At 70.2% G+C, this 113502-nt stretch carries 111 protein-coding genes and 1 tRNA gene (2 of these 112 cut by a window edge); 61 read left to right on the top strand and 51 right to left on the bottom strand.

Annotation, left to right across the window (positions count from 1 at the left end):
- The 5 genes in view from sufB to AAEP80_RS12910 are tightly spaced (at most 58 nt apart) and all read left to right on the top strand, a layout consistent with a single transcriptional unit that may run on beyond the window.
- Positions 1-277 carry the end of a Fe-S cluster assembly protein SufB gene (gene sufB / locus AAEP80_RS12930; protein WP_402728798.1) on the top strand. It extends 1142 nt beyond the left edge of the window, so only the last 277 of its 1419 coding nucleotides appear in the window; its start codon lies off the left edge, out of view; it ends in the stop codon at positions 275-277.
- Positions 278-1540 (top strand): Fe-S cluster assembly protein SufD, encoded by a 1263-nt coding sequence (gene sufD / locus AAEP80_RS12925; RefSeq protein WP_420364710.1) that lies wholly within the window; start codon positions 278-280, stop codon positions 1538-1540.
- Positions 1540-1866 (top strand): non-heme iron oxygenase ferredoxin subunit, encoded by a 327-nt coding sequence (locus tag AAEP80_RS12920; protein ID WP_420364709.1) that lies wholly within the window; start codon positions 1540-1542, stop codon positions 1864-1866. The genes sufD and AAEP80_RS12920 overlap by 1 nt, the downstream gene beginning before the upstream one ends.
- 58 nt (positions 1867-1924) lie before the next feature.
- Positions 1925-2698, top strand: a complete 774-nt coding sequence (gene sufC / locus AAEP80_RS12915) for a Fe-S cluster assembly ATPase SufC (RefSeq protein WP_281264639.1) — start codon at positions 1925-1927, stop codon at positions 2696-2698.
- 2 nt (positions 2699-2700) lie between these two features.
- A complete protein-coding gene (locus AAEP80_RS12910) occupies positions 2701-3030 on the top strand; it encodes a metal-sulfur cluster assembly factor (protein WP_071300728.1) in 330 nt (109 codons plus the stop codon).
- 300 nt (positions 3031-3330) lie between these two features.
- On the opposite strand, the gene AAEP80_RS12905 is transcribed toward AAEP80_RS12910, so the two are convergent.
- Complete coding sequence (locus tag AAEP80_RS12905; RefSeq protein WP_420364708.1) at positions 3331-3930, bottom strand: biotin transporter BioY; 600 nt, start codon at positions 3928-3930, stop codon at positions 3331-3333.
- 115 nt (positions 3931-4045) lie between these two features.
- Here AAEP80_RS12905 and AAEP80_RS12900 point away from each other — a divergent pair, with 115 nt between their 5' ends.
- Positions 4046-5644 carry an ABC-F family ATP-binding cassette domain-containing protein gene (locus AAEP80_RS12900; RefSeq protein WP_420364707.1) on the top strand — a complete coding sequence of 533 codons (1599 nt, stop codon included), beginning with the start codon at positions 4046-4048 and terminating at the stop codon, positions 5642-5644.
- A 220-nt stretch (positions 5645-5864) separates the two neighbouring features.
- Here AAEP80_RS12900 and AAEP80_RS12895 read toward each other — a convergent pair whose 3' ends face one another.
- The 3 genes from AAEP80_RS12895 to AAEP80_RS12885 are packed head-to-tail and all read right to left on the bottom strand — an operon-like array spanning position 5865 to position 7596.
- Positions 5865-6839: an SURF1 family protein gene (locus AAEP80_RS12895; protein WP_420364706.1), complete on the bottom strand. Its 975-nt coding sequence runs from the start codon at positions 6837-6839 to the stop codon at positions 5865-5867.
- Positions 6836-7150 (bottom strand): hypothetical protein, encoded by a 315-nt coding sequence (locus tag AAEP80_RS12890; RefSeq protein WP_402728793.1) that lies wholly within the window; start codon positions 7148-7150, stop codon positions 6836-6838. The genes AAEP80_RS12895 and AAEP80_RS12890 overlap by 4 nt, the downstream gene beginning before the upstream one ends.
- Positions 7150-7596, bottom strand: a complete 447-nt coding sequence (locus tag AAEP80_RS12885) for a DUF3099 domain-containing protein (RefSeq protein ID WP_281264635.1) — start codon at positions 7594-7596, stop codon at positions 7150-7152. Before AAEP80_RS12885 ends, AAEP80_RS12890 begins: the two co-directional genes overlap by 1 nt.
- Positions 7597-7771: 175 nt before the next feature.
- Here AAEP80_RS12885 and fabG point away from each other — a divergent pair, with 175 nt between their 5' ends.
- A complete protein-coding gene (gene fabG / locus AAEP80_RS12880) occupies positions 7772-8485 on the top strand; it encodes a 3-oxoacyl-ACP reductase FabG (protein ID WP_420364705.1) in 714 nt (237 codons plus the stop codon).
- A 29-nt stretch (positions 8486-8514) separates the two neighbouring features.
- On the opposite strand, the gene serB is transcribed toward fabG, so the two are convergent.
- Together serB and AAEP80_RS12870 are read right to left on the bottom strand one after the other, a co-directional pair.
- Positions 8515-9153: a phosphoserine phosphatase SerB gene (serB, locus tag AAEP80_RS12875; protein ID WP_420364704.1), complete on the bottom strand. Its 639-nt coding sequence runs from the start codon at positions 9151-9153 to the stop codon at positions 8515-8517.
- Between the two features lie 104 nt (positions 9154-9257).
- Positions 9258-10499: a glucose-1-phosphate adenylyltransferase gene (locus AAEP80_RS12870; protein WP_413601861.1), complete on the bottom strand. Its 1242-nt coding sequence runs from the start codon at positions 10497-10499 to the stop codon at positions 9258-9260.
- Positions 10500-10546: 47 nt separating this feature from the next.
- Between AAEP80_RS12870 and glgA the strand changes: the two genes are divergently transcribed.
- From glgA to AAEP80_RS12845, 5 genes are all read left to right on the top strand, one after another.
- Positions 10547-11743, top strand: a complete 1197-nt coding sequence (gene glgA, locus AAEP80_RS12865) for a glycogen synthase (protein WP_420364703.1) — start codon at positions 10547-10549, stop codon at positions 11741-11743.
- A gap of 112 nt (positions 11744-11855) precedes the next feature.
- Positions 11856-12221 carry an ArsR/SmtB family transcription factor gene (locus AAEP80_RS12860; RefSeq protein ID WP_420364702.1) on the top strand — a complete coding sequence of 122 codons (366 nt, stop codon included), beginning with the start codon at positions 11856-11858 and terminating at the stop codon, positions 12219-12221.
- A gap of 32 nt (positions 12222-12253) precedes the next feature.
- The gene (locus AAEP80_RS12855; RefSeq protein WP_420364701.1) at positions 12254-12742 is read left to right on the top strand and encodes an SRPBCC family protein; all 489 of its coding nucleotides are present in this window, start codon (positions 12254-12256) and stop codon (positions 12740-12742) included.
- 50 nt (positions 12743-12792) lie between these two features.
- Entirely contained in the window at positions 12793-13575 is a 783-nt protein-coding gene (locus tag AAEP80_RS12850) for an ABC transporter ATP-binding protein (protein WP_281264628.1), read from the top strand.
- Positions 13576-13686: 111 nt separating this feature from the next.
- The gene (locus AAEP80_RS12845; RefSeq protein WP_071300737.1) at positions 13687-13935 is read left to right on the top strand and encodes a type B 50S ribosomal protein L31; all 249 of its coding nucleotides are present in this window, start codon (positions 13687-13689) and stop codon (positions 13933-13935) included.
- A 160-nt stretch (positions 13936-14095) separates the two neighbouring features.
- Here AAEP80_RS12845 and AAEP80_RS12840 read toward each other — a convergent pair whose 3' ends face one another.
- Positions 14096-14842: a 3'-5' exonuclease gene (locus AAEP80_RS12840; protein ID WP_402728787.1), complete on the bottom strand. Its 747-nt coding sequence runs from the start codon at positions 14840-14842 to the stop codon at positions 14096-14098.
- Between the two features lie 35 nt (positions 14843-14877).
- Positions 14878-16590, bottom strand: coding sequence for a maltose alpha-D-glucosyltransferase (gene treS, locus AAEP80_RS12835; protein WP_281264626.1), 1713 nt, complete (start codon positions 16588-16590; stop codon positions 14878-14880).
- Between the two features lie 111 nt (positions 16591-16701).
- On the opposite strand from treS, the gene AAEP80_RS12830 reads away from it, so the two are divergent.
- Both AAEP80_RS12830 and AAEP80_RS12825 read left to right on the top strand, forming a co-directional pair.
- Positions 16702-17658 (top strand): alpha/beta fold hydrolase, encoded by a 957-nt coding sequence (locus AAEP80_RS12830; RefSeq protein ID WP_420364700.1) that lies wholly within the window; start codon positions 16702-16704, stop codon positions 17656-17658.
- A 5-nt stretch (positions 17659-17663) separates the two neighbouring features.
- A complete protein-coding gene (locus AAEP80_RS12825; RefSeq protein WP_420366866.1) occupies positions 17664-18734 on the top strand; it encodes a glycosyltransferase family 4 protein in 1071 nt (356 codons plus the stop codon).
- Positions 18735-18753: 19 nt separating this feature from the next.
- On the opposite strand, the gene AAEP80_RS12820 is transcribed toward AAEP80_RS12825, so the two are convergent.
- Positions 18754-19503, bottom strand: a complete 750-nt coding sequence (locus AAEP80_RS12820) for a hypothetical protein (protein ID WP_420364699.1) — start codon at positions 19501-19503, stop codon at positions 18754-18756.
- A 183-nt stretch (positions 19504-19686) separates the two neighbouring features.
- Between AAEP80_RS12820 and AAEP80_RS12815 the strand changes: the two genes are divergently transcribed.
- Complete coding sequence (locus AAEP80_RS12815) at positions 19687-20592, top strand: hypothetical protein (RefSeq protein ID WP_420364698.1); 906 nt, start codon at positions 19687-19689, stop codon at positions 20590-20592.
- Positions 20593-20615: 23 nt separating this feature from the next.
- Entirely contained in the window at positions 20616-20831 is a 216-nt protein-coding gene (locus AAEP80_RS12810; protein ID WP_420364697.1) for a hypothetical protein, read from the top strand.
- Between the two features lie 537 nt (positions 20832-21368).
- Here the strand turns inward: AAEP80_RS12810 and AAEP80_RS12805 are convergent.
- Both AAEP80_RS12805 and AAEP80_RS12800 read right to left on the bottom strand, forming a co-directional pair.
- Complete coding sequence (locus AAEP80_RS12805) at positions 21369-22007, bottom strand: histidine phosphatase family protein (RefSeq protein ID WP_420364696.1); 639 nt, start codon at positions 22005-22007, stop codon at positions 21369-21371.
- Between the two features lie 7 nt (positions 22008-22014).
- Positions 22015-22854, bottom strand: a complete 840-nt coding sequence (locus AAEP80_RS12800) for a Sir2 family NAD-dependent protein deacetylase (protein WP_420364695.1) — start codon at positions 22852-22854, stop codon at positions 22015-22017.
- A 117-nt stretch (positions 22855-22971) separates the two neighbouring features.
- Between AAEP80_RS12800 and AAEP80_RS12795 the strand changes: the two genes are divergently transcribed.
- Together AAEP80_RS12795 and AAEP80_RS12790 are read left to right on the top strand one after the other, a co-directional pair.
- Positions 22972-23790: a TrmH family RNA methyltransferase gene (locus AAEP80_RS12795; protein ID WP_420364694.1), complete on the top strand. Its 819-nt coding sequence runs from the start codon at positions 22972-22974 to the stop codon at positions 23788-23790.
- Positions 23791-23872: 82 nt separating this feature from the next.
- Positions 23873-25105: a D-alanyl-D-alanine carboxypeptidase family protein gene (locus tag AAEP80_RS12790; RefSeq protein WP_420364693.1), complete on the top strand. Its 1233-nt coding sequence runs from the start codon at positions 23873-23875 to the stop codon at positions 25103-25105.
- A 32-nt stretch (positions 25106-25137) separates the two neighbouring features.
- Here the strand turns inward: AAEP80_RS12790 and AAEP80_RS12785 are convergent, their stop codons facing one another.
- On the bottom strand, positions 25138-25932 hold the full coding sequence (locus tag AAEP80_RS12785; protein WP_420364692.1) for an SGNH/GDSL hydrolase family protein: 795 nt from the start codon (positions 25930-25932) through the stop codon (positions 25138-25140).
- A gap of 23 nt (positions 25933-25955) precedes the next feature.
- Between AAEP80_RS12785 and AAEP80_RS12780 the strand changes: the two genes are divergently transcribed.
- From AAEP80_RS12780 to AAEP80_RS12755, 6 genes are all read left to right on the top strand, one after another.
- Complete coding sequence (locus tag AAEP80_RS12780; RefSeq protein WP_420364691.1) at positions 25956-27113, top strand: acyl-CoA dehydrogenase family protein; 1158 nt, start codon at positions 25956-25958, stop codon at positions 27111-27113.
- A 49-nt stretch (positions 27114-27162) separates the two neighbouring features.
- Positions 27163-29490: an FUSC family protein gene (locus AAEP80_RS12775; RefSeq protein WP_420364690.1), complete on the top strand. Its 2328-nt coding sequence runs from the start codon at positions 27163-27165 to the stop codon at positions 29488-29490.
- Complete coding sequence (gene dinB, locus AAEP80_RS12770; protein ID WP_420364689.1) at positions 29487-30737, top strand: DNA polymerase IV; 1251 nt, start codon at positions 29487-29489, stop codon at positions 30735-30737. Before AAEP80_RS12775 ends, dinB begins: the two co-directional genes overlap by 4 nt.
- 146 nt (positions 30738-30883) lie before the next feature.
- Positions 30884-32677, top strand: coding sequence for a DEAD/DEAH box helicase (locus AAEP80_RS12765; protein WP_420366865.1), 1794 nt, complete (start codon positions 30884-30886; stop codon positions 32675-32677).
- Between the two features lie 13 nt (positions 32678-32690).
- Positions 32691-32894, top strand: a complete 204-nt coding sequence (locus tag AAEP80_RS12760) for a hypothetical protein (protein WP_420364688.1) — start codon at positions 32691-32693, stop codon at positions 32892-32894.
- 70 nt (positions 32895-32964) lie between these two features.
- Positions 32965-34290: an NAD(P)/FAD-dependent oxidoreductase gene (locus AAEP80_RS12755; protein WP_402728776.1), complete on the top strand. Its 1326-nt coding sequence runs from the start codon at positions 32965-32967 to the stop codon at positions 34288-34290.
- 305 nt (positions 34291-34595) lie between these two features.
- Here the strand turns inward: AAEP80_RS12755 and AAEP80_RS12750 are convergent.
- Positions 34596-34681, bottom strand: a tRNA-Leu gene (locus tag AAEP80_RS12750).
- 168 nt (positions 34682-34849) lie between these two features.
- Here AAEP80_RS12750 and AAEP80_RS12745 point away from each other — a divergent pair.
- From AAEP80_RS12745 to mshC, 3 genes are read left to right on the top strand one after another with little or no spacing between them, the layout of a single operon-like run.
- A complete protein-coding gene (locus tag AAEP80_RS12745; protein WP_420364687.1) occupies positions 34850-36169 on the top strand; it encodes a M20/M25/M40 family metallo-hydrolase in 1320 nt (439 codons plus the stop codon).
- Positions 36170-36217: 48 nt separating this feature from the next.
- Entirely contained in the window at positions 36218-37045 is an 828-nt protein-coding gene (locus tag AAEP80_RS12740) for an undecaprenyl-diphosphate phosphatase (protein ID WP_420364686.1), read from the top strand.
- On the top strand, positions 37042-38283 hold the full coding sequence (gene mshC, locus AAEP80_RS12735) for a cysteine--1-D-myo-inosityl 2-amino-2-deoxy-alpha-D-glucopyranoside ligase (RefSeq protein WP_420364685.1): 1242 nt from the start codon (positions 37042-37044) through the stop codon (positions 38281-38283). The genes AAEP80_RS12740 and mshC overlap by 4 nt, the downstream gene beginning before the upstream one ends.
- 361 nt (positions 38284-38644) lie before the next feature.
- Here the strand turns inward: mshC and AAEP80_RS12730 are convergent, their stop codons facing one another.
- Positions 38645-39577, bottom strand: a complete 933-nt coding sequence (locus AAEP80_RS12730; RefSeq protein ID WP_402728772.1) for a PAC2 family protein — start codon at positions 39575-39577, stop codon at positions 38645-38647.
- Positions 39578-39714: 137 nt separating this feature from the next.
- On the opposite strand from AAEP80_RS12730, the gene AAEP80_RS12725 reads away from it, so the two are divergent.
- The 9 genes from AAEP80_RS12725 (at position 39715) to AAEP80_RS12685 (ending at position 50471) form a co-directional block, all read left to right on the top strand.
- The gene (locus AAEP80_RS12725; RefSeq protein WP_420364684.1) at positions 39715-40443 is read left to right on the top strand and encodes an HAD family hydrolase; all 729 of its coding nucleotides are present in this window, start codon (positions 39715-39717) and stop codon (positions 40441-40443) included.
- A gap of 26 nt (positions 40444-40469) precedes the next feature.
- Positions 40470-41531, top strand: a complete 1062-nt coding sequence (locus AAEP80_RS12720) for a tRNA (adenine-N1)-methyltransferase (protein WP_420366864.1) — start codon at positions 40470-40472, stop codon at positions 41529-41531.
- Between the two features lie 44 nt (positions 41532-41575).
- The gene (locus AAEP80_RS12715) at positions 41576-42481 is read left to right on the top strand and encodes an FKBP-type peptidyl-prolyl cis-trans isomerase (protein ID WP_420364683.1); all 906 of its coding nucleotides are present in this window, start codon (positions 41576-41578) and stop codon (positions 42479-42481) included.
- Between the two features lie 92 nt (positions 42482-42573).
- On the top strand, positions 42574-43596 hold the full coding sequence (locus tag AAEP80_RS12710) for a helix-turn-helix transcriptional regulator (protein ID WP_420364682.1): 1023 nt from the start codon (positions 42574-42576) through the stop codon (positions 43594-43596).
- Positions 43589-44560 carry a helix-turn-helix transcriptional regulator gene (locus tag AAEP80_RS12705; RefSeq protein WP_420364681.1) on the top strand — a complete coding sequence of 324 codons (972 nt, stop codon included), beginning with the start codon at positions 43589-43591 and terminating at the stop codon, positions 44558-44560. The genes AAEP80_RS12710 and AAEP80_RS12705 overlap by 8 nt, the downstream gene beginning before the upstream one ends.
- Before the next feature lie 679 nt (positions 44561-45239).
- Positions 45240-45992: a twin-arginine translocase subunit TatC gene (gene tatC / locus AAEP80_RS12700; protein ID WP_281267580.1), complete on the top strand. Its 753-nt coding sequence runs from the start codon at positions 45240-45242 to the stop codon at positions 45990-45992.
- Positions 45989-48451 carry a DEAD/DEAH box helicase gene (locus AAEP80_RS12695; RefSeq protein ID WP_420364680.1) on the top strand — a complete coding sequence of 821 codons (2463 nt, stop codon included), beginning with the start codon at positions 45989-45991 and terminating at the stop codon, positions 48449-48451. The genes tatC and AAEP80_RS12695 overlap by 4 nt, the downstream gene beginning before the upstream one ends.
- A gap of 11 nt (positions 48452-48462) precedes the next feature.
- The gene (gene lnt, locus AAEP80_RS12690) at positions 48463-50007 is read left to right on the top strand and encodes an apolipoprotein N-acyltransferase (protein WP_420364679.1); all 1545 of its coding nucleotides are present in this window, start codon (positions 48463-48465) and stop codon (positions 50005-50007) included.
- A 113-nt stretch (positions 50008-50120) separates the two neighbouring features.
- Positions 50121-50471: an RNA polymerase-binding protein RbpA gene (locus AAEP80_RS12685; RefSeq protein WP_281264600.1), complete on the top strand. Its 351-nt coding sequence runs from the start codon at positions 50121-50123 to the stop codon at positions 50469-50471.
- 59 nt (positions 50472-50530) lie between these two features.
- Here AAEP80_RS12685 and AAEP80_RS12680 read toward each other — a convergent pair whose 3' ends face one another.
- Entirely contained in the window at positions 50531-51691 is a 1161-nt protein-coding gene (locus AAEP80_RS12680; protein ID WP_420364678.1) for an SPFH domain-containing protein, read from the bottom strand.
- A complete protein-coding gene (locus AAEP80_RS12675) occupies positions 51688-52161 on the bottom strand; it encodes an NfeD family protein (RefSeq protein WP_402728764.1) in 474 nt (157 codons plus the stop codon). The genes AAEP80_RS12680 and AAEP80_RS12675 overlap by 4 nt, the downstream gene beginning before the upstream one ends.
- A gap of 150 nt (positions 52162-52311) precedes the next feature.
- Between AAEP80_RS12675 and AAEP80_RS12670 the strand changes: the two genes are divergently transcribed.
- Both AAEP80_RS12670 and AAEP80_RS12665 read left to right on the top strand, forming a co-directional pair.
- The gene (locus AAEP80_RS12670; RefSeq protein ID WP_420364677.1) at positions 52312-53073 is read left to right on the top strand and encodes an SDR family oxidoreductase; all 762 of its coding nucleotides are present in this window, start codon (positions 52312-52314) and stop codon (positions 53071-53073) included.
- A gap of 23 nt (positions 53074-53096) precedes the next feature.
- Positions 53097-53555 (top strand): NUDIX hydrolase, encoded by a 459-nt coding sequence (locus tag AAEP80_RS12665; protein ID WP_413601888.1) that lies wholly within the window; start codon positions 53097-53099, stop codon positions 53553-53555.
- Here the strand turns inward: AAEP80_RS12665 and AAEP80_RS12660 are convergent.
- The gene (locus AAEP80_RS12660; protein ID WP_420364676.1) at positions 53539-53931 is read right to left on the bottom strand and encodes a VOC family protein; all 393 of its coding nucleotides are present in this window, start codon (positions 53929-53931) and stop codon (positions 53539-53541) included. The genes AAEP80_RS12665 and AAEP80_RS12660 overlap by 17 nt on opposite strands.
- 72 nt (positions 53932-54003) lie before the next feature.
- Between AAEP80_RS12660 and AAEP80_RS12655 the strand changes: the two genes are divergently transcribed.
- Positions 54004-56370 carry an ATP-binding cassette domain-containing protein gene (locus AAEP80_RS12655; protein ID WP_420364675.1) on the top strand — a complete coding sequence of 789 codons (2367 nt, stop codon included), beginning with the start codon at positions 54004-54006 and terminating at the stop codon, positions 56368-56370.
- A 335-nt stretch (positions 56371-56705) separates the two neighbouring features.
- The gene (locus AAEP80_RS12650) at positions 56706-56867 is read left to right on the top strand and encodes a hypothetical protein (protein ID WP_420364674.1); all 162 of its coding nucleotides are present in this window, start codon (positions 56706-56708) and stop codon (positions 56865-56867) included.
- A gap of 1202 nt (positions 56868-58069) precedes the next feature.
- On the opposite strand, the gene AAEP80_RS12645 is transcribed toward AAEP80_RS12650, so the two are convergent.
- Positions 58070-58480 (bottom strand): hypothetical protein, encoded by a 411-nt coding sequence (locus AAEP80_RS12645; RefSeq protein ID WP_420364673.1) that lies wholly within the window; start codon positions 58478-58480, stop codon positions 58070-58072.
- 56 nt (positions 58481-58536) lie between these two features.
- Between AAEP80_RS12645 and AAEP80_RS12640 the strand changes: the two genes are divergently transcribed.
- On the top strand, positions 58537-58848 hold the full coding sequence (locus tag AAEP80_RS12640; protein ID WP_420364672.1) for a hypothetical protein: 312 nt from the start codon (positions 58537-58539) through the stop codon (positions 58846-58848).
- Positions 58849-58916: 68 nt separating this feature from the next.
- Here AAEP80_RS12640 and AAEP80_RS12635 read toward each other — a convergent pair whose 3' ends face one another.
- Positions 58917-59948: an alcohol dehydrogenase catalytic domain-containing protein gene (locus AAEP80_RS12635; RefSeq protein ID WP_420364671.1), complete on the bottom strand. Its 1032-nt coding sequence runs from the start codon at positions 59946-59948 to the stop codon at positions 58917-58919.
- Positions 59949-59999: 51 nt separating this feature from the next.
- Between AAEP80_RS12635 and AAEP80_RS12630 the strand changes: the two genes are divergently transcribed.
- Complete coding sequence (locus tag AAEP80_RS12630; protein WP_420364670.1) at positions 60000-60572, top strand: dihydrofolate reductase family protein; 573 nt, start codon at positions 60000-60002, stop codon at positions 60570-60572.
- Positions 60573-60604: 32 nt separating this feature from the next.
- Here the strand turns inward: AAEP80_RS12630 and AAEP80_RS12625 are convergent, their stop codons facing one another.
- A complete protein-coding gene (locus tag AAEP80_RS12625; RefSeq protein WP_420364669.1) occupies positions 60605-62713 on the bottom strand; it encodes a transglycosylase domain-containing protein in 2109 nt (702 codons plus the stop codon).
- 60 nt (positions 62714-62773) lie between these two features.
- A complete protein-coding gene (locus AAEP80_RS12620) occupies positions 62774-63385 on the bottom strand; it encodes a TetR/AcrR family transcriptional regulator (protein ID WP_420364668.1) in 612 nt (203 codons plus the stop codon).
- A gap of 52 nt (positions 63386-63437) precedes the next feature.
- Between AAEP80_RS12620 and AAEP80_RS12615 the strand changes: the two genes are divergently transcribed.
- From AAEP80_RS12615 to AAEP80_RS12605, 3 genes are all read left to right on the top strand, one after another.
- Positions 63438-64892: an MFS transporter gene (locus tag AAEP80_RS12615; protein WP_420364667.1), complete on the top strand. Its 1455-nt coding sequence runs from the start codon at positions 63438-63440 to the stop codon at positions 64890-64892.
- A gap of 168 nt (positions 64893-65060) precedes the next feature.
- Positions 65061-65501 (top strand): GNAT family N-acetyltransferase, encoded by a 441-nt coding sequence (locus AAEP80_RS12610; protein WP_420364666.1) that lies wholly within the window; start codon positions 65061-65063, stop codon positions 65499-65501.
- A 26-nt stretch (positions 65502-65527) separates the two neighbouring features.
- Positions 65528-66115 carry a copper resistance CopC family protein gene (locus AAEP80_RS12605; protein ID WP_420364665.1) on the top strand — a complete coding sequence of 196 codons (588 nt, stop codon included), beginning with the start codon at positions 65528-65530 and terminating at the stop codon, positions 66113-66115.
- A 3-nt stretch (positions 66116-66118) separates the two neighbouring features.
- Here the strand turns inward: AAEP80_RS12605 and AAEP80_RS12600 are convergent, their stop codons facing one another.
- Positions 66119-66799 (bottom strand): SDR family NAD(P)-dependent oxidoreductase, encoded by a 681-nt coding sequence (locus AAEP80_RS12600; protein ID WP_420364664.1) that lies wholly within the window; start codon positions 66797-66799, stop codon positions 66119-66121.
- A gap of 101 nt (positions 66800-66900) precedes the next feature.
- On the opposite strand from AAEP80_RS12600, the gene AAEP80_RS12595 reads away from it, so the two are divergent.
- A complete protein-coding gene (locus AAEP80_RS12595; protein WP_420364663.1) occupies positions 66901-67734 on the top strand; it encodes a helix-turn-helix domain-containing protein in 834 nt (277 codons plus the stop codon).
- Between the two features lie 15 nt (positions 67735-67749).
- On the opposite strand, the gene AAEP80_RS12590 is transcribed toward AAEP80_RS12595, so the two are convergent.
- Positions 67750-68994, bottom strand: coding sequence for a beta-ketoacyl-[acyl-carrier-protein] synthase family protein (locus AAEP80_RS12590; RefSeq protein ID WP_420364662.1), 1245 nt, complete (start codon positions 68992-68994; stop codon positions 67750-67752).
- A gap of 30 nt (positions 68995-69024) precedes the next feature.
- Here AAEP80_RS12590 and AAEP80_RS12585 point away from each other — a divergent pair, with 30 nt between their 5' ends.
- A complete protein-coding gene (locus AAEP80_RS12585) occupies positions 69025-69588 on the top strand; it encodes a TetR/AcrR family transcriptional regulator C-terminal domain-containing protein (RefSeq protein WP_420364661.1) in 564 nt (187 codons plus the stop codon).
- Between the two features lie 6 nt (positions 69589-69594).
- On the opposite strand, the gene dhaM is transcribed toward AAEP80_RS12585, so the two are convergent.
- Genes dhaM through dhaK form a run of 3 tightly spaced genes read right to left on the bottom strand, consistent with a single transcriptional unit; the run spans position 69595 to position 72036 of the window.
- Positions 69595-70380, bottom strand: coding sequence for a dihydroxyacetone kinase phosphoryl donor subunit DhaM (gene dhaM, locus AAEP80_RS12580; protein ID WP_420364660.1), 786 nt, complete (start codon positions 70378-70380; stop codon positions 69595-69597).
- The gene (gene dhaL / locus AAEP80_RS12575) at positions 70377-71003 is read right to left on the bottom strand and encodes a dihydroxyacetone kinase subunit DhaL (protein WP_402728746.1); all 627 of its coding nucleotides are present in this window, start codon (positions 71001-71003) and stop codon (positions 70377-70379) included. Before dhaL ends, dhaM begins: the two co-directional genes overlap by 4 nt.
- A 31-nt stretch (positions 71004-71034) precedes the next feature.
- Positions 71035-72036, bottom strand: coding sequence for a dihydroxyacetone kinase subunit DhaK (gene dhaK, locus AAEP80_RS12570; RefSeq protein WP_420364659.1), 1002 nt, complete (start codon positions 72034-72036; stop codon positions 71035-71037).
- Between the two features lie 307 nt (positions 72037-72343).
- Here dhaK and AAEP80_RS12565 point away from each other — a divergent pair, with 307 nt between their 5' ends.
- Positions 72344-73066 carry an MIP/aquaporin family protein gene (locus tag AAEP80_RS12565; RefSeq protein ID WP_281264576.1) on the top strand — a complete coding sequence of 241 codons (723 nt, stop codon included), beginning with the start codon at positions 72344-72346 and terminating at the stop codon, positions 73064-73066.
- A 30-nt stretch (positions 73067-73096) separates the two neighbouring features.
- Entirely contained in the window at positions 73097-74608 is a 1512-nt protein-coding gene (glpK, locus tag AAEP80_RS12560; protein WP_281264575.1) for a glycerol kinase GlpK, read from the top strand.
- 89 nt (positions 74609-74697) lie between these two features.
- Here the strand turns inward: glpK and trpD are convergent, their stop codons facing one another.
- On the bottom strand, positions 74698-75753 hold the full coding sequence (trpD, locus tag AAEP80_RS12555) for an anthranilate phosphoribosyltransferase (RefSeq protein WP_420364658.1): 1056 nt from the start codon (positions 75751-75753) through the stop codon (positions 74698-74700).
- 71 nt (positions 75754-75824) lie between these two features.
- Here trpD and AAEP80_RS12550 point away from each other — a divergent pair, with 71 nt between their 5' ends.
- From AAEP80_RS12550 to AAEP80_RS12520, 7 genes are all read left to right on the top strand, one after another.
- On the top strand, positions 75825-76463 hold the full coding sequence (locus AAEP80_RS12550; RefSeq protein WP_402728743.1) for a cytochrome c oxidase subunit 3: 639 nt from the start codon (positions 75825-75827) through the stop codon (positions 76461-76463).
- Positions 76464-76484: 21 nt separating this feature from the next.
- Entirely contained in the window at positions 76485-77294 is an 810-nt protein-coding gene (locus AAEP80_RS12545) for a c-type cytochrome (protein ID WP_402728742.1), read from the top strand.
- A gap of 33 nt (positions 77295-77327) precedes the next feature.
- Positions 77328-78395: a Rieske 2Fe-2S domain-containing protein gene (locus tag AAEP80_RS12540; RefSeq protein WP_420364657.1), complete on the top strand. Its 1068-nt coding sequence runs from the start codon at positions 77328-77330 to the stop codon at positions 78393-78395.
- Positions 78395-80086: a cytochrome b gene (locus AAEP80_RS12535; protein WP_281264570.1), complete on the top strand. Its 1692-nt coding sequence runs from the start codon at positions 78395-78397 to the stop codon at positions 80084-80086. The genes AAEP80_RS12540 and AAEP80_RS12535 overlap by 1 nt, the downstream gene beginning before the upstream one ends.
- Before the next feature lie 176 nt (positions 80087-80262).
- Positions 80263-80706 carry a hypothetical protein gene (locus AAEP80_RS12530; RefSeq protein ID WP_281264569.1) on the top strand — a complete coding sequence of 148 codons (444 nt, stop codon included), beginning with the start codon at positions 80263-80265 and terminating at the stop codon, positions 80704-80706.
- Between the two features lie 23 nt (positions 80707-80729).
- The gene (locus AAEP80_RS12525; protein WP_420364656.1) at positions 80730-81464 is read left to right on the top strand and encodes a hypothetical protein; all 735 of its coding nucleotides are present in this window, start codon (positions 80730-80732) and stop codon (positions 81462-81464) included.
- Between the two features lie 134 nt (positions 81465-81598).
- Positions 81599-82558: a phosphodiesterase gene (locus tag AAEP80_RS12520; protein ID WP_420364655.1), complete on the top strand. Its 960-nt coding sequence runs from the start codon at positions 81599-81601 to the stop codon at positions 82556-82558.
- Positions 82559-82999: 441 nt separating this feature from the next.
- On the opposite strand, the gene AAEP80_RS12515 is transcribed toward AAEP80_RS12520, so the two are convergent.
- From AAEP80_RS12515 to AAEP80_RS12500, 4 genes are read right to left on the bottom strand one after another with little or no spacing between them, the layout of a single operon-like run.
- Positions 83000-84553 (bottom strand): stealth conserved region 3 domain-containing protein, encoded by a 1554-nt coding sequence (locus AAEP80_RS12515; protein WP_420364654.1) that lies wholly within the window; start codon positions 84551-84553, stop codon positions 83000-83002.
- Positions 84554-84603: 50 nt separating this feature from the next.
- Positions 84604-85038, bottom strand: a complete 435-nt coding sequence (locus tag AAEP80_RS12510) for a DUF6804 family protein (protein ID WP_420364653.1) — start codon at positions 85036-85038, stop codon at positions 84604-84606.
- Positions 85038-85625: a GDSL-type esterase/lipase family protein gene (locus AAEP80_RS12505; RefSeq protein WP_420364652.1), complete on the bottom strand. Its 588-nt coding sequence runs from the start codon at positions 85623-85625 to the stop codon at positions 85038-85040. Before AAEP80_RS12505 ends, AAEP80_RS12510 begins: the two co-directional genes overlap by 1 nt.
- Positions 85622-87154, bottom strand: coding sequence for an SDR family oxidoreductase (locus AAEP80_RS12500; protein WP_420364651.1), 1533 nt, complete (start codon positions 87152-87154; stop codon positions 85622-85624). The genes AAEP80_RS12505 and AAEP80_RS12500 overlap by 4 nt, the downstream gene beginning before the upstream one ends.
- Positions 87155-87196: 42 nt before the next feature.
- Here AAEP80_RS12500 and deoC point away from each other — a divergent pair, with 42 nt between their 5' ends.
- The 3 genes from deoC to AAEP80_RS12485 all read left to right on the top strand — a co-directional run bounded on the left by deoC (position 87197) and on the right by AAEP80_RS12485 (position 89625).
- On the top strand, positions 87197-87928 hold the full coding sequence (gene deoC / locus AAEP80_RS12495) for a deoxyribose-phosphate aldolase (RefSeq protein WP_420364650.1): 732 nt from the start codon (positions 87197-87199) through the stop codon (positions 87926-87928).
- Between the two features lie 110 nt (positions 87929-88038).
- Complete coding sequence (locus AAEP80_RS12490; protein WP_420364649.1) at positions 88039-89001, top strand: ROK family protein; 963 nt, start codon at positions 88039-88041, stop codon at positions 88999-89001.
- A gap of 84 nt (positions 89002-89085) precedes the next feature.
- A complete protein-coding gene (locus AAEP80_RS12485; protein WP_420364648.1) occupies positions 89086-89625 on the top strand; it encodes a hypothetical protein in 540 nt (179 codons plus the stop codon).
- Between the two features lie 10 nt (positions 89626-89635).
- Here AAEP80_RS12485 and AAEP80_RS12480 read toward each other — a convergent pair whose 3' ends face one another.
- The 18 genes from AAEP80_RS12480 to AAEP80_RS12395 all read right to left on the bottom strand — a co-directional run bounded on the left by AAEP80_RS12480 (position 89636) and on the right by AAEP80_RS12395 (position 108356).
- Positions 89636-91969 (bottom strand): RelA/SpoT family protein, encoded by a 2334-nt coding sequence (locus AAEP80_RS12480; RefSeq protein WP_413601923.1) that lies wholly within the window; start codon positions 91967-91969, stop codon positions 89636-89638.
- 60 nt (positions 91970-92029) lie between these two features.
- Complete coding sequence (locus AAEP80_RS12475) at positions 92030-92368, bottom strand: rhodanese-like domain-containing protein (RefSeq protein ID WP_413601924.1); 339 nt, start codon at positions 92366-92368, stop codon at positions 92030-92032.
- A 5-nt stretch (positions 92369-92373) separates the two neighbouring features.
- Positions 92374-93372: a protein translocase subunit SecF gene (gene secF, locus AAEP80_RS12470; RefSeq protein WP_281264557.1), complete on the bottom strand. Its 999-nt coding sequence runs from the start codon at positions 93370-93372 to the stop codon at positions 92374-92376.
- Positions 93372-95126, bottom strand: coding sequence for a protein translocase subunit SecD (gene secD, locus AAEP80_RS12465; RefSeq protein WP_402728731.1), 1755 nt, complete (start codon positions 95124-95126; stop codon positions 93372-93374). The genes secF and secD overlap by 1 nt, the downstream gene beginning before the upstream one ends.
- A 95-nt stretch (positions 95127-95221) precedes the next feature.
- Positions 95222-95608 (bottom strand): preprotein translocase subunit YajC, encoded by a 387-nt coding sequence (locus tag AAEP80_RS12460; RefSeq protein ID WP_420364647.1) that lies wholly within the window; start codon positions 95606-95608, stop codon positions 95222-95224.
- Between the two features lie 82 nt (positions 95609-95690).
- Positions 95691-96728 (bottom strand): Holliday junction branch migration DNA helicase RuvB, encoded by a 1038-nt coding sequence (gene ruvB, locus AAEP80_RS12455; protein WP_281264554.1) that lies wholly within the window; start codon positions 96726-96728, stop codon positions 95691-95693.
- Positions 96725-97348, bottom strand: a complete 624-nt coding sequence (ruvA, locus tag AAEP80_RS12450; protein ID WP_420364646.1) for a Holliday junction branch migration protein RuvA — start codon at positions 97346-97348, stop codon at positions 96725-96727. Before ruvA ends, ruvB begins: the two co-directional genes overlap by 4 nt.
- Positions 97345-98025 (bottom strand): crossover junction endodeoxyribonuclease RuvC, encoded by a 681-nt coding sequence (gene ruvC, locus AAEP80_RS12445; RefSeq protein WP_420366863.1) that lies wholly within the window; start codon positions 98023-98025, stop codon positions 97345-97347. Before ruvC ends, ruvA begins: the two co-directional genes overlap by 4 nt.
- Positions 98026-98045: 20 nt before the next feature.
- Positions 98046-98816: a YebC/PmpR family DNA-binding transcriptional regulator gene (locus tag AAEP80_RS12440; RefSeq protein ID WP_402728728.1), complete on the bottom strand. Its 771-nt coding sequence runs from the start codon at positions 98814-98816 to the stop codon at positions 98046-98048.
- A gap of 106 nt (positions 98817-98922) precedes the next feature.
- Complete coding sequence (pdxT, locus tag AAEP80_RS12435; protein ID WP_420364645.1) at positions 98923-99534, bottom strand: pyridoxal 5'-phosphate synthase glutaminase subunit PdxT; 612 nt, start codon at positions 99532-99534, stop codon at positions 98923-98925.
- The gene (gene pdxS / locus AAEP80_RS12430) at positions 99524-100450 is read right to left on the bottom strand and encodes a pyridoxal 5'-phosphate synthase lyase subunit PdxS (RefSeq protein WP_281264550.1); all 927 of its coding nucleotides are present in this window, start codon (positions 100448-100450) and stop codon (positions 99524-99526) included. The genes pdxT and pdxS overlap by 11 nt, the downstream gene beginning before the upstream one ends.
- Positions 100451-100463: 13 nt before the next feature.
- A complete protein-coding gene (locus tag AAEP80_RS12425) occupies positions 100464-101036 on the bottom strand; it encodes an HIT family protein (protein ID WP_420364644.1) in 573 nt (190 codons plus the stop codon).
- Entirely contained in the window at positions 101036-102958 is a 1923-nt protein-coding gene (gene thrS, locus AAEP80_RS12420; RefSeq protein WP_420366862.1) for a threonine--tRNA ligase, read from the bottom strand. Before thrS ends, AAEP80_RS12425 begins: the two co-directional genes overlap by 1 nt.
- 154 nt (positions 102959-103112) lie before the next feature.
- On the bottom strand, positions 103113-103655 hold the full coding sequence (locus AAEP80_RS12415; RefSeq protein WP_281264548.1) for an adenine phosphoribosyltransferase: 543 nt from the start codon (positions 103653-103655) through the stop codon (positions 103113-103115).
- Positions 103656-103715: 60 nt separating this feature from the next.
- On the bottom strand, positions 103716-103949 hold the full coding sequence (locus AAEP80_RS12410) for a hypothetical protein (protein WP_413601932.1): 234 nt from the start codon (positions 103947-103949) through the stop codon (positions 103716-103718).
- Positions 103950-104549: 600 nt separating this feature from the next.
- The gene (locus AAEP80_RS12405; protein ID WP_420364643.1) at positions 104550-107153 is read right to left on the bottom strand and encodes an ATP-dependent Clp protease ATP-binding subunit; all 2604 of its coding nucleotides are present in this window, start codon (positions 107151-107153) and stop codon (positions 104550-104552) included.
- A 131-nt stretch (positions 107154-107284) separates the two neighbouring features.
- A complete protein-coding gene (gene ybaK, locus AAEP80_RS12400) occupies positions 107285-107770 on the bottom strand; it encodes a Cys-tRNA(Pro) deacylase (protein WP_420364642.1) in 486 nt (161 codons plus the stop codon).
- Positions 107771-108161: 391 nt separating this feature from the next.
- Positions 108162-108356, bottom strand: coding sequence for a hypothetical protein (locus AAEP80_RS12395; protein ID WP_413601935.1), 195 nt, complete (start codon positions 108354-108356; stop codon positions 108162-108164).
- A 93-nt stretch (positions 108357-108449) separates the two neighbouring features.
- Here AAEP80_RS12395 and AAEP80_RS12390 point away from each other — a divergent pair, with 93 nt between their 5' ends.
- Entirely contained in the window at positions 108450-109319 is an 870-nt protein-coding gene (locus AAEP80_RS12390) for a hypothetical protein (RefSeq protein ID WP_420364641.1), read from the top strand.
- Between the two features lie 227 nt (positions 109320-109546).
- A complete protein-coding gene (locus AAEP80_RS12385) occupies positions 109547-110911 on the top strand; it encodes an MFS transporter (protein WP_420364640.1) in 1365 nt (454 codons plus the stop codon).
- A gap of 153 nt (positions 110912-111064) precedes the next feature.
- Here AAEP80_RS12385 and AAEP80_RS12380 read toward each other — a convergent pair whose 3' ends face one another.
- Positions 111065-113098: a carboxypeptidase regulatory-like domain-containing protein gene (locus AAEP80_RS12380; protein WP_420364639.1), complete on the bottom strand. Its 2034-nt coding sequence runs from the start codon at positions 113096-113098 to the stop codon at positions 111065-111067.
- A 104-nt stretch (positions 113099-113202) separates the two neighbouring features.
- A protein-coding gene (locus AAEP80_RS12375) for an NUDIX domain-containing protein (protein ID WP_420364638.1) crosses the window boundary here: on the bottom strand, positions 113203-113502 show its 3' portion. It continues 165 nt past the right edge of the window; the window shows 300 of its 465 coding nt (coding positions 166-465); its start codon lies off the right edge, out of view; it ends in the stop codon at positions 113203-113205.

Below are 113502 nucleotides of genomic sequence, written 5' to 3'. Positions count from 1 at the left end.
CTGCGACGCGCTCCTCGTCGACACGATCAGCCGGTCGGACACGTACCCGGCGATCGACATCCGTGTGGACGACGTCCAGCTCGGGCACGAGGCGACGGTGTCGCGCGTGAGCGAAGAGCAGCTGTTCTACCTCATGTCACGCGGCATGGCAGAAGACGAGGCGATGGCGATGATCGTCCGCGGCTTCATCGAGCCGATCGCCCGCGAACTCCCGATGGAGTACGCACTCGAACTCAACAAGCTCATCGAGATGAGCATGGAAGGATCCGTCGGCTAGATGTCCAGCCCCACCCAGACACCCCGCATCGACCAGCCGATCGAGCCTGCGTCCGCCACGGTCCAGCACGGCGCGAAGGCGCACTCCGACGGCGGATGGGACTCCAAGGTCCCCGTCCAGACCCGTTCGGCGCGCCCGCAGTCGGGCGACATCGACGACTTCCCGACGGTCACCGGCCGAGAGGTCAACTGGAAGTTCGCGCCGCTCGACAAGCTCGCACCGCTCCTCGCGGGTGGGCTCGACGGCTCCGCGTACCCCTTCCTGGCGACGGAGACCGACGGCGCCGACGTGGAGTGGGGTCGCAGTGACGACCCCCGCGTCGGCACGGCGGGCCTCCCGGAGGACCGGGCGGCGGCCGCTGCCTGGACCGCTCGTGACGCCGTCCTCGCCGTGACGATCAAGGCGACCGAGTCCTACGAGTCGATCACCATCACCCGCTCGGACTTCGGCACGCAGCCCCGCGCTGCGCACACCGTCGTCACGGCCGAGCCGAACGCGCAGGGCATCGTCGTCATCGACAACCGCGGTTCGGCGCTCCTCAGCGAGAACGTCGAGATCGTCGTCGGTGACAACGCCCGCCTGACGGTCGTGTCGCTGCAGGACTGGGCCGACGACACCGTCCACGTGTCGACGCAGTTCGCCGAGGTCGGCCGCGACGCCTTCCTCAAGCACGTCGTGGTCTCGCTCGGCGGCGACGTCGTCCGGGTCAACCCGTCGACGCACCTCGGCGCCCAGGGCGCCGACACCGAGATGTACGGCGTGTACTTCGCCGATGCGGGTCAGTACATCGAGCAGCAGGTCTACGTGAACCACGACGCGCCGAACACGCGCGGTCGGGTCAACTACAAGGGGGCGCTGCAGGGTCAGGGTGCGCACACCGTCTGGATCGGCGACGTGCTCATCGGCCGCGCCGGCGACGACACCGACTCGTACGAGCAGAACCGCAACCTCGTGCTGACCGACGGCACCCGCGCGGACAGCATCCCGAACCTCGAGATCGAGACGGGCAACATCCAGGGCGCCGGGCACGCGAGTGCGACCGGTCGGTTCGACGACGAGCAGCTGTTCTACCTGCAGGCCCGCGGCATCCCGGAGGAAGAAGCACGCCGACTCGTCGTGCTCGGCTTCCTCGTCGAGGTCATCCAGAAGATCGGTGCCCCCGAGCTCGAGGAACGCCTCATCGCCGCCGTCGAGCAGGAGCTCGCCGAGGGGCGGACCGTGCTCGTCGCGCCGTCGGCCGAGGCGGACGGCTCGGACGCCTGATGGCCGAGAAGGTCTGCTCCGAGGGCGACATCGCGGTGGACAGCCCGATGCGCGTGGTCGTCGACGGCACCGCTGTGGCGATCGTGAAGGACTCCGCGGGCACGGTGCACGCCATCGGTGACACGTGCACGCACGGGGACATCTCCCTCGCCGAGGGCTTCGTCGAGGGCGACTCGCTCGAGTGCTGGGCGCACGGATCCCGCTTCTCCCTGACCACCGGCAAGCCGCAGAACTTCCCCGCGTACGAGCCCGTCCCGGTCTTCCGGGTCGAGGTCCGCGACGGCGACGTCTACGTCGACGTGCACGACCCCGTCCCCGTCGACTAGCGACCCCAACTCTTCCCCGCGGCTGACGCCGCGACCCAGCTGCAACCGAAGGAACGCAATGTCCACTCTCGAAATCCGCGACCTGCAGGTCTCGATCGACACCGACCAGGGTGTCAAGGAGATCCTCAAGGGCGTCGACCTCACCATCAACGAGGGCGAGATCCACGCGATCATGGGGCCGAACGGCTCGGGCAAGTCCACCCTCGCCTACACGATCGCCGGCCACCCGCGCTACAACGTCGTCGGTGGCTCGATCACCCTCGACGGCGAGGACGTTCTCGCGATGAGCGTCGACGAGCGTGCCCGCGCCGGCATGTTCCTCGCGATGCAGTACCCGGTGGAGATCCCGGGCGTCACCGTCTCGAACTTCCTCCGCACCGCCAAGACCGCGATCGACGGCGAGGCTCCCGCCCTCCGCACCTGGGTGAAGGACCTCCGTCAGTCGATGGCCGACCTCAAGATGGACTCGGCCTTCGCCGAGCGCAACGTCAACGAGGGCTTCTCCGGCGGCGAGAAGAAGCGCCACGAGATCATGCAGCTGGAGCTCCTCAAGCCGAAGTTCGCCGTCCTCGACGAGACCGACTCCGGGCTCGACGTCGACGCGCTGAAGATCGTCTCCGAGGGCGTCAACCGCGCGAAGGCCGCCACGGGCCTCGGCGTGCTGCTCATCACGCACTACACGCGCATCCTGCGCTACATCAAGCCGGACTTCGTGCACGTGTTCGTCGCGGGCAAGGTCGCCGAGCAGGGCGGCCCCGAGCTCGCGGACCGGCTCGAGAACGAGGGCTACGACCGCTACGTGCAGGCCGCAGCCGCGGCCGAGGCGCACTGACCATGATCACCGCACTCGCACCGGAGAAGTTCGACGAGGTCGTCGAGGGCCTCAAAGAGGTCCAGGACCCGGAGCTCGGCGTCAACATCGTCGACCTCGGGCTCATCTACGACCTCGCATGGGACGACGAGGCGACCGCGCTGATCATCAGCATGACGCTGACGAGCGCGGGCTGCCCCCTGACCGACGTCATCGAGGGCGACACCGCGAACGCGCTCGACGGCATCGTCGACGCGTTCCGCATCAACTGGGTCTGGATGCCGCCGTGGGGTCCGGAGCGGATCACCGACGACGGGCGCGAGATGATGCGTGCGCTCGGCTTCTCGATCTAGTCGCGACCACACACAGACGGGAGGCGCGGTGCCAGCTGGCACCGCGCCTCCCGTTCGTCATGGGCCGGGTCGCGCAGAGCCCGCGCCGTTCACTGGTCACGACACACCGCTCACGTGCGCCGGGTGGTCGCCAACCGTCGACTGGGTAGCCATCGGCCGACGGTTCGTGGCCGGTCGCCGGATGCTGTCGGGGTGTCGTGACCGGTCGCCGCAGACGCGTCCCGGCACACCCGCACCCGCACGCGAACGCGAAGGGCCCCGGACCAGCGGTCTGGGGCCCTTCGCGCGGGTGCAGGAGCGTCAGCGGCGGCCGACGGCCTTCCACACGAGGGGGACGATGCCCGCGGCGATGAGGGCCTTCACGAGGCCGCCCACGACGAACGGGTACAGGCCGGCAGCGAGCACGGACTGCAGGTCGTTCGGCAGGCCGAGCGCACCGAGCGCGACGGCGAGGTAGGGGAGTCCCGTCACGAACGGGATCGCGCTCGCGAGCGTGAACGCCACCGCGGCGCGCCCCACGTGGCGGTCCCAGTTGCGGCGTGCGAGCCACCCGACGACGCCGGCGGCGGGGATGAACCCGATGACGTACCCGAAGCTCGGCAGGGTCAGCGCGTGCAGGCCGCCCTGCATGTCCGCGAAGAACGGCGCGCCGGCGAGCCCGGCGATCGCGTAGACGAGCATCGAGAGCAGTCCGCGGCGGGCACCGAGGGTCGCACCGACGAGCACGACCGCGAGGGTCTGCCCGGTGATCGGGACGGGCCACATCGGGACCTCGACCTGGGCCATCGCCGCGGTGAAGAGCGTTCCGCCGGCGATGAGCGCGGCATCGGTGGCGAGGCCGTGCGTCCGCAGACGGTCGGCGAGGACTGCGCGGGGAGCGAACCCGGTGGCGTTCGTCATGGATTCTCCTAGAATGGACTGCTGGTCCTGTTCAGGACCATCGGTCCCGTCAGCGTAGCGGTGCACCTCATGCGCACGTCGTTGTGCAAAACCACCAACTGATTGGACTTCCACTGTGCTTGCCGTGCACGACCTCGAGATCCGAGTCGGGGCCCGCCTCCTGATGGAGAACGTGTCCTTCCGCGTGGAGAAGGGCGACAAGATCGGTCTCGTCGGCCGGAACGGCGCCGGGAAGACCACGATGACCAAGGCCCTGGCGGGGGAGACCCCGCCGACCGACGGCAAGATCGAGCGCTCCGGCGAGATCGGCTACCTGCCGCAGGACCCGCGCTCGGGCAACCCGGAGGACACCGCGCGGAAGCGCATCCTCGACGCTCGCGGTCTCGGCGAACTCGTCGAGGGCATCCGACTCGCCACGCTCGACATGGCCAGCGACGACCCGGCCGTGGCCGAGAAGGCGATGCGCCGCTACTCGCGCCTCGACGACCAGTTCAACGCGCTCGGCGGCTACGCGGCCGAGGCCGAGGCGGCGTCGATCGCGTCGAACCTCAAGCTCCCGGACCGCATCCTCGACCAGCAGCTCAAGACGCTGTCGGGTGGTCAGCGTCGTCGCATCGAGCTCGCCCGGATCCTGTTCTCGGATGCCGAGACCATGATCCTCGACGAGCCGACGAACCACCTCGACGCCGACAGCGTCGTCTGGCTCCGTGAGCACCTCAAGAGCTACCCCGGCGGCGTCATCGTGATCTCCCACGACGTCGAACTCGTCGACGAGGTTGTCAACCGGGTGTTCTACCTCGATGCGAACCGCCAGACCATCGACATCTACAACATGGGCTGGAAGCTGTACCAGCGGCAGCGCGTCGCCGACGAGGAACGTCGCCGCAAGGAACGCGCGAACGCCGAGAAGAAGGCGGCCACCCTCAAGGACCAGGCTGCTCGATTCGGTGCCAAGGCGTCGAAGGCGGCCGCGGCGCACCAGATGGTCGCGCGGGCCGACAAGCTGCTCGCCGGCCTCGAGGACGAGCGCGCCGTCGACCGGGTCGCGAAGCTCCGGTTCCCGACGCCGGTCGCATGTGGTCGGACGCCGCTGATGGCCGAGGGGCTGTCGAAGTCGTACGGCTCGTTGGAGATCTTCGCCGGTGTCGACCTGGCGATCGACCGCGGCTCGCGCGTCGTCATCCTCGGTTTCAACGGTGCAGGCAAGACGACCCTGCTCCGTATCCTCGCCGGCGCCGACGCGCCCGACACGGGCGAGATCCAGCCCGGTCACGGTCTGCGTATCGGCTACTACGCGCAGGAGCACGAGAACATCGACGTGAACCGCACCGTCATCGAGAACATGGTGTCGGCGTCGACGGAGCTGAACGAGACCGAGGCCCGTCGGGTCCTCGGGTCGTTCCTCTTCACGGGGGACGACGGCTACAAGAAGGCCGGCGTGCTCTCCGGTGGCGAGAAGACCCGTCTGTCGCTCGCGATGATCGTGGTCTCCGGTGCGAACGTGCTGCTCCTCGACGAGCCGACGAACAACCTGGACCCGGCGTCGCGCGAGGAGATCCTCGGCGCGCTGGCTGGCTACGAGGGCGCCGTGGTGCTCGTGTCGCACGACGCCGGTGCGGTCGAGGCGCTCAACCCCGAGCGGGTGCTGCTGCTTCCCGACGGCACCGAGGACCACTGGAACAAGGACTACGCGGAGCTCATCGAGCTCGCGTAGTGTCGCGCAGGCAACTGCGGGAGGCTGACCCGACCAGGCTCGTTCCCGTGACTGGTCACGACGGCCCGCTCACCTTCGCCGAGTGGGCATGGATCGTCGTCGTGAGCAGCGCCGACCGACGGACCGTGACCACTCGGCGAACGACCGGCGGGGTGTCGTGACCACTCGGCGAACGACCGGCGGGGTGTCGTGACCACTCGGGCCGGTCAGCGCGCTGCGGTCAGCGTGAGAGGAGCTCGTCCTCGATGTCGGCGTCCGACTTGGGCTTCGCGTCCTTGCGCCGCTGCCGCTCGAGGGCGCGCTCGCGCTCTTCCGGGTCGTCCTGGTTGAGGTTCCGGTACTCCTGCACCATCAGGTAGGCCAGGAAGCCGAACCCGCCGGCGGCGAACATGAACCACTGGATGAAGTAGCTGAGGTGGAGGCCGGTGTCCGCGCTCGGCCGGTCCCACCCGAGCGGGCGGGCCTCGGTCGGCGCCGGGGTCTCCGATGCGAGCTGGCCGTAGGCACCCGTCCAGATCGGGGCGTCGACCTTCTTTGCGACGTCGGCGAGCGTCACGGACTGGACCTGGTCGGTGTGGGCCGGATCGGTCCGCCCGGGGATGCGCGGCTCGCTCTGCTGCAGACGGGCCACGACGGTGACCTGCCCGGTCGGTGCGGCCGGGATGCTGTCGGGTGCGTCCTGCCGGTTGCCCGTCGGGACCCACCCGCGATCGACGACGAAGGCGCGGCCGTCCGCGGTGACGAGCGGCGTGAGGACCTCGAAGCCGGGTTGTCCGTTGTGCACGCGGTTCCGGACGAGGAGCTGGTCGTCGGTGTCGTAGCGCCCGGTGAGCTCGACCCGGAGCCAGGTCTGGTCGTCGTCCCAGCTCGAGGCCCGGGGGAGTGCCTGGTCGACCGGCACCGGGGTGTGGTCGTAGTTCGCCGCGATCTGCTGGTTCTCGCGCACGGCCTCGTTCCTGCGGTCCCACTGCCACATGCCGAACAGGGCACAGACGATGGCGAACGCGACGGCGATGGCGAAGTACCCGAGCCAGCGACGGCTCCCGACGAACCGCCAGCCGACGAAGGGCTCGTCGGGGTCGCGTTCCACCACGCCGGCGTCGACGGCCGCTCGGCGTTCCCGCTCGGCAGCGCGACGGAGCTTCTCGGCGTGGCGGCGGCCGTACCGGGAACCCGGGTCGAAGTCGTCGGTCATCGCTCGTTCGCCGAGCGCGCCCGTTCGCCGACGTCGTTCTTCGGCTGGTCGTGCGCGTCGTGCTTGGCGTCGTCGAGCTGGTCGACGTCTTCGTCGATGCCGGTGACCCGGACCGGGAACGTCCGGGAGCGGAGGTACCCGGCGAGGAAGTCACGGTGCTCGTCGCAGGCCGCCCAGATCTTCACGCGGTCGATGGCGTGGATGCGCGGGTTCCGCCAGTTCACCCGCCAGCTGGCGGCGGTCGAGCAGCCGGCGCGGGAACACACCGGGGTCGAACCCGGCTCGGTGAAGAGGTCGAACGTGGCGCCCATCAGCGGTGGCCCCACACGCGGGAGCGGTCTCCGTTGCGCTGCCATTCTTCTTGCGCGTGCTGGGCGCCTTCGCGCAGGCGGTCCTGCTCGTCTCGGTAGGCCTGTGCCCGCGCGTCTTCCTGCTGTTCGCGGAGGCGCGGGTCGATGTCAGCGGCACGGACGAGGGCGCCAGCCGGAGCGACGTAGTCGGACTCGGTGTGGCTGCCGGCGTTCGCGATGACCACGGCGACCCAGGGGATGACCGCCGCGAGGACGATCGGGATCAGCGCGAGCCACGGGCTGTGCCAGACGGTGTAGACGAGGACCGCCCCGACGAAGAGGATCACGCGCACGGCCATCTGCCAGATGTACCGCGACAGACGGTGTTTCCGGTCGCGCTGCGGTGTCTCCGGCAGTGCCGTGATGGCCTGCGTCGTGCGTCGCGTGATGCGTCGCGTCGTCTTCATGCGTTCGGTCTCCGTCTTCCCTCTGACAAGCCTAAGCCCGTGCACCGACACATGGACACATCACGCGCACATGGCCACATCACGCGCGCGATGTGGGCCCGGGTAGGCTCGTGCGGGCGTGTCGGCCGGGAGACCCGGTCCGCAGCGCACGAGATCGCCACCGAACGGAGCCTCCATGACCACCCCCCGTACCGTCCTCATCACCGGCGGCAACCGCAGCATCGGATTCGCCCTCGCGGAGCGGTTCGTGGCGGAAGGACACCGGGTCGCCGTCACGTCCAGGAGCGGCCTCGGCGGACCAGAGGGTGCGTTCACGGTGCAGGCCGACATCACCGACACCGCGTCGGTCGACGCCGCCTTCACGCAGGTCGAGGCAGAGCTCGGACCGGTCGAGGTGCTCGTCGCGAACGCCGGGATCACGAACGACCAGCTCCTGCTGCGCATGTCAGAAGAGGACTTCACCAGCGTCATCGACACGAACCTGACCGGGACGTTCCGGGTCGTGAAGCGGGCCACGAAGGGCATGATGCGTGCCAAGTTCGGGCGGATCGTGCTGATGGGCAGCGTCGTCGGGGCCTACGGGCAGGTCGGCCAGGTCAACTACGCGTCGTCCAAGGCGGCCCTCGTCGGCATGGCCCGATCGATCACGCGCGAGCTCGGGTCGCGTGGCATCACCGCGAACGTCGTCGCGCCCGGGTTCATCCAGACGGACATGACGGCAGCGCTGCCGGAGGAACTGCAGGCCGAGTTCAAGAAGCAGATCCCGGCGGCGCGCTACGGCAGCGTCGACGACGTCGCGGACGCGACGCTCTTCCTCGCCGGTGACGGCGCCGGGTACATCTCCGGTGCGGTCATCCCGGTCGACGGTGGCCTCGGGATGGGGCACTAGCGCGGACTCGGGCCCGGCGCGGGCAGCGCTCAGCCGCGCAGGCCGAGGGCGGCGAGCACGGGGGAGAGGTCCCGGTCGACGACCGCGACGTCCGCCGACTCCCGGACACGCGGCTTGGCGTCGAACGCCACGGACAGCGCCGCGACCCGCATCATCTCGAGGTCGTTCGCACCGTCGCCGATCGCCACGGTCCGTGCGAGGGGCACACCGTCCGCCCCGGCCCATGTCCGGAGCGCGGCGGCCTTCGCGTGCGCGTCCACGACGTCGCCGAGCACCCGCCCGGTGAGCCGGCCGTCGACGACCTCGAGCCGGTTCGCCTGGCAGTGGTCGAGGCAGAGCGCGGCGGCGAACGGGTCGAGGACCTCGTGGAAGCCGCCAGAGACGACGCCGACGGTGCCGCCTGCGGCGTGCACGCCGCGGACGAGCTCGTCCGCGCCGCGGGTCACCTGGACCGCGCGCTGGGCGTCGGTGAAGACGGCGGACGGGAGGCCAGCAAGGGTCGCGACACGCTCCCGGAGGCTGTCTCCGAAGTCGATGTCCCCCCGCATGGCGCGCTCCGTGATCGCTGCGACCTGTGGCCGGGTCCCGGCGGCGTCGGCCAGCAGCTCGATGACCTCGTCCTCGAGCAGGGTGGAATCGGCATCGAGGACGACGAGGAAGCGCGGCACGCCACAACGGTAGCGGTGCCGCGCCTCCTGTGACGTCGGACGGGGCTACGCCTCGACGCGGACGCCCTTGCCGACGCATGGGGGGAGTCCGGAGTCGAGTGCCGTCACGCCTCGACGCGGACGCCCTTGCCGACCACGGTGATCCCGGAATCGGTGACGGTGAAGCCCCTGGCCAGGTCGGCCTCCCGATCGACGCCGACCTGCGCACCCGGTGCGAGGACGACGTCCTTGTCCAGGATCGAGCGGTTCACGATCGACCCGGCGCCGATCGACGCCCGCTCGAAGACGATCGAGTCGAGCACCTTCGACCCGGAGTCGATCCCGCACCACGGCCCGATGACGCTGCGCTCGACCTGGGCTCCGGAGAGCAGGCACCCGAGCGACACGATCGAGTCCACGGTCGCGCCGGTGTTGCCGTTCGCGTCCCGCACGAACTTCGCCGGCGGCAGGTTGGTCTGCTGGTTGAAGATCGGCCAGTCCTGGTTGTACAGGTTGAACACCGGCACGGGCGCGATGAGGTCCATGTGCGCGTCGAAGAACGAGTCGATCGTCCCCACGTCGCGCCAGTAGTACTTGTCGCGGTCGTTCGAGCCGGGGACCTCGTTGCCCTTCAGGTCGTAGACGCCTGCGTCGCCGCGTGCGACGAAGTCCGGCACGATGTCGCCGCCCATGTCGTGCGCCGACGACTCGAGCTGGCCGTCGCGCAGCACGGCGTCGACGAGCGCGTCGGCGTCGAACACGTAGTTGCCCATCGAGGCGAGGATCTCGTCGGGCGAGTCCGCGAGGCCGACGGCGTCCTTCGGCTTCTCGAGGAACGCGTCGATCTTCGTCGGGTCGTCCTCGGCCACCTGGATGACGCCGAACTGGTCGGCGAGACCGATCGGCTGGCGGATCGCCGCGACCGTGGCGCTGCGGCCGGAGGCGATGTGTGCCTCGACCATCTGGTGGAAGTCCATCCGGTACACGTGGTCCGCGCCGACGACGACGACGATGTCGGGGCGCTCGTCACGGAGCAGGTTGAGCGACTGCAGGATCGCGTCGGCCGATCCGGCGAACCACCGCTTGCCGAGACGCTGCTGCGCCGGGACCGACGCGACGTAGGACCCGAGCAGGCCCTCCATGCGCCAGGTCTTCGCGACGTGGCGGTCGAGACTGTGGGACTTGTACTGCGTCAGGACGACGATCTTCTGCAACCCGGAGTTCACCAGGTTCGAGAGTGCGAAGTCGATGAGACGGAAGTTCCCGCCGAACGGAACAGCGGGCTTCGCCCGGTCGGCCGTCAGCGGCATGAGCCGCTTGCCCTCACCTCCCGCGAGGACGATGCCGAAGACCTTCTTTGGTGCCATGCCGTTCACAGTAGGCGTCAGCACTGGGAACCGGTTACGTTGAACCAGTGCGAGTCGATCTGCTGACCAGGGAGTATCCGCCGGAGGTCTACGGCGGTGCTGGCGTCCACGTGGCCGAGCTCACCGCAGCGTTGCGGTCGGGAACGGACACCGACGTGCGCGTGCGTGCCTTCGGCGCGTTCCGCGACGAAGAGGGCGTCTGGGCCTACCGGACACCAGCGGGGCTCGAGAACGCGAACGGCGCGCTCCAGGCCCTCGGTACCGACGTCCAGATGGCGGCGGACGTCGAGGGTGCCGACCTCGTGCACTCGCACACCTGGTACGCGAACGCCGCCGGACGCCTGGCGCAGCTCACCCACGGCATCCCGCACGTCGTCACGGCGCACAGCCTCGAACCGCTCCGGCCGTGGAAGGCCGAACAGCTCGGCGGCGGCTACCGGCTGTCCAGCTGGATGGAGCGCGAGTCGTTCGAGCAGGCGGATGCGGTGGTCGCGGTGTCGAAGGCGATGCGTGCGGACATCCTGCGCTCGTACCCGACGATCGACCCGGCGAAGGTCCACGTCGTCTACAACGGCATCGACGTCGACGAGTGGAAGCCGGACGTCGACCACGACGCGGTGCGTGCCCTCGGCATCGACCCCGAGCGACCGAGCGTCGTCTTCGTGGGGCGCATCACCCGCCAGAAGGGCCTGCCGTACCTGCTGCGCGCCGTGGCGTCGCTGCCGCCGGAGGTCCAGATCGTCCTCTGTGCCGGCGCCCCGGACACCCCGGAGATCATGGCCGAGGTCACCGGACTCGTCGAGGACCTCCGGGCACACCGCGACGGTGTCGTCTGGATCGACCGGATGCTCGCGCACGAGGAGATCGTCAAGGTCCTGTCCTCCGGCACCGTCTTCGTGTGCCCGTCGATCTACGAACCGCTCGGCATCGTGAACCTCGAGGCCATGGCGTGCGGGATCCCCGTCGTCGGCACCGGCACCGGTGGCATCCCCGAGGTCGTCGCCGACGGGCTGACCGGCCGCATCGTGCCGATCGACCAGGCCAGCGACGGCACCGGCACGCCGACCGACCCCGACAAGTACGTCGCCGACCTCGCGGCCGCCCTCAACGAGGTCCTGTCCGACATCGGGCTGGCGAAGCTGATGGGCCGCGCGGGTCGGCTCCGCGTCGAGACCGAGTTCACCTGGGACGCGATCGCGACGCGCACGCGCGCCGTGTACGACCAGGTCCTGGCGACGCGCTGACCGCACCACGGCCCTGAACCGGACTGGAGGCTCGGGGTGACGTTCCTGACGGACGTCACCTGAGCCTCCAATCCGTTGCGCGCGGGGCGCGCCGGGCGTAACGTACAACCCGATGGTTGTACGTGATGAGATGGACGCCGAGGCGGTGGACCGCGTGTTCGCGGCCCTCGCGGACGCGACGCGCCGGGACATCGTCCGGCGCGTCATCGTGCGTGAGCAGTCGGTGTCCTCGCTCGCATCCGGGTACGCGATGAGCTTCGCGGCCGTGCAGAAGCACGTCGCGGTCCTCGAACGTGCCGAACTCGTCCGCAAGGAGCGGCGAGGTCGCGAGCAGATCGTCACGAGCGAGATCGGCGGCGTCCGACGCGCCGATCGTCTGCTGCGGTCCTACGAGGACCTCTGGCGGCACCGGGTCGACCGGATCACGGAGCTCCTCGCCGACGAGGGCCCCGCCGATCGGCCGCACACCGCTCCGTGACGGAGCCCACCGACCCCGAGGGGGACCGGAAGATGAGCACCACCATCGACGCGACGCACGACGTCGACGCCCTGACCATGACCTTCACCGCCGAGTTCGACGCGCCGGTCGAGCGCGTCTGGCAGATCTGGGCGGACCCCAGGCAACTCGAACGATGGTGGGGACCGCCGTCGTGGCCGGCCACGTTCGTCCGGCACGCGCTGGAGCCCGGTGCGCACAGCGACTACTTCATGACCGGCCCGGACGGCACGAAGGCGGCCGGCTACTGGACGATCGTCGCCGTGGACGAACCGCACTCCATCACGCTCGAGGACGGGTTCGCGGACGAGTCGGGGCAGCCGGACACGTCGATGCCGATCACGACCATGGAGGTCACGCTCGAGGACCTCGGTGGACGCACCAGGATGACGAACACGGCGCACTTCGCGACGGCGGAGCAGCTCGAGCAGTTGCTCGAGATGGGCATGCGCGAGGGCATGCTCGAGGCGCTCGGACAGATCGAGTCGATCCTGGCGGAGTGACGCTCGGCGTGTGCCCCGTTTCGGATGGTCGGCTGCCGTAGGGTGATCACATGCCCTCGGTTGTGCGCTTGTCTGACGTGTCCGTGGTCCGGAACGGGGCCACCATCCTCGACGGTGTCTCGTGGGAGGTGCAGGACGACGAGCGGTGGGTCGTGCTCGGTGCGAACGGCGCCGGCAAGACCACGTTGCTGCAGGTCGCGGGGGCCCAGAGCTTCCCGACCTCTGGCGAGGTCGAGGTGCTCGGGACCGAGCTCGGCGGCGCCGACCTCTTCGACCTGCGGCCCCGCATCGGGTTCGCGTCGACGGCCCTCGCGCGTCGCATCCCGGTCACCGAGAAGGTCATCGACGTCGTGCTGACCGCCGCCTACTCGGTCACCGGGCGGTGGAACGAGGAGTACGAGGAGCTCGACGTCCGCCGTGCGCAGCGCGTGCTCGACGAATGGGGCCTCGGCGCGTTCACCGACCGCACCTTCGGTGAGCTGAGCGACGGCGAGCAGAAGCGCGTCCAGATCGCCCGTGCGGTGATGACCGACCCCGAGATCCTGTTCCTCGACGAGCCGGCAGCGTCGCTCGACCTCGGCGCACGCGAGAGTCTCGTGCGCACGCTCGGCGGGTACGCGAAGAGCGGCGACTCGCCGGCGATCGTCATCGTGACGCACCACGTCGAGGAGATCCCCGAGGGCTTCACGCACGCACTGATCCTGGCTGACGGGCACGTCCAGGCGGCGGGGCCGATCGACGAGGTCCTGACCGACGCGACCCTGACCGAGGCGTTCGGCATCGGGCTCACCGTGTCGAAGGACTCCGGCCGGTTCTCGGCGCGCGCGGCCTAGCCCTGCTCCACATCGGCCGTGCTGTCTGGTAACGTAGACGGCTGGCGTAGGCCAACGACTTCCCGCGCGGTTCTGCGCATCTCAACACACACTGCTATCCGAGGAATCTCCATGAAGACCGACATCCACCCCGAGTACCGCGCCATCGTCTTCCGTGACCTGGCTTCCGGTGAGACGTTCCTGACGCGTTCGACCGCGAACAGCGACAAGACCATCGAGCTCGACGGTGCCACCTACCCGGTCATCGACGTCGAGATCTCGTCCGCGTCGCACCCGTTCTACACGGGCAAGCAGCGCATCCTCGACTCGGCCGGTCGCGTCGAGAAGTTCAACCAGCGCTTCAAGGGCTTCAGCAAGTAAGACGCTCGTGCGCTTGACGGGCGGCTCTCCTCTGGGAGGGCCGCCCGTTTCGCGTTCGTGCCGATCGCGCCCGCACAACCGAAAGCAGCTCGCACCGCGTCGTTGCGCGGTGCGAGCTGCTTTTCGTTGTGCGGGGGGCGGCGAGGAGTCGACGAGAGCGTCAGTCCGCGGTGCGGTGGGGCCAGCGGCCGTCGGCGGTGAACGACGGGTCGCGCTTCTTCCGCATGTAGTCCTGGAACGACGCGGCCTGCTCGGCGCACCAGCCGACCTGCTTGCGGTGGAGCTCTTCGGCGGAGACGGTGAGGTCGTCCGGGTACTTCGTCGCGATGGCCTGCGCGACACGGCCGGCAGCGATCGCGTCCGCGCCGGCGTCGTGCGCGTCGGAGAGGGTGACGCCGTACAGCTCGGCGGCGGCTTCGAGCGTGCGCTTGCCCTTGCGGTAGGTGTCGAGCGCCTTGTCGATCACGAGCGGGTCGACGACGTTGCCGATCACGGGGGAGGCGATGCCGTGCCGCTTGGCTTCACGGTCGAGCAGCGTCAGGTCGTACGGGGCGTTGTAGATCACGAGTGGGATGCCGCGCGCGAACACGGCTTCGATCGCGGCGACGATCTCGGCGACGACCTCTCCTGCTGGACGCCCCTCGGCGCGGGCACGCTCGGTGCTGATGCCGTGCACGGCCGATGCCTGCTCGGGGATCTCCACCCCGGGGTCGGCGAGCCAGGAGCCCTCGACGATGCTGCGCCCGGTCATGTCGATCAGCCCCACGTGCGCCGTGACGATCCGGGAGGTCTCGACGTCGATGCCGGTGGTCTCGAGGTCGAACACGCCGAGGGCATGCCACCACGGACGTGTCGAGAGGTCCGGGGAGTGGGTCGGAGCGTCGACCTCGGCTTCGGAGTACGTCACGTGACGAGGCTAACCGGACCGACCGACACGCCGGGTCACGCGGTCGGCGCGGCCCCGACGTGCAGCCAGTAGAACGACTGCGTGCCCAGCGTCAGCGTGACGTTGCCCTCGTCGTCGAACGACGGGAACGAGCTGCCGCCGAACAGGTCGTAGAGCGGACGACCCGCGAACTCCGGAGCCGAGATGGTCGCCGTCGTCGCGTTGACGGCGAACGAGAACACGCAGAGCACGTCCTCGGCCGAGGCACCGAACTGGGTGCCAGCACCCTCCCACGAGCGGACGAAGGCGAGCACGCTCTCGTTGTCGGTCTCCTGCACCGCGATCGACCCCATGCCGAACACCGGGTGGGCCTTCCGCACGTGGATGACGTTGCGCACCCAGTGCAGCAGGGACCGCGACTGCGCGAGCTGTGCCTCGACGTTGACCTGCGCGTAGTTGTACACGAGCGACTGGACGACCGGCAGGAACAGCTTCCCGGGGTCCGCGGTGGAGAACCCCGCGTTCCGGTCCGGCGTCCACTGCATCGGCGTGCGGGACGAGTCCCGGTCGGGCAGCCAGATGTTGTCGCCCATCCCGATCTCGTCGCCGTAGTACAGGAACGGTGAACCGGGAAGCGAGAACAGCAGCGCGTGGATGAGTTCGAGCTCCGCGCGGGAGTTGTCGAGCAGGGGAGCGAGGCGCCTGCGGATACCGATGTTCGACCGCATCCGCGGGTCGTACCCGTACCAGCCGTACATCGCCTGCCGGTACTCCTCACTGACCATCTCGAGGGTGAGCTCGTCGTGGTTGCGGAGGAACACGCCCCACGCCGCACTGTCCGGCACGTCGAGCGTCTCGGACAGGATCGCGGAGAGCTCCTTGGCGTGCTGGGCGCGGAGCGAGTAGAAGATGCGCGGCATCACCGGGAAGTCGAACGCCATGTGGCACTCGGGCTCCTCGTCCGTCCCGAAGAACGCGGCGGTCTCGCGGGGCCACTGGTTCGCCTCGGCGATGAGGACACGGCCCGGGTACTCCTCGTCGACCATCGCGCGGAGCTTCTTGATGAACTCGTGCGTCTCCGGCTCGCCCTCGCCGTTGCCCTCCTCCGACTCGAAGAGGTACGGGATGGCGTCGAGCCGCAGGCCGTCCACGCCGAGGTCGAGCCAGTGCCGGACGACGTCGTACACGGCCTCGACGACCGCCGGGTTCTCGAAGTTGAGGTCCGGCTGGTGCGAGAAGAACCGGTGGAAGAAGAACTGTCGACGGACCGGGTCGAAGGTCCAGTTGGACTCCTCGGTGTCGACGAAGATGATGCGGATGTTCTCGTAGTGCTCGTCGGTGTCGCGCCAGACGTAGAAGTCGCCGTAGGGACCGTCCGGGTCCTCCCGGGACTGCTGGAACCACTCGTGCTGGTCCGACGTGTGGTTGATCACCATGTCGATCACGATGCGCATGTTCCGCTCGTGCGACTTCGTCACGAGCTCGCGGAACTCCTCGAGCGTGCCGAACTCCGGCAGGATCGCCTTGTAGTCCGCGATGTCGTAGCCGCCGTCGCGCAGCGGGGACTTGAAGAACGGCGGCAGCCAGAGGGCGTCGACGCCGAGCCACTGCAGGTAGTCCAGGCGACTGATCAGGCCCTGCAGGTCCCCGGTACCGTCGCCGTTCGAATCGACGAACGAGCGGATCATGCACTCGTAGAAGACGGACCGCTTGTACCAGAGGGGGTCGAGCGTCAATCCGGGCAGCTGGATCGGGGCTGTGAAGGTCACCGTGCTCCTCGTCGTGGTCGACGGGCATCTCCGCCCGCCCCGGACACGATAGGCCGACGGCTCCGAGCGTGTTCCCGGGTGCACCGGAGTCGGTTTCGTAGACTGGCGCGGATGCAACCGCCCGTGCTCTCTCCGTACCAGTCGCTGATGGCCTCGACCCCCGTCGTGCACCGAGCCGTCGAGGTCGACGGCCGCACCACGCACTACTGGGAGTACGGGCCAGCCGACGCGTCGCAGACCGTGCTCGCCGTGCACGGGTTCCGTGGCGACCACCACGGGCTCGAGTCGATCGCCGCGCACCTCGTCGGGGTCCGCGTGATCGTCCCGGACCTGCCCGGCTTCGGGATCTCCGACCCGCTCGCGGTCTCCGACATCGACGGGTACGTGTCGTGGATGCGCGGGTTCCACGCGGCGCTCGGCCTCGACCGCACCGCCGTGGTGCTCGGGCACTCGTTCGGGTCGATCGTGGTGTCCGCAGCCGTCGCCGCCGGGCTCGACACGCGGCTGCTCGTCCTGGTGAACCCGATCGCGGCTCCTGCGCTCCAGGGCCCCCGTGCCATCGGCACCGGCATCGCGATCGCGTACTACCGCGCGGGTGCTGCACTGCCCCGACCCGTCGGCCTCGGCGTCCTCAGGAACCGCGCGATCGTCCGGGCGATGAGCGTCGCGATGCTCAAGTCGAAGGACCCGGAGATGCGCCGGTGGGTGCACGACCAGCACGACCGGTACTTCTCCGCCTTCGCCAACCGGACGAGCGTGCTCGAGGCCTTCCGCACCTCGGTCACCCACGACGTCTCGGAGTACGCCGACCGCATCGAGGTCCCCGTGCTCATGATCGCTGCCGAGCGTGACGACATCACCGCCGTGCCGGAACAACGTGCGCTCGCCGATCGGCTCCGTGACGCCGAGCTCGTCGTCATCCCCGAGGTCGGGCACCTGGTGCACTACGAGACGCCGGCCGCCGCTGCCAGCGCGACCCTGCGCCGGATGGCCGACCCCGTCCGGAAGCCCGCGCGCGCTGCCAAGGCGGGCCGGGCCTCCAGGCCGAACACCGGGCGCGCATCGTGAGCCGCCTGCGCGTCGGGATCGACTGCCGGTACGTCCGGATCGGTCGGCACGACGGGATCAGCCGCTTCACGGCCGGTGTCGTCGCGCACCTTCCGGAGCGCCACGACTACACGCTGCTCGTGAACGACGAACGACAGCTCGAGTCGCTGCCGGGCGGTCTGCCGTGGGAGCTGATCCCTGCGCCGACCGACGCCGGTGAGCCGCTCGTCGCGCGTCACGTGAACCGACTCGGACTCGACGCGGTGTTCTCACCGATGCAGACGATGGGGTCGCGAGGGCGCAGGTACGCGCTCGTCCTCACGCTGCACGACCTGATCTACTACCGGAACCGGACGCCGCCGCGGGAGTTCGCGTGGCCGATCCGGCTCGGCTGGCGGGCGTTCCACCTGTCGTGGTGGCCGCAGCGCCTCCTGCTGAACGGAGCAGACGGGGTGGTGACGGTGTCATCGACGACCGCTGCGCTGATCACGGCGCACCGACTGACGAAGCGCCCGGTGACGGTGGCGTACAACGCAGCAGACCCGGCCACGGTGCGACCGGCGGGGGGATCGCGGACGAAGACCCTCGTCTACATGGGCTCCTTCATGCCGTACAAGAACGTCGAGACGCTCGTCGCGGCGCTCCCGCTCCTCGGTTCGGACTGGACGCTGCACTGCATGTCCCGCGTGTCCGCTGCCGACCATGCCCGGCTGTCCGCGCTCGCCGGCCCGGACGCGGTCGTCTTCCACTACGGGGCGTCGGACGAGGAGTACCTCGACGCGCTCCGGTCGGCGACCGCCCTGGTCACGGCGTCGTACGACGAGGGGTTCGGGATCCCGTTGGTCGAGGCGATGGGTGTCGGGACGCCGGTGGCCGTCAGCGACATCCCGATCTTCCGCGAGATCGGTGGAGACGCGGCGGAGTACTTCGACCCGTCGTCGCCTGCTGCGGTCGCTGCGGCGGTGCGCAGACTGGAGGCTCGGTGGGACGCCGCCTCGGACGCTTCGGTCGTGCAGGCGGCCCGGTTCCGGTGGGAGGACTCCGCCGAGCAGGTCGTCCGGGCGGTCGAACAGGCGGTCGCGGCGCGCGGCGCCTGAGCCCGGAGCGGGGCTCCGGTCACTGCTTGGCGGCGACGACCTGCACGGTGGCGTCGGGGAACACCCGGTGCACGGCGTCCGTCACCTGTGCCTGGACCGCCAGGACGTCCACACCGGTCGGAGCCGTCTCCACCTCGACGGACTGACCGGCGGGCGTGTCGGCTCGTCCCTCGCTCGCGGCCGCCCACACGCACCTGACCTGCTGCACGCCGGCGACCTGCCGGATCGCACGGGCGAGCCGGAGTCGTTCGTCGGTGCGGGCCTTCGACGGCGAGATCCCGACGTCCACATCGCCCAGGTCCGCGATCGCGTACACGTGCACGCCGTTGCCACTCGCGTCCGACACGGCCTCGCTCAGCTGGTCGATGAGCGCTGTGCGCTGGTCCGGTGACAGCTCCGTGGACGCGGTGACCGTCGCCGTGACGTCGTAGCTGGCGAAGGACGTCTTCGTCGGCTTCGTGGCGTCGGTCGAGATCACGCCGTCGAGCGCGCCGGCGTCTTCCGTGAAGCGCTGGAGGCTGGCGTCCGGTCGGGGGAAGATCCCGCCGACGCCGGTCTGGACACTGCCGATGATCATCGAGAGCACGACGATGATGACCGCGGCCACGACGACCACCCCGGCCAGGAGCAGGGACCACGCGCGGACGCGTTGCGGTGTCGTGCGCACGGGCACGGAGGACGTGTCCGTGCCGAAGGCGCGACCGAGGTCGTCGTCGTCCCCGAACCGGTCGCTGTGTCGGCCGGTCGGGCCCGGTCCCTCGGTCGTCATGTCATCCCCTCACACGCGTGCTCGGGCCATCGAGTGAACAGGATGCTAGTCCGCGCGCGGGAGCGGTGCCGCGCGTGGAGACAACGATCGGGCAACGTCCTCCACAGGGCGAGGTTGCCGTGATGCCTCCACGGATCCGCACATTGGGCAGCGAGGATGCGCGGTGTTCGGGAGGGTGGTGCCGTGTTCGCTCGTCCGCTTCCGCTGCTCCTCAGGAACACCTCGTTCACCGTCCGCGAGGGGCGCCGTCGAGGTGTCTCGCGGTCACGGATGCGTGGGCGGGACCTCGTCCGTCCCACCCGCTCGCTCCGCGTACCGCGGGTCGTTCCGCTCGACACCGTCGAGCTGCGGGCCCGTGCGTACAGGCCGCTGCTCGGTGCAAACCAGTGGTTCAGTCACACCACCGCTGCGGCCTTGTGGGGCCTCGCCCTGCCCGCGCGACTACGAGACGAGCCCGTACTGCACGTGACCGGCGCGAACGGACGGCAGATGCGTCGGCCGGGAGTCGTCGGTCACAGGACGAGATCGGTTCCGCGCATCGGAACAGCGGCGGGGTTGCCGACGAGCGATCCACTCCGGACGTGGCTGGACTGCGCCGCCGTGCTGTCCGTCCGAGAGCTGACCGTGATGGGGGACCAGCTCATCGAGCGGTGGTGTTCGCTGGACGATCTGCGGGTCGCTGTCAGCCGCGCTGGTGGCATCAGGGGGATCACCCGCCTGCGCGCAGCGGTCGAGTTGGTCCGGCCGGGCTCCGAGTCCCCGATGGAGAGTGCGTTGCGCCTGGTGCTCGTCGATCACGGGCTGCCTGAGCCGGAGTGCAACCTCGATGTGCGCGGCAGCGATGGTCGATTCCTCGGGCGGGTCGACCTCGCCTACCCGGAGTTGCGGATCGCGATCGAGTACGAAGGACGCCACCACCAGGAGGACCGGGCGACGTACCTCCGCGACATCGCGCGCCGGGAACGCTTCGAAGCCGAACGGTGGGCCTTCGTCCTGGTGACCGATGGCGACCTGGTGGATGAACGCCGCCTCGTGGATCGCGTGCGACGGCGGCGCGCAGAGCGTTCGTCGGACGCACAGCGGGTGTGAGCATCAGTCGCTAGGCTGCAGGCATGTTCATCACCCTGCTGGTCGTGTTCCTCGCGATCGTGGCGGTCGGTGTCGTGCTGGGGGTCCAGGCGTCACGTCGTGCGCGGTCATTGCGGGGGCTGGAGGATCCGCTCGCGCCCCGGCTCGGCATCGACGCCGATCAGGAGATCCGGACGGCGAACGCCAAGGCCGCGCGCCCAGATGGGGCGACGGGCTTCACCGGCGGTCCCGGCGCCTGAGGGCGAGTCCCCGCGGGGCATTGTCGAGCGTCGTCCATCGAGCGCGCGCGAGTGGCGACGAGGTGGGTGGTGCAGACGCTGCTTCTGCGCACTCGATCGGTTTTCTGTTTCGAGTGCGACTTCGTGAGTGATCGAGTGCGCGGAAATGGCGACGAGGGGCCGGCTGAGGTCGTCACTTCTGCGCTGTCGGACCGGGGGCATCCTCGCGCTTGTGCCGGGATGAACTGACGGCGGCGCGACGTGCGCTGCGCGTCGAGTGCGCAATCGCGGCGATCGGAAGCCGTCCGCGGGCTGCAGGTCTGCGCACTCGGATGGTCGCAGCGGATCGGGAGCGATCGAGTGCGCGGTCCTGGTGACGGGTTCGGGCTGTCAGTCGGCATTGCTGCGCAGTCGATCACTGGCCGCACCAGGTCGCCGCACCACGCGAGCATCACGCCACGCCGAGCCCCCACGCCGAGCGCCGCGTCACGCCGAGCGCCGCGTCACGCCGAGCGCCGCGCGCGCGGTCGCCCGGCCCGCGCGGTTGCCCCGCCCGGCTCAGCTGCGCTGTTCGAGCGGGTTCTGGTACTCGAAGGAGTACTTGCCCGGCGCGTCCGATGCGTCGTCGATGGGGTCGTCGAAGCGGACGAGCTCCGCGTGGAAGCGTTCCGGGTCCCACCGGAAGGAGTGGATCGACCCGTTCCGGATCGGCGTGTGGTGTCGATCGGCGGTCCCCGGAGCCGCGGCGTTCACCACGCTCCGGATCACGGCACCGTGCGTGGCCACCACGATGACGCCGCCGTCGTACCGGACCGCGATCTCGGCGAGGGTCTCGGTCGCGCGGGCGAGCAGCGCAGCCCGCGACTCCCGCCCGGGGATGACGTCGTCGGGGTAGTGCGCCAGGACCTCGTCGTCGGTCAGCCCCTCGGCCTCGCCGTAGGAACGCTCGGCGAGCCCCGGGTACGTCGTGGGCGCGGGGAGCGCGAGGCGCGAGGCGATGATCGACCCCGTCTCCGACGCGCGCGACAACGGCGAGGAGACGACGGCGTCGAACGACCTGCGCGCGAGCAGCGATGCCGAAGCGGCTGCCTGCGCCCGTCCGGTGTCGTTCAGCGGGATGTCGGTCGAGCCCTGGATGCGGCGCTGCTTGTTCCAGTCGGTCTCGCCGTGGCGCACGAGGTACAGGAGGGTGGTCACGACTCGATCATGACAGAGCCAGCCGGGACGCCAGGGCGACCAGGGTCTCCGTGGTGCCGGCGTCGATCTTCGCCGCCGCCCGCCGATCGCTCCGCGTGGCACCGCGGTTGACGATCACGACGGGGTGCTTCCGCCGCGCCGCGTGGTCGACGAGCCGGACGCCGGAGTTGACGGTGAGCGACGACCCGACGACGAGCAGTGCGTCGGCGTCCGCGACGATCGACACCGACTCGGCGAACTTCTCGGTCGGCACGAACTCGCCGAAGAAGACGACGTCGGGCTTGAGCATCCCGCCGCACACGGTGCAGTCGGGCACGACGAAGCGCTCGACGTCGGTGATCTCGACGTCGCCGTCGGGCTGGAGGCGCACCGAGTCGGGGTCGTCGATCCAAGGGTTGAGCTCGTCGAGGACACCGGCGAGGTCTGCCCGGGCGAACACCTGCCCGCACGTCAGGCAGACGGCGCGGTCCATGGAGCCGTGGATCTCGACGACCCGCCGTGACCCTGCGCGGAGGTGGAGTCCGTCCACGTTCTGGGTGATGACCCCGGTGACGACGCCGGCCCGTTCGAGCGAGGCCAGGGCGTCGTGCCCGGCGTTCGGCCGTGCGGCGGCGAAGGTCCGCCAGCCGAGGTGCGACCCGGCCCAGTACCGCTGGCGCTTCGCGGCGTCGGCGCGGAACTCTTGGAAGGTCATCGGCTTCCGGACGACGCGGCCGCCGCCCCGGTAGTCGGGGATCCCGGAGTCGGTGCTGAGGCCGGCACCCGAGAGCACGGCGATCCGCTTGCCCGCGAGCAGGTCCACGACCCGGTCGAACTGGGCCGTCTCGGTCGCGTCGCTCGTCGCCATCAGGTTCACGGTACCCTCAACAGCCGACCGACCCCGCCACTTCCACGCCGCCACGCGTAGACGTGAGCAGCGACGCGAGCAGCTGCCATGCGCCGCCACGACCCCGGAACGAGACCAGTGCACCCCGTCCGCATCGACACCATCGACGACCCCCGCCTCGACGACTTCGCCCGACTGACCGACGTCGCGCTGCGTCGGGTGTCCGAACCGGAGGGCGGCCTGTACATCGCCGAGTCGAACACGGTCATCGAACGCGCCGTCCGCGCCGGCCACGTCCCGCGGAGCATCCTGGTGCAGGAGAAGTGGCTGGACAGCGTGCTGCCGCTCGTCGCCGACCACGACGGTCCGGTGTTCGTCGGCCCGGACGACCTGCTCGAGGACCTCACCGGCTTCCGGATGCACCGCGGCGCGATCGCGGCGATGCAGCGCCCCGAGCTGCCGAGCGTCGAGGACGTCGTCCGCGACGCGAAGCTCGTCGTCGTCCTCGAGGACATCGTCGACCACACCAACGTCGGCGCCGTCTTCCGGAGCGTCGCAGGGCTCGGCGCGGACGCCGTGCTGGTGAGTCCGCGATGCGCCGACCCGCTCTACCGTCGCAGCGTCCGGGTCAGCATGGGCACCGTGCTCCAGGTCCCGTGGACACGGATCGGCGACTGGCCGGAGGCGGGGGAGTCGCTCCGCGCGCAGGGCTTCCACCTCGCCGCGATGGCGTTGACGGACCGCTCGGTCGACCTCGACGCCTTCGCGGCGGACGTGCCCGATCGCGTCGCGCTGGTGATGGGCACCGAGGGGCAGGGGCTCACGCCCGCCGCGATCGCCGCCGCGGACACGACGGTGCGCATCCCGATGCACCACGGCGTCGACTCCCTCAACGTGGCGGCGGCGAGCGCCGTCGGCCTGTGGGCGGTGCGGTCGGCGCAGCGAGCGCGAGGATAGGGCCGGGAGGCTCGACCCACCTTCTCCACATCGCGGCGGTTCCGCAGGTGGCCGGTACCCGGCCCCGGTACCCTCGGTTGTCGTGTCACGTGTCGTCCGCCGCCCCCGTTCCGCCGTCAGGAGGCCGGTGACGATCTCGGTCGTCGCGGTGCTCGTCCTGGCGGTGGGGTACCTCGTCGCCGCAGCGGTCGTACCGTTCTCCCCGGCGAGCGCCACGACCACCTCGTACGCGGCCCCGACGTCCTCGTTGCCCGCGTTGACGTTCCCGTCGTACGGCGCGACCGCGGTCGAGGCGCCCGGCTTCCCGGAGAGCCTCCGCACGAGCGGTGACACGAAGCAGCGGTCGATCGCGAGCATCTCGAAGGTCGTGACCGCGTTGGTCGTGCTGGACGCCAAGCCCCTGTCGCAGGGGCAGGCGGGTCCGACGATCGCGTTCACGCCGGAGATGGAGGGCCTCTACGCGCAGTACCTCGCGCAGAACGGCGAGGTCGCCCCGATGCCGTCAGGGCTCCGGTTGTCGGAGTACCAGACGCTGCAGGTCATGCTCATGAAGTCGGCGAACAACTACGCGGGCTCGCTGGCGCTCTGGGCGTTCGGGTCGATGGACGCGTACAAGAAGGCCGCAGCGTCGTGGCTCGACGAGCACGGCCTCGACGAGACGTCCATCCAGGAGCCCACGGGCCTCGACGCGAAGAACGTCTCGACGGCGACGGACCTGGTGGACCTCGGGAAGCTCGCGCTGGCGAACCCGGTGGTGAAGGAGGTCGTCGGCGCGAAGCAGGCGACGATCCCGAACGTCGGCGACATCGAGAACTCGAACAAGCTGCTCGGGATCGACGGGGTCGAGGGCATCAAGACCGGGACCCTCGACGAAGCCGGTGCGTGCCTGCTCTTCGCGGCGACGTACCAGCGCGGCGGGAAGACGGTCACGGTGATCGGCGCGATGCTCGGCGGCAAGGACCACGACGCGCTCGACGCCGACATCCAGCGACTGCTGCACTCGGTTGCCGACAACTTCCACGTGGTCACGCTGACCCATGCCGGGCAGACCTTCGGCACCTACTCGACGCCGTGGAAGGACGAGACCGACGCCGTGACGCAGTCCGCGTCGGAGGTCCTGGTGTGGGGCAACACCACCGTGACGGCGACGACGAAGCTGGACCCCGTGACGCTCGGTACCAAGGGCGAGCGGATCGGACGGGTGCGGTTCGCGATCACGGACCACGACCCGGTGACGGTGCCGCTCGTCCTGGAACAGGCGATCCCGGATCCGGGCATCTGGTGGCGTTGGACCAACCCGTTCCAGGGCGCCTGACGTGCTCGGGCTCGTCCAGAGCTGCTGAGGCGCTAGGGCGTGTCGCTCCGGTGCTCGACGATCGTCTGCAGCTCCGGGCGTTTCGGGCTGATGCCGTCGCCGGACGAGGTGTGCCGGATGCGGCGGACGACCCACGGCACGAGGTACTCCTTCGCCCAGCCGAGGTCCTCGGCGCGGGCTTCGCGCCAGGGCCGCGCGGCGAGGGGCTCCGGGTTGAACGGCTCGAGTCCGTGCTGCACCCCGAGGGTGTCGAGCACGGCCGCGGCGATCGTCGCGTGGCCCATGGGGGAGTGGTGCAGCCGGTCGGGCGCCCACATGCGTGAGTCGCGGAGCACCCGGAGCGCCCACATGTCGGCGACGAGCGCGCCGTGCTTGAGGGCGATGGCGTGCAGGTGCTCGTTGTAGATCGCCGCCTTGCCACGGACGAGCCCGAGCACCGGGGTCATGCCGACGTCCGGGCCGGTGAAGATGACGACGGTCGCGCCGTCGCGTCGCAGGGCGGCGACGGTCTGGTCGAAGCGCGAGGCGATCTCGTCGGGGTCCGAGCCCGGGCGGATGATGTCGTTGCCGCCGGCGGAGATCGTGATCAGGTCCGGCCCGAGCGCCAGCGCGTCCGACACCTGCTCGTCGATGATCTGCTGGAGCAGGCGTCCGCGGATCGCGAGGTTGGCGTACGCGAAGTCGTCGGTCTGGTGGGCGAGGACCTCGGCGACCCGGTCTGCCCATCCGCGGAACCCACCCGGCACGGTGGGGTCCGGGTCTCCGAGCCCTTCGGTGAACGAGTCACCGATCGCGACGTACCTGGACCACGGATGACGATCTGACACGCCTCGGAACATAGTCTCGTGCCATGACGAAGGCAAAGCCGTGGACCGTTCCGGACGACCTGCTCGCGCGGTTGGCGGAGCGCGCGCCACGGTACGACGCCGAGAACGCGTTCTGCACCGAGGACCTCCACGAACTCCGTGCGGCCGGGTACCTGCGCATCGGGGTGCCGATCGCGGACGGCGGCAGCGGGCTCGGTCTGCGCGCGACTGCTGCGGTCCAGCGGGAGATCGCCCGGGCCGCGCCGGCGACGGCGCTGGCCCTCGGCATGCACCAGGTCTGGGTGCAGGCGGCCCGCAGCGTGTCCGCTCGTGGTGAGTCGTTCCTCCAGTCCGTCACGGACCACGCCGCGGCGGACCGGCTGCTGGCCTTCGGGGTCAGCGAACCCGGCAACGACCGTGTGCTCTTCGACTCGTTGACCGAGGCTGCGCCCGACGGGGAGGGCGGCTACCGGTTCACGGGCACGAAGGTCTCCACGTCGCTGGCACCAGCGTGGGACGTGCTGAGCGTCTTCGGCAAGGACTCGACGGGCGACGAGCCGCGACTGGTGCACGGGTTCGCCCTCCGTGCCGACGGGGGCATCCGGCACCTCGACGACTGGGACACCCTCGGCATGCGGGCGACGCAGAGCCGGACGACCCTGCTCGAGGGCGTCCACGTGCCCGCGGACCGGATCGTGCGGTCGCTGCCGGTCGGGCCGACCGCCGACCCGCTCGTCTTCGGGGTGTTCGCCGCGTTCGAGTTGCTCGTCGCGTCGGTGTACGTGGGGATCGCCACGCGGGCGCTCGACCTCGCGGTGGAGCGGGTCCACGACCGGCGGGGGATGGACGGGACGTCGCGTGCGGACGACCCGGACGTGCGCCGGGCGATCGCGGACATGCGGGGGACGGTCGACGCCGTCGCGCTCCAGGTGGACGCCCTGGCTCGGGACGTGGACGAGCTCGAGGACCACGGGCCCCGGTGGTTCCCGCTCCTCGTCGGCACCAAGGCCCGCACGGTGGACGCCGCCCAGTCCGTCGTGGACGAGGCGATGCGGGTCGTCGGCGGCGGGTCGTACCGGGCGTCGAGCGAACTCGCGCGGCTGGCCAGGGACGTGCGGGCCGGGCAGTACCACCCGTCCTCGCGGGACTCGGCCGCGCGCACGATCGCGACCGAGGTGCTCGGACCCCCGTCAGCAAAGTAGTTCAGATGCGGTACTATTGGTGTTTTCCCCGCAGGAGGCGATGCGCCAGGTGACGAGCACGACGGACGCGACGATCGAACGGACCGAGCGCGGCCGCTCCGCACCCACGCACCGGACACCCCCACGGCGTCGGACCCGGCGCCAGCGCCTGTGGGATCGCCTGCTCGTCCTCGACCCGGGCTTCGTGAAGAGCGAGGGCGCCCTCCGCACCCTGCTCTGCGTCCCGGCCGGCATGGCCGTCGGGTACGCGATCGCCCTCGGGTTCGGGCTGCCAGCGATCCTCGGGCTGATGATCGGCGCGATGCCGGCGTTCATCACGTGCCTGGTCATCGTCGACCCGAGCGCCGGACGCGTCGCCGGGCGCACCGGTGCCGTCATCGTGCCCTTCGTCGTCGCCCTGGCCGGCAGCATCGCGCTGCACCCGTTCCGCATCGTCGAACTCGTGCTCATCGTCGTGCTGCTCTTCGTGCAGTTCCTGGCGTTCCAGTGGGGGAAGTGGGCGTCCGACGCCGCCATCGTGGCCTTCTCCGGGTACCTGTGCGGGCTGCTGCTGCCGCTCCCGGAGACGGCGGTGCTGCCACTGTCGATCGTCGTCGCCGGCTCCCTCGCCGTGACGATCGTGATCCGGACCGCGTTCCTCCGTCCGAACCCGTACCGTTCCCTGATGCGCACACGGCGCGGCTTCGTGGCGCGCGGGTCGGACGTGCTCGAGGCGGCGACCGCCGCCCTCGCGACCGCCGACGAACCGCGCCGTCGTGCTCGCGCGCTCCGGCGGCTCCGGCACCGGCGTGCGCAGTACCACGAGATCGCGCTGACGGTCGACGGCATGCTCGCGGCGAGCGGCGTCGACGGTACGGCCGACGAGCTGCACCGACTCGTGTTCGACACCCACTTCGCGATCGACGAACTCGGTCGTGCCGCAGCGGCCCTCGTCGAGCAGGGCGCGCCGGAGGACGTCCGGCACGCAGCGCTCCGGGCGTTCACGACGGTGCTCCGGCACGGCGGCAGCGCCGGGGACGACGCCGGGCGGACGCTCGGAGCCCGGTTCGCGATCACGGCGACCGCTGCCGACCGGGGTTCACGGACCGCGGTGCTCGTGCAGCGGATGGGCCGGGAGTTCGCGGACCTCCGGACGGCCGGGCTGCGCTGGCGGGAACTCCGCGACGAGCTGCCCCGCGCGGGCGACGGCGTGCCGTTCGCGTCCCCGGTGATCCTCGCGGGTGGCCGCCCGGTCGGCGCCGTGCCGGTCGTCGCGGACGAGATCGCCGAGGGGCCGTGGCGCCGGTTCCACATGACGGCGTCGCTCCGGACCGCGGTGCACGCGGCGATCGCCGTCGCGATCACGGAGCCACTCGCCCTGCTCCTCGACGGCAGTCGCTTCTACTGGGGCGTGATCGGCGTGATGATCGTCCTCGCCGGCACGAACACCACCCCGGAGCGTGTCCGCAAAGGCATCCACCGCGGCGTCGGGACGATCGTCGGCGGTGCGGTCGGCATCGGACTGGTGCACGTCCTCGGCACCGACCACCCCTGGGTCACGATGGTCATCGTCTGCGTGCTGCTCGCCGTCGGCACCTACGGGTTCGGCGGTCTGTACGCGGTCTGGGCGGCGTGCCTCGTCGTCGTGCTCTGCCAGGTCTACGACTACTCGGGCACCTTCACCGACGCGCTCATCCCGATGCGCCTCGCCGAGAACCTGCTCGGCGCGACCATCGCGATCCTGGTCAGCCTGGTGGTGCTGCCGCTCGCGACGCGCAGCGTCGTCCGTCGTGCCGTCCGCCGGCAGCTCGTGGCGGTGCGGGCCTTCGTGCTGGCGACCGTGGGGGTGGACGCGGACGCGACCGACGACGGCGACGAGGCGGACGGGACCACGGCCTCCCGGTCGGACCGGCTCGACCTGCGCTCCCGCTCCCGTGCCGTCGACAACGCGACGTACCAGCTCGAGAGCGTCCTGAAGCCGATGGTGCGGTTCCCGACGGGCGGACCGGCGCGCGCCGACGCACGGATGCGCGCCTCGCTGCAGGCGGCTGCGGCGTTCGCGCGGGAGCTGGCCGGGAGGCCCGGTGCGGCCCCGGCGGTCGTCCCCGCAACCCTGCGCGGTGCGGCCGAACACCTCGCCGCGTCCGTGGACACGCTGTCGGACCGCGTCGTGGCCGGTCCCGCTGCCGAGGGCGTCTGGGCCCGGATCACCGACCGGCTCGAGGACGTGGCGCAGTCACTCCCCGACGGTCCGGACGGCGACGCGCTGCGGGACCGCGTGCACGCGCTCGGTCGCATCGACGAGTCGCTCGCGCTGCTGGCCGAGCGGGTCGGCATGACGGTCGTCGGCGACGCCTCGACGCCGATGTCGGCGGTCGGTGGCACCATCTCGGTGTGAGCAAGCAGGACGGACGCAACCGCCTCGTCTCCGACCAACCGGTCGCGGACCTGACGGCGACGGTGCTGCACGTCGACATGGACGCGTTCTTCGCCTCGGTGGAACTGCTCGACCGGCCGGACCTCCGCGGGCTGCCGGTGATCGTCGGGCACGACTCCGACCGCTCGGTGGTCACGGCCGCCACCTACGAAGCCCGCAAGTACGGCGTGAACTCGGCGATGCCGATGGCCGTCGCGAAGCGCCGCTGCCCGAACGCGATCATCGTCGAACCGCACTTCGAGAAGTACCGGGCGAACTCCGAGGCGGTGATGGACGTCTTCGATCGATTCACCCCCAGGGTCGAACGGCTCGGCATCGACGAGGCGTTCCTCGACGTCGCCGGGGCCGTCCGGATGTACGGCACGCCGTGGGAGATCGGCACCGCGATCCGCCGCGCCGTGTTCGAGGCGACCGGGCTGCACTGCTCGGTCGGTGCCGCGTCGACGAAGTTCGTCGCCAAGCTCGCCTCCAGCCGCGCCAAGCCAGCGGGGCTCCTCGTGGTCCCCGAAGCCGAGACCGTGGCGTTCCTCCACCCGCAGCCGGTGTCCGCGCTGTGGGGTGTGGGCGGCAAGACGCAGGAGATCCTCGAGCGCCGAGGCATCCGCACCGTCGGCGACCTGGCGACCACGCCGCTCGGCTCACTCGTGTCCGCGCTCGGCCCTGCCGGTGGGCAGCGTCTGCACGACCTGGCGTGGGGGCGTGACCCCCGCGTGGTCGACACGGCCGTCGGCGAGAAGTCGATCGGGCACGAAGTCACCTTCGGCACCGACCTCACCGACCGCGACGCCGTCGCTCGGGAACTCCTGCGCCTGGCGGAGAAGGTCGCCGTCCGCATGCGCCGTGCCGACGTCCAGGCCCGCACGATCGCCCTCAAGGTCCGCTACACCGACTTCACGACGGTGACCCGCTCGCGGACCCTCGCCGAGCCGACCGACGTGGCCCGCCGGATCCACCGCGAAGCCGTCGAGCTGTACGACGTGCTGCACAAGCCGGGCAACCGCATCCGGCTCATCGGGGTCCGCGGCGAGAACCTCGTCCCGACCGCGGCGAGCAACGCGCTGTGGGACGACGACGCGCCGTGGCGTGAGACCGAGACCACCGTCGACGCGGTCACGGCCCGCTTCGGCGCCGGCGTGCTCCGCCCGGCGTCGCTGGTCCGCGGCACGCCCGAGCAACGACCTCCGCACGCCCGACAGGACATCGGGTGACGGTAGAATCGGGGACAGTGAGCGCAGCGGAGTACGAACACCAGCAGCACGCCGCGGCCGACGGACTCGACACCGAGCAGGCCACGGCGCCGTCGGAGGAACTCGGGCAGGCCCGATCGGCATCGGGCGAACTCGCGCCGGCCGAACTGGCCGAGATCGCGGGCAACGCCGCGGCGGAGCACCTCTCGCCGGCCTTCCCGGACCGCGCGGCATGGGGCACCGCGTCGAAGCTCCGCGCCTGGCAGGTCGAAGCGCTCACCAAGTACTTCGAGACCGAACCGCGCGACTTCCTCGCGGCCGCGACGCCTGGTGCCGGCAAGACGACGTTCGCGCTCCGGCTCGCGACCGAACTGCTCGCCAGGGGCACCGTCGACCGCATCGTGGTCGTCGCGCCGACGGAACACCTGAAGCGTCAGTGGGCGGACGCCGCCGACCGCGTGAACATCCGCATCGACCCGATGTTCAAGAACGGCGACGGCATGTTCGGCCGGCACTACCAGGGCGTCGCGATCACGTACGCCCAGGTCGGCATGAACCCCGAGGTCCACAAGAAGATCACCGAGGGCGGGCGCACGCTCGTGATCCTCGACGAGGTCCACCACGGTGGGGACGCACTCACGTGGGGGGACGGCATCCGGGAGGCGTTCAGCGCGGCCACTCGGCGTCTGTCGCTCTCCGGGACGCCCTTCCGCTCGGACACCGCACCGATCCCGTTCGTGCAGTACGCCCCTGACGAGCAGGGCATCCGCACGTCGATCTCCGACTACAACTACGGCTACGGACGCGCCCTGCAGGACGGCGTGGTCCGTCCCGTGCTGTTCATGGCGTACGCCGGCCAGATGCGCTGGAAGACGCGCATGGGCGACGAGATGTCGGCATCCCTCGGCGAGCAGGTCACGAAGGACATCACGGCGCAGGCGTGGCGCACGGCCCTCTCCCCGGAAGGCGAGTGGATGCCTGCGGTGCTGTCGGCGGCCGACAAGCGCCTGACCGAGGTCCGGCGCGGTGTGCCGGACGCCGGCGGCCTGGTCATCGCGACCGACACCACGACCGCGCGTGCGTACGCCAGGATCCTGCAGCAGATCACGGGGGAGCGCCCGACCGTCGTCCTCTCCGACGAAGCGGCGGGGTCGAGCCGGATCGGCGCGTTCGCCGCGGACACCTCGCGATGGATGGTCGCGGTCCGGATGGTGTCGGAAGGCGTCGACGTCCCCCGGCTCTGCGTCGGGGTGTACGCGACCAGCGCGAGCACGCCGCTGTTCTTCGCGCAGGTGATCGGTCGCTTCGTGCGTGCACGTCGCCGTGGGGAGACGGCGTCGGTGTTCCTGCCGAGTGTCCCGGGGCTGATGGCCCTCGCCGCGACCCTCGAGCTCGAGCGCGACCACGCCCTCGACCGCCCGAAGGACGCCGACGACGGGATGTACAACCCGGAAGACGCGATGGTCGCCGAGGCCAACAAGGAAGAGCGTGCCTCGGAGAGCCTCCTCGACCTGCAGCCGTTCGAGGCCCTCGACTCGCAGGCGTCGTTCGACCGTGTCCTCTACGACGGCGGTGAGTTCGGCACCGGTGGCGAGATCGGCTCGCTGGAGGAACTCGACTTCATCGGGATCCCCGGGCTCCTCGAACCCGACCAGGTGCGCGACCTGCTGCGTGCGCGGCAGGCCACCCAAGCGAAGCGATCCAAGGGTCGCGCCGTGAAGGACGGCCAACCGAAGGCGGCAGCGCCCGAGAACCGGCCCATGTACATGACACTCAAGGAACAGCGGTCGGAGCTCCAGCGGCTCGTCTCGATCTGGTCCAGGCACTCGAACGAGCCGCACGGCGCCATCCACGCGGAACTCCGTCGGATCAGCGGGGGACCGGCCGTCGCACAGGCCAGCATCGAGCAGATCCAGAAACGCATCGACCTGCTGCGCTCCCGCATCGGCGGGCGCCGGTGACCCGGGTGCGCGCGTGATCGTCGCCGTCGACGACCGGACCTGGCTCGTGAAGCGCACGGTCGAGTCCTCTCCCGAGGCGATCATCGACCGGTTCGGTGGCGGGTACCGTCTCCGCCGCTTCAGCCTCACCGAGTCGCGCCGGACCGCGCACGGGGTGTACCTCGGGGTCGACCTCGCCGAGACGGCGTGGTGGCGGTTGCGCGACGGTCGTCGTTGATCTCGACCGGATCTCGGCATTCTGCGCGGCGTACATGACGCAGCAAGGTCAGATCGAGTAGACCGGAGGAATGGCAGACTCCATCCCTCACGTCCTCGTCCTCGGTGGCGGCTCGGCCGGCTACACGACCGTCAAGCAGCTCCAGAAGCACGCCGCGACCGTCCCGATGCGCATCACCCTCGTCGACCAGAACACGTACTACACGTACCTGCCGTTCCTGCCAGAGGTCGCCGGCGGTCACATCGCGCCGAAGGACGTCACGGTCGAGCTCCGTCGTGCGCTGCGCAAGACCCGGGTGATCCAGGGCAAGGTCACCGGGATCTCGTCCGCCGACAAGACCGTCTCGATCGCCACGGCCGGCGGCGACGACCGCACGCTCGGCTACGACCAGCTCGTCGTCGCGCTCGGCTCCGTCACGCGGACCTTCCCGACCCCCGGACTCGAAGAGGTCGGTGTCGGCTTCAAGAGCGTGGAAGAGGCGGCGTACGTCCGGGCGAAGCTGCTCGACAACATCGCGAAGGCTGCGGCGACCCGTGACGAGGACGAGCGTCGCCGGCTCCTGACCAGCATCTTCATCGGCGGCGGCTACACCGGCGTCGAGGCGATCGGTGAGCTGTTCGACGTCTCGCAGGCCGCGATCAAGACCTACCCGTCGCTCGCGGGGGAGCAGCCGCGCTGGGTGCTCATCGACGCGCTCGACCGCGTGGCACCCGAGGTCGGCCCCGAGCTGTCGAAGTGGACCCTCGAGTCCCTCCGCGCCCGCGGCATCGACGTCCGCCTGAAGACCACCATGCCGAGCTGCGAGGGCGGCGTCGTGAAGCTCTCCGACGGTGACGAGTTCGCCACCGGACTGCTCGTCTGGACCGCCGGCGTCAAGCCGAACCCGCTCCTCGACGCCTCCGACCTGCCGCGCGGGCCGAAGGGGCACCTCGCCGCCAACGCAAAGCTCCAGGTCGAGAACGAGGAGACGCACGAAGTCGTCCCGGGCGTCTGGGGTCTCGGCGACGTCGCGCAGGTCCCCGACCTCACCGCGGACAAGCAGCCGGCGTACTACCCGCCGAACGCGCAGAACGCCGTGCGCCAGGCCGTCGTGGCGGCGGACAACGTCGTCGCGACGATCACGGGCAAGCCGCTCGAGGAGTACCGCCACCCGTCGATCGGGACCGTCGCCTCGTACGGCGTCGGGAAGGGTGCCGCGAACATCAAGGGCATCAAGATGACGAACCTCCTCGCATGGCTCGCACACCGGGCGTACCACGTCTACGCGATGCCGACCCTGAACCGCAAGGCGCGCATCGTCATCGGCTGGGTGACCGGCGCGGTCTCCGGTCGCGACGCGACCTCGCTCATCAAGGAGACCGACCCGCGCCGCGCCTTCGTGGACGCGACGAAGTAGCGACTGCCTAACTGACGGGAGGCCCGGTGCCAGCTGGCACCGGGCCTCCCGTCCGTCTGCTGGTCCCGTTGGCCGCGCACCCTCCCGACTCGGAACGACCAGGCCGTTGTCGTACGACAGCGACCCTGTCGCTCCTTGCGGGCGCAACAGTTGCACGCGCGCCGTTGCGACGTACCCGCTGTCGTACGACAGCGACTCTGTCGCTCCTTGCGGACGCAACGACTGGTACGGAGGAACCAAACGGGCGCGCAAAACCGAACGGCCCACCCGAAGGTGAGCCGTTCGCCGCGTGTCTCAACACTGCGTGTCCGAGGGGGGACTTGAACCCCCACGCCCTAATACGGGCACTAGCACCTCAAGCTAGCGCGTCTACCAATTCCGCCACCCGGACAGGTGTTCGTTTCAGTTGTCGGCCGCTCCGGTGGGTTTCCCCGGCGTTGCTGCCGGAGAAGACATTAGCACGGCTCTGAACGCACGTTGAACACGGGCGCGCATCCCGGGCGCGTCCTCCGGCGACGGCGAGTTCCGGTGAGTCAGCGGTGCCCGATAGCGTTGGCGCATGACGACGGATCCCGCGGCCACCACGACCGAGCTCGAAGCCACCGCGGCGATCGCCAGGGACCTCATCCGGATCGACACCACGAACTGGGGCGAGGGCCGTTCGAAGGGCGAGACGGAAGCGGCGCACTACGTCGAAGCCAAGCTGCAGGAGCTCGGCGCGACGCCGCAGCTGTTCGAGTCGGAGCCCGACCGGGTGAGCGTCGTCGCACGCATCCCCGGGCGTGATCGCAGCAAGCCGGCGCTCGTCGTGCACGGCCACCTCGACGTCGTCCCGGCCGATCCCGCGAACTGGAGCGTCGACCCGTTCGGCGGCGTGGTCAAGGACGGCATGCTGTGGGGCCGCGGCGCGGTGGACATGAAGAACATGGACGCGATGATGCTCACCGCCCTCGGTGACGTGATCGCCGCGCAGGGGGCACCCGAGCGCGACCTCGTGATCGCGTACTTCGCGGACGAGGAAGCCGGGGGAGTCCTCGGCTCGCACCACGTCGTGTCCGAGCACCCCGAGGTGTTCGCCGGAGCGTCGGCCGCCATCAGCGAGGTCGGTGGCTACTCCATCACGCTCGGTGATCGCCGCGCCTACCTGCTGCAGACCGGCGAGAAGGCCCTGATGTGGATCAAGCTCGTCGCGAAGGGCACCGCGGCGCACGGCTCGCACGTCATCCGCGACAACGCCGTGACCAAGCTCGCAGCGGCCGTCGCCCGGATCGGCAGCGAGGAGTGGCCCGTCCGACTGTCCGCCACGACCGAGGCGATGGTCGCCGAGGTCGCACGGTTCCTCGGCGTCGACGCCGCGGTGACCGGCCCGGACGAGGTGGCCCTCGCGACGGGGTCCGCGTCCCGGTTCATCCACGCGGCGCTCCACACGACGTCGAACCCGACGGTGCTGCAGGCCGGGTACAAGCACAACGTCATCCCCGACGCCGCCGAGGCACTCATCGACATCCGGTGCCTCCCCGGCGACGAAGAGACGGTCCTCGAGCGCGTGCAAGAGCTCGCCGGCGACGACGTCGAGGTCGTGATGTCCTTCCGCGACATCGGTCTCGAGCAGGACCTCGGCGGACCGCTCGTGGACGCCGTCCGTGACGTCCTCGGCCGCCACGACCCGGGTGCGCCGGTGCTGCCGTACCTGCTGTCCGGCGGGACCGACAACAAGGCGCTGTCGACCCTCGGCATCGCGGGCTACGGCTTCGTGCCGCTCCAACTACCGGCCGGCGTCGACTTCCCGGCGATGTTCCACGGTGTCGACGAGCGCGTGCCGCTGGACTCGCTCGCGTTCGGTCGTCGTGTCCTCGGGGACCTGCTCGCGTCGTATTGATATGCTGTCGGGTCGCCACCGGCGACCACGACCCGAAAGGCCGCGCCAGTGCACATCCTCGAGGCGATCTTCCTCGGCTTCGTGCAGGGACTGACCGAGTTCCTGCCCGTCTCCTCCAGCGCACACCTGCGCATCGTCGGACTCTTCCTGCCGGACGCGCAGGACCCGGGTGCCGCGTTCACCGCCGTGACGCAGCTCGGGACCGAGACCGCGGTGCTCATCTACTTCTGGCGGGACATCACGCGCATCGTCAAACGCTGGTTCGGGGCGCTCGGTGGCAGGGTCCCGCGCAACGACCCCGACGTGCGACTCGGCTGGCTCGTGATCATCGGCACGATCCCGATCGGCGTCGTCGGACTCCTGCTGCAACACTCCATCGAGACCACCTTCCGGTCGCTCTGGATCGTCGCGATCGTCCTCATCGTGTTCGGCATCGTCCTCGGTGTGCTCGACCGCATCGGCCGCAAGGAACGACGGATCGAGCACATGACCTTCGGGGGCGGGATCCTGATCGGCATCGCACAGGTGCTCGCTCTCGTTCCCGGTGTCTCGCGCTCCGGGGCCACCGTCTCGATGGGGCTCGCCCTCGGCTACACCCGTGCCGCAGCCGCGCGTTTCGCGTTCCTGCTCGCGATCCCGGCGGTCTTCCTGTCCGGCCTGTACGAGGCCGCGACCAGCCTCAACGACACCGGCGCGCCCTTCGGCGTGGCCGACACGGTCATCGCGACCGTGGTGGCGTTCGTCGTCGGGTTCGTCGTGATCGCGGCGTTCATGAACTACATCAGCAAGCGCAGCTTCATGCCGTTCGTCTACTACCGCATCGCACTCGGTATTGTTCTCATCGTGTTGCTGTCGCTCGGAGTGATCCAGCCGTGAGGGCCTGGGAGGCCCCGTCCGTCCCCGACGTCGGCGGGACCGGACCCCGTCCGGTCGTGCACGACACCGCGACCGGGAAGCCCGTCGACCCGACCCGCGGTGACGACCGTGCGGCGTTGTACGTCTGCGGGATCACCCCCTACGACGCCACGCACCTGGGACACGCCGCGACGTACCTGGCGTTCGACACGCTCGGCCGGGCCTGGCGCGACGCCGGGCTCGACGTCGAGTACGCGCAGAACACCACCGACGTGGACGATCCGCTGCTCGAGCGGGCGACCCGTGACGGCATCGACTGGCAGGAGCTCGCGGCGTCGCAGATCGACCTGTTCCGCCGGGACATGGAAGCCCTGCGCATCCTGCCGCCCGACGACTACGTGGCCGTCACCGACGAGGTCGAGCGCATCGCCGAGGCCGTCGCGTTCCTGCAGGAGACCGGCTACGCCTACAGCGTGCCGACGCCCGACTCTGTCGGCGACGACCTCTACTTCGACGTGAACCGTCCGACCGAGTCCTGGGCGCTTGGCGACGAGAGCCGCATGGACCGCGAGACGATGCTGGCCCTGTGCGCCGAACGCGGCGGCGATCCCGACCGTGCCGGCAAGCGCGACCCGCTCGACCCGCTGCTCTGGCGGGCCGCCCGTGCGGGGGAGCCGCGCTGGGAGACCGTGCTCGGCGAGGGGCGGCCCGGCTGGCACATCGAGTGCAGCGTCATCGCCGGCGACCGGTTGGGGCTGCCGATCAGCGTGCAGGGCGGTGGCAGCGACCTGGTCTTCCCGCACCACGAGATGAGTGCTGGGCACGCTGCGGCGCTGGCGCACCAGCCGTTGGCACATGCGTACGTGCACACCGGCATGATCGCGTACCAGGGCGAGAAGATCTCGAAGTCGCTCGGCAACCTGGTCACGGTCCGCGGCCTGCTCGACGACGGGGCCGATCCCCGTGCGATCCGGCTCGCGCTCCTGTCGCACCGGTACTCGGACGACTGGGAGTGGTTCGACGCCGAACTGTCGAGCGCCATCCGACGGCTCGCGGCCTGGGACTCCTGGGCGACGGCGGGCGCCGGACACGCCGACGACGCCGACGACGTCATCGCGCGCATCCGAGCGCGCGTCGCCGACGACCTCGACACGCCGGGTGCGGTCGCGGCCGTCGACACCGCGGTCGCCGGCGGGACCCGGTGCACGCCCGAGCTCGTCGACCTGGTCGACGCCCTGCTCGGCATCCGCATCGCCTGACGCGCGCCCACGACCGGCACCTGCCGACCGGTACCTGCCGACCGGTCACAACACCCCGCTCACGTCTGCCGACCGGCACCTGCCGACCGGTCACAACACCCCGCTCACCTCTGCCGAGCGGCCACGATCCGTCGTTCCGGCCGCCCGCGAGCGACAGTTCGTGACCGGTCGGCGGAGGCGGACGGGGTGTCGTGACCAGTCGGCGGGCGGCGGGCGGGGCGCGGGATCCGGACGGGGGCCGAATCGGACGGGAGGCTCGGTGCCAGCTGGCACCGTCCCTCCAGGCTCGGCCGTCACCCCGCTGGCGCGGTGTGCCGGTACCGGCTGGTGGGGCCCACCTCCCGTCCGTCGTCGCGCGCTCCTACTGCGGTGGCTGCGGGGGCCGCCACGGGCCCTCGCCCGCCTGGCCGGGACCGTCCTTGCCGTCCTTGCGCTCCCGACGCCGGAGGTACTGCTCGAACTCCTGCGCGATGGCGTCACCCGACGCCTCGGGGGAGTCGACGGTGTCGCGCGCCTGCTCGAGCTGCTCGATGTACGACGCCATATCCTCGTCATCCGAGGCCAGGGCGTCGATGCCCTCTTCCCACTGCGTCGCGTCGTCGAGGAGCGTGCCGCGGGGGACCGTGACGTCGGTGAGCTCCTCCATCTTGTCCAGGAGCGACAGCGTGGCCTTGGGCGACGGCGCGTTGTGCACGTAGTGCGGGACCGAGGCCCAGAGGGACAACGTCGTGAGCCCGGCCTTGTCCATCGTGTCGGAGAGCACACCGAGGATGCCGGTGGGGCCCTCGTAGGACGATTTGTCGACGTCGAACGCGGCACGGACGCCGGCGTTCTCGCTCGACACGAACACCGAGATCGGACGGGTGTGCGGGACGTCCGCGAGCATGGCGCCGACGAACACCACCGCGTCGATGGAGTACACGTCGGCGAGGTCGATGATCTCGGCGCAGAACGCCCGCCACGTGCGGGACGGCTCCGGTCCGACGAGCACGAAGACGTCGCGCTCCGCCGGGGAACCCGCCGCGCCGATGACAGGGCGTCCGACGTCGCCGGGGCCGTGCAGCACGATCCGCGGCCACTGGATCCCGCGGACGCCGTTGTCGTCGCTGCCGACGGTCGGGCGGTTGAACTGGTAGTCGACGTACTGCTCCCCGTCGATCTCCCGCAGTTCGTCGAGCCCGAGTGCGTCGACGATCCGCCGGGCGAGGCCACTGGCGGCTTCCCCGGCGTCGTTCCAGCCCTCGAACGCGACGACCAGCAGGCGGCCGTCGTTGAAGGGGGAGTGCTGTGGCACGGAGCGGACCTCCTGGAGGTGGAGTGGAGCGGGTCGGCGCGGGAGGCGGACCGTCCACAGCCGACCGGACACGATCAGGCATCCACAATAGGCCCCAGGGCCGTCGGCGACCGCGTGCGCCGGTAGACTCGTCGCCCGTGACCGCGCATCCCCTCGCCCTCGTCCAGCCCGCAGCCGTGCTGTGGGACATGGACGGCACGATCATCGACACCGAGCCGATCTGGCAGCAGTCCCAAGTGGAGCTGACCGGTCGCTACGGCGCCGAGTGGACCCACGAGGACGGTCTCTCCCTGGTGGGGAGCGGCCTCGAGCGCTCGGGGGAGATCCTGCGGGACAAGGGCGTCGACATGGAGGTCGAGGAGATCGTCCAGTGGATGACCTCGTACGTCATGGAGCGGCTGGCGCACGACGACCTGCCGTGGCGTCCCGGTGCGCGTGAGCTCATCGAGGAACTGCACGCCCGTGGCATCCCCACGGCGCTCGTGACGATGTCCCGCCGCAACATGGCCCTCGTCGCCGCCGACGCCCTGGCGGACCACCCGTTCCGGGTCGTCGTCGCCGGCGACGACGTCGAGCACCCGAAGCCCCACCCCGAGGCGTACCTGACCGCAGCCGCCCAGCTGGGCGTCGACGCCACCGCATGCGTCGCGATCGAGGACTCCGCCACCGGAGTCGCCGCGGCCGTCGCGTCCGGCGCCGTCACGATCGCCGTCGAACACATCGTGCCGCTGCCGGAGACTGCCGGCGACGTCTACCTGACCTCGCTCGCCGGTGTCGACGTGGATCGGCTCGTGGCCCTCACCTCGCCGGCGCTGGCCGCACGCGCCGGCGGGTCCGCCGCCGGCGCCGAGGAGGTCGCGCGGTGAACGCCGAGCTCCCCGACACCACCGGGTTGCCGCACACGACCGGTGGCACCCCGCACACCCCACCGCGCGGCCCGTTCCGCGCGGGCGACCGGGTGCAGCTCACCGGCCCCAAGGGCAAACTCACGACGCTGTCGCTCGAGCCCGGCGTGATCTACCACACGCACCGCGGGATGCTCGCGCACGACGACGTGATCGGGCAGCCGGACGGATCCGTCATCACCGCGAGCTCGGGCGACGAGTACCTCGCGCTCCGGCCGCTGCTGAACGACTACGTCATGTCGATGCCGCGCGGTGCCGCGATCGTCTACCCGAAGGACGCCGCCCAGATCGTCGCGTTCGCCGACGTCTTCCCCGGGGCCCGCGTCGTCGAGGCCGGTGTCGGCTCCGGTGCGCTCTCGCTCTGGCTGCTCCGCGCGATCGGTCCGACCGGTCGCCTGCAGTCGTTCGAGCGCCGCGACGAGTTCGCCGAGATCGCCCGTGGCAACGTCGGCACCTTCCTCGGCGCCGTGCCGGACAACTGGAGCGTGACCGTCGGCGACCTCGTCGAGGAGCTCCCCGGTGCCACCGAACCCCAGAGCGTCGACCGTGTCGTGCTCGACATGCTCGCACCGTGGGAGTGCGTCGACGCGGCCGCCGACGCGCTCGTGCCCGGCGGGCTGATCGTCTGCTACGTCGCGACGGTCACGCAGCTGAGCCGCACCGCGGAGGCGCTCCGCGACACCGGACGCTTCACCGACCCCCAGTCGAGCGAGACGCTCGTGCGCACCTGGCACGTCGAGGGGCTGGCCGTCCGACCGGACCACCGCATGGTCGGACACACCGGGTTCCTCGTGACGGCACGCCGCCTGGCCGACGGTGTGGTCCTCCCGAACCTGAAGCGACGCGCAGGCAAGGCCGAGTTCTCCGACGAGGACGTCGAGGCCTGGACGCCGGGCGCCGTCGGCGAACGGTCCGCCAGCGACAAGAAGCTCCGCAAGGTGGCGCGTCAGGCGGCGGCGCAGGCCCGGAAGGTCGCGGCGGCCGAAGCCGCGGACGCGGCAGGAGCCGGCGTGCTGGACGCGTCCGATCCTGCTGGAGACGACCGGTAGGCTACCGACCGTTGCCCGCCCCGCATCGAACGGAAAGAGGGTCCGTGCGCACCATCCCCGCACTCCTGGTCACCATCGGACTGGCCGCGTCGCTCACGGCGTGCGCGTCGAGCGGAGCCGGTACGACGCCGTCGAGCTGCAACGCTCCCGGTGCCGCGTCCGAGTCCGTCACCGCGTCGGGCGCGTTCGGCAAGGAGCCGAAGGTGTCGATCCCCGCGGGGCTCACCACGAAGGGCACCCAGGTCTCGGTCCTGAAGCAGGGCGACGGCCGCACGGTGGGGGACGGTACGCCGGTCCTCATCGAGTACACGCTCGTCGACGGCGCCACCGGGAAGGTCGCGCAGACCAGTGGGTACTCCGGCACGACCGCGCCGATCACCGCGGGTTCCTCGAACGCCGGTGCCCTCGGCAAGGCGCTCGAGTGCGCGAAGGTCGGCGACCGGCTGGCGGTGGCACTGCCGCAGAGTGCGCTGTCGAGCGGCGCGACCTCGACCAAGAAGACGGAGGACGCCGTCGTCGCGGTGATCGACGTCAAGCGGGCGTTCGACTCCCGCGCCACCGGGACCCCGCAGCTCGCCGGCGACGGCATGCCCGCCGTCGTCCTGGCCCCGGACGGTGCCCCCGGCATCACGGTGCCGTCGTCCGCGGCCCCCTCCTCCGACGAGACCCACCTGCTCCGCAAGGGTCACGGCGAGGTGCTCACCGACAAGGACACCGCGGTCATCAAGTACACCGCCGTCACGTGGGGGAACGACTCCACGGTCGCCGGGTCGAGCTGGACCGACGGGACCGGCGCCCAGACCGTGCCGCTCGCCAAGGGCCAGGTCCAGGAAGGCGTGCGCAGCGCGCTCGTCGGCCGGAAGGTCGGCGACCAGGTGCTCGCGATCGTCCACCAGCAGGGTGTGGCCTACGCGTACGTCATCGACGTACTCGGCTCGATGAAGTCCTGACCCGGATCCCGGTCCTGACGACGCTCGTCCGCTCTCCACGAACCCGCGCGCGGGTGCACTCCGGTGCCCCCGCGCTGCCGTAGGATCGGCTCGTGCCAGCCACCCGTGTGCCCCGCGTACCGGCGGAAGAACGCCTGTTCAGCCTCGTGCTCGCGCTGCTGTCGACCGAGTCGGGCCTGACGAAGTCCGAGATCCTGACGAACGTCCAGGGCTACCGACAGCGGTTCGCGGCCGGTGGGGACAACGCGTCGCTCGAGCGCCAGTTCGAACGCGACAAGGACGACGTCCGCGAACTCGGTATCCCGCTCGAGACCATCGAGACCCCCGGATCGTCCGGCAACAACCAGACCCTGCGGTACCGCATCCCGAAGGGGGAGTACGACCTGCCCCTCGACGTCCGGTTCACCCCGGACGAATCCGCGCTGCTGTCGCTCGCGGCGATGGCGTGGCGCGAAGGGGCCCTGTCGTCCGATTCGCGTCGAGCCCTCCTCAAGGTCCGTTCCGCCGGTGACGACGACAGCCGTGCCGGCGCGACCGGCATGGACGCGTACGCTCCGCGGCTCCGCGCGCGGGACGCCGCGTTCGAACCACTCCGTGCCGCGCTCGACCGCGCGGCAGCCGTCCGGTTCGACTACATCACCCCTGGTGAACACGAAGCACGACGGCGCGATGTCGCTCCGCTGGCGCTCGTGCAGCACGGCGGCCGGTGGATGCTCGCCGCACACGAACCCTCGACGGACTCCGACAAGAACTACCTGCTCTCGCGGATCGTCGGTCCCGTCACGACGTACGAGCCGGGTCGCCACCCGGCGCCCGCCGGTGCGGGGGAGCGGACCCTCGCGGAACTCGACCGGCTCTGGTCCGAGCGCACGGCGACGATCGCGGTCGTCCCCGGGTCGGATGCCGAACGCCGTCTCGGCCGTCGGCGGGACACCACCGCACAGGGCGACGGCGTCCTGGTGCTCCACTACGTCGACCCGCAGATCCTCGCCGAGGAACTCGCCGCCTTCGGCCCAGAGGTACAGGTGCTCGAACCCGCGGACGTCCGCGACCGCGTGCTCGACCGCCTCCGCGGCCTCGTCGCCGACCACAGCGAAGGGGTGCTCCGTGGCTGAACCCCAGCCGCTCCAGGCGCAGGACAAGCTCGCGTTCCTGCTCGCACTGGTGCCGTACCTGATCGACCGCGAGCGGGTCTCCGTGGCCGAGGCCGCTCGGCACTTCGGGGTCCCGGAGACCAGGATCCGCCGCGCGGTGGAACTCATCTCCGTGTCGGGGATCCCCGGCGAGACGATGCAGTACCAGCACGGCGACCTGTTCGACATCGCCTGGGACGACTTCGAGCAGAACGACATGATCGTGCTGACGAACCTCGTGGCGATCGACGACTCCCCGCGGCTCTCCGCACGAGAAGCATCTGCGCTCATCGCAGGCCTGCAGTACCTCTCCGCGCTGCCGGAAGCCGCCGACCGCGACGCCATCCGGGCGCTGATGGCGAAGCTCTCCCGCGGTGCTGGTGGAGCGTCCGCGAACGTCGCCGTCGGCCAGGAGCGCCACGACGCCACGCTCGCCACCATCCGGGAGGCGATGTCCGACGGCCGTGGACTCGTGTTCGACTACGCCGGGCCACGAACCCAGGGCAGCACGCGCTCGGTGGACCCGCTCCGCGTGGAGTCCATCGACACGGACTGGTACCTCCGCGCCTGGGACCTCGATCGTGCAGCGCTCCGCACGTTCCGACTGGACCGGATGTCGGCCGTGCGCGTCGACGACCGCCAGGCGTCGCACTCGACGGACGACGTCACTATCCCCGACACGTTGTTCCAGCAGAGCGCGGACGACGTGATCGTGACCGTGGAGCTCGACGCCTCGTCGTTGCCGCTCGTGGCGGACTTCCTCGCGGACACCGCCGACGTGCCCGATGCCGATCGGCGCGTGCGCATCCGGCTCGCCGCGTCCGCGGGGTTCGACGGTGTGGTGCGTCTCGTCGCCGGCCTGCCGGGGCGGGCCGTCGTGCTCGACCCGCCCGCCGCGCGAGACGCCGTGCGCGCCTTCGCCGCGTCCGCGCTCCCCGCGTCCTGACGCGGGCGGCCCACGACGCGGGCGGCCCACGACGCGGGCGGCGCACGACGCGGCCGGCCCACGACGCGGGCGCGTGGCGACGCGGGGTGAGAGCGGACGCGCCCTGGTCGCGACCGTCCACCGGACGGGAGGCTCGTTCCCGGCCCGCACCGTGCCTCCCGTCCGCCGACCGCCCACCGGACCCGCAGGTGCCGCCGACCGCGGCGAGTGGTCGCGACACCCCGTGCATCGACCGCCCACCGGTCGCAGACCGTCGGTCGGTGATCCCGACGACGACGGACGTTGACCGGTCGGCGGATGCGAGCGGAGTGTCATGACCACTCGTCGCGACCGTCCACCGGACGGGAGGCTCGTTCCCGGCCCGAACCGTGCCTCCCGTCCGCGGACCGCCCACCGGACCCGCAGGTGCCGCCGACCGCGGCGAGTGGTCGCGACACCCCGCGCATCGACCGCCCACCGGTCGCAGACCGTCGGTCGGTGATCCCGACGACGACGGACGTTGACCGGTCGGCGGATGCGAGCGGGGTGTCGTGACCACTCGCCCGAAGGTGCGCTGTGCGTTCGCACGTCGCGCCGCCGACCGAGGGCCGCGCTGCCGTAGGATCGACGCATGGCTTCGACGACCGCGCGCGGGCGAGAGAAGCGGCAGGGTCGCCGTCCGAAGGAACCCGAAGGCCGCATGTCCCTCGGGCAGCACCTCATCGAGCTGCGCAACCGCCTGTTCAAGGCCGTCCTCGCGGTCCTCGTCGGTGCGGTCGGCGGCTGGTTCCTGACCCCGTTCGTGCTCGACTCGCTGCGTGCCCCCGTGTCCCAGCTGGCGAAGGTCGGCGGGCACACCGCCGAGTTGAACTTCCCGATGATCACGGGCGCGTTCGACCTCAAGCTGCAGATCGCGATCACGATCGGCATCGTGATCGCGAGTCCGGTGTGGCTCTACCAGATCTGGGCGTTCATCGTCCCGGCGCTGGTCCGGCGCGAGAAGCAGTACGTGTGGGGCTTCCTCGGCACGGCGATCCCGCTGTTCTTCGCCGGGTGCTACTTCGGCTGGTACGTCCTGCCGCACATCGTCGGGATCCTCGGCAGCTTCGTGTCGAGCCAGGACACCTCCATCGTCGACGCGAAGGCCTACTACGACTTCGTCATCAAGCTCATCGTGGCCGTCGGCATCGCCTTCGTGCTGCCCGTGTTCCTGGTGCTGCTGAACTTCGTCGGCGTGCTCGAGGCGAAGTCGATCATCAAGTCCTGGCGCGTGGCCATCCTCTGCATCCTGGTCTTCTGCGCGATCGTGACCCCGAGCGCCGACGTCATCTCGATGTTCCTGCTCGCGATCCCGATGATGGTGCTCTACGTCGCCGCCTGCGTGGTGACCTGGCTGCACGACCGTCGTCTCGCGAAGCGCCAGGCCAAGCTCGACGCCGAGTACGGCCTGTGACCGACACCGGGCTGAGCGCGGCCGAGCGGTTCCAGGCCGCCCGCGTCCGGAGCCGGTCGCGCAACCTGGAGCTGTTCCGTGCGGACTTGCGATTCGACCTGGACGCGTTCCAGTTCGCCGCGTGCGATGCGCTCGACCAGGGGCGGAGCGTGCTCGTCGCCGCCCCGACCGGCGCCGGCAAGACGATCGTCGCCGAGTTCGCGATCTGGCTGGCGATGCGGCAGCCGACGGCGAAGGTGTTCTACACGACGCCGATGAAGGCGCTGAGCAACCAGAAGTACGCCGAACTCGTGGAGGCGTACGGGGAGTCCGAGGTGGGGCTCCTCACCGGCGACACCAACGTCAACCCCCGGGCACGGGTCGTCGTGATGACGACCGAGGTGCTCCGCAACATGATCTACGCGGACTCCGACCTGCTCGACGACCTGGCATGGGTCGTGCTGGACGAGGTCCACTACCTCGCCGACCGGTTCCGGGGCGCGGTGTGGGAAGAGGTGATCCTGCACCTGCCGACCGAGGTCCGTCTGGTCTCGCTCAGCGCGACGGTGTCCAATGCCGAGGAGTTCGGCGACTGGCTGCAGACGGTCCGCGGCGACACCGACGTCATCGTGTCCGAGGACCGTCCGGTGCCCCTCGAGCAGCACGTGCTCGTCGGCAACAAGATGGTCGACCTCTTCGACTCGTCCGGCGCCGCGGCGACCAACCGCGTGAACCCCGAGCTGCTGCGTCTCGTCGGCGGAGGCTCACGCAACGACAGCCGTGGCGGCCACCGCGGACGCCGGGGTCGTGGCGGGTACGTCGACCGCCGTGGTCCGCGCACCGAGAAGCTGCACCGCGAGCACATCGCCCGCATGCTGGACGAGCGGATGCTGCTCCCGGCGATCTTCTTCGTGTTCAGCCGCAACGGGTGTGACCAAGGTGTCCGGCAGGTCCTGCGGTCTGGCGTGTCCCTGACCACCCGCGAGGAGCGGAACGAGATCCGCGAGACCGCGGAGTACCACTGCCGGACGCTCCTCGACGAGGACCTCGCCGTCCTCGGGTACTGGGAGTGGCTCGAAGGGCTCGAGCGGGGCGTCGCGGCGCACCACGCCGGGCTCCTGCCCGCGTTCAAGGAGGTCGTCGAGGACCTCTTCCAGCGCAAGCTCCTCAAGGTCGTCTTCGCGACGGAGACCCTGGCGCTCGGGGTCAACATGCCGGCCCGCACGGTCGTCCTCGAGAAGCTCGAGAAGTTCAACGGCGAGGCCCGTGTGCCGATCACGCCGGGGGAGTACACGCAACTCACGGGTCGAGCCGGCCGTCGGGGGATCGACGTCGAGGGGCACTCGGTCATCCAGTGGACCGACGGCCTCGAACCGCAGGCCGTCGCGTCGCTCGCGAGCCGTCGGACGTACCCGCTCAACTCCTCGTTCAAGCCGACGTACAACATGGCCGTGAACCTGATCGAGCAGTTCGGTCGACAGCGCACGCGCGAGGTCCTCGAGACGTCCTTCGCGCAGTTCCAGGCGGACCGCTCCGTCGTCGACCTCGCCAGGAAGGTGCGGTCGCAGCAGGAGTCGCTCGACGGCTACCAGCGGTCGATGGCGTGCCACCTCGGCGACTTCACCGAGTACGCGGCGCTGCGACGGCGACTCTCGGACCTCGAACGCACGAACGTCCCCGGCGGCCGCGAAGCCTCGCACGGCGCCCGCCAGGAACGGCAGTCCCAGATCACCGAGGTGCGGCGCGCCCTGCAGCGTCACCCGTGCCACGCCTGCCCCGACCGCGAAGCGCACGCCCGCTGGGCGGAGCGCTGGTACAAGCTCAAGCGCGTCAACGACAAGCTCGTGCAGCAGATCCGCTCCCGGACCGGCGCCGTTGCGACGACCTTCGACCGGGTGACCGACGTGCTCGTCCAGCTCGGGTACCTCGTGCCGAGCGCGAACGACGCGTCCGCCGGTCCGGACGGCGAGCTCACCGTCGCAGCGGGTGGTCGTCGTCTGCAGCGGATCTACGGCGAGCGGGACCTGCTCGTCGCCGAGTGCCTCGAGGCCGGGGTGTGGAAGGACCTCACGCCGGCACAGCTCGCCGCCATGGCCGCCACGATCGTCTACCAGCCCCGTCGGGAGGACGCCCCGGGCACCGAGCACGCTCTGCCGCGCGGTGCGTTCCGCCCGGCGCTCGACGAGACCCTGACGATCTGGTCACGCCTCGACGACGTGGAACGCGACGCCCGGCTGTCCGGTTCGCAGCCGCCGACCCCCGCGATCGCCGTCGGCATGTTCCGGTGGGCGTCCGGCTCGGCGCTCGACGACGTCCTGCGGTCGCTCGACCTGGCGGCAGGCGACTTCGTCCGGTGGTGCAAGCAGGTCATCGACCTCCTCGACCAGATCAAGAACGCCGGCGACCCCGAGCTCGCCGAGACCGCCCGACGTGCGACGGACGCGGTCCGCCGCGGCATCGTCGCGTACGCGACGGTCTGACGGGAGGCCCGGTGCAGGTTCCCGAGACCGGTGTGCGTCCGCGCGCGCCCTTCGCGGCGTTGCCGGTGCGGATCGCGCTGCCGCTGGCGGTCATCGGTGGGCTGTTCTTCGCCCTGTCCTTCCCGTCGCCCGGGTGGTGGTTCCTCGCCTACCCCGCGGTGGCCTGTCTGCTGCTGTCCGCCATGGGACAGGGGTGGCGCCGTGCGGCATGGCTCGGCTACCTCGGGGGAGTCGCGTTCTGGATCCCGGCCATCTCGTGGGCCGGGCGCTACCTGGGGCCGGTCCCGTGGCTCGCGCTCGCGCTGTTCGAGGCGGCCATGTTCGCGCTCGGCAGCGTCGCGATCTCCCTCGCGTACCGCTGGGTCGCGCGCGTCGTGCCCTCGACCGCCGGACGCGTGTGGGGCCTCCCGGCCGTGGTCGCCGCACTGTGGACCGGACGCGAGTGGTTCTCCGGGAGCTGGCCGTACGGCGGGTTCGCGTGGGGACGGGTCGGGCTGTCGCAGTCCGAGAGCCCGTTCGCGCACCTCGTCGCGTACGTCGGCGTCCTCGGGTTGTCGTTCGTCGTCGTCTACTGCGTCGCCGTCGTCGTCTCCCTGGGGCTCGTCGGGGGGATCCAGCTCCGGATGCGCGTCGCCGTCGCCGGACTCCTCGTGGCGGCGGTGCTCGCCGTCCCCGCCTGGCCGACAGCGACCGACGGGACCATCCGTATCGAGTCCGTGCAGGGCAACGGTCCCGCCGGGTACTTCGACCGGGCGGCCCCCGGACAGGTCCTCGAGTCGCAGGTCGCCGCGACCGACGTGTCCGCGAAGGGCGTCGACCTGGTCGTCTGGCCCGAGGCGTCCGCCGAGTTCGACCCGCGCCAGCAGCCCGTGATCGCGAGCGCGCTGAACTCCGTCGTGCAGTCCGTCGGGGCCCCCATCGTCGCCGGCGCGATCACCCAGACACCGGCGGGTGTGCTCCACAACACGTCGTTCGTCTGGACCGCCGACGGGTGGCAGTCGTCCTACGACAAGAAGCGCCCGGTGCCCTTCGGCGAGTACGTCCCGGACCGGTGGTTCTTCTCCAAGCTCGCGCCGTCACTCATCGGACTGCTGCAGCGCGACTACACGCCGGGGACGAAGCCGAACGTGCTCGACGTCGCCGGGATCAAGGCGGGCATCGCGATCTGCTTCGACATCGTCGACGACGGGCTGACGCGGGACATGGCCCGCGGCGGCGCGCAGGTGATCCTCGCGCAGACGAACAACGCCGACTTCTCCGGCACCGACGAGAACCTCCAGCAGCTCGAGATCGCGCGGATGCGGGCCATCGAGACCGGCCGGTCCCTCGTGAACATCTCGACCGTCGGCGCCTCGCAGGTGATCGACCCCTCCGGGCGGACGATCGACCGCGTGCCGGAGTACACCGCGACCTCGATGGTGACGGACGTGCCCCTCGGCACCTCGACGACGCCGGCCACCGTCGCGTCCGGACTGATCGCGCTCGTCCTCTCGCTCGGCGGGCTCCTCGTCCTCATCGCCTGCGCCCCGTTCCACACGCCCCGCCGCCGCCGCTGACCGTCCACCCGTCCCGCGGTCCCGCACTGGGAACCCACTGTGAATGCGGATGCCCCGGAACGAACGCGCGTGGGACAGTGTTGCAGAGGGGGAACGAGCGAGAGGAGTCCACCATGGCTGATCGGAGTCTCCGCGGCATGCGGCTCGGGAGCCAGAGCCTCCAGAGCGAAGAGGGCGTCGAGCTCTCTGACCGCAAGCGCGCGGTCTACCAGACCGACTCGGGCGAGACGTTCGACGTCGTGTTCTCCGCCGAGGCAGAGGTCCCGCAGAGCTGGGCCGACCCCAGGAGCGGACGCGAAGGACGTCTGCTCGGCGACGACGGGGTCCCCGTCGAGGTCGCAGCAGAAGACGTCAAGGCACCACGTACCCACTGGGACATGCTGCTCGAGCGGCGCTCGCGCGAGGAGCTCGAGGAACTGCTCCAGGAACGACTGCAGTTCCTGCGCGCCCGTCGCGGCGCCTGAGGCACTGGCGAACGACGAAGGCCCGCTCCCCGATGGGAGCGGGCCTTCGTGGTTCCCGGCTACTGCTGTGTGCGGTCGTCGCCGAGTTGCTCGCGCGTGGCTTCGGCCGCGGCGGCGAGCTTCTCCTCGACGCTGCGGTTCGACTCCGCGAGACGCTCGTCGAGACCCGCGTCCGGCACGATGTCCGCTGCGGTCGCGTTCGGGTTCGCCGCAGCCGCGCCGCCCCCAGGCTCGGTCGCCGCCGTGTTGGCGAGGCTCTCGTTGGCGAGCTTGGAGATCTTCGCGAGGAAGTCGCTGCCACCCGCACCGCCGGCCGCAGGCGCTGCGCCCGAGCGGCCCGTGGTGAAGCCCTTGGCGATGCCGGACAGCGCCTCCGTGAACTCGCTCGGGATCATCCAGAGCTTGTTCGCGGTGCCCTCGGCGATCTTCGGCAGGGTCTGCAGGTACTGGTACGACAGCAGCTTCTCGTCCGGGTCGCCGGTGTGGATGGCGTCGAACACCGTCGCGATGGCCTGCGCCTCACCCTCGGCGCGGAGCACCTGGGCCTTGGCGTCACCCTCTGCGGCGAGGATCGCCGCCTGTCGCTGGCCCTCTGCCTCGAGGATCTGCGACTGCTTGGTGCCCTCGGCCTGCAGGATCGCTGCACGACGGCTGCGCTCCGCTCGGAGCTGCTGCTCCATGGCGTCCTGGATGGACACGGGCGGCTCGATGGCCTTGAGCTCCACGCGTCCGACGCGGATGCCCCACTTGCCGGTCGCCTCGTCCAGCACCACGCGGAGCTGGCCGTTGATGTTGTCGCGGCTGGTCAGTGCCTCTTCGAGGTTGAGCCCACCGACGACGTTGCGGAGCGTGGTGGTCGTCAGCTGCTCGACGGCGCCGAGGTAGTTCGCGATCTCGTAGGTGGCGGCGCGGGCGTCGGTCACCTGGAAGTACACGACGGTGTCGATCGAGACCACGAGGTTGTCCTCGGTGATCACCGGCTGCGGCGGGAACGACACGACCTGCTCGCGCATGTCGAGCAGCGGCCGGAGCCGGTCGATGAACGGCACCAGGAGGTTCAACCCCGGGTTGAGGGTCTTGTGGTACTTGCCGAGCCGCTCGACGATGCCCGCCGTGGCCTGGGGGACGATGCGGATCGCCTTGGCCAGGACGACGATCACGAAGATGACGATGACGACGATCAGTACGAGGAGCACGATCGTCCCGGGTTCGAGGGTCATGAAGCAGCCTTCTGTTGGATGCGGACGACGGCGGTCGAGCCCTCGATGGACTCGACGACGACGTGGGTGCCGAGCGGCGGGGTGCGATCGGGGGCGGCGACGTCGATGCGCGCGCTCCAGGTCTCGCCGTTCGCCAGGCGGACCTGGCCGGGGGCGGTGGAGGTGAACGCGACGGCGACCGTGCCGGGCATGCCGACCAGTCCCTCGACGCCGGTGCGGTGGGGGTCGGCGTTCCGGCCGAGCGCGACGAGGAGCCGGGGCCGGACGAGCGCGAGGAGCAGGAGCGCGACGGCCGCGGCGATGATGGCGGACAGCCACCACTCCGCGCCGATGAGCGCTGCGATCAAGCCGCCCGCTGCTCCGGCTGCGAGCATGATGAAGATGAAGTCGAGGGTGAACACCTCGACCACCCCCAACACCAGCACCAGAGCGATCCAGACGATGGTCTGGATCCAATCCGAGATGTTCACGCGATCTCCCTCCCTCGGTCGCGCGCGGCAGCGCTGCGTCGCGACGGCCGGTTCAAGTCCGTTCAACATATCAAACGACGTCTGACCGGGCGCACGGATTGGTAGGCTCGACCGGTCCCGATGCACGGTCACGAACTGGAGAACACCACTGTGAGCAGCCCCCTCGCCCCCGGATCCCTCGCCGGCAAGCGCGCCCTCGTCACCGGCTCGTCCCGCGGCATCGGCGCCGACACCGTCGGGTACCTGGCCGAGGCCGGGGCCAAGGTGGTCGTCAACTACCGGAACAAGGCCCGCCGCGCCGAGCAGATCGCCGAGGGCATCGTCGCCGCCGGGGGAGAAGCCCTCGCTGTCGGCGCCGACCTGACCGACCACGACTCGGTGCAGGCCATTGTCGACACCGTGGTGCAGGCATGGGGCGGGATCGACCTCCTCGTCCTGAACGCATCGGGCGGGATGGAGTCGGGCATGGGCGAGGACTACGCGCTCCGTCTCAACCGTGACGCGCAGGTCGACATGCTGCAGACCGCCGTGCCGCACATGGCCGCCGGCTCCCGGGTCGTGTTCGTCACGAGCCACCAGGCCCACTTCGTCGAGACCGCCGAGACGCTGCCGGAGTACCTGCCGGTCGCGAAGAGCAAGCACGCCGGTGAGATCGCGCTCCGCGAGCTCCTCCCGCAGCTGGAGGCAGCCGGCATCGAGTTCGTCGTCGTCTCCGGCGACATGATCGAGGGCACGATCACCGCGACGCTCCTGAACCGCATCAACCCCGGTGCGATCGAGGAACGTCGCGGGGCCGTCGGCAAGCTCTACAGCGTCTCCGAGTTCGCCGCCGAGGTCGCCCTCGCCGCGGTCGAGCCGATCCCCACGGACAACACGCGCCTGGTCGGCGACGTCAGCGGCTTCACCGCCTGAGCGCTCGGGGTAGCGTCGACCGGGTGACTGCTGCACCCGGCCTCCGCCTGACCTCCCGCATCCTGCTGCTCGACGACGACGGCCGCGTGTTCCTGATGGACACCAACGCCCCGTCGTCCGACGGCTTCCACCGGTGGATCACGCCGGGTGGGGGAGTCGACCCGGGCGAGACGCACCGCGATGCTGCGATCCGGGAACTCCGCGAGGAGACCGGCATCGTCATCACCGACCCGGGCGAACCGGTCTGGTCGTGGGACTTCGACGTCACGTGGGACCAGGCGGACCACGACCGTGGACACTCCGAGTTCTACGTCGTCCGGACCGCCGGGTTCGTGCTGTCGAGCGACGAGTGGACCGATGACGAGCGGGTCGACATCCTCGGTTCCCGCTGGTGGACGGCCGACGAGCTCGACGCCACGGACGAGCCGTTCGAGCCCGCCGAGCTGCCCGACCTGGTCCGGCGGGTCATTCGCGGGGCGTGAGCACGCAGAACTCGTTGCCCTCGGGATCGGCCAGCACCACCCACGGCACGTCGCGCTGACCGACGTCGGCGAGCGTCGCGCCCCGAGCCACCAGGGCGTCGACCTCTGCCTGGTGCGAGTCGTCCGGCGCGGGTGCGAGGTCGAGGTGGAGCCGGTTCTTCACGGTCTTGCCCTCCGGCACCGGCACGAAGACGAGCCCCTGCGGCTGGTGCTCGCGCGGCGTGCCCTCCGGGATCTCGAGCGCGTGTTCCGGCGCGATCACGGCTTCGTCGTCGGACTCGTACACGACCGGCCACGCGAGGGTCTCACCCCACCACCGCGCGAGGGCGTGCGGGTCGTGGCTGTCGACGACGATCGAGTACCAGCGGAGTGCCATGGCGCCAGTATGGCCGTGCCCACCGACGCCGTCCGGCCAGCGGTCGACCACCCGGTCGGTACCCTGATCGGCATGCACACCAGCGACGCGTCGATCGCCGACAGCCACGACCGCATCCGTGTCCGCGGCGCGCGCGAGAACAACCTGCGCGATGTCGACGTGGACCTGCCGAAGCGTCGCCTGACGGTGTTCACGGGTGTGTCCGGTTCCGGCAAGAGCTCACTCGTGTTCGGCACGGTCGCCGCCGAGTCGCAGCGGATGATCAACGAGACGTACAGCGCTTTCGTGCAGGGCTTCATGCCGACGCAGGGCCGTCCCGACGTGGACGTCCTCGACGGGCTCACCACCGCCATCGTCGTCGACCAGGAGCGGATCGGCGCGGATCCGCGGTCGACGGTGGGGACCGTCACGGACGCGAACGCGATGCTGCGCGTGCTGTTCAGCCGGCTGGGGCAGCCGCACGTCGGCGGGCCCAACGCGTTCTCGTTCAACCTCGCGACCGTTTCGGCCGGCGGAGCGATCACCGTCCAGAAGGGCACCGACGCCAAGGCCCAGAAGGTCAGCTTCAACCGGCTCGGCGGGATGTGCGCCCGCTGCGAGGGGCGGGGGAGCGTCAGCGACATCGACCTCACGCAGCTGTTCGACGACGCCAAGCCGCTGTCCGACGGTGCCCTCACGATCCCCGGCTACGGGACCGAGGGCTGGAACGTCCGGCTGTACGCCGAGTCGGGGTACTTCGACGCCGACAAGCCCATCCGGGACTTCACCGAGCAGGAGCGGCAGGACTTCCTCTACCGGGAGCCGACGAAGCAGAAGATCGCCGGCATCAACATGACGTACGAGGGGCTCGTGCACCGCGTCCGACGGTCGTTCCTGCAGAAGGACCGGGAAGCCATGCAGCCGCACATCCGGGCGTTCGTCGACCGGGCGGTGACGTTCACGACGTGCCCGGACTGCGGCGGCACCCGGCTGAACGACGTCGCGCGCTCGTCCAAGGTGGCGGGCAAGAGCATCGCCGACGTCTGCGCGATGCAGATCACCGACCTCGCGACATGGCTGCACACGCTCGACGAACCGTCGGTCGGCCCGCTCCTCGACGGGCTCCGCGACGCCGTCGACTCCTTCGTCGAGATCGGCCTCGGCTACCTCTCGCTCGAGCGCCCCACCGGCACCCTGTCCGGCGGCGAAGGGCAGCGGGTGAAGATGGTGAAGCACCTCGGGTCCTCGCTCAGCGACGTCACCTACGTGTTCGACGAGCCGAGCACCGGCCTGCACCCGCACGACATCCAACGGATGAACGGACTCCTGCTCCGGCTCCGCGACAAGGGCAACACGGTGCTCGTGGTGGAGCACAAGCCAGAGGTGATCCAGATCGCCGACCACGTGGTCGACCTCGGGCCCGGCGCGGGCGCCGCCGGCGGGACGCTCTGCTACGAGGGACCGCTCGACGGACTCCGGGGGAGCGGCACCGTCACCGGGAACCACCTCGACGACCGGGTCTCGGTGAAGCCGTCGGTCCGGCAGCCGACGGGCGCGATCGAGATCCGCGGCGCCGACCGGCACAACCTGCAGGACGTCGACGTCGACGTGCCGCTCGGCGTGCTCACCGTCGTCACGGGTGTCGCCGGGTCGGGGAAGAGCACGCTCATCCACGGCTCGCTGGCACCGCGCGACGACGTCGTCGCGATCGACCAGAGTGCCATCAAGGGGTCCCGCCGCAGCAACCCGGCGACCTACACCGGGATGCTCGAGCCGATCCGCAAGGCGTTCGCGAAGGCCAACGGCGTGAAACCGGCGTTGTTCAGCGCCAACTCCGAGGGGGCGTGCCCGGCCTGCAACGGTGCCGGCGTGATCTACACCGACCTCGGGATGATGGCCGGGGTCTCCACCACCTGCGCGGAGTGCGACGGCAAGCGCTTCGACCAGTCGGTGCTCGAGTACCGGTTCGGCGGGAAGGACATCAGCGAGGTGCTTGCGATGTCGGTCGCGGATGCCGCGGCCTTCTTCGCCGCGGGGGACACCCGCGTCGCCCCGGCCAGGGCGGTCCTCGAACGGCTCGTGGACGTCGGGCTCGGCTACCTGACCATCGGGCAGCCCCTCACCACGCTGTCCGGCGGGGAGCGACAGCGCCTGAAGCTCGCGACGCACCTGGGGGAGCCCGGCGGGATCATCGTCCTCGACGAGCCGACCACCGGGCTGCACCTGGCGGACGTGCAGCAGCTCCTCGGGCTGCTCGACCGGCTCGTCGACTCCGGCAAGAGCGTCGTCGTCATCGAGCACCACCAGGCGGTGATGGCGCACGCGGACCACCTGATCGACCTCGGGCCCGGTGCCGGACACGACGGCGGCCGGGTCGTGTTCGAGGGGACCCCGGCGGAGCTCGTCGCCGCGCGGTCCACGCTGACCGGGCAGCACTTGGCGGATTACGTCCGGGGCTGAGCGGCCGGGTGCGGGTGGTGCCGGTGAGTGTGAGCTCCACATCGAGTGCGCGGAAGTTGCGGGCTGGAAGGGGTTCCGGCCTCGTTTTCTGCGCACTCGATCCTCTGTGGTGACGGATCCGGACCGGTCGCGTGCGGTCGCGTGCAGGCTCCACATCAAGTGCGCGGAAGTTACGGGCGGAGTCGTGTTCCGGTCGAGCTTTCTGCGCATTCGCGCGTAGGGCCAGGCCGACCACGGGCGGACGGGAGGCTCGGGTGCCGGGAGCGAGCCGAGCCTCCAGTCCGGAAGGCGGCGGCTGACGGCCGTTCCAGCGTGGCGCGCGTACGGTCGCGACCATGAGTTACAGCCAGCCGGATCCGGCAGAAGAGACCACGCAAGGCGGAGCGCCCGAGCAGCCCGACACCGAGCCCGAGGTGCTCGAGGAGTCGGGGGAGGAGAGCGCGGCGCTCGAGATCGACGCCGACGATGTCCCCACCGAGGACGGGGAGCAGTCGTAGGGCACGTCGTCAGACGGACACTGCACGCTCGATCGCGACGGGCAGCATCTACTGAGAAGTTGATGCTGCCCGTCGTCGTCTCGGACCTGGTGAGGCGGTCGCCAGCCGCGACGCGCCCTCGTTATGTCAGCTCACGGACGGCCACGAACAGGCACAAGCTGAGGCGATGGGGATCCCTGTCGTGACCGTCGGACTCATCGAGCCTGGCCGTTCGGATGAGATGCGCCGCCCAGAGCTCCGGTAGCAGCGGCGTTGTCGGACACATCGTCCTACTCGCATGCAATGGACCATGCGAGCAACCTCATCTGGGCGGCCGGGCTCCCTGGCCGGGTGTCCCTCCAAGCGCCGATAATGCATATTATGTCAGATAATGCGGGGGTTACAGCAGGCGCGAGACTTCCCGACCGACGCCGGCCGTTCATGCGACGATCGAGCCATGTCGTCCTCGCTCCCTGCGAGTGGCTCCGTTGACCAACCGTAATCCGGCATGTAATTCTCATTGAACGAGCGAGTCCAAGCTTCCACCTCCCGCCGCAGGCCTGGCGTCAAAAGGGGCACCCCTCGATCACACCAGCCATCGTCGGTGCCGAAAGGCCAATCAATACCGTAATCATTGCCGAGTATGTAGGCTGTCATCTTTGACCATCGCAATTCCTTGTACTGCCTGGGCTGTGCGGGGTAGATCCCACCTGAAACTTCCCCGCACCGGTTTTACCAGGATAGCAAATGCTCGACAGATTATGTCACCGTGGGTAGCCGGTGATCACCTTCCAGTTGCCGTTTCCTACCGGAGCGTACACCGTATAACTTGCAACCACTTTTATCTTTGATCTGGAGCGGACTCGTGTAGAGAAAGGTCCAGCGGTTCCGCATGCGAGCTCAGCATACCCACCCTTAACAACATTAGGCCAATGTTTGCGCGGGAAAGTATCTTTGGTTGCTCTCTTAGTGCTATTGTCACTTGGTTTGCAGCCGGGTGCAGCAACACCAGCGGTGCCGGCAACGGTGACGGTGCCGGCAACGGTGACGGTGCGCCAGGTCTTCGCGGGCATCGGGGTGTTGTAGCCGCCGATGTTGTTCTTCGTGTCCAGGATCCGACCCGTGGCCGGAACGAACACGCCGCCGGTGCCACTACACGTCACCATCACGGCCTGACCCCACCCGATATTCGCCGAGAATGTATCTTATATCAGTCCGGGTGTTCAGAGGCGCTGCAGGACGAACCGGTCTCCCCGCTCGGACTCCGCGTAGACCAGCGCACCGGGCGCGACCGACACCACGACGCCTCCAGCTTGTCCGGCGTGCTCGTCCAGGGCTGACCGGAGATCCTGGACGAACTCATTGCCGTCGACCGTGAACACCACACACGGTGTGTCCGCTGCCGCGCCGAGCGCTTCGAGCTGTCGCAACACCGCTTCGGGAGCCGGATCCGTTCCCGAGACGACCGGCGAGCGCCGATCGGTTCGGAACGGCTGTCGGAGTGCGACCTCGATCGCGAACTTCCGTCGGGCGGGCACCGAGCCGCGAAGGCCGGCGAGCCGGGAGCGTCGGCCCGGTTCCACGAACGAGGTGATCAACGCCTCCGCATGGGCATCGATCTGCTCCGATGTCATCAAGACTCCCCTGGTGGTCCGTTGCACGTCCCGGTCTACCAGGAACGGGCTCCGGGGTGCTGAAACTGGACGTGGTCGCCGACAGCGACGAGTTGGCTCGGTTGCAGTGCCGTCGTTCGACGGTCCTCGCCGACGAAAGGCACCTCATGCACCCCGTCAAGTACCTCAGCAGCATCGGTTTCCGCAGTGACTACGCCTACCTCGGAGCGTTCGTCTCGATCGCCCTCTCGCTGATCAGCTGGCTGTTCTCCCGCGGCAACAAGCACCACGACAAGGCACAGTCCGACCGATGGGGCATCTTCGTCGGCCACTGGGCGCCGACGTTCATGGCGCTCGGCGTCGCGCTGACCCTCGAAGAGCGCGACTGACACGACGGCGCGCCCCATCACATGCGTGTGATGGGGCGCGCGACCTGTCTGGAGTCCCGAGCGTGGGCTCAGAAGACAGCCACGGTCATTCCCACCGACGAGCTCGGTCCGTCCATGGCCTGGAGCGCGTCGGGCAGCTCCGCGAAGTCGATCGTCCGTCCGATGGACTCGTCCGGGCGCAGTCGTCCGGTGACGACGTCGTCGAGCATCGCGGCGTACTCACCGACGGAGATGCCGTGGCTGCCGAGCAGCTCGAGTTCCTCGCCGATCACCCGGCCCATCGGGATCGCCGGGGCGGCCTCGTCGTCGAGGAGCAACCCGACCTGCACGTGCCGACCTCGCGCGCGGAGTGACGCGACGGCAGCGACCGAGGTCGCGCGACTGCCGTAGGCGTCGACCGAGACGTGCGCTCCGCCGTCGGTCAGCTCCTGGACCCGCTCCACGGCCCGCTCCCCCGACGGCACGGTCGTCGCGCCGAGGGCCTCTGCACGTGCGAGCGCGCCGGGCGAGACGTCCACGGCGACGACGTGCGCACCTGCTGCGATCGCGACGATCACGGCCGACAGTCCGACACCGCCGCACCCGAACACCGCGACGTGCTCCCCCGCACGCAGGCGGCCGCGGGCGTGCAGCGCGTGGTACGCCGTCCCGAAGCGACACCCGAGTCCGGCGGCCTCGGCGAACCCGACGGCGTCGGGCAACGCCACGAGGTTCAGGTCGGCTTGCGGGACGACGAGCTCCTCGGCGAACGACCCGGGCAGGGTGAACCCCGGCTGCTCCTGCCGCGTGCAGACCTGGGTGGCGCCGTCCAGGCACTCCTGGCAGGTCCCACAGGCGAAGACGAACGGCGCGGTGACACGGTCCCCCACCCGGTGGTCGCGGACCTCGGGTCCGGCCTCGACGACGACGCCCGCGAACTCGTGTCCGGGGACGTGCGGCAGCGTGACCGAGTCGTCGTGGCCGCGCCAGGCGTGCCAGTCGCTCCGGCAGACGCCGGTCGCCGCGACCCGCACCACGACGCCGTGCGGCGGGCACGGTTCCCGATCCACGTCGACGATCGTCGGGGTGGCACCGAACTCCTGGTACATGACTGCGCGCACCGGATCATCATGGCAGGGACAGCAGCCAGAACGAGCGGACGAGGGTGGGTGGTGACCGTGGGTGCACTGGTCCTGAAGATGTCGATGTCAGTGGACGGGTTCACGAGCGGCGCGGACGGCTCCGACTGGATGTTCCGGGCGAGCACTCCGGACTCGGCGGCCTGGGTGGCCGACACGGTCGCGAGCGCCGCGGTCCACGTCTTCGGTCGCCGGACGTTCGAGTCCATCGCCGGGTTCTGGTCGACCGCGACGATGCCCGTCGCGGAAGCGATGAACAGCGTCCAGAAGGTCGTGTTCACCCGGGCCGGCTTCGACCCACGCACGCTCGACGCCGCCGCGGTGTGGCGGGACGCGCGGGTCGCGGACGGGGACCTCGCCTCCGAGGTCACCCGCCTCAAGGCCGAGCACGACGGAGTCGTGCTCGCGCAGGGCGGCACCGCGTTCTGCCGGAGCCTCGTGCACGCCGACCTGGTCGACGAGTACCGGCTCGTGGTGCTGCCGGTCGCGCTCGGAGGCGGGGACGCCCTCTTCGCCGGACTCCCCCGCGAGCTGGACCTCGAGCTCGTCAGCTCGACGACGTTCGCGGGCGGCGCCATGGCGAACGTCTACCGACCCCGACGCTGACACCAGGCAACCGGCCGGCCGCGCCCCTGACCTCAGCCGGCCGCCGCCCGCATCGCCTGGTTCACCGGGGTCTGCGCCTGCTTCCAGACGTTCGACCGCATGCTCGCGTACGTGCCGCCCGTCCCGCTGCCGTAGTGCCGGAGGTTCGTCTTCTTCCCGTCGGTGAGCCCCTGCCAGTACGCGGTGACGGCCTGCTTGCTCCCACCGACGAGCCAGATCTGGTCGGCGTCGTCGGTGGTGCCGGTCTTCGCGAACAGCGGCGTGCCGTCCGGGGTCTGCGCGCCGACGGCCGTGCCCCGGGCGACGGTCCCCTGCATCGTCCGGAACGCGGTGTCCGCGACCGCCGGCGACAGTGCCTGCGTGCAGGAGCGCTGCTGCCCCCCGAGCGACTTCCCACTGCGGTCGGTGACGGCGTCGATCACGGTCGGGGCGCAGTACACGCCGCCGTTCGCGACCGCCGCGTAGGCGGACGCCATGGTCAGCGGGGCGATGTTCGAAGTGCCGAGGATCGACGCCGGGTTCGCCGGCAGGTCGCCACCCGCTGCGAGGTGCACGCCGAGCTTGGCGGCGACGTCGCGGATGTCGCAGAGGTCGAGCTTCGCCGCCATCGACGCGTAGGCCGCGTTCACGGATCCGGCGGTCGCGGCGGCAACGGTGTAGTTGCCGCGCTGTCCTGGGGAGTCGTTCTTCGGGCTCCACGCCGAGGTGATGGTCTCGCCGCACTGCGTCCAGCGGCTCGTCGTGTGTGGTGTCCCGTTCACGACGGCGTTCACGCTCCGACCGGCTTCGAGCCATGCGAGCAGGGTGAACAGCTTGTACGTGGACCCCGGCTGGAAGCCGATCCCACCGCCGCGGTCCTGGTCGACGCTGTAGTTGATGCTGGTGTCCGTCGCGGGCGCGCATGCGCCCTGGTCCGAGTCGACCGCCGCGCAGGACGGGAGCTGGTTGTAGTTGCGGTTCTGCGCCATCGTCAGCACGCGACCGGTGGACGCCTCGACGGTGTCGAGCGTCGATCCGAGCGCGATCCTGGCCTCGGTGTTCGGGTCGTACGTGTCGAGCAGGCCCTTCTGCTGGCCGTTCAGGTCGAGGTCGAGACTCGTCTGGATCGTGTAGCCACCGTTCCGCCAGGCGACGTCCCGTTGCTCCTGGGTCGTGCCGAGTTGCGTCATCGTCTTCACGACCCGAGCGGCGTAGTCGCAGAAGAACTGGGATCCGACCCCTGCGGCGGCCACGCACCCCTGCGACGGCGCGGCCAGGTGGACGTACTGCTCCGGCTGGGCCGCGATGGCCTCGTCGTACTGGGCCCTGGTGAGGTGCCCCTGCGCGTGCATCGACCCGAGGATGACGTCTCGGCGCTCGGTGTTGGCCGGGTAGTGCGACGGGTCGGAGAGGTCGCGCTTCTCCGGCCACTGCACGATCGCCAGGATCGAAGCAGCCTCGGTGGGTGTGAGGTTCGTCGCGTCCTTGCCGAAGTATCGCTGCGCCGCGGCCTGTACACCGTAGGTCTGATCGCCGAAGTAGGCGATGTTGAGGTACGCGGCGAGGATCTCCTTCTTGGAGTACTTCTTCTCGAGACCGATCGCGAGCTTCATCTCCGCGAGCTTCCGGGACGCCGACGGCTCGATGGCTTCGCGGTACGCGGCGTCGACCTCCTCCTGCGTCGGGAGCTCGAGCGCCTGCTGCATCTTGATGTTGCGGACGAGCTGCATCGTCAGCGTCGACGCACCACCTGACCCGCCGAGTCCCCCGCTGGCCAGGCTGCCGACGGCGGCACGGACGACCGACGACGCGTCGACGCCGCCGTGGTCCCAGAACCGCTTGTCCTCGCCGTCGACGGCCGCGTACCGGAGGTACTCGCTGATCTCGTCGAGCTGCAGCTCTTCGCGGTTCTGGGCGTACACGGTCGCCAGGTGCACGGGCTGCCCACCCTGGTACGCGAGCACCTCGTTCCGCTGCGGCAGGTCACCGATCTCGATGTACTCCGGCAGCGAGTCGAAGACGTCGATCGTCGAGGTCGTGGTGACGCCGAGCACGGCGATCGCGGGGGTGACACCGACGGTCACGAGCAGTCCGGCGAGCGTGCTGAACCCGATGAACCCGATGAACGCTCCGACCCCCGAGCGGTTCTCCTGTGTTGCCATGCGCACACTGTCCTGCATGCGACATGACGTGCACTGGGTGATCGGTGTGGATGTCCGGGGTCAGGCTGGCAGAACGCCGTGACGGAGCGTGTCGAGGAGACGGTCGACGCGGACGCGGTGTGCGGCTGCGACGTCATCACCGGACTCCCCCGCGAGCACGTGGCCGGCGGTCTCGACGAGCACCGAGGCGTACCCGGCGACCACGTACGCCGCTGCCAGTCCCGCGTCCGCCGGGAACGCCGGGTCCGACGACAGCGCGTCGCGGAGCGCGGCCTGGAGTTCGCTGGCGATCGCACGCGCGTGCGCCAGCAGCGCCGGCGACCCGGCGATCGTCCGGAAGAAGGGCACGGACCGTGGATCGAGCCCGGACAGTGGATGGCGCTCGTCGGCGAGTCGGTGGAACAGGCCGGACAGGGCCTCCCCCACCCCGACACCGTCCGCGCGCTCCGTGACGGCTCCGACGAGCAGTTCGCGGGCCTCGTCGGAACGATCGAGGAACAGGTCCTCCTTGCGTGGGAAGTGGTTGAAGACCGTGACGCTCGAGACCCCTGCTGCCCGGGCGATCTGCGCGACCGTCACCGCGTCGAACCCGTGCTCGAGGAACAGCTCCGCCGCCGTCGACGCGATCTTCTCGCGCGTCTGCGGTCCCCCGCGGGTCGCGGTCCTGGGCATGCTGACTCCTCCGTGCCTTGTGTAACTAACTTTAGTCGGTTAACCTAACGACATGTCCACCAACCAGTCCGACGTCATCATCCCGCAGTCTCGCGCCTCGCTCCGTGATGCGTGGGTCGCACTCGCCGGTCTGTCGGCGGTGTTCCTCTTCGAGATGCTCGACAACTCGATCCTCACCGTGGCGCTCCCGACGATCGGGCGCGAACTCCACGCGAGCACGACCGCCCTGCAGTGGGTGACCGGCTCCTACTCCGTGGTGTTCGGCGGTCTGATGCTCGGGTTCGGCGCCGTCGCCGACCGGTTCGGCCGCCGCCGCGTGATGCTCCTCGGACTCGTGCTCCTGGGGCTCGCCAGCCTGACGACGGTGTTCGTGACGACGGTCGAGCAGCTCGTCGCCGTCCGGATCGTGATGGGCATCGCCGCCGCGATGACGACACCGGGGTCGATGGCGCTGGCCTTCCGGCTGTTCCGCGAGGACGACCTGCGGGTCCGCGCCACCACGGTGATCTCGACGGTCGGCCTCGTCGGACTCGCGATCGGCCCCACCGTCGGCGGGCTCGTCCTCGCGGTCGCACCCTGGCAGGTGCTGCTGCTCGTCAACGTGCCGATCGCCGCACTCGCCTTCGCGGGGATCCGCACCGGCATCGCCCGCGACGACCCGACGGAACTCCACCGCGACCCTGTCGACGTGCTCGGGGCCGTCCTCGGGACGGCGGCGATCGTCTGTGCGCTCGTGGCTCCCACGCTCTTCGTGCAGGACGGGGTCGGCGCCGTCGGACCGTGGATCGCGACGACCGCCGCGGTCCTCGCGGTCGTGCTCTTCGTCGTGCGCGAGCGCACGGCCCGACACCCGCTCCTCGACCTCACCCTGGTCGCTCGTCCGCTGGTGTCCGCCGGTCTCGCGTACAAGGCCGCGACGGGCATCGCGGTCGCGGGCATGGGGTACCTCGTCACCCTGCAGCTCCAGCTCGCCTGGGGCTGGTCCCCCGCGCTCGCCGCCGTCGGCATGCTGCCGCAGGTCGTCGTCCTGATCGCGGGCGGCCGGTTCGTCGGACCGTTCGTGCAGCGCGTCGGTCTGGGGCGTGCGGCGTGGATGAGCGCCACCTCCGTGGTCCTCGGGCTCGCGGTGTTCGCGCTGCTCGGTCGCACCGGTTACGTCGCTGTCGCCATCGCGCTGGTGCTCGTCGCCGCCGGCATGCGCGTGGTCGGTGTCGTCGCCGGCGTCAACGTCCTCCGCGGCCTCCCCGAGGACCGCACCACCATCGGCGCCGCACTCGTCGACACCGCCTCCGAGGTCTCCTCCGGCGTCGGTCTCGCGGTCGTCGGCACGATCCTCGCCGCGCTCGTCACCGGCTCGATCGCGTCCGCGCACTGGACCGCAGCGCAGGCCGCCGGGTTCGACGAGGCGGTCACGGTCGGCAGCGGGGCCCTGACGGCGGTCGCCGCGGCGCTCGTCCTGTGGGCGACGATGCGGACGCGCCGCGGTGCGGCGCAGCCGACGGACTGACCCGTCACCGGTCGGCCCAGCCGACGGATGGCCCGGTCACGAGGCGGACGGGAGGCTCTGCGCACCGCCGCCACGAGCCTCCCGTCCGGCCCTGGTCGAGTGGACCACCGGTCCACTCCGCGGAGATCGGCCGTTGTCGCGTCGCGCCGCGCCTGCTTGGCTGGTCGGATGAGCGACCTGCGGTTCTCCGACGACCCAGCTGATCTCGACTTCGAGCGGGTGCACCGCTGGCTGAGCGAGCAGTCCTACTGGGCGCGCGGCCGGACCCGCGAGCAGCAGCGCGCCGCGATGGCGGGCTCGCGGGTCTTCGGCGTGTTCGACGGCGCGAGCGGGGTCCAGCTCGGGTACGCCCGGGTGATCACCGACGGCGCGACGTTCGGCTGGCTCGCCGACGTCTTCGTCGACCCCGACAGCCGTGGCCGCGGCGTCGGCATCGCCCTCGTCGAGGGCATCACGACGTCGTTGGCGCCGCTCGGACTCAAGCGGATCGTGCTGTACACCGCGGACGCACACGGCCTCTACGAGAAGTCCGGCTTCCGACCGGTGCCGGATCCGGCGAACTGGATGGTCCTGCCCGGCCCGGGGTTCGGCCACGACGTGCACGACTGACCACCAGCCTCCCGGAGAATGGACGCATGCGTCGCATCCTCCAGTCCTCGGTCGCCGCAGCGGTCCTCGTCCTGACCACGCTCGTCGCGACGGAACCGGCCAGCGCGCACTCGGCGCTGACCGCGAGCAACCCCGCCGACGGCGCGACCGTGACGACGCCGCTGGAGCGGGTCGAGCTGACGTTCTCGCAGGCGCCGCTCGCCGGACTCGACGCCGGCCTCCGGATCGAGGTCCGCGACGCCGCCGGAACCGACGTGTCGAACGGCGGGGTGCTCGTCGACGGGACGACGATGTCCACCGGGGTCCGAGTCGAGGACGGCGCGTACTCGGTGCTCTGGCGGTACGTCTCCCCCGACGGGCACCCGATCACCGGCGAGCTCGGCTTCACGGTGGCGCTCCCCGCCGCATCGACGCCGACGGCGGTACCGAGCCCGTCGTCGTCCTCGCTCGACGTGACGCGGTCTCCGACCGCCCCGCCCGTCTCCGGGGCCGACGGCGGATCCCCCTGGTACGCGGGACCGGCGCCGTGGATCGGTGGCGGCGCGCTGCTGCTGGCCGTGGCACTCGTGCTCGTCGCCACCACCCGCGGACGCCGGACCGCGGACGAGGAATGAGCGTCAGTACGCGATGCGTCCGTCGCGGTCGTGGAACTCGCCCGTCGGGCCGCTCTGGTCGAGCGTCGCCAGGGCGACCGTGGCGTCGGTGCCCTCGGTGACGGTCTGGTGACCGCCGAACCCGTTGAACTCCGTCGCCGTGTACCCGGGGTCGCTGACGTTGACGCGGAAGTCGGGCAGGTTCTTCGCGTACTGCACGGTCAGGGCGATCACCGCTGCCTTCGACGCCGCGTAGGGGATCGACGGCACCGGGTACTCGTCCCGGCCGGGGGTGGTCAGCCAGCGCGCGAACCCGACGCCGGACGCCACGTTGACGATCACCGGGTTCGCCGATTGCCGGAGACGGGGCAGCGCCGCCTGCGTCACGCGGACGATGCCGGTGACGTTGGTGTCGAGGACGGGCGTCATCGCGTCGGCATCGAGATCGTCGACACCGAAGGACGTCCCGAGGACCCCGGCGTTGTTCACGAGGACGTCGAGTTCCGGCAGGGACGCCACTGCCGCGTCGATGCTCGCCTGGTCGGTGACGTCGAGCCGGAGGACCTGCGCGCCGAGGTCGCGTGCGGCGTCGCCGGTCCCGGGGTCGCGCATGCCGGCGTACACGGTGTGCCCGGCGTCGATGAGTCGTCGAACGGTCTCGAGCCCGAGGCTCCGGTTGGCTCCGGTGATGAGTGTGGTGGTCATGCACCCAGCCTGGACCGCACGCGGTGGGCCTCCCAGGTGCCGGTCGACGGTGGGACCCGGAGTACCAGGCCGACCCGGCCGATCGGGGCGATGATGGGGCAATGAGCGAGTTCGCGAGTGTGCTGCGGTCCTGGCGTGATCGGGTCCGGCCCGAGGGGGTCGGCCTCCCAGCCGGCCCCGGGCGACGGACACCAGGGCTCCGACGCGAGGAACTCGCCGCGCTCGCCGGTGTGAGCGTCGACTACGTGGTGCGGCTCGAGCAGGGGCGCTCGGTGAACCCGTCGCCGCAGCTGCTCGGCTCCCTCGCGACCGCGCTCCGACTGACGACCGAGGAGCGGGACCACCTGTTCCGCGTCGCCGACGCCGCTCCGCCGTCACGAAGCGTCGTCCCCCGCCACGTCACGCCGGGGGTCCAGCGCATGGTGGACCGTCTCGGCGACGTCCCACTCGCGGTGTTCACGGCGGCGCACGACACGCTGCTCTGGAACGACCTCTGGGCGGCGCTCACCGGTGACCCGGAACGCCTCCTCGGCATCGAGCGGAACCTGGTCTGGCGGCACTTCATGCTCGGCCACGACGGCATCGAGTACGACGACGACCACCAGGAGGAGTTCTCCAGCGACCTCGTGGCAGACCTGCGCGTCGCCGTCGGGAAGTACCCCGGCGACCGGGCACTCGCCGAGCTGGTGGCCCGGCTCCGACGGGAGTCGCCGGAGTTCGAGCGCCGGTGGGCGGTCGCGCGGGTCGCGGAGCACCGAGCGAGCCGGAAGACCCTCCACACCGCCGTCGGTCCGATCACGGTGGACTGCGACGTGCTCAGCGTGCCGGGCGGGGACCTGCGGATCGTGGTCTACACGGCGGTCCCCGGATCGGACGACGCCGACAAGCTCGACCTGCTCCGGGTCACCGGGCTGCAGGACCTGGCGCCCCGCTGACCCACCACGACCGGCTCACGCGGCCGTCAGGAGCAGCGACGCGTTCTGGCCACCGAAGCCGAACGAGTTGTTCAGTGCGGCCCGCATCGGCGCCTGCCGTGCGACGCCGGACGCGACGTCGAGGTCGATCTCCGGGTCCAGCCGCTCCAGGTTCAGCGTCGGCGGCACGATGCCGGTCTCCAGGGCGCGGATCGTCAGGATCGTCTCCACGGCACCTGCGGCGCCGAACATGTGGCCGATCGCGCTCTTCGGCGCCGTCACCACCGCATCCGCACCGACGACCCTGGTGATCGCGGCCGCCTCGCTCGTGTCGCCGACCGGCGTCCCGGTGGCGTGTGCGTTCACGTGGTCGACGTCGGTCCCCTGCAGTCCGGCCATCCGGAGCGCCTGGAGCATCGCGCGTTCCTGTCCGGAACCGTCCGACCGCGGTGCGGTGATGTGGAAGGCGTCGGAGGTGATGCCCCAACCCGCGAGCCGCGCACGCACCCGTGCACGGCGGGCGGCGGCGTGGTCGGCACGCTCGAGGACGACGAGCCCCGACCCCTCCCCGAGCACGAACCCGCGCCGGTCGGCGTCGAAGGGTCGCGACAGGGTGGTCGGGTCGTCGCCGTCCGGCTTCGCGAGCGCCTGCGACTGGGCGAACGACGCCATCGTCACCGGGGTCACCGCGGCCTCCGCTCCCCCGGCGACGACCACGTCCGCCTCCCCCGAGCGGATCAGACGGGCACCGAGCGCGATCGCCTCGGCTCCCGACGCGCAGGCGGAGACGGTCGTGTACGCGCCGGCGCGAGCATCGAGGTCGATGCTGATCTGTGCGGCAGCGCCGTTCGCCATGAGCATCGGCACCGTCCGCGGGGACACGCGCCTGGCACCGTTCCGACCGAGTTCGTCGTGCGCGTCGAGGAGCGTCTCGATGCCGCCGATGCCCGTGCCCACCACGACCGCGAGTCGGTCGGGGTCGACGTCCGGCGCGCCGGCGTCCGCCCACGCCTCGGCAGCGGCGACGAGCGCGAGCTGCTGGCTGCGGTCGAGACGCTGCGCGCGGACCCGCCCGAGCGCACCATCGGCGTCGAGCGCGGCATCGGCGCCGATGCGGATCGGCACCTGCGCCCAGAGGTCGCCCTGGCGGTCGAGCGTCCGGACGCCCGACCGACCGGCGACGAGCGCGTCCCAGAGCGGGGCGACGCCGTGCCCGAACGGCGAGACCGCGCCGGACCCGGTGATGACGACGTCGTGGGGATAGCTACTTGTATGCTGCACAAGTTGAGTTGTACCACGTACAATCCGGGCATGGCAAGCACACGCGGCTCGGCGACGCGGGCACGGATCCTCGACGCGGCGGCCGACCTCCTCGGCGACCGCAGTCCCCGTGCGCTCACCGTCAGCGACGTCGCACGGGCCGCCGAGGTCTACCCGAACCAGATCACGCACCACTTCGGGTCGAAGGACCGTCTCGTCGTCGACGCGGCGTTCGCCCGGTTCCTCCGTGACACCACGCGACTCCAGGCCGCCGGGCGTCGTGCGACGACCCCTGCGGCGCTCCGGTCGGTGCTGGCGCGGACCGCGCTGGCGATGCCGTCGACGGCGCTGCTGGTGACGGCGCTCGGGACCGCGCAGGACGACGCCCGCCTCCGCGACCGCACGAGCACGCTGCTCGCGGTGCTCTTCCGACAGTCCGAGCGCTACCTCGACCGCATCACCGCTGACCACGGCTGGCACAGCGAGCGCGGCGTGGCGCGTGATGCCCGGACGTTCTGGAGTGCGGTGTTCGGTGCCGTGCTGTTCGCCACGGCGGGCGCCGTCGGCGGGCCCTCCGACGTCGACGTCGCCGCGACGATCAGCATCACCGACTGACGGCGACTACTCCCCGAAGCCGGACCGGACGAGCGCCTCGAGCGCGTCCACGGCGTCCTGCGCGTCGTCGCCAGAAGCCTCGATGGTCACCGTGGCGCCCTTCGGCAGGGCGAGCGCCATGATGCCGAGCAGGCTCTTCGCGTCCACACCGTTCACGCGGACGGCCGCGTCGTACTTCGCGGCGGTCTTCACGAAGTCCGCAGCGGGGCGGGCGTGCAGGCCGGTCTCGTTGACCAGTTCCACGGTCGTGGACGCGGCCACGTCGTCGCCAGGGGCGGCCCCGTCGACCGGTACCGGGCCTCTCCCCATCGGCACGGCCGTCTCGCCGATGGCGCGTCGATCCGGAACCGGCGACGTGGGCCCAGACTGGTCGCCGTCCACCGGACGGGAGGCAGTGCTCGCGTCCGACCCGGAGGCTGCGGCGGACGCCGCGGCGGCGAGCACGGCGTCGACGTCGCCACCTGTCTGGGCCGCGACGGCGGCGGCGACCGTCCCCTCGACGATCGGGGCATCGGACACGTGCACCCGCGCGCGCACCTCGTCGTCCAGGAAGTCGAGCGCGGTGTCCGTCGTCAGGTACGCGGACCCGAGGTCGCACAGGACGACGACCGCATCGGCATCGGCGAGCTCCTCGATGCCGGCCGTGATCGCCTCGAACGAGGTGCCGATGCCGCCGTCCTCGGTGCCGCCGGCGGCGACGAGCTGCACGTCGGCCGCCATCTGCCGGGCGAGCTCGACGGTCCCGGTCGCGACCGCCGCGCTGTGCGACACGACCAGGATCCCGACGGTCACGCCGCGTCCACTGCTGCGCGGAGGATGTAGGCGGTCGACTGGGCACCCGGGTCGCGGTGCCCGACCGCCCGCTCGCCGAGGTAGCTCGCGCGCCCCTTGTGGGCGACGAGCGGCTCCGTCGACTCGGCGCCGGTGACGGCCGCGTCCGCTGCCGCCTCGAGCACCCGCTCCGGGGACTCGCCGGCCTGCGCCGCCGTGGCCGCGGCGTCGACCGCCGGGGTCCAGGCGTCGATCATCGTCTTGTCGCCGACCGCGGCCTTGCCGCGGGAGACGACGCCGTCCCTGGCTGCCGTGAGGACCGCGACGAGCGCGTCCGCGTCGAGTTCGGATGCGTCACCCGCTGCCTGGGCCGCCTTGAGGTACGCGGTGCCGAACAGCGGACCCGCCGCACCGCCGACCGTGGAGATCAGCTTCGTGGCGACGGTCTTGAACACGGCGCCCGGTGTGTCGAACGAACCGCCGTCGACGGCTTCGAGCACGGCGCGGAAGCCCCGGTCGAGGTTCTCGCCGTGGTCGCCGTCACCGATCTCCCGGTCGAGCGTCACGAGCTCCGCCCGGTGTTCGTCGATCGTCGCGGCGGTGCGGCGTACCCAGTCGATGGCCCATGCGGTGTCGAGCGCCAATTCTCGTTCCCTTCCTGCGGTCGGTGCGGTGTCAACGGCCCCAGCGCAGTGCTGGGGTCTCCACCGGTGCGTCCCAGAGCGTGGTCAGTTCGTCGTCGAGCACCGTGACGGTGATCGAGAACCCCTGCATCTCGAGGGACGTGACGTAGTCGCCGACCAAACTACGCGTGACCTCGTAGCCGCGGTCGGACAGGACTTCTGCGGCGCGTCGGTAGGCGATGTACAGCTCCGACAGCGGGGTCCCGCCCATGCCGTTCACGAACAGGAGCAGGCGTGCGCCAGCCGGTGCGGCGAGGTCGGTCAGGATCGGTTCGAGGACCCGGTCGACGAGCGCGTCGACCGGCGCCATCGCGATCCGCTCACGGCCGGGCTCTCCGTGGATCCCGATGCCGAGCTCGGCCTCGTCGTCGGCCAGGGTGAACGACGGCTCCCCCGCGTGCGGCACGGTGCCCGGCGCGATCGCGAGGCCCATCGACCGCGTGACGTCGTTGACGTGCCGGGCGACGGCGGCGACCGCGTCCAGGTCGTCGCCGCGTTCGGCGGCGGCGCCTGCACACTTCTCCACGACGACGGTGCCGGCGACACCGCGGCGGCCGGCTGTGTAGAGGGAGTCCTGCACGGCGACGTCGTCGTCGACCACGACGGACTCGACGCGGATGTCGTCCATGCCGGCGAGCTCCGCCGCCGTCTCGAAGTTGAGGACGTCCCCGGTGTAGTTCTTCACGATGTGCAGGACGCCGGCGCCACCGTCGACGGCCTTCGTCGCGGCGACGATGGGGTCCGGCGTGGGGCTCGTGAACACCGGGCCGGGAACGGCGGCGTCGAGCATCCCGTGCCCGACGAACCCGGCGTGCAGGGGCTCGTGCCCGCTGCCGCCGCCGCTGACCAGGCCGACCTTGCCCTGCTTCGGCGCATCAGTGCGGTGAAGGTGGATCGGGTCCTCCACCAGGACGACGTGCCCGGCGTGTGCCTGGGCGAACCCGCGGACGGTCTCGATGACCACGTCCTGCGGGTCGTTGATGAGCTTCTTCATGTGTGGCCTCCACGGGTGTCGACGCCGGGACGAGGCCTGCACACCGCCGACGTCGTCCGGAGTGCGCCCAACATACAACGGGCGGGCGTTCGTCCGATCTGCACGTTCGTGCACGGCAGGGTCGTCGCGGGCAGCCCCCGGGGCTGGCGGACGCACATCCCGGATGCACGTTCGTGCACTTTCGCGCAGATCGCTCACGTGTCCATCGCGCGCCGTGAAAACCCAGCAGTATGCTCGCCACAATCACTCGATGGGGAGTGTCGGTGCAGCCCGGGACCCCCAAACCACAGCGCAATGGAGGTCACCGATGGACGGCATCGGAGTCAAGTTCCTGTCTGAGCTCGTCGGCACCGCGATGCTCATCATCCTGGGTGGCGGTGTCGTCGCCGCAGTGTCCCTCAAGAAGTCCAAGGGCTTCGGCGCGGGCTTCCTCATGGTCACGATCGGTTGGGGCTTCGCGGTCTTCGCCGGTGTCACCGTCTCCTACAAGTCGGGCGGCCAGCTCAACCCCGCGGTCAGCCTCGCCCAGGCCATCCTCGGCAACATCACCATCGGCGAGATGTTCCTCTTCTGGCTCGCCCAGATGATCGGTGCCGTGATCGGCGCCGTCATCGTCTGGCTCGCCTACAAGCAGCACTTCGACGAAGAGCCGGACCCGGCTGCGAAGCTCGGCGTCTTCTCGACCGGCCCCGCGATCCGCTCGTACGGCTGGAACCTCGTCACCGAGATCATCGGCACCTTCGTGCTCGTCTTCGTCGTGATCGCCTTCACGAACGGCAAGACCCCCGCTGAGCTCGGAGCCATCCCCGTCGCCTTCCTCGTGATCGCGATCGGTGTCAGCCTCGGTGGCCCGACCGGGTACGCCATCAACCCCGCCCGTGACCTCGGCCCGCGCATCGCGCACGCCTTCCTGCCCATCAAGGGCAAGGGCTCGAGCGACTGGGCCTACGCCTGGGTGCCGGTCGTCGGCCCCCTCCTCGGTGGAGCGATCGCGGCGGGCCTGTCCTACGCGCTCCTCCCCCTCGCCTGAACCCACCGAACGAACCCGTAAGGAGCACCAATGGCCGACTACATCGTCGCCATCGACCAGGGCACGACCAGCACCCGAGCGATCGTCTTCGACCACTCCGGGTCGATCGTCTCGACCGGACAGAAGGAGCACGAGCAGATCTTCCCGCGCGCCGGCTGGGTCGAGCACGACCCCGCCGAGATCTGGGACAACACCCGTGAGGTCATCGGCCAGGCACTGTCCCGCGCCGACATCACCCGCCACGACGTCGCGGCGGTCGGCATCACGAACCAGCGCGAGACCGCGGTGGTCTGGGACAAGACCACCGGCAAGCCGGTCTACAACGCCATCGTCTGGCAGGACACCCGCACGCAGTCGATCGTCGACAAGCTCGCGGACGGCGACACGGACCGGTACAAGTCGATCGTGGGCCTCCCGCTCGCGACCTACTTCGCCGGCACCAAGATCATGTGGATCCTCGAGAACGTCGAGGGCGCCCGTGAGAAGGCCGAGGCGGGCGACCTGCTCTTCGGCACCACCGACACCTGGGTCCTCTGGAACCTGACCGGTGGCGTCGACGGCGGCGTCCACAAGACCGACGTCACGAACGCGTCCCGCACGCTGTTCATGGACCTCGAGACGCTGCAGTGGCGCGACGACATCCTCGCCGACTTCGGTGTGCCGAAGTCGATGCTCCCCGAGATCGTCAGCTCCTCCGAGGTCTACGGCCACGTCGAGTCGTCCAGTCTGCTCCGCGAGGTCCCGATCGCCGGCATCCTCGGCGACCAGCAGGCCGCGACCTTCGGCCAGGCCGCGTTCGACAAGGGCGAGTCGAAGAACACGTACGGCACCGGCAACTTCCTGATCTTCAACACCGGCACGGACATCGTCCGCTCCGAGAACGGGCTGCTGACGACCGTCGGCTACAAGCTCGGCGACCAGGAGACGCACTACGCGCTCGAGGGCTCGATCGCCGTCACGGGCTCGCTCATCCAGTGGCTCCGCGACAACCTCGGACTGATCCAGAGCGCACCGGAGGTCGAGGCGCTCGCGAAGACCGTCGACGACAACGGCGGCGTGTACTTCGTCCCGGCGTTCTCCGGCCTGTTCGCGCCGTACTGGCGTCCTGATGCCCGTGGCGCGATCGTCGGCCTCACTCGCTACGTCAACAAGGGGCACATCGCGCGTGCGGCCCTCGAGGCGACGGCGCTGCAGACCCGCGAGGTCCTCGACGCGGTCAACGCCGACTCCGGTGTGGACCTGACCGAGCTCAAGGTCGACGGCGGCATGACCGCCAACAACGAGCTCATGCAGTTCCAGGCGGACATCCTCGACGTGCCGGTCGTCCGACCGGTCGTCGCGGAGACGACGGCGCTCGGCGCCGCCTACGCAGCAGGCCTCGCGGTCGGGTTCTGGGCGAACCTCGACGAGCTCCGTGCGAACTGGCAGGAGGACCAGCGCTGGGAGCCGAAGCTCGACCCGGCGGAGCGTGACCGCACGCTGCGCCTCTGGAAGAAGGCCGTCACGAAGACCTTCGACTGGGTCGACGAGGACGTCCAGTAGTCCTGCAGTCCACTCCACCGACGGGAGGCCCGGTGCCGGTTCCATGAACCGGCACCGGGCCTCCCGTCTTCGGTCTGGTCCGTACGCGCCTACCAGACGGGCGCTGCGGTCACCCAGTCGGCGAGCTTCTGCTCGGCGGCGCCGGAGTCGATCGCCTCGGCGGCGACGAGGAGCTGCTCGCGGAAGCGGTGCAGGATCGGACGGTCCCACTCGGTCGGGTCCTGCGCGAGCCGGAAGGACACCAGGCCGGCGGCCGCGTTGAGGAGCACGATGTCGCGGACCGGACCGGTCTCCCCCGCCAGGACGCGCCGGACGATCGCGGCGTTGACGTCGGGCTCGCCGCCGAGCAGGTCCTCCATCCGTGCCCGGGGGATGCCGAGGTCCCGCGGGTCGAGGTCGTGCTCCGTGACCCGGCCGCCGGTGACCTCCCAGATGTGGCTGTGACCGGTCGTGGTGAGCTCGTCGAGGCCGTCGTCGCCGCGGAACACGAGCGCCGTCGCGCCACGGGTCTGGAACACGCCCGTGATGATCGGCACGAGGTCGAGCTGTGCGACCCCGACGGCGTTCGCCTCACACCGAGCAGGGTTGACGAGCGGGCCGAGGAAGTTGAACACCGTGGGCACGCCGATCTCCCGGCGGACCGGGGCGGCGTGCGCGAAGCCGGGGTGGAAGGCGCTCGCGAACGCGAAGGTCAGGCCGACACGCCGGAACGTCTCGGCGACGTGCTCGGCGTCCATCGACAGGTCGAGACCGAGTGCGGCGAGGACGTCGCTCGACCCGGACTTCGACGAGCTCGCGCGGTTGCCGTGCTTCACGACGGGGACGCCCGCGGCCGCGATGACGATCGCAGCCATGGTCGACACGTTCACCGTGCCGACGACGTCGCCCCCGGTCCCGACGATGTCGAGCGCCATCGGGTCGACGTCCAGCGGGACCGCCGCGTCGAGGATCGCGTCGCGGAACCCGACCACCTCGTCGACGGTCTCGCCTTTCGCGCGGAGGGCGACGGCGAACGCCGCGATCTGCGCATCGGTGGCCCGGCCGTGCACGATCTCCTCCATCGCCCATGTGGACTGCCTGATCGTGAGGTCCTCGCGCGCCATGAGCGCGCTGATCACTGCAGGCCAGGAGAGAACGTCAGACATACCCAGGATCGTACTGTTTTCGAACGACCCGCCAGTTGCCTGGCAAAACACTGTCCGAGGTTTCGGCCATAATGGACACTGTGACAAGCACCCCTCTCTCCAGACCAGCCAGCGGTACGGTCCTCAACAGGCCGAACCCCGTTGCCGTGGGGACGATCGTGTGGCTGGGCAGCGAGGTCATGTTCTTCGCCGGCCTGTTCGCGATCTACTTCACGCTGCGCAGCACCTCCCCCGAGCTCTGGGCGACCGAGACCGCCAAGCTCGAGGTGCCGTTCGCCTCCGTGAACACCATCGTCCTGGTGCTGTCCAGCTTCGCGTGCCAGTTCGCCGTCTTCGCCGCCGAACGCTTCCAGGTGCACCGCACCAGCTGGAACCCGCGCGACTGGGGCATGACGGAGTGGTTCTTCGTCACGTACTGCATGGGTGCGGTCTTCGTCTGCGGCCAGATCTTCGAGTACGCCAACCTCTGGCACGAGGGCGTCACGCTCTCCTCGAGCGCGTACGGCTCGGCGTTCTACATCACCACCGGCTTCCACGGCCTCCACGTCACCGGTGGCCTGCTCGCCTTCCTCCTGACGCTCGGCCGTGGCTTCGCCGCCAAGAACTTCGGCCACAAGGAGGCCACCACGGCCATCGTCGTGTCGTACTACTGGCACTTCGTCGACGTGGTCTGGATCGGCCTCTTCGCAGTCATTTACCTTCTCAAGTAGGAATCGGACAGCACCCACCGCATGTTCAACAGAACCAAGTCCAAGAAGGGCCGCCGCTCCCCGCTGGCGACCGTGTCGCTCATCGCCGTCGCGCTGATGACCACCGGCGGTGCCTACGCACTGTTCAGCTCCACGGCGAACGCGGACGACAACGTCAGCACGGTCGCCGCATCGAGCCAGTCGCAGGTGAACGAGGGCCAGAAGCTCTTCGCGTCCAACTGCGCCACCTGCCACGGCCTCTCCGCGCAGGGCACCAGCGAGGGCCCGTCCCTCATCGGTGTCGGCGCCGCGTCTGTCGACTTCCAGGTCGGCACCGGCCGCATGCCGATGGCTGCCCAGGGCCCGCAGGCCGAGGAGAAGCCGTCGCAGTTCTCGGACGAGCAGATCGACGCCCTGTCCGCGTACGTCGCGTCGCTCGGCCCCGGCCCGTCGGTCCCGTCCGAGTCGCTCACCAACGGTCAGGACGGCGACGCCGCTGCCGGTGCGGAACTCTTCCGCATCAACTGCGCCATGTGCCACAACGTGGCCGGCGCCGGTGGCGCGCTGACCGAGGGCAAGTACGCCCCGAAGCTGACGGACGTCAGCGGCAAGCACATCTACGAGGCCATGGTCACGGGCCCGCAGAACATGCCGGTCTTCAACGACCTGAACATCACGCCGCAGCAGAAGGCCGACATCATCACGTACCTCAAGTACGTGCAGGACAACTCCTCGCCCGGTGGTTTCGGCCTCGGCGCCCTCGGCCCGGTGGCAGAGGGTCTGTTCATCTGGATCTTCGGACTCGGGGCGGTCGTCGCGATGACCGTCTGGCTGACCGCGAAGTCCAACTGATCGTCCGTGTCGCACGACACTGAAGGGAACACCATGGCAGAGCACGACGACGAGGCACTGAACTCGTCCTCGGCTGTCGAGAAGCACGGCACGAGCACGACGTCGCCCGGTACCGCGGTCCTGCCCGCCGAGCCGTTCGAGAACCCGGGTGAGCCGCCGCACCGCGCACGCCGCACCGACGTCGACCCGAAGAAGCAGCGTCTGGCCGAGCGCCAGGTCGCCACGTTCTTCTACGTGTCGATCGTCGCGAGCGTCCTGTCGATCGCGGCGTACGTCGCCTTCCCGATCAAGGCCGACGACTTCAGCACGGTCCGCACCGGGAACCTCTTCCTCGGCCTGGCCATCGCGCTCGCGCTGCTCAGCCTGGGCCTCGGCGCGGTCTACTGGTCCAAGTCGCTCGTCAGCGACCGCGAGATCGCCGAGGACCGCCACCCCACGCGTGGCTCCGACGCGACCCGTGCGAAGGCCGTCGAGGCCTTCCAGCTGGCGGACAAGGAGTCCGGGTTCAGCCGTCGCAAGCTGATCCGCAACTCGATGATCGGCGCCCTCGCTGCGTTCCCGCTCCCGGGCATCGTGCTCGTGCGTGACCTCGCACCCGCCGCCGACCCGAACGAGCTCCTCCGCCACACCATGTGGGCGAAGGGCACCCGCCTGACGAAGGACCCGACCGGTCTCCCGATCAAGGCGTCCGACGTCACGATCGGCTCGGTCTTCCACGTCATCCCCGACGGGCTGCTCGACAAGGAGGACATGCTCGAGGAGAAGGCCAAGGCCGCCGTGCTCCTGATGCGCCTCGACCCGAAGGACCTCAACCCGGCCAAGGGCCACGAGAACTGGGGCTACGACGGTATCGTTGCGTACTCCAAGATCTGCACCCATGTCGGGTGCCCGGTCGCGCTCTACGAGCAGCAGACGCACCACCTGCTGTGCCCCTGCCACCAGTCGACCTTCGATGTCTCGAACAACTGCGAGGTCATCTTCGGACCGGCGGCTCGTCCCCTCCCCCAACTTCCGATCGCGATCGACGACGACGGGTACCTGGTAGCGCAGAGCGACTTCCACGAACCGGTCGGCCCGTCCTTCTGGGAGCGTGCACGCTGATGACCACCACCACGACACAGCAGCCCGCAACCGGCACCAAGCCGGCTCCGGACCGCGGATCCCGCATCATCGGCGGGCTCTCCAACTACATCGACGAGCGAACGAGCATCTCCGGGCTGGTGAAGGAGGTCGGTCGTAAGATCTTCCCCGACCACTGGAGCTTCATGCTCGGTGAGGTCGCCCTCTACAGCTTCGTCGTGATCCTGCTCTCGGGCACCTTCCTGACGTTCTTCTTCCAGGCGTCCATGGCAGAGGTCGTCTACGACGGCTCGTACATCCCGCTCAAGGGCGTCGAGATGTCGACGGCGCTGCAGTCGACGCTGAACATCTCGTTCGACATCCGTGGCGGGCTCTTCGTCCGGCAGATCCACCACTGGGCGGCCCTGCTGTTCGTCGCCTCGGTGATGCTGCACATGGCCCGCGTGTTCTTCACCGGCGCGTTCCGCAAGCCGCGTGAGCTCAACTGGGTCTTCGGCTTCGTCCTCTGGGTCCTGGCCATGGCCGAGGGCTTCACGGGCTACTCGCTCCCCGACGACCTGCTCTCCGGCAACGGTCTCCGCATCATCGTCGGCATGATCGAGGGCGTTCCCGTCATCGGCGTTTGGATCGGGTACATCCTGTTCGGCGGCGAGTTCCCCGGGACAGCGATCGTCGGCCGTCTGTACACGTTGCACATCCTGTTGCTGCCGGCGATCCTCGTCGCGGTGCTCGGTGTCCACCTCGTACTCGTGGTGATCAACAAGCACACGCAGTACGCGGGCCCCGGCAAGACCAACGACAACGTCGTGGGTGTCCCGATCCTCCCGGCGTTCGCCGCGAAGGCCGGTGGCTTCTTCTTCATCGTCGCCGGCATCCTCGCCCTCATCGCGTCGCTGTTCACGATCAACCCGATCTGGAACTACGGCCCGTACGACCCGTCCCCCGTGTCCGCCGGTACCCAGCCCGACTGGTACATCGGCTTCGCGGACGGTGCGCTCCGTCTGGTGCCGCCGCACTGGGAGGTCGTGTGGTTCGGCTACACGGTGTCGTTCAACATCCTCGTCCCGATCGCGGTGCTCGTGGGGCTCATCCTCGCGATCTTCATCTACCCGTTCATCGAGGCGTGGGTCACGGGCGACAAGCGTGAGCACCACATCGCCGACCGCCCGCGCAACGCGCCGACCCGCACGGCCTTCGGGGCCGCCGGTGTCACGCTCTACGCCAGCCTCTGGGCGGCGGCGAGCTCGGACATCATCGCGACGCACTTCTTGGTGTCCGTCGACTCGGTGATCCACGTCATCCAGGCGACGACGGTCCTCGGCCCGTTCGTGGCCTTCTGGATCACGAAGCGCGTCTGCCTCGCGCTGCAGAAGAAGGACCGCGAGATCGTCCTCCACGGGTACGAGTCGGGCCGCATCGTCCGTCTCCCGCACGGTGAGTACATCGAGGTCCACGAGCAGCTCGACGAGTACGAGCGCTGGCGTCTGCTGCAGTTCAACGACTACAAGCCGTTGATGATCCGTCCGAACGCCAAGGGACAGATCACGCCCCTGCAGAAGATGCGTGCGAGCGCCTCGCGCTTCTTCTTCGAGGATCGCATCGCGCCGGTCTCGAAGGCCGAGCTCGACGCCGCGCACGCCGCGCACCACGGGCACGGCGTGGAGGGCTCGCACGAGGCACCGCAGGTGGGTGCCGGTACCCCCCAGCACTGATCACACGACCCGCAACACGACGAACGCCCCGACCTGACAGGTCGGGGCGTTCGTCGTTTCGTGTACCCCGAACGCACGCACATATCGAAATTGTTATCTGCAACCTGACACCTGTTCAGGGGTAGTACGTTGGTTCTACGCCTCGCACGAGCGAGGAACGGAATGAGGGGATCACCATGAAGAAGACGTCTCGTGTCATCGGCACCATCGCTGCACTCGGCCTCGGCGCCGGCCTCGCTCTCGCGGGACCCGTTGCCGCGAACGCCTCGACCGGGCAGTCCGCGGCCACGGCATCGGCAGTCACGCCGCTCAGCGGAGACTGCAAGTGGCGCAACGCCGTCGGTCCGATCGGCGGGGGCTGGTCGGGGGCATCCACGGGGTGCAACTACATCGGCACGACGAAGAACACGACGGTGACGTACGTGTGGACCAAGACGTCCGACACCGAGTCGTGCGTCCAGGGCAAGGGCTTCAACGCCCTGACTGCTCCCGTCTGGCAGAGCGCCGGCTGTGGCGACGGCGGGAGCACCACGATCCTGTGGGGCAACGTCGCCGGCGCCAAGCAGGTGAAGGTGAAGTCGCTCGCCGTCGCCACCGGCTCCACGATCAACTGGGAGTGACGATGACGCCACGGCGACGGACCATGACCGGGATCGCGACCGCGATCGTGGCCACGACCGTCGCCGTCGGCGCGACGGGCTGTACCGCATCGGAACCGGAAGGGTCGGCGCCGACGGCCACCTCGGCCGCTGCGCTGGAGAAGCAGGTCGACCGTCTACGTGCACACCTGGCGTGCGACGGGGACGTTTCGTGGGCGGACGACCCGTACTTCTGGGACTCGATGCGGGGTGTCGACTGCACCACCCCGGACGGCCAACCGGTGTTCGTCCGCGTGTACGCGCACGATGATTCCGCGGCGCAGGTCCTCCAAGACTGGAAGGGCACCTTCGGAGCGCATCGCGCCCTGATCCGCGGGTCGGACTGGTTCGTCATCGGCCCGGAGGAGACCATCGCTCCCGTGTCGTCCGCAGAATCGGTGGCCGCTCCGTCCGTGCGGGTTCCCGACGCAGAACCGCTCACCGGGCGCGCAGAGGCTCGGACGACCTGCGTCCGGTTCTTGAGCGCGGCGGCGCAGGACCGCGTCCGCGCACCGGAGCAGTTCCGTTCTGAGCTCCCCAAGCTGGACGCGCTCTACCCGGGAACGAAGACGGTGCTCGACGAGGCCCTCACCACGGAGCACCTCGAAGCGCTCGAACAGGCGCCCGACACCCAGTTCGCCGCGCGTCTGGGCGATCTCGCCGGCCCGTTCAAGCGGTTCTGCCGGGACGTCCCACCAGAGAGCGGCGCCGAACCAGGCCAGGCGTCTCCGGCAGCGTGACCGACACGCCGTCCCCAGTTCACGGGCGGTTCACCAACACGTGCTGGACTCTTCCAGGACGGTGTGGCAACGTGTTGCACCACGCATCTGGAACGGGTGGCCCTCGCGGAGCCCGCCAACGGAATGAGAACCCGATGGAACCCCGGACGGCCGAGCACCCCAGGCCGAACCACTTCCTGCTCCACCTCAGCGACACGCACCTCATCGCCTCGGACGGTGATCTGTACGGTGCCGTCGACTCGGCGGCACGGTTGTCGCAGATCGTCGAGGAGATCGAGGCATCCGGCACCCGTCCCGAGGCGATCGTCGTCACCGGTGACGTCGCCGACAAGGGCGAATCGGGGGCCTACGCCCGCGTGCGTCGCATCGTCGAGCCGGCCGCCGAGCGCATCGGCGCCCAGGTCATCTGGGCGATGGGAAACCACGACGAGCGCGGAGCGTTCCGTCAGGAGCTCTTCGGACTCCAGCCCACCGAGCGGCCTGTGGACTTCGTCTACGACGTCAACGGGCTCCGGGTCATCACGCTCGACACCAGTGTCCCCGGCGAGCACTACGGCACCGTCACGCCGGAGCAGCTGGACTGGCTCGCAGAGGTGCTCTCCGAGCCCGCTCCGCACGGCACGGTCCTCGCGATGCACCATCCGCCGGTACCGAGCGTGCAGGACCTCGCCGTCCTCGTCGAACTGCGTGACCAGCGCGCCCTTGCCGAGGTCGTCGAGGGCAGCGACGTCCTGACGATCATCGCGGGACACCTGCACTACTCGACCAGCGCCGTGTTCGCGGGCATCCCGGTGTCCGTGGCGAGTGCGACGTGCTACACCCAGGACCTCAACGAGTTCCGCGGTGGGACCCGTGGCCAGGACGGTGCGCAGTCGTTCAATCTGGTGCACGTGTACGGCCACGACGTCGTCCACTCCGTGGTGCCGATCGGACAGTACGCCACCGTGGGCGAGCCCGTCTCCGCCGCGGAGACCGACGCACGACTCGCCGCTGCCGGGGTCGTCATCCCGCCGGCCGTCGAGCCGGCACCGGTCACGTCGAGCATCCCGGTCTTCACCCTCGATTCGGTGCCCCTCTCCCCCGTCCACCGCTGACCGGTCACGACTCACCGCGTGCGTTCCACCGGGCGGTCAGAACACGTCGTTCTCGATCTGATTCGGCGACGGCACGAGGCCACTCGGCGGAGCTGAGCGGTGTGTTGCGACCGGTCAGCAGTCGTCGGGGGCTTGCCCCGACCGGTCAGCAGTCGCCGGGGGCTTGCCCCGACCGGTCAGCAGTCGCCGGGGGCTTGCCCCGACCGGTCAGCAGTCGCCGGGGGCTTGCCCCGACCGGTCACGACTCCCCGTTTGGGTTGCGCCGAGCGGTCGGAACTCGTCGCCGGCACCGCGTCCAGCCGGCGGTTCGTGACCGCTCGGCGGACCTGAGCGGGGTGTTGTGACCGGTGGGTGGACACCGCCTGGGCGCCGGGCACCGCGCGGGCGACGGGCACCGCGCGGGCGCCGGGCACCGGTGGGAGGGCACCGCGCGGGCACCGGCTACTCCTCGGGCTGCTCCCACGGGGCCGGGAACGGGAAGTAGCGGTCGAGGAACTCGGTGACGCGGGTCGTGCGTTCCTCGTCGGAGACCTCGGGGAAGCTGCCGTCGTTCAGGCAGAAGAAGTCGACGTTCCGCTTCTTGAGCAGGTCGTCGAGTGCCCGGAGCCCGGACTGCATCGTCGTGTCCACGTACCGGACCGGCGCGTTCTCCTGCACGATCGCCCGTCCGGTGAGCAGCGCGTAGTAGTGGTACAGGGAGTTCGTCACGGAGATGTTCTCGGCCGCGCGGAACCGTGACGCCGCCGTCGCGCGGAACTCGTCCGCGAACTCGTGCTCCATCTCGGTCATGATGCTGGCCCGGAGCGGGGTCGGTGCGTGCTCGAGGTGGCGCGTGGTGACGGCACCGAACCGCTGCTGGAGCAGACGTCGGTTCACCCGCGCGGAGTTCTCGAATCCGCTCCGGCGCGGGTTGTTCGAGCCGAGGCCGATCCGGGTCGTCGCCAGGATGAACTTCGACACGGAGCCCGGGCTGAAGAACACCGAGGGGTCGACCTGCCGACCGAAGAACATGTCGTCGTTCGAGTAGATGAAGTGCTCGCTGATGCCCGGGATGTGGTGCAACTGCGACTCGACGGCCTGCGAGTTGTGCGTGGGCAGCACCGACGGGTCGGCGAAGAACTCCTCGCTCCGGACGATCCGGACACGCGGGTGGTCCGCGAGCCAGGCCGGCGCCGGCGAGTCCGTGGCGATGTAGATCGTCCGGATCCACGGGGCGTACGTGTACACCGAACGCAGCGCGTACTTCAGCTCGTTGATCTGCCGGAACCGGGCGGGCGCGTCGTCGCCCTCCCCCAGGACGGCCGATGATTGCGCGGCCTGCCGCGCGCGCTGGTACTCGATCGCGTTGCCGTCCACCCACGAGAACACGATGTCGATCGGGAAGCGGATGTCCGAGACGTGGTCGTCGAACATGTGCTCGACGGTGCGCCACGTGCGACCGTACCGCTCGATGTCGGTGAGCACGAACTCGTCGACGGGCAGGCTCCTGCGCATCAGGGCGTTCTCGACCGGTGCGAGGACCTCGGTGTCCGTCACCCGCCAGAACTCGAGCTGGACACTGGTCTCGGCACCGTACCGGAGCCGCCCGAGCGGCTCGAGGCGCGGGCGGAACACCCGGAGCACCGGCTGGTCGACGGGGCCCAGGCCGTCATCGACGACGAGGACGGCCGGCTCCCCCGGCGGCTTGGCGTAGAACGGCTCGCCGACTGCGGCGTCCATCACGGCCGACTCGGCGCGCTGACGGTCCCGCTCGTCGACGGCGATGACGGGGCGCTGGTCGTTCCCGCGGATGAGCAGGTGGTCGACGTCGGCCGCGGTGAGCGCGTCGTCGAGGAAGAGGAGGTCCTCGATCATCGACTGCTGCGGTGTCAGGTGACCGTTCAGCAGGGTGAAGCGGCCCTTCCGGAGCACGATGTCGGGGCGGTCGAGACCGCCGGAGGACGGTCGAGGGTTCAGCAGAGGACTCTCGGTCTCCGGCTCGGTCCCGTTGCTCATCCATGCCCTTCTGATCAGGTGGTCGGGCGCTGCACCCGACCGATCCGATCCTACCGGGCAGGCGGCTCCTCCGTCGTTCTGGGCACCTTCACGACGATCCCGACGACGATGAACAGCGCCGCTGCGACGATCTGCAGTGCTGCCCAGACCTGTCCGGGGATCGAGATCGTCACCAGCGGGTTCCAGCAGACCGCGACCGCCGCCATCAGGACGGCCGCCCACCAGGCACGGCCCCTGGTCGCGAAGACGAGCACGATGAGCGCCAGGACCGTGACACCCCACCGGACGAACACGAACGCCGGCGCGTCGAGGAACGCGATGCACGCGAGCAGCACGATGGCCGCGACGAGCCCCGGCGCCAGGGCCGGGCGCGTGAACGCCGGCGTCCCCGCAGGACCCGAGGACGCGGCGGCTGCGGGGCGGGCACCGGGCGCGGTGGAGTGGAGCGACGACCCGACTGCTGGCCGTCCCTTGCGTGCGGCCATCAGGCAGATGCCTCGTCGAGTTCGATGGCCGTGATCGGGCGGGACATCGGCGGCAGGCCGCGGAGCCGCTCGAGCGCCGGACCGAGCTCTGCGACGTACGCGCGGTAGCCGTCGTCGGTCAGGTGCAGGCCGTCCTCGGTGTACTGCTCGGCGAGGTGGTCGCCGTCCGCGAGGGCGGGCCACGCGTCGAGGTACTGCGCGTGGCAGGTGGCGACGAACTGGCGCAGGTGTCGGTTCGTCTCCTCGATCCGCGGGGTGAACTCGGCCTGGCGCGGCAGGATCGACACCAGGAGGAGGCGGACGCCGGGGAGCTCGCGGCGGAGCGTCACGAGGATGGTCTCCACGTTCCGCACGACGTGCTCGGCGCTCTTGCGGTGGTTGCCGAAGTCGTTCGTGCCGATGAGCAGGACGATCGCGTCGGGAGCGGCCTGCACGACCTCGTCGAGACGCTCCAGCACACCGTCCGTGGTGTCCCCGCTGATGCCGAGGTTCAGGGTGCGCTCGTCGGGGAAGCGTTCGTCCCACGTGCCTCCTGCGGTGATGCTGTCCCCCAGGAACAGGACCAGTCCGCGGTCGTCGTCGCTCATGCTGCCTCCTCGTGCGCTGGCGCGCGAGACCCATTCTGCTGCGTGCTGTTGGCCTGCGTCGAGTCGGTGCGGTGGGCTTCGCGTTCGGCGCGGGCCGTGATGCGCTCCACCATGCCCGGGAAGATCACGCCGTGGAACGGCAGGATCGAGTACCAGTAGAGGCGCCCGGCGAGCCCCTGCGGGAAGTACAGCGCCCGCTGGTGGTAGTCGCAGCCGCCGTCGTCCGTGGGCGTGACGGTCATCTCGAGCCAGGCCCGCCCGGGGGACTTGAACTCGGCCCGGAGCCGGAGGTAGTGCCCGCGGTCGAGTCGTTCGACGCGCCACCAGTCGAGCGCGTCGCCCTGTTCGAGGCGCTTCGGGTCCCGTCGACCACGGTTGAGGCCGACTCCCCCGGCGATCTTGTCCATCCACCCCCTGGCGACCCACGCGAGCGGGAACGAGTACCAGCCGTTCTCGCCGCCGATCGACTCGACGACGCTCCAGACCGCTTCCGGCGGCGCGGACGTGTGCCGGGTCCGGTCGTCGGAGTACACCGTGTGCCCGGCCCAGTCCGGGTCGCTCGGCAGCGGGTCGGCCGGGGTGCTCGACAGCGTCGCGCTCCGCCAGCTCGTCTCGACCTCGGCGGTGCGCATCTTCGTCAGTGCGAGCCGCACGGCCCTGCGGTACGACGTCAGCCCGCCCTCCGGCCGCGGCACGACGTCGTCGATGTCGTGCTCACGCTGGACGCACTCGAACTGCAGCGACTCGATGATCGGCGTCGCGAGCTTGCGCGGGATCGGCGTCACCATGTTGAACCAGTGTGCGGCGAGCCCGGGGGTCATCACCGGCAGCGCGGTGATCGGCCGCTGCGGGAGCTTTGCCTCGACCGCGTACCCGTTCAGCATCTGCCCGTACCGGAGGACGTCCGGCCCGCCGATGTCGAACGTCCGGTTCACCTCCGCCGGGATGTCGAGCGCCTCGACGAGGTAGTAGAGGACGTCGCGGACGGCGATCGGCTGGATCTTGTTGCGGACCCACCGCGGTGCCGGCATCCAGGGCAGGACGTCGGTGACGTGCCGGATCATCTCGAACGACGTGCTCCCGGAGCCGATGACGACACCGGCCTGGTACGCGATCGTCGGCACACCCGACCCGAGCAGGATGTCGCCGACCTCCTTCCGACTGCGGAGGTGCTTCGACAGCTCCCCGTCGGGGTGCAGGCCGCCCAGGTACACGAAGCGCCGGACACCGGCGTCGTGCGCCGCGGTGGCCATCGTCTGGGCGGCGTCCCGCTCGGACTCCTCGAAGTCCCCGTCGGCACCCATCGCGTGGGCGAGGTAGTAGACCGCTTCGATCCCGTCGACCGCGGTGGCCACTGCCGAGCCGTCCTGCAGGTCACCCTGGACGACGTCGATCGACTCCCGCCAGGGGACGTCGTCGAGCTTCTGCGGGGTACGGACGAGCACGCGGACGGCGTGCCCGGCTTCGAGGAGACGTGGGACGAGACGACCGCCGATGTAGCCGGTGGCCCCGGTGACGAGGACGCGCATGCCGGGAACGGTACGCCGCGCCCCTCCGGGTACGCTTGTCGGGTGGACAACGCAGCCTTCCCCGTCACCGCCGACGCCGTGCGTCGACTCATCGACCACGCGATCCTGAAGCCGGAGCTGACCCGCTCCGACGTCGATGCGCAGCTCGACGAAGCCGCGACCCACCGCGTGTTCAGCGTGTGCGTCCGCCCGAGCGACGTCCGCCACGCCGTGGAGCGCCTCCAGGGCACCGGCGTGGGCGTCGGGACCGTCATCGGCTTCCCGCACGGCACCACCTCGACCGAGGCCAAGGTCGCCGAGTCGCTGCAGGCCCTCGCCGACGGCGCGTTCGAGCTCGACATGGTCCAGAACATCGGCGCGGCGAAGTCCGGCGATTGGAACCGCGTCCAGCAGGACGTGCGTGCCGTGGTCGACGCTGCGGGCGACACCGTGGTCAAGGTCATCCTCGAGACGGCGTTCCTCACCGACGACGAGATCGTCGCCGCCAGTCGCGCGGCCGTCGCGGGCGGCGCGGACTTCGTGAAGACCTCGACCGGGTTCGCCGGCGGTGGCGCCACGACCGAGCACATCGCCCTGATGCGCGAGACGGTCGGCCCGGACACCGGCGTGAAGGCGTCCGGCGGCGTCCGAGGGCTCGACACCCTCGTCGCGATGGTCCGGGCCGGTGCGGACCGCATCGGCACGAGCGCGTCGGCCCGCATCCTCGACGAGGTCGCACACCGCGTCGAGACCGGCGTCGCCTCCGGCGTCGGCGACGACACCACCTCCTACTGACCTCCGGCCGACCAGGCCGACCCGACCACCAGCACCGAGCCGGTGCGTGACCGACGCGACGCCGCGTCGGGAGCCGCTCCGAGCCTCCAGACCGTCGCATCGGAGCGCGCATGTCGAACACCGACCCCATCACCGACCACCCCGGGCCGCTCGCCCTCGCCGTGGACCTCGGCGGCACCAAGGTCGAGGCGGCCCTGGTCACCGACCAGGGCGTCGTCCTGCCCGGGACCCGGTTCCGGAGCCCCACCGGCCCGCAGCGCAGCTCCGAAGCGCTGCAGGCAGCCGTCGACGAGGTGGTCACGAGCGCCCTCGCGGCGCTGCCGACCGACGCGACGCTCGCCGGTGTCGGCATCGGCTCGGCCGGCCCCGTCGACGAGGAGCACGGGCTCGTCTCGCCGCTCAACATGCCGGTCTGGCGCGGCTACCCGCTCCGCGACCGCGTCGCGGCGCTCGTCCCGGCCGGGACGCCGGTGACGCTGCGGATGGACGGCCTCGCGATCACGCTCGCCGAGCACTGGCTCGGTGCGGCGCAGGGCTCCGACCACGTGATGGGCATGATCGTCTCCACGGGCGTCGGCGGTGGGCTCATCCTGCACGGCCGCACCGTGAGCGGTCCGACCGGCAACGCCGGGCACATCGGTCACGTCGAGTGCGGTGGGTACGACGACCCGTGCGCCTGCGGCGGCACCGGCTGCCTGGAGGCCGTGGCGAGCGGGCCGAAGACGGTAGCGTGGGCAAGGCGGCAGGGATTCACCGGGGAGACCGGCGAGGAGCTGTCCGCCGCGTACGCCGCCGGGGACGAGATCGCCGTCGCGGCGATCAAGCGCAGTGGTCGCGCCCTCGGGCAGGCCATCGCCGCCGCCACGTCGCTCGTGGACCTCGAGGTGGTGGCGATCGGCGGCGGGTTCTCGCACGTCACGCCGGACCTGTTCGAGTACGCCAGGCAGGCCGTCGCCGAACGCGTGGAGTTCGGCTTCGTGACCAAGGTGCGGATCGTCCCGACCGGGCTGTCCCAGGACGGGCCGCTCATCGGCGCCGCGGCGCTCGTGCACCGCTCCCACGTCCTGCGCTGAGCCGGCCCGCACCGGCCGCTGTCGAGCTGCGCTGCTGTCCACAGTCGGCTCCATCGCGTCGGTGCGGTGCGGCAGGATGACCGGGTGCGCTCCTCCCGACTCGTCACCACCGACGACTGGCCGGAAGCCGAACTCCGCGCAGCGGTGCTCGCCGGCGACCTGGTCGCGATCGGCGAGTGCTGGGCGTCCGTCGCGGAACCGACGGACCCGGGGCTGCGTGCTGCGTCGTTCCGCTGGAGCGTGGGCGACGAGCGGATCATCGCATCGGACCGCAGCGCCGCGTGGATCTGGGGCGGGTGCTCGCGGCCGCCGCTCCCCCACGACGCCTGCATCGACGACGGGCAGCGCGTGCGCCAGCGGGGCGGTGGACGCGTCCGCGAGGTCCGCGTCGAACCATCCGACGTCGCGGTCGTCGCCGGCGTCCGGGTGACGACCCCGGTCAGGACCGCGCTCGACCTGCTGCGGATCGCCGGACCGGCGGACTGGGCGGTCCGCGCCCCCACCGTCCTGGGACTGCTCGCGGCGACCGACACCTCGCCGTCGACGCTCCGGCTCCGCCTCCGGCAGCTCGGGACGGTGCCGATGGTGCGGCAGGCGGAACGGCGGCTCGCCGAGCTGGTGTGACCGCTCCTGGTCAGCCTGCGCTGACGCGGTAGACGTCGTACACGGCGTCGATGCGTCGCACCGCGTTGAGGACGCGGTCCAGGTGCGTCGTGTCACCCATCTCGAACACGAACCGTGACAGCGCGAGACGGTCCGACGACGTCGACACGGTGGCCGACAGGATGTTCACGTGATGGTCGGTCAGCACCCGGGTGACGTCGCTCAGCAGTCCCGACCGATCGAGCGCTTCGATCTGGATCTGGACCAGGAACACCGACTTCGACGACGGCGCCCACTCGACCTCGATCATGCGGTCGGGTTCGTTCATCAGCGACTTCACGTTGGTGCACGATGCCTGGTGCACGGACACACCCTGCCCGCGGGTGATGAACCCGACGATCTGGTCGCCGGGAACCGGGGTGCAGCACTTCGCGAGCTTGACGAGGATGTCGGGCGCCCCGCGGACGAGCACGCCACTGTCGCTGTTGCGGAGCTGCCGGCTCGTGACCTGCCGCGGGAAGGCGAGCTCCGGTTCGTCCGTCTCGGTCTCGGTCTGGACGCCCGCGAGCACCTTCTCGATCACCGACTGCGTCGAGACGTGTCCCTCGCCGATCGCGGCGTAGAGCGCGGAGACGTCGTCGTACCGCATCGCGGATGCGACCTCCGAGATGGAGTCCTGGCTCATGATCCGCTGGAGCGGCAGGTTCTGCTTGCGCATCGCACGGGCGATGGCGTCGCGGCCCTGCTCGATCGCCTCTTCGCGGCGCTCCTTGGTGAACCACTGCTTGATCTTGTTCCGCGCGCGGGGGCTGCGGACGAAGGTCAGCCAGTCCTGGCTCGGCCCGGAGTCGGGGTTCTTCGACGTGAAGATCTCGACGACGTCACCGCTCGACAGCGAGCTCTCGAGCGGCACCAGGCGACCGTTCACCTTCGCGCCCATCGTGCGGTGTCCGATCTCGGTGTGCACCGCGTACGCGAAGTCGACCGGGGTCGCACCGGCGGGGAGCCCGATGACCTTGCCCTGCGGCGTGAAGACGTAGGTCTCCTTCGCGCCGATCTCGTAGCGGAGGGAGTCGAGGAACTCGCCGGGGTCGCTGGTCTCGGCCTGCCAGTCGGTGATGTGCGCGAGCCACGCCATGTCGTCGTTCGCGCTCGAGCTGTCCACGTCGCGACCGGCGGCACGCTGCTTGTACTTCCAGTGCGCGGCGACACCGAACTCGGCGCGCTGGTGCATCTCGTGCGTGCGGATCTGGATCTCGACCGGACGTCCCTGCGGCCCGAGGACCGTGGTGTGCAGCGACTGGTACAGGTTGAACTTCGGGGTCGCGATGTAGTCCTTGAAACGCCCGGGCAGCGGGGTCCAGCGCGCGTGCACGGAGCCGAGCATGGCGTAGCAGTCGCGGACCGTGGGGACGAGCACCCGGATGCCGACGAGGTCGTAGATCTCGTCGAACTCGCGGCCCCGGACGATCATCTTCTGGTAGATCGAGTAGTACTGCTTCGGCCGGCCCATGACCTCGCCGCGCACCTTGGCGGCCTTGAGGTCCTTCTTCAGCGTCCCGATGACGTTCTGGACGAACTGCTCGCGCTTCGGCTGCCGTTCCTTGACCAGGCTGTCGATCTCGACGTAGAGCTTCGGGTGCAGCACCGCGAACGACAGGTCCTCGAGCTCCAGCTTGATCATCTGGATGCCCAGACGGTGCGCGAGCGGCGCGTAGATCTCGAGGGTCTCCTTGGCCTTGCGCGTGGCCGAGGTGGACTCGACGAAGCCCCACGTCCTGGCGTTGTGCAGGCGGTCCGCGAGCTTGATCACCAGGACCCGGATGTCCTTCGACATCGCGATGACCATCTTGCGGACGGTCTCGGCCTGGGCGCTGTCGCCGTACTTGACCTTGTCGAGCTTCGTGACACCGTCGACGAGCATCGCGATCTCGTCGCCGAAGTCGTGGCGCAGCTGGTCGAGCTGGTAGTCGGTGTCCTCGACCGTGTCGTGCAGCAGCGCAGCCGCGATCGTGATGGGCCCGATGCCGAGGTCCGCGAGGATCTGCGCGACCGCGACCGGGTGCGTGATGTACGGCTCGCCGGACTTGCGCTTCTGGCCGTCGTGCGCGCGTTCCGCGACCGAGTACGCACGCTCGATCAGCGTGACGTCCGCCTTCGGGTGGTGCGAGCGCACGGTCCGGATGAGCGTGTCGACGGCACCGGCCGGCTGGGCGCGGGAGAACAGGCGCGGCAGCAGGGACCGGAGGGAGCCGAGGTTGCCCGTGGTGTTCGGGCCCACGGGCGGGCTGGACGGCAGCGGGGACGGACCGGGGCGGCTCGCGGCGGAGTCGTCCTGCGCCGACGTCTCACGGATGTCCGTCATGCTGCGTCTCCCAGAACTCGAACCGGCCGAACTCGATCCGACCAGACTACGCGCGTGTCGTCAGTGCTCGTGACCACGTTCGCGCTGGGCGTCGGCGCGCTCCACCGGCGCACCGGCGGCTTCCCACGCCACCATGCCGCCGGCGAGGTTCACCGCAGGGACGCCGGACTGCTCGAGGGCCGCGACGACCCGGGCGGACCGCATGCCGGAGTGGCACACGATGATCGCCGGGTCGTCGGTCGGCTGGATCTCGGTCCACCGGGTCTGGAACTCGGACATCGGCACGAGGGTGGCCTGGGGCGCGTGGACCTCGTCCCACTCCCCCGGCTCGCGCACGTCGTACAGACGCGCGCCGTTCTCGATGCGACGGAGAGCCTCGTCGACGGTGATCTCGTCCATGCGGCTCAGGCCTCGACCGGCGCGGCGGTCTCCGCACGCTTGCGCGCGGCGGCGGCCTTCTTCGCGTCGGCCTGCTTGATCTTCGGTTCGTTCTCACGCAGGTGCGCGTACATCGGCGACGCGATGAAGATCGTCGAGTACGTCCCGACGATGATGCCGATGAACAGCGCGAGCGAGATGTCGCGCAGGGTGCCGGCGCCGAGCACGTACGACCCGATGAAGAGGATCGCCGCGACGGGCAGCAGCGCCACGACGGACGTGTTGATCGAGCGGACCAGGGTCTGGTTCACCGCGAGGTTGACCGACTGGACGAACGTCCGGTGCGATTCCTGCGCGGTGTTCTCGCGCACCTTGTCGAACACCACGACGGTGTCGTACAGCGAGTACCCGAGGATCGTCAGGAAGCCGATCACCGCGGCCGGCGTGACCTCCAGCCCGACGATGCCGTACACACCTGCGGTGATCAGGAGGTCGTGGAGCAGCGCCACCATCGCCGACAGCGACATCTTCCACGTGCGGAAGTACAGCGCCATGAACACCGCGGCGAGGGCGAGGAAGATGATCAGACCACGGATCGCCTGTGCGAGCACGTCGGCGCCCCAGGTCGCACCGATGAACGTCGACGCGACCTGGCCCCTGTCGACGTCGTACGCGTCGGCCAGCGCGGACTGGATCTGCGTCGTCTCGGCATCGGTGAGCTGCCCGGTCTGCACGCGGATGCCGTGCGTTCCGAGCTGTGAGACGCGCGGGATCTCGTCGGGGACGATCTTCTCGACCGTGTTCGTCGCGAGGTTCTGGTTGACGGTCTTGACGTCGGAGATCGTGAACTCGGACCCACCGGTGAACTCGATGCCGAGCTGGTACCCGCCGCGGAGCCACGGCACCGCGAGGGAGATCACGATCGCGGCGATCGCGATGATGTACCACGTGCGACGGCGTCCGACGATGTCGTACGAGCGCTTGCCCGTGTAGAGGTCGTTGCCGAACTGGCTGAAGCTCGCCATCAGCTGTCCTTCCCGTTCGGCTTGCCGCCGTTGTCGGTGGTGTCGCCGTTGCCGGCCTTCCGCTCAGCGATCGTCTGGCGGCGCTGTGCCTCGCCGGCGGCCCGCTGGCGCTTGCCGTCCACGACGGGCGCACGGAACTGCGCACGACCGCGGTAGACCGCGCCGAGGGCTGTCGGGTCGAGGCCGCTGAACCGGTGCCCCTCGTTGAAGAAGCGGCGACGCGAGATGAGCTGCAGCATCGGGTGCGTGAAGAGGATCACGACCACGACGTCGATCAGGGTGGTGAGGAGCAGCGTGAACGCGAAGCCCTTCACGTCGCTCACCGCGAGGATGTAGAGCACGATCGCCGCGAGGAAGTTGATCGAGTCGGACGCCAGGATCGTGCGCAGCGCGCGCTTCCAGCCGGACTCGACCGCTCCCTCGAGCGCCCGACCGTCACGGAGTTCGTCACGGATGCGCTCGAAGTACACGATGAACGAGTCCGCCGTGATGCCGATCGCCACGATCAACCCCGCGACGCCGGCCAACGACAGTCGGTAGTCGACGCGCCAGGACATGATCGCGATCACCAGGTACGTCAGGGTGGCCGCGACACCGAGCGAGAGCACCGTGACGAACGCGAGCGCCCGGTACTGGATCACCGAGTAGATGATCACCAGGATGAGCCCGATCAGGCCGGCGACGAGACCGCCGATGAGCTGCGCGGTGCCCAGGGTCGCGGAGATGTTCTCGTTCGACTGGACCTTGAAGTTGATCGGCAACGCGCCGTACTTGAGCTGGTCAGCGAGGGTCTTCGCCGACTCCGCGGTGAACGAGCCGGTGATCTGGGCCTTGCCGTTCGTGATCGCACTGTTGGTCTGCGGGGCCTCGATGACGGATCCGTCGAGGACGATCGCGAACTGGTTCTGCGGCGACTGCAGGGACACCAGGCGGTTCGTGACGGCCCGGAACTCCTTCGTGCCGGTGCCGTTGAAGTCGAGGGTCACCGCCCACTCGCCGGTCGTCGTGCCCTGCGAGTTGGAGGCGAGGCCCGAGGTCGCGTTCGAGATGTTGGCGCCGTCCACCTCGACCGGGCCCAGGATGTACTTCGACGTCCCGGACGCGTCACACGTCACGAGCGGCTGGTCGTCCGGCGCGGTGGTGACGTCGTCCGGCGCCTTGCAGTCGTAGTTGGTGTACAGGTCCTGCAGCTTCGGGGTGACCCAGGCGAGATCGCTCGCGCTCGTCGGCTTCGTGCTCGGCGTCGCCTGCAGCGATGCCGGCGGCGAGTACGGCGTCGGGGACGCGGACGACGACGAGCCGTCGCCGACGGCGCTGTTCGTCGCGGCTTCGGTGTAGAGCACCGGGCGGAACGTCAGCTTCGCAGCTGCTTCGATGCGCGAGATGGTCTGCTGGTCGGGCTTGCCCGGGATCGAGACGACGATGTTGTTCGCGCCCTGCGTGTTGATCTCGGACTCCGAGACGCCGGTGGCGTCGATGCGCTGGCGGATGATGTTCACCGCCTGCTTGAGCTGGTCCGATGTGACGGAGTCACCGTCGGTGCTCTGCGCCGCGAGGGTCAGCTGCGTGCCGCCCTGCAGGTCCAGTGCGAGCTGGGGGACCCAGCTGGCGCCTTCGAACCACTTGCCCGCGTCGTCCTTGGTGGTGCTGGCGAGGATCGACGCAGCCGTGTTCAGGCCTGCGAGGACCGCCATGATGATCACCAACCAGGTGAGCGAGCGCAGCGCTTTCTTGACGGGTGTCGATCGTGCCACCGGTCGTCTCGTCTTTCTGTCAGGACCGTCGACGAGTGCGCCGGCGGACGGAGTGATGCCGCCGGGTCACGAGTGTGCCCCGACGGCCGAGTGGTTCAGTCCTCGGACTTGCGCTTCGCCTGTTCGGCGTCGTCCGCACGCTCGCCGTAGACCGGCTCGCCGTTCAACTCGGCGACGGGCTTCGGCTCGTCTTCCGGGGTGGCGGTCGTCTCGATGTCCGACGCGGTGTCGTCGACGACACGCGAGAGGGTCTGACGGTGGACGGTGACGATGGTCCCAGGCGCGATCTCGACCTCGGCGGTGACCTTCTCGTCGTCGACCGACAGGAGCGTGCCGTAGAGACCGAAGGACAGCATGACGCGGGCTCCAGGGACCATCTTGGTCGCGAGCTCCGACTGCTGCTTCTTGCGCTTGCGGCTGTTGTAGAACATGAAGGCCGCGAACGCCACGACGATGACGATGAGGATGACTTCTTGACCCATGATTGCGATGCCTTCTCTGGTATTTCGGTTTCGGGCCGTAGCAGTCTAGGGCACGTGGCTGTGGCGGATGCCGCAGACGGGCCTACTCGTCGTCGAACAGCCCCGGTTGGGCGGAACCGGCCGGCTGACCGGGCGTGAGCCCGAAGTGTCGCCAGGCCGCCGGCGTGGCGATCCGACCCCGAGGAGTGCGGGTGACGAGCCCGATGCGGACCAGGAACGGCTCGACCACCGACTCGATGGTCTCGGATTCTTCCCCGACGGAGACCGCGAGCGTGTTCAGGCCGACCGGTCCCCCGTCGAACCGGGTGAGCATCGTCTCGAGCACCGCGCGGTCGAGTCGGTCCAGCCCGTACTCGTCGACGTCGTAGAGCTCGAGGGCGCCCTGCACCGCGGCCATGCCGTCCCGGGTGCCGTGCACGAGCGCGTAGTCCCGGACGCGGCGGAGCAGACGGTTCGCGATGCGCGGCGTGCCCCGTGACCGACCGGCGATCTCGCGGAGCGCGAAGCGGTCGAAGTCGAGTTCGAGCAGGTGTGCGGCGCGGATGAGGACCTGTTCGAGTTCGTCCCGTTCGTAGAACTCCAAGTGCGCCGTGAACCCGAAGCGATCTCGCAGCGGGTTCGGCAGGAGGCCCGCCCTGGTGGTCGCCCCGACGAGGGTGAACGGCGCGAGGTCGAGCGGGATGCTCGTCGCCCCCGCACCCTTGCCCACCATCACGTCGATGCGGAAGTCCTCCATCGCGAGGTACAGCATCTCTTCCGCCGAACGGGCCATCCGGTGGATCTCGTCGATGAAGAGGACCTCACCGGGCATCAGCGACGACAGGACGGCTGCGAGGTCGCCGGCGTGCTGGATCGCCGGACCACTCGACATGCGCAAAGGGCGACCGGACTCGTGCGCCACGATCATCGCGAGCGTGGTCTTCCCGAGCCCGGGCGGACCGGCCATCAGGATGTGGTCGGGCGTGCGGTCCTGCATCGCTGCGGCCTTGAGGAGCAGGTCGAGCTGGCCGCGGACCTTGCGCTGCCCGACGAACTCGGCGAGCGACTTCGGGCGGAGCGCGCCTTCGAACGCGAGTTCTTCCGGTGACTGGGCGTCCGCCGCGGTGATCCCGCCGCTCATCGGCCGGCCCCGGTCGGGCGGAGGGCACCGAGCGCGGCACGGAGCAGTGCCTGGGTCCCCATGGCCGCGACCCCGGGTTCGTTCGCGATCGTCTCGTCGACCGCGGAACGTGCTGCGTCTTCGCGCCAGCCGAGCCCGACGAGCGCGATGACGACGTCTTCCGACGCGGGGTGCGCCGTTGCGCCATGACCGGCAGCAGCTGTGGCCGACGAGGTCTCGAAGGCGGTGAGCTTGCCGGACAGCGCGACGATGATGAGCTTGGCGGTCTTCGGCCCGATGCCGGACACCTTCCGAAACGCGGCGTCGTCGTCGTTCGCCACGGCGTTCGCGATCTGTCCAGGGTCCATCGCGCCGAGGACACCGAGCGCCGACTTCGGGCCGACCCCGGACACGCTGCGGAGCAGGTCGAAGACGCGCAGCGCGTCGGTCGACTCGAACCCGAAGAGCAGGTGCTCGTCTTCACGCACGATCATCGCCGTGCGCACGAACACCTCGGCGCCGTGGCGCATGGTGAGTGCGTGTGCCGGTGTCACCGTGACGGCGTAGCCGACTCCCCCGACCTCGATCACGACGGCGGATCCGGCGACGTCGATGCAGGTGCCCCGGAGACTCGCGATCATGCCCCGAGCCTACGTCCAGCCGCCGACGTCCCCGACGCGGCGCGCTGTGCCCCCGTCCCCGAGCGCCCAGCGGACGCGGCGGCCGCCGCCGCGCGTGCGAGTGGCGAGGATGCCGTGCGCCCACCGGTCCCGGCCTGCGCGTCGCGCCACGCGCGCTGCGCCGGCGTCAGACTGCCGGACTGCACACCGACCTGGTCGGGTGCACCGAGCCTCCAGGCATGACAGACCGCCAGGGCGAGCGCGTCGGCGGCGTCCGCCGGCTTCGGCGCTTCGGCGAGACCGAGCACGCGCGCGATCATCGCCTGCACCTGCTTCTTGTCGGCGTTGCCGTACCCGGTGACGGCTGCCTTGACCTCGGACGGCGTGTGCAGCCCGACCGGGATGCCGCGCACCGCAGCGGCGTGCAGTGCCAGGCCGGACGCCTGTGCCGTGCCCATCACGGTGCGGACGTTCGCCTGGGCGAACACCCGCTCGACCGCGACGGCGTCTGGGTGGTGCTCCTCGATCTGCTCCGCGATCCCCGCGGCGATCAGGACCAGCCGCTGCTCGAGCGCCATGTCCGACGGGGTGCGGACCACGGTGACCGCGACCATGCGGGCGCGACGGTCAGGGGTGACCTCGACGACGCCGACGCCGCACCGCGTGAGCCCGGGGTCGACCCCGAGCACGCGGAGCACGGGCCCGGGGCGCGACAAGGTCAGTCCTCGTCCTCGTCCTGGTCGAGCTCGGCCTGGACGTCGGCGGGGATGTCGAAGTTCGCGTAGACGTTCTGGACGTCGTCGGAGTCTTCGAGTGCGTCGATGAGGCGGAACACCTTGCGGGCCGTCTCGGCGTCGACCGGGACCTTCAGGCCGGGCACGAACTCGGCGTCGGCGGAGTCGTAGTCGATGCCGGCGTCCTGCAGCGCGGTGCGGGCCGCGACGAGGTCGGTCGCCGAGGTGTAGACCTCGAAGCCGCCGCCCTGGTCGATGACGTCCTCGACACCGGCGTCGAGCACCGCGGTCATCACGTCGTCCTCGGACAGACCGTCCACCTTCGAGACGGAGATGACGCCCTTGCGCGAGAAGTTGTACGCGACGCTGCCCGGGTCGGCCATGGTGCCGCCGTTGCGGGACATCGCGGTCCGGACCTCGGCCGCTGCACGGTTCTTGTTGTCCGTGAGGCACTCGATGAGCATCGCGACGCCGTTCGGGGCGTAGCCCTCGTACATGATCGTCGTGTACTCGATGGACTCACCGGTCAGCCCGGCACCGCGCTTGATCGCGCGGTCGATGTTGTCGTTGGGGACCGAGGTCTTCTTCGCCTTCTGCACGGCGTCGACCAGGGTCGGGTTGCCCGACATGTCGGCGCCGCCCATCTTCGCGGCGACCTCGATGTTCTTGATGAGCTTCGCGAACGACTTGGCACGTCGCTGGTCGATGACGGCCTTCTTGTGCTTCGTCGTTGCCCACTTGGAATGCCCGGACACGGTTCTCCTTGCGTCTTGCGGAAAGTCCAGATCAGTGTAGCGATCTGGAGGCTCGGCGCGGTCCCGGCGCGCAGGCCGCGGTCCCGAGCGGATCAGGCGGAGCGGGTCAGGCGGAGCGGACGAGGTCCAGGAAGCGTCGGTGGAAGCGGTCCTCGCCCGTGACCTCCGGGTGGAAGGCGCTCGCGAGGACGTTGCCCTGCTGCACGGCGACCGCGCGGCCGTCCGGCAGCGCACCGAGGACCTGCACTCCGGCGCCGTGCCGCTCCACGATCGGTGCACGGATGAACACCGCGTGCACCGGCGCCTCGCCGAGGTCGGGCATCGGGATGTCGATCTCGAACGAGTCGTTCTGGTTGCCGAAGGCGTTCCGGCGCACCGTCGTGTCGAGCACGTCGAGCGTCTGCTGCCCGGCGGTCGCGTTCGTGATCCGGGCGCTCAGCATGATCATGCCCGCGCACGTGCCGTACGTCGGCAGGCCGTTCCGGATCGCAGCGGTCAGCGGCTCGGCGAGACCGAAGACCCGCGAGAGCTTGTCCATCACCCCGGATTCGCCGCCGGGGATCACGACGCCGTGCAGTCCGTCGATCTCCTCCGGGCGGCGCAGCGACACCACGTCGGCGCCGAGCTCGGTCAGCGAGACGATGTGCTCGCGGAAGTCGCCCTGCAGTGCGAGCACCCCGATGCGGGGCGCTGCACCACCGATGGGGCTACCAGCCACGCTCGGCGAGGCGGTGCGGCGCGGGGACGTCGGCGACGTTGATGCCGACCATCGCCTCACCGAGACCGCGGGACACCTCGGCGATGACCTTGGGGTCGTCGTGGAAGGTGGTCGCCTTGACGATCGCGGCGGCACGGGCGGCCGGGTCGCCGGACTTGAAGATGCCGGAGCCGACGAAGACGCCGTCTGCGCCGAGCTGCATCATCATCGCGGCGTCCGCCGGGGTCGCGACGCCACCTGCGGTGAAGAGGACGACGGGGAGCTTGCCGGTCTCGGCGACTTCCTGCACGACGTCGATCGGGGCCTGCAGCTCCTTCGCCGCGACGTACAGCTCGTCGGGGCGGAGGTTGCGGAGCGCCGCGATCTCCTTCGAGATGGTGCGGATGTGCTTGGTCGCCTCGGAGACGTCACCGGTGCCGGCTTCGCCCTTGGAGCGGATCATCGCCGCGCCCTCGGTGATGCGGCGGAGCGCCTCGCCGAGGTTGGTGGCACCGCAGACGAACGGAGTGGTGAACTTCCACTTGTCGATGTGGTTGACGTAGTCGGCGGGCGACAGCACCTCGGACTCGTCGATGTAGTCGACGCCGAGCTCCTGCAGCACCTGCGCCTCGACGAAGTGGCCGATGCGGGCCTTCGCCATCACCGGGATCGACACCGCTGCGATGATCTCCTCGATCATCGAGGGGTCGGACATGCGGGCGACGCCGCCCTGCGCGCGGATGTCGGCGGGGACGCGCTCGAGGGCCATGACCGCGGTCGCGCCGGCTTCTTCCGCGATGCGGGCCTGCTCGGCGTCGACGACGTCCATGATGACGCCGCCCTTGAGCATCTCCGCGAGGCCGCGCTTGACGCGCGAGGAGCCGGTGATGGACGTGCCGATGGGGTCCTGGCCGGGGGTACTGGTGCTGTCGCTCATGATGGCGACCAGTCTAGTGCTGCGCGGGCCACGCTTCCGCGACGAGCCGGCGGGTGTCCCCGAGCATCTGGGACATCGACTTGGTGCGGGCGATGATCGGGAAGAAGTTCGAGTCGGACTCCCACCGCGGGACGATGTGCTGGTGCAGGTGCCCGGCGACGCCCGCCCCGGCGACCTCGCCCTGGTTCATGCCGATGTTGAAGCCGTCGCAGTGGGAGACCTGCCGGAGGACCCGCATCGCGGTCTGCGTCAGCTCGCCGATCTCCCGGAGTTCCTCGGGGGTCGCCTCGTCGTAGAGCGGCGTGTGGCGGTAGGGGCAGACGAGCAGGTGCCCGTTGTTGTACGGGTACAGGTTGAGCAGGACGTAGGCGTGCTCGCCCCGCGCGACGATGAGCGCGTCCTCGTCGGACTCCCGCGGTGCTTCGCAGAACGGGCAGTCGTCCTTGTGCCCGCGGCCCTCGCCCTCGCGTCCGGCGTCGATGTACGCCATCCGGTGCGGGTTCCAGAGGCGCTGGAAGGCATCCGGGACGGCCGCCTGCGTGGCGGCGTCCCGGATGACCAGCGGCTCGTCCTGCTCTGCCGACATCAGACCTGAGCGCGCTCGCGGATCGCCGTGAGGATGCGCTCGACCGCCTCGTCCACGGGCACGCCGTTGTCCTGGCGACCGTCGCGGAACCGGAAGCTCACCGCACCGGCGTCGCGGTCGTCGCCGCCCGCGATGAGCTGGAACGGGACCTTCGCCTTGGTGTGCGTGCGGATCTTCTTCTGCATGCGGTCGTCCGAGTGGTCGACCTCTGCGCGGACGCCGTGCGCACGGAGCTTCGCGATCACCTCGTCGAGGTAGTCGGCGTACTCCTCGGCGACGGGGATGCCCACGACCTGCACCGGGGACAGCCACGCCGGGAACGCGCCGGCGTAGTGCTCGGTCAGCACGCCGAAGAACCGCTCGATCGAGCCGAACAGGGCGCGGTGGATCATCACGGGACGCTGACGGGTGCCGTCGGCTGCCGCGTACTCGATGCCGAAGCGCTCGGGCAGGTTGAAGTCGAGCTGCACGGTCGACATCTGCCACGTGCGACCAATGGCGTCGCGGGCCTGGACGGAGATCTTCGGGCCGTAGAACGCAGCGCCGGCGGGGTCCGGCACGAGCTCGAGCCCGGACTCCTCGGCGACCTCGCGCAGGGTGTTCGTCGCCTCTTCCCAGACGTCGTCGTCGCCGACGTACTTCTCCGGGTCCTTCGTGGAGAGCTCGAGGTAGAAGTCGTCGAGGCCGTAGTCGCGCAGCAGCGAGAGGACGAACTGGAGCGTCGTGGTCAGCTCCTCCTTCATCTTCTCCTTGGTGGTGAAGATGTGAGCGTCGTCCTGGGTCATGCCGCGGACCCGGGTGAGGCCGTGGATGACGCCGGACTTCTCGTTGCGGTAGACAGTGCCGAACTCGAACATCCGCAGGGGCAGGTCACGGTAGGACCGTGCTTGCGAGCGGTACGCCAGGATGTGCATCGGGCAGTTCATCGGCTTGAGGTAGTAATCGGCGCCCTGCCGGGTGACGTTGCCGTCCTCGTCCACCGCCTGGTCCATGTGCATGGGCGGGAACATGCCGTCCTTGTACCAGCCCAGGTGCCCCGACTGCTCGAACAGGTCGCCCTTGGTGATGTGCGGCGTGTAGACGAACGAGTAGCCGTTCTCCTCGTGCCGACGACGCGAGTAGTCCTCCATCTCGCGGCGGATGATCCCGCCCTTCGGGTGGAAGATCGCCAGGCCCGAGCCGATCTCGTCCGGGAACGAGAACAGGTCGAGCTCGGCACCGAGCTTGCGGTGGTCGCGCTTGGCCGCTTCCTCCAGACGCACGAGGTACGCCTTGAGCTGGTCCTTGTCCGGCCATGCGGTGCCGTAGATGCGCTGCAGCTGCGGGTTCTTCTCGGAGCCGCGCCAGTAGGCGGCGGCGACGCGCATCAGCTTGGCGGCGTTGCCGATCCACCGGGTGTGCGGGACGTGCGGGCCGCGGCAGAGGTCCTGCCAGACGACGTCCCCGGACTTCGGGTCGACGTTCTCGTAGACGGTGAGTTCACCGGCGCCGACCTCGACGCTCTCGCCGGAGTCGCCGTCGGCCGCGGCGCCCTTCAGGCCGATGAGCTCCTGCTTGTAGGGCTCCCCTGCCATCAGCTCGCGGGCTTCGTCGTCGGTCACGACCCGGCGACGGAAGCGCTGGGCCTGCTTGATGATGCGGTCCATGCCCTTCTCGATGGCCTTGAGGTCCTCGGGCGTGAACGGCTCGGCGACGTCGAAGTCGTAGTAGAAGCCGTCGGTGACGGGCGGGCCGATGCCGAGCTTGGCGTCGGGGTTGATCTGCTGCACCGCCTGCGCGAGGACGTGCGCGGCGGAGTGGCGCAGGACGTCGAGGCCGTCCTGCTCGTCGAGGGTGACCGGCTCGGCGGTCTCCCCCGCCTGCACGTCCGCGGCGAGGTCCTTGAGGACGCCGGCGACGCGGATCGCGACGATCCCGCGCACGCCGTCGAAGAGCTCGGTGCCCGTCGTGGTCGTCGTCGCGGTCCGGGGCTCGGGTGCCTGGGGAAGCTCTGCGGGCTCGGGTGCGACTGACTCGGTCACGATGATGGGACTCCTCGGTTGGATGGGGTGGATCAAGACTAGTGCGCGAGGGCGGTCACGCCGGGACCATCCCGAGCGTCGTCACGGGCAGGCGCGGTTCGATGCGCTCCCGGCCCGCGAGCCCGTCGAGTTCGAGCAGCGCCGCGAACCCGATGGCCTGGTATCCGGCGCGTTCCAGCAGCGTGATCGTGGCGTCCGCGGTCCCGCCGGTCGCGAGGACGTCGTCCACCACGAGCACGCGCGTACCGGCCGGGAGCTGACCCGGACGGAGCTCGAGCTCGGCCTCGCCGTACTCGAGCGCGTACTGCTCACTGAGGACCTCGCCGGGGAGCTTGCCCGCCTTCCGGATCGTCAGCACGCCGACCTGGTGCTGCGCGGCGATCCCGCCGGCGAGTGCGAACCCGCGTGCTTCGATGCCCGCGACGGCGTCGAACCCGGCGCCGATCGCGAACGGGGCTGCGAGGGCTTCGCAGACCCGTCCGAACGCCACGGCGTCGGAGAACACCGGCGTCACGTCACGGAACAGGATCCCCGGCTTCGGGAAGTCCGGGACGATGGCGGTGAGTCGTTCGACGAGGGCAGCAGCGGTTTCGGTCACCCGACAACGGTACGGGTTCGACGACGGACGCCCGGCACACGGGGTGCCGGGCGTCCGTCGTCAGCGCCACACGCGCATGCCGGCACCGAGCATCAGCCACTGGGCTTCACGCTCGGCGCGTTCGCGATCGAGCTGCACGCGCAGCGCGGGGTCGATCGAGGGCCGGACGCGACGGGTGCGGCGGCTCCAGATGATGAGTGCCATCCCGATGCGCAGCGCGACCCGGTCGGTCAGGGAGACCGTGCGGGGCGCGTCGAGCGCTTCGGGGGGACGGAGGACGGACTTCGTTGACATCGTGGTCACCGTTCGATGAAGGAATGTTGAACAAGAAGAGGGCATGGTGAATCACCCCATGCCGGGCGTGGGGAATGGACCGGACCCGAAATCGATGCATTCGCACCGAATGACCCGGAATCGGTCAGGAGAACGTCGTGACACGGAAATCGTCGCAGCCACCACCGACATTCCCGACGGCATTCCCGGTCGTCGTCGTGCGCCAGAATGACCGCGATGCGGCGGTCCGGCGAGCACCGACGACGGCCGGTCAGCCCCGGACGATCCCTGCGCGAGCGGTGCTCAGCGCGCACACCGAAGGGGTGCGGAGATCAGGCGTGTGGCGGACGTTCCGCGTCAGCGGGACCCGGCGAGCGGGGCGCCGGTGATCCCACGGACTGCACGGAACGGCGTCTGCGTGGTGATGGTGTTGGTGAACATGTCGGCCCCCTTTCGGCACGAGGTCTGGGTGCCGCGACCAGATCGTTCGCGGCGTGAGAACACTATCCACATTCCCGGCAGGAGCGCAAGCACAAATCGGAAGAAAGAAGAATTGCATTCCCGAACACGACGAACGCCCCGGAACCCATGCGGTTCCGGGGCGTTCGGGATCGAGCTGGACTAGACGCCGACCGCTGCCTGCGCGCGCACGACCAGGCCGTCCTCGCCGACGGTCACGCGGACCGTGTCACCGGCCTGCACGGCACCGTCGACCACGAGGGTCGCGATGCGGTCGTCGACCTCGCGCTGGATCAGCCGGCGCAGTGGACGGGCGCCGTACTCCGGCTCGTACCCGTGCTCGGCGAGCCAGTCGACCGCCTCGTCGGACACCGACAGCACCATGTCCTGCGCGATGAGTCGCATCGCGGTCTCCGAGACGAGCAGGGAGACGATCGCGTGCAGCTGCGCACGGTCGAGCTTGCGGAACAGCACGATGTCGTCGATGCGGTTGATGAACTCGGGGCGCATGGCCTCGCGGAGCTTGCCCATCACCCGGTTCCGCAGGTCCTCGTCCGAGTAGCCGCCGTCCGCCGACGCCGAGAACCCGAGCGCACCGGAGCGCGACGCGAGGAACTCGGACCCGATGTTCGACGTCATGATGACCACCGTGTTCCGGAAGTCGACCGTCCGACCCTGTCCGTCGGTCAGGCGACCGTCGTCGAGCACCTGCAGGAGCAGGTTGAACACGTCCGGGTGTGCCTTCTCCACCTCGTCGAGCAGGACGACCGAGTACGGGTTGCGACGGACGCGCTCGGTGAGCTGACCGGCCTCGTCGTAGCCGACGTACCCGGGAGGGGCGCCGACCAGTCGGGAGACGGTGTGCCGCTCGCCGAACTCGCTCATGTCGAAGCGGAGCATCGCCGACTCGTCGCCGAACAGCGACGCCGCGAGCGACTTCGCCAGCTCGGTCTTGCCGACGCCGGTCGGCCCCAGGAACAGGAAGCTGCCCACCGGTCGGCGCGGGTCGCCCATGCCGGTCCGGTTGCGCCGGACCGCCGTGGCGATCGCGCGGACCGCGTCGTCCTGGCCGACCACGCGTTCGTGCAGCTCGGACTCGAGCGCGGCGAGCCGCGTCCGGTCGCCCTGCGTCAGCCGGGTGGCGGGGATCCCGGTGGCGCGGCTCACCACGGCAGCGATGTCCGCTTCCGTGATCTCGCCGGTCACACGGTCCTGTTCAGCGACTGCCGGACTGGAGGCGCGGCTGACGTCCGCCGACCTGGCGGCGGTGATCCGGGCCTCCAGTTCGACCGTCTGGTCGCGCAGGCGCGACGCCTCCTCGTACAGCTCCTCGGCGACTGCGCGGTCCTTGTCCGCCAGGAGCTCGGCGAGCTGGTCGCGGAGGTCCTCGACGTCGACCTCGCCCGAACGGGCGAGCCGACGGCGTGCGCCGGCCTGGTCGATGAGGTCGATGGCCTTGTCCGGCAGGTGCCGGTCGGTGACGTAGCGGTGCGACAGCTCGACCGCGGCGCGGAGGGCGTCGTCGGTGTACGTGACACCGTGGTGCTCGGCGTAGCGCGGGGCGAGGCCGGTCAGGATCGCGACGGCGTCCTCGACGCTCGGCTCCCCCACCGTGACGGGCTGGAAGCGACGCTCGAGTGCCGCGTCCTTCTCGATCCGTCGGTACTCGTTCAACGTCGTCGCGCCGACCATGTGCAGGTCACCGCGTGCGAGCCGGGGCTTGAGGATGTTGCCGGCGTCCATCGAGCCGCCCTCGCCGCCACCACCGGCACCGACGACGGTGTGGAGCTCGTCCACGAAGACGATGAGCTCGTCGGCGTGCGCCGCGATCTCGTCCATCGCCTTCGTGAGGCGCTCCTCGAAGTCACCGCGGTAGCGGGTGCCGGAGAGCATGCCGGCGAGGTCGAGGGAGACGACGCGCTTGCCGTGGAGCAGGGCGGGGACGTCACCGTCGGCGATGCGCTGTGCGAGTCCCTCGACGATGGCGGTCTTGCCGACACCGGGCTCGCCGATCAGCACGGGGTTGTTCTTGGTGCGACGGAGCAGGATCTCGACGGTCTGCTCGATCTCCTCCGCACGCCCGACCACGGGGTCGATGCGGCCGTCACGAGCGCGCTCGGTCAGGTCGGTGCCGAACTGGTCGAGCGTCGGGGTGTCCGACTGCTCCTGCTGGTCCGCCTCGGTCGTTCCCGGCATGGGACGCCCCTCTCGAGCCGCCTCTGCGGCCTGTTGTGCGTAGGACTGCATGACCTGGGGCGTCACGCCGGCGCTCGCGAGGAGCTGGCCGGTGACGGTCTCCTGGTCCATCACGAGCGCGAAGAAGACGTGCTCGGGGTCGGTGTAGGTGCTGCCGAACCCGCGCGCGGCCTGCGTCGCCTCCACGAGGATGCGCTGCGCGGACGGGGTCAGCGCCGGGCGCCCGTCGACGCGGACGTCGGACGGGGCCGGGAGTCGCTGCTCGATCTCCTCGGCCAGGCGCTCGGGGTCGACGCCACCGGAGCGGATCACGGCGTCGAAGGGCTGGGTGCGGACGAGCACGTGCAGGATGTGCAGTGCGTCGATCTCGCGCTGCCCCTGCGCCACCGCGAACTCGGCGGTGTGCTGGAGCAGCTCGTGGGTGCGACGGCTGAGCAGTCGCGTGATGTCGACGGGGCGTCCCAGCGAACGGTAGCGCTGGGTGTCACCGTCGGTCTGCGCCGCGAGCAGGCGGGCGAGGAACTCGTCGAACGAGTCACTGCCGCCGGTCGGGCCGAACGTCTCTGGCAACGGGACCTCCTGGGAACTTGAGTGCCTTTGACTCAATGCAACGCAGGAGGCGCCGGGTCATTCCCGGTCGTGCGAGAAACTTGCGGCGAACCGACTCAGGTCCAGGATCAGGGCCGCACTCAGGTCCGGGCTCAGGTGCGGGCGATCGCGGCGGTCGTGGCCTCGGTGACCGCGAGCAGGTCGCTCGGGGCGATCTCGATGTCGAAGCCCCGACGGCCGCCGGACACGAAGATCGTCGCGTACTCGGTCGCCGATTCGTCGAGCACGGTCCGGATCCGGGAGCGCTGGCCGACGGGGCTGATCCCGCCGACGACGTAGCCGGTGCGCTTCTCGGCGAGGGCAGGGTCGGCGAGCGTGGCCTTCTTGCCCCCGACCGCCGCCGCGATGGCCTTGAGGTCGAGACGGTTCGCGACCGGGACGATCGCGACCGCCAGGGCCCCGTCGACGGAGACGATCAGCGTCTTGAAGACCTGTTCCTCGCGGAGGCCGAGCGCGGCCGCCGCCTCTTCGCCGAAGTTCGTCGCGGTCTCGTGGTGCTCGTACACGTGCGGGGTGAACGGGACGCCTGCCCGCTCCAGCGCGAGCGTCGCAGGGGTGCTCGGAGATCCAACGCTCATGCCGTGATCCTCCCCCGTCCGGGACGCATGCCGTCGGCGGCACGCGGGGTTGCGCCGAACCTCGTGCGCCCCGGTGGAGTGCGCAGCAGTGTTCCGGGCCGGGTACACGGGTCGAATGCGTGGAAAGGGTGGCACGAGGGATCCGGTGGCGGCCACGACTGCGCACTCGATCGCTTTGGGCTCCGGGAGCCGGATCGAGTGCGCGGAAACGGTCAGGGGGACTGGATTCGGGTCGCCACGAGTGCGCACTCGATGGGGTTGGGCGCCGGGACTGGATCGAGTGCGCGGAAACGGTCAGGGCGACCGGGAGCGAGATCGTGTCGCCACGAGCGCGCACTCGATCGGGCGGGGCTTGGGGCTGGTTGGGGGCGCTGGCGGAGAAGCCGGCGGATCAGCCCTCGTGCTGCGGGCCCTGGTCGACTGGGTCGTACTCGGTGCCGCGGCCCTGCTCCTCCTCTGGGAGCGGGACGTGGCGCTCCGTGCCACTGCCACCGGGGTTCGTGGCGACGTAGTCGGCCTCGCCGGACTGCGTGTCGTGGCTGACGGGTTCGACGATCTCGGGGTCGGGTTCGCGGGGTGAGGTCATGCGCCAGGCCTACTCCCCCGAACTGGGCGAGCACGGCGCGCGGCGGAGTGCCACGATGAGCGGGAGAGCAGCGGCCGGAATCCGGGAGCACGCATGGCCGACGACGGCGACGACACCACGGACGCCCGAGCGCGCCTGGAACGCGTGGCGTGGGGTGCGGGGTCGACCGAGGCGGAGGCCGCCAAGGCGCGCATCGCGCTCGCTGACCTCGATCGACGGGCGCAGCGACGCTCGAGCGCCGTCCGCCGCGAGCCCACGGCAGCGGAGACCGTCCACGGACCTGCCACAGCGCCGGTGCCCGAGTCGGCCACGGCGCCGAGACCCGACCCCGTGCCGGACGAGCGGCCGATCGACCAGGGTCACCCGGGCCTCCAGGCCGAGGTCGACCGATCGACCGAGCCGGACCGCCGGTCCGGTGCAGACGACGAGTCCGTGACGCAACCGTCGTCGGTCTGGGCGCGCGTGCGGCGGGTGCTCGGCGAGCGGCGTGCGCGACCGTGGATCGCCGGCGGCGTCGCCGCGTCCGTCGTCGTCGCGTTCGGCACCGGACTCGTCGTCGGGACCGCACGTCCGGACACACCCGCGTCGCCGTCGGTGACCCCGACCGCTGGAACGGTGACCCTCGAGCAGCTCCTCGACGCGCCGCAGACGTACGCGGACCAGCTGCCGGGCTCGTTCGAGGTGCCGGTGAGCCTGCACACGACCCGACTCGTGTTCACGAACCGGTCGCTGAGCGGCGACGACTCGGCGACACCGTGGAACGTCTGGGCGGGCGTCGGCTCCGACCGGTCCACGATCTGCCTGGTGGCGACGGCGGACCGGCTGCAGGCCACGACTGCCTGCTACCCGCGGGAGGACGCGTTGCACGGGTCGGTGTCGCTCTCGGCGTCGTCGCTCAGCGGGACGCTCACGGTCAACCTCTCGGGTGGCGGCGTCCAGGGGCTCGTGACGAACGAGTACTGATCGGGAATGTCCGCGCCGCTGCTGCGTTGGAGCGCTCCTAGAAGATTCACGGCGGTGCCTCTCGCCAGGCTCGGGACATCGTGCAACACTGGATGGACCGCACTCGCCGTGGAGTGATCAACCACACACCAACCCGCGAGCGCGCACTGCCCGACCGACCCGGTCGTGGTGTCGCCGACGTGACATCCCCGTCGCGCGCTCCGCCACGCCTTGAGGAGGTCAGCACCGTGTCCACCAGCACAGCGTCAATCAGCACGACCACGTCCACGGTCTCGACTTCCGTCCTGACCTCGAAGGCCGTCGTCGGCATCGCCGTCCTCGGCCTCGCGACCTTCTTCGCGATCACGACCGAGCTGATGCCCGTCGGGCTGCTCGGCACCATGAGCACGGACCTCGGCGTCACCGAGTCCACCATGGGCATCGTCATCACCGTCTACGCCACCGCGGTGGCACTGCTCGCGCTTCCCCTGACGTCGCTCACCGCACGGTTGCCGAGGAAGACCGTGCTCGTGTCGACGCTCGTCGGGTACACCGTCTCGAACCTGATGATCGCGCTCGCGCCGTCCTTCGCGATCGTCTGTGCCGGCCGGGTCGTCGGTGGCATCGCGCACGCGCTGTTCTTCTCGGTCGCGTCGGCGTACGCCACGCGCATCGTGCCACCGCGGCTCGCCGGCCGTGCCATCGCGTTCGTCTACTCCGGCAGCTCGCTGGGCTTCGTCATCGGCGTGCCCTTGGCAACCGGGGTCGGCGAGTCGATCGGGTGGCGCCCGGCGGTCGGTGCCGTCGCGGTCTGCGCGGCGATCCTGGCCGTGGTGGCCCTGGCGTTCCTGCCCGGTGTCCGCGGGACGTCCTCGCCGCACATCGGGTCGCCGAAGGCATGGGCGCGCAGCGGGCTGCTCGCCGTCGTCGTGGCCGACCTGCTGCTCTTCGCTGGGCACTACATCGTCTACACGTACATCGGGCCGTACGCGATCGACGCCGGGCTCGCCTCGGGCCTCGTGAGCGGGGCGCTGCTGGTCCTCGGCGGCACCGGGGTGATCGGGCTCTGGCTCGCCGGCATGTTCGTCGACAAGGCACCCCGGCAGACGCTCATCGCCGCGGTCGCCACGATGGCAGCCGCCTTCGTCGCACTGCCGTTCGTGCACGGTTCGCTCATCGGCACGATGATCGTCGCCGGCGTCTGGATGGCTGCGAACGGCACGACGGGGACGCTGTTCATGGCGGCTGCGATCCGCACAGGGGGCGTCTCCCCCGACATCGCGGGGGCGCTCGTCAACGGGGCGTCGAACATCGGCATCGCCGCCGGTGCGGCCATCGGCGGGCAGGTGCTCGGGCTCACGGGCATGCAGACGATGCCGTTCGCCGGAGCCGTCGTGCTGCTCGGGTCGCTCGGGGTCGTCGTCGCTGCCCGTCGGGGCTTCCCGCTGCGGACGACGCACCAGGAGCACCTGTCGACCTCGTCGATCGAGGCGATCACGTCGTCGCTCGGGGTCGTCACCACCTCGATGCCGACCATCAGCCGGGCGATCCAGACGATGACGGGGTCCGTCGCGACGATCACCGGGACGACGCGGACGCAGCAGTCACGCTGACGCGGCGGGCCGCGGCGCGCAGGTACACCGGCGTGGTGCGGTTCGACCTCGCACAACCAAAAGCGATCCGCGCCACGAGAAGTCGTGGCGCGGATCGCTTTCGGTTGTGCGGAGTGCCGCACCATCGGCGGCGACCGCGAGCCGCACCCGGGGTCAGTCCTGCAGGTGCTCCGCGCGGCGTCGGCTGCGGACCGCTCGGACGGTGAGCAGCCCGGCACCGAGGAGCACGAGCACGCCGGCTGCGATCAGCCCCGGGGTGAGGTCGGCTCCCGTGTAGGCGAGGGCACCGGTGGACGACGAGCCACCCGTCGAGGACACCGGCGTCGTGCCGCCGCCACCACCGGACACCGGCGGAGTCGTCGGGGGAACGGTCGGCGTCGGGGTCACCGCTGCCGGGACGACGAACGCGATCGGATCGCCCGACCCCGTCTCAGGGGTGGTGATCGTCTTCCGCTGACCAGGGTCCTCCCCGGTGCCCACGACGACCTCGTACTCCGAGGTGGGGTTGAGCCCCGGCAGCACGAACGAGCCGTCTCGACCAGTCGTCGTGGTCACCGGCTCCCCCGCGTCCGGGTCGGTCGGCGTCGCCACGACCTGGACACCTGCGACGGGGTCGCCGTTCGTGTCGGTCACGGTGCCCGGCTGCTCGACGACCTGCGGAGCGGCCGGCTCCGGTGTGGTGAAGGCGAAGTCCGCGTTCGTGACGTCCAGCCCGCCGGTCGTGTCCACCGCCAGGGTCGAGGTTCCCTCGGCGCCCTCAGCCGGGAGCGCGGAGCGCACCGTGTAGGCGCCGGGGACGGTCGTGAACTCGTACCCGCCACCTGCACCCGTCGTCGTGGACGCCAGCACGTTGCCGTCGGCGTCGAGCAGGTCGACGACCACCCCCGCAGGAACCGCGATCGTGTCGAGTGTGACGGTGCCGGAGATCGTCGCGACGGCAGCCGGCGGAGCGGCGATGGGGTCCAGCTGTTCCGGCGGCGCGCCGGCTTCCCCGGTCCTGATCGGCACCGGGTCGGCATCACCCACCGACACGGCCAGATCGGTCTCCGGGGGCAGGCCCGAGCCCGTGTAGACGCCCTCGCTGTTGGTCTCCGTGGTCACTAGGGGGGATCCGTCCGCCGGGTCGATGATGACGACCGGGACGTTCGCCGCAGGGGTCGTGCCGTCCTCGCCGGTGACGGTCCCGATGACGGACGCGGTGCCGTCCGGAGCCGTGAACGCGCGATCTGCCCTGCCGTCGGTCCCGACGAGACTCACGGTGCCGCTCTGATCGAACGGTTCGGCGCCGCTCGGGGGCGTGACCTCGACCGTGTACCCGCCGATCTGCGGCAGGTCCGGGAACGAGTAGGAGCCGTCGGTGCCCGTCGTGGTGGTGTAGATCGTCCCCCTGGGAGCCGTCACGGTGACGGTCGCGCCCGGGATCGGCGTGGTGTCGAGTGTGGCGACGCCGTTCAGCGCCGCCGTCCGCGACGCGAACCACGTCTGGTACACGGGGAAGCCGCTGCGCCACTGGTAGCTGACCGTCAGGCTGAGGAGCGGGACCGTCGGGGTGAACCAGGCGGTCGCGCCGGCGGTGTCGTTCGCCGCGGCGTTGCCCGTGAGCGTTCCCGTCGTCTCGTTCCAGGTCGGCTTGTCCTGCCCGGTCGAGCCATCGGGGTCCGGCGTGCAGGACCACCCGCCCGGCGAGGACACCGAGCACGAGTTGTACGAGCCCTGGTACCCGAGCTCCGCCGGCGTGACGGTCCCACCGCCCGCGACGGTGGCGGAGATCGTCGCCTGGTCGGCGTCGATGTCACCCAGGACGAAGGACCAGCTGCCGACCGGGGTGCTCCCGTCGAAGGTGTAGGTCGTCACGGACGGGCTGCCCGCGTTGTTCGCGTTCGGCCGCTGGTTGATGTAGGTGTGCCCCTTGCTCGAGCCGTACAGCTGACCGGGTCCGGTCGCGGCGGACTGCCACGTGGACGCGCCGCTGACGACGGTCGCCTGGGACGCGTTCGACTTGAACGTGGTCTCCGGGAACCCCGGCATCGTCATGGTGCCGTGGTAGTCCTTGCCGGTCCCGCTGACCGTGAAGTCCCCCCAGTGCTGCGCCGGCGTAGCCGACGCGCTCGTAGCACCCCCGAGGGCCAACCCCGTCGCGAGGACGATCCCGGTCAACCCGGCTGCCACCATCCGCCAACGGCGCATGCGTACTCCCCTGTTCGCGCACCGACCGACCTCGATGCCCGCTCAGGCTATCCAGCAACCCCCCGTTCGGGCCAGATCGAGATCCGGTCGTGACGCCGCACCCGTCACTCCCGCACCACGTCCCCGAGCGCCGAGAGCGCCGCGACCTGCCCCGCGACGAGCATGGAGCGAGCGGCCTCGATCGGAACCCAGCGGGCGTCGTCGATCTCGGGCACCTCGACGAAGCGACCCGATCCGCGCGGGAGCTCGAGTCGCACCGTGTTCGAGTGCACCGCGTCCACGGAGAACGACGGGGCGTGCCCGGCGAACACCGTCACACGCTTCCCGGACGCCTGTCGGAACTCGCCGAGGTCGACGAGGTCCGCCGTCGGTGCCCCCACCCCGATCTCCTCCGCGAACTCCCG

The organism is Curtobacterium sp. L3-7 (genome assembly GCF_048756585.1).
In the GTDB taxonomy this organism is placed as follows: Bacteria; Actinomycetota; Actinomycetes; order Actinomycetales; family Microbacteriaceae; genus Curtobacterium.
Note: the sequence above shows the minus strand (reverse complement) of the source record. Positions and strands in the feature narration are given on the sequence as shown.

What these genes read in the sequence shown, in the direction of transcription:
- sufD (WP_420364710.1), top strand. Translation starts at nt 278, where the DNA reads ATGTCCAGCCCCACCCAGACACCCCGCATCGACCAGCCGATCGAGCCT.
- AAEP80_RS12920 (WP_420364709.1), top strand. Translation starts at nt 1,540, where the DNA reads ATGGCCGAGAAGGTCTGCTCCGAGGGCGACATCGCGGTGGACAGCCCG.
- sufC (WP_281264639.1), top strand. Translation starts at nt 1,925, where the DNA reads ATGTCCACTCTCGAAATCCGCGACCTGCAGGTCTCGATCGACACCGAC.
- AAEP80_RS12910 (WP_071300728.1), top strand. Translation starts at nt 2,701, where the DNA reads ATGATCACCGCACTCGCACCGGAGAAGTTCGACGAGGTCGTCGAGGGC.
- AAEP80_RS12905 (WP_420364708.1), bottom strand. Translation starts at nt 3,930, where the DNA reads ATGACGAACGCCACCGGGTTCGCTCCCCGCGCAGTCCTCGCCGACCGT.
- AAEP80_RS12895 (WP_420364706.1), bottom strand. Translation starts at nt 6,839, where the DNA reads ATGACCGACGACTTCGACCCGGGTTCCCGGTACGGCCGCCGCCACGCC.
- AAEP80_RS12890 (WP_402728793.1), bottom strand. Translation starts at nt 7,150, where the DNA reads ATGGGCGCCACGTTCGACCTCTTCACCGAGCCGGGTTCGACCCCGGTG.
- AAEP80_RS12885 (WP_281264635.1), bottom strand. Translation starts at nt 7,596, where the DNA reads ATGAAGACGACGCGACGCATCACGCGACGCACGACGCAGGCCATCACG.
- fabG (WP_420364705.1), top strand. Translation starts at nt 7,772, where the DNA reads ATGACCACCCCCCGTACCGTCCTCATCACCGGCGGCAACCGCAGCATC.
- AAEP80_RS12870 (WP_413601861.1), bottom strand. Translation starts at nt 10,499, where the DNA reads ATGGCACCAAAGAAGGTCTTCGGCATCGTCCTCGCGGGAGGTGAGGGC.
- AAEP80_RS12860 (WP_420364702.1), top strand. Translation starts at nt 11,856, where the DNA reads ATGGTTGTACGTGATGAGATGGACGCCGAGGCGGTGGACCGCGTGTTC.
- AAEP80_RS12855 (WP_420364701.1), top strand. Translation starts at nt 12,254, where the DNA reads ATGAGCACCACCATCGACGCGACGCACGACGTCGACGCCCTGACCATG.
- AAEP80_RS12850 (WP_281264628.1), top strand. Translation starts at nt 12,793, where the DNA reads ATGCCCTCGGTTGTGCGCTTGTCTGACGTGTCCGTGGTCCGGAACGGG.
- AAEP80_RS12845 (WP_071300737.1), top strand. Translation starts at nt 13,687, where the DNA reads ATGAAGACCGACATCCACCCCGAGTACCGCGCCATCGTCTTCCGTGAC.
- AAEP80_RS12830 (WP_420364700.1), top strand. Translation starts at nt 16,702, where the DNA reads ATGCAACCGCCCGTGCTCTCTCCGTACCAGTCGCTGATGGCCTCGACC.
- AAEP80_RS12820 (WP_420364699.1), bottom strand. Translation starts at nt 19,503, where the DNA reads ATGACGACCGAGGGACCGGGCCCGACCGGCCGACACAGCGACCGGTTC.
- AAEP80_RS12810 (WP_420364697.1), top strand. Translation starts at nt 20,616, where the DNA reads ATGTTCATCACCCTGCTGGTCGTGTTCCTCGCGATCGTGGCGGTCGGT.
- AAEP80_RS12800 (WP_420364695.1), bottom strand. Translation starts at nt 22,854, where the DNA reads ATGGCGACGAGCGACGCGACCGAGACGGCCCAGTTCGACCGGGTCGTG.
- AAEP80_RS12780 (WP_420364691.1), top strand. Translation starts at nt 25,956, where the DNA reads ATGACGAAGGCAAAGCCGTGGACCGTTCCGGACGACCTGCTCGCGCGG.
- AAEP80_RS12755 (WP_402728776.1), top strand. Translation starts at nt 32,965, where the DNA reads ATGGCAGACTCCATCCCTCACGTCCTCGTCCTCGGTGGCGGCTCGGCC.
- AAEP80_RS12745 (WP_420364687.1), top strand. Translation starts at nt 34,850, where the DNA reads ATGACGACGGATCCCGCGGCCACCACGACCGAGCTCGAAGCCACCGCG.
- tatC (WP_281267580.1), top strand. Translation starts at nt 45,240, where the DNA reads ATGTCCCTCGGGCAGCACCTCATCGAGCTGCGCAACCGCCTGTTCAAG.
- AAEP80_RS12685 (WP_281264600.1), top strand. Translation starts at nt 50,121, where the DNA reads ATGGCTGATCGGAGTCTCCGCGGCATGCGGCTCGGGAGCCAGAGCCTC.
- AAEP80_RS12680 (WP_420364678.1), bottom strand. Translation starts at nt 51,691, where the DNA reads ATGACCCTCGAACCCGGGACGATCGTGCTCCTCGTACTGATCGTCGTC.
- AAEP80_RS12660 (WP_420364676.1), bottom strand. Translation starts at nt 53,931, where the DNA reads ATGGCACTCCGCTGGTACTCGATCGTCGTCGACAGCCACGACCCGCAC.
- AAEP80_RS12655 (WP_420364675.1), top strand. Translation starts at nt 54,004, where the DNA reads ATGCACACCAGCGACGCGTCGATCGCCGACAGCCACGACCGCATCCGT.
- AAEP80_RS12650 (WP_420364674.1), top strand. Translation starts at nt 56,706, where the DNA reads ATGAGTTACAGCCAGCCGGATCCGGCAGAAGAGACCACGCAAGGCGGA.
- AAEP80_RS12645 (WP_420364673.1), bottom strand. Translation starts at nt 58,480, where the DNA reads ATGACATCGGAGCAGATCGATGCCCATGCGGAGGCGTTGATCACCTCG.
- AAEP80_RS12625 (WP_420364669.1), bottom strand. Translation starts at nt 62,713, where the DNA reads ATGGCAACACAGGAGAACCGCTCGGGGGTCGGAGCGTTCATCGGGTTC.
- AAEP80_RS12620 (WP_420364668.1), bottom strand. Translation starts at nt 63,385, where the DNA reads ATGCCCAGGACCGCGACCCGCGGGGGACCGCAGACGCGCGAGAAGATC.
- AAEP80_RS12615 (WP_420364667.1), top strand. Translation starts at nt 63,438, where the DNA reads ATGTCCACCAACCAGTCCGACGTCATCATCCCGCAGTCTCGCGCCTCG.
- AAEP80_RS12610 (WP_420364666.1), top strand. Translation starts at nt 65,061, where the DNA reads ATGAGCGACCTGCGGTTCTCCGACGACCCAGCTGATCTCGACTTCGAG.
- AAEP80_RS12605 (WP_420364665.1), top strand. Translation starts at nt 65,528, where the DNA reads ATGCGTCGCATCCTCCAGTCCTCGGTCGCCGCAGCGGTCCTCGTCCTG.
- AAEP80_RS12600 (WP_420364664.1), bottom strand. Translation starts at nt 66,799, where the DNA reads ATGACCACCACACTCATCACCGGAGCCAACCGGAGCCTCGGGCTCGAG.
- AAEP80_RS12595 (WP_420364663.1), top strand. Translation starts at nt 66,901, where the DNA reads ATGAGCGAGTTCGCGAGTGTGCTGCGGTCCTGGCGTGATCGGGTCCGG.
- AAEP80_RS12585 (WP_420364661.1), top strand. Translation starts at nt 69,025, where the DNA reads ATGGCAAGCACACGCGGCTCGGCGACGCGGGCACGGATCCTCGACGCG.
- dhaK (WP_420364659.1), bottom strand. Translation starts at nt 72,036, where the DNA reads ATGAAGAAGCTCATCAACGACCCGCAGGACGTGGTCATCGAGACCGTC.
- AAEP80_RS12565 (WP_281264576.1), top strand. Translation starts at nt 72,344, where the DNA reads ATGGACGGCATCGGAGTCAAGTTCCTGTCTGAGCTCGTCGGCACCGCG.
- glpK (WP_281264575.1), top strand. Translation starts at nt 73,097, where the DNA reads ATGGCCGACTACATCGTCGCCATCGACCAGGGCACGACCAGCACCCGA.
- trpD (WP_420364658.1), bottom strand. Translation starts at nt 75,753, where the DNA reads ATGTCTGACGTTCTCTCCTGGCCTGCAGTGATCAGCGCGCTCATGGCG.
- AAEP80_RS12550 (WP_402728743.1), top strand. Translation starts at nt 75,825, where the DNA reads ATGGACACTGTGACAAGCACCCCTCTCTCCAGACCAGCCAGCGGTACG.
- AAEP80_RS12545 (WP_402728742.1), top strand. Translation starts at nt 76,485, where the DNA reads ATGTTCAACAGAACCAAGTCCAAGAAGGGCCGCCGCTCCCCGCTGGCG.
- AAEP80_RS12540 (WP_420364657.1), top strand. Translation starts at nt 77,328, where the DNA reads ATGGCAGAGCACGACGACGAGGCACTGAACTCGTCCTCGGCTGTCGAG.
- AAEP80_RS12535 (WP_281264570.1), top strand. Translation starts at nt 78,395, where the DNA reads ATGACCACCACCACGACACAGCAGCCCGCAACCGGCACCAAGCCGGCT.
- AAEP80_RS12530 (WP_281264569.1), top strand. Translation starts at nt 80,263, where the DNA reads ATGAAGAAGACGTCTCGTGTCATCGGCACCATCGCTGCACTCGGCCTC.
- AAEP80_RS12525 (WP_420364656.1), top strand. Translation starts at nt 80,730, where the DNA reads ATGACCGGGATCGCGACCGCGATCGTGGCCACGACCGTCGCCGTCGGC.
- AAEP80_RS12520 (WP_420364655.1), top strand. Translation starts at nt 81,599, where the DNA reads ATGGAACCCCGGACGGCCGAGCACCCCAGGCCGAACCACTTCCTGCTC.
- AAEP80_RS12515 (WP_420364654.1), bottom strand. Translation starts at nt 84,553, where the DNA reads ATGAGCAACGGGACCGAGCCGGAGACCGAGAGTCCTCTGCTGAACCCT.
- AAEP80_RS12510 (WP_420364653.1), bottom strand. Translation starts at nt 85,038, where the DNA reads ATGGCCGCACGCAAGGGACGGCCAGCAGTCGGGTCGTCGCTCCACTCC.
- AAEP80_RS12505 (WP_420364652.1), bottom strand. Translation starts at nt 85,625, where the DNA reads ATGAGCGACGACGACCGCGGACTGGTCCTGTTCCTGGGGGACAGCATC.
- AAEP80_RS12500 (WP_420364651.1), bottom strand. Translation starts at nt 87,154, where the DNA reads ATGCGCGTCCTCGTCACCGGGGCCACCGGCTACATCGGCGGTCGTCTC.
- AAEP80_RS12490 (WP_420364649.1), top strand. Translation starts at nt 88,039, where the DNA reads ATGTCGAACACCGACCCCATCACCGACCACCCCGGGCCGCTCGCCCTC.
- AAEP80_RS12480 (WP_413601923.1), bottom strand. Translation starts at nt 91,969, where the DNA reads ATGACGGACATCCGTGAGACGTCGGCGCAGGACGACTCCGCCGCGAGC.
- AAEP80_RS12475 (WP_413601924.1), bottom strand. Translation starts at nt 92,368, where the DNA reads ATGGACGAGATCACCGTCGACGAGGCTCTCCGTCGCATCGAGAACGGC.
- secF (WP_281264557.1), bottom strand. Translation starts at nt 93,372, where the DNA reads ATGGCGAGCTTCAGCCAGTTCGGCAACGACCTCTACACGGGCAAGCGC.
- AAEP80_RS12460 (WP_420364647.1), bottom strand. Translation starts at nt 95,608, where the DNA reads ATGGGTCAAGAAGTCATCCTCATCGTCATCGTCGTGGCGTTCGCGGCC.
- ruvB (WP_281264554.1), bottom strand. Translation starts at nt 96,728, where the DNA reads ATGAGCGGCGGGATCACCGCGGCGGACGCCCAGTCACCGGAAGAACTC.
- ruvA (WP_420364646.1), bottom strand. Translation starts at nt 97,348, where the DNA reads ATGATCGCGAGTCTCCGGGGCACCTGCATCGACGTCGCCGGATCCGCC.
- pdxS (WP_281264550.1), bottom strand. Translation starts at nt 100,450, where the DNA reads ATGAGCGACAGCACCAGTACCCCCGGCCAGGACCCCATCGGCACGTCC.
- AAEP80_RS12425 (WP_420364644.1), bottom strand. Translation starts at nt 101,036, where the DNA reads ATGTCGGCAGAGCAGGACGAGCCGCTGGTCATCCGGGACGCCGCCACG.
- AAEP80_RS12410 (WP_413601932.1), bottom strand. Translation starts at nt 103,949, where the DNA reads ATGTCAACGAAGTCCGTCCTCCGTCCCCCCGAAGCGCTCGACGCGCCC.
- ybaK (WP_420364642.1), bottom strand. Translation starts at nt 107,770, where the DNA reads ATGAGCGTTGGATCTCCGAGCACCCCTGCGACGCTCGCGCTGGAGCGG.
- AAEP80_RS12395 (WP_413601935.1), bottom strand. Translation starts at nt 108,356, where the DNA reads ATGACCTCACCCCGCGAACCCGACCCCGAGATCGTCGAACCCGTCAGC.
- AAEP80_RS12390 (WP_420364641.1), top strand. Translation starts at nt 108,450, where the DNA reads ATGGCCGACGACGGCGACGACACCACGGACGCCCGAGCGCGCCTGGAA.
- AAEP80_RS12380 (WP_420364639.1), bottom strand. Translation starts at nt 113,098, where the DNA reads ATGCGCCGTTGGCGGATGGTGGCAGCCGGGTTGACCGGGATCGTCCTC.